The organism is Segatella hominis (genome assembly GCF_019249725.2).
In the GTDB taxonomy this organism is placed as follows: Bacteria; Bacteroidota; Bacteroidia; order Bacteroidales; family Bacteroidaceae; genus Prevotella.
In genome coordinates this window covers 3,668,015-3,783,357 of sequence record NZ_CP137559.1, presented here as the reverse complement: position 1 = coordinate 3,783,357, position 115,343 = coordinate 3,668,015, and the positions used below count along the sequence as shown (strand labels likewise).

94 protein-coding genes and 1 tRNA gene (2 of these 95 running past the window's edge) are annotated in these 115,343 nt (G+C 43.0%); 38 read left to right on the top strand and 57 right to left on the bottom strand.

Annotated features, from left to right (window positions below):
* Positions 1 to 1,725, bottom strand: the 5' portion of a protein-coding gene (gene typA / locus KUA50_RS15350) for a translational GTPase TypA (RefSeq protein WP_118117075.1). It extends 78 nt beyond the left edge of the window; 1,725 of the gene's 1,803 nt are visible here — the first part of the coding sequence; its start codon is at positions 1,723 to 1,725; its stop codon lies beyond the left edge, outside the window.
* A gap of 181 nt (positions 1,726 to 1,906) precedes the next feature.
* Here typA and rpsO point away from each other — a divergent pair, with 181 nt between their 5' ends.
* From rpsO to tnpC, 7 genes are all read left to right on the top strand, one after another.
* Positions 1,907 to 2,176: a 30S ribosomal protein S15 gene (gene rpsO / locus KUA50_RS15345; RefSeq protein ID WP_118117074.1), complete on the top strand. Its 270-nt coding sequence runs from the start codon at positions 1,907 to 1,909 to the stop codon at positions 2,174 to 2,176.
* A gap of 157 nt (positions 2,177 to 2,333) precedes the next feature.
* The gene (locus KUA50_RS15340; RefSeq protein ID WP_218458243.1) at positions 2,334 to 2,681 is read left to right on the top strand and encodes a hypothetical protein; all 348 of its coding nucleotides are present in this window, start codon (positions 2,334 to 2,336) and stop codon (positions 2,679 to 2,681) included.
* Positions 2,663 to 3,622 (top strand): IS3 family transposase, encoded by a 960-nt coding sequence (locus KUA50_RS15335; protein ID WP_218458244.1) that lies wholly within the window; start codon positions 2,663 to 2,665, stop codon positions 3,620 to 3,622. The genes KUA50_RS15340 and KUA50_RS15335 overlap by 19 nt, the downstream gene beginning before the upstream one ends.
* A 553-nt stretch (positions 3,623 to 4,175) precedes the next feature.
* Positions 4,176 to 5,435, top strand: coding sequence for an ATP-binding protein (locus KUA50_RS15330; protein ID WP_218458241.1), 1,260 nt, complete (start codon positions 4,176 to 4,178; stop codon positions 5,433 to 5,435).
* Between the two features lie 226 nt (positions 5,436 to 5,661).
* Positions 5,662 to 6,072: a hypothetical protein gene (locus tag KUA50_RS15325; protein ID WP_134842472.1), complete on the top strand. Its 411-nt coding sequence runs from the start codon at positions 5,662 to 5,664 to the stop codon at positions 6,070 to 6,072.
* Positions 6,060 to 6,407 (top strand): IS66 family insertion sequence element accessory protein TnpB, encoded by a 348-nt coding sequence (gene tnpB / locus KUA50_RS15320; RefSeq protein WP_022110333.1) that lies wholly within the window; start codon positions 6,060 to 6,062, stop codon positions 6,405 to 6,407. The genes KUA50_RS15325 and tnpB overlap by 13 nt, the downstream gene beginning before the upstream one ends.
* 101 nt (positions 6,408 to 6,508) lie before the next feature.
* The gene (gene tnpC / locus KUA50_RS15315) at positions 6,509 to 8,068 is read left to right on the top strand and encodes an IS66 family transposase (RefSeq protein ID WP_218458237.1); all 1,560 of its coding nucleotides are present in this window, start codon (positions 6,509 to 6,511) and stop codon (positions 8,066 to 8,068) included.
* 137 nt (positions 8,069 to 8,205) lie between these two features.
* On the opposite strand, the gene KUA50_RS15310 is transcribed toward tnpC, so the two are convergent.
* The 16 genes from KUA50_RS15310 to KUA50_RS15235 all read right to left on the bottom strand — a co-directional run bounded on the left by KUA50_RS15310 (position 8,206) and on the right by KUA50_RS15235 (position 28,142).
* Positions 8,206 to 10,746 carry a C10 family peptidase gene (locus KUA50_RS15310; protein ID WP_218456354.1) on the bottom strand — a complete coding sequence of 847 codons (2,541 nt, stop codon included), beginning with the start codon at positions 10,744 to 10,746 and terminating at the stop codon, positions 8,206 to 8,208.
* Positions 10,747 to 10,850: 104 nt separating this feature from the next.
* The gene (locus KUA50_RS15305) at positions 10,851 to 11,540 is read right to left on the bottom strand and encodes a hypothetical protein (protein ID WP_218456355.1); all 690 of its coding nucleotides are present in this window, start codon (positions 11,538 to 11,540) and stop codon (positions 10,851 to 10,853) included.
* A 35-nt stretch (positions 11,541 to 11,575) separates the two neighbouring features.
* Positions 11,576 to 12,796, bottom strand: coding sequence for a hypothetical protein (locus KUA50_RS15300; RefSeq protein WP_218456356.1), 1,221 nt, complete (start codon positions 12,794 to 12,796; stop codon positions 11,576 to 11,578).
* Positions 12,797 to 12,885: 89 nt separating this feature from the next.
* On the bottom strand, positions 12,886 to 13,506 hold the full coding sequence (locus KUA50_RS15295; protein WP_218456357.1) for a hypothetical protein: 621 nt from the start codon (positions 13,504 to 13,506) through the stop codon (positions 12,886 to 12,888).
* 476 nt (positions 13,507 to 13,982) lie between these two features.
* Positions 13,983 to 14,513, bottom strand: a complete 531-nt coding sequence (locus KUA50_RS15290) for a UpxY family transcription antiterminator (protein ID WP_256624185.1) — start codon at positions 14,511 to 14,513, stop codon at positions 13,983 to 13,985.
* A gap of 444 nt (positions 14,514 to 14,957) precedes the next feature.
* Positions 14,958 to 15,362 (bottom strand): 2-amino-4-hydroxy-6-hydroxymethyldihydropteridine diphosphokinase, encoded by a 405-nt coding sequence (folK, locus tag KUA50_RS15285; protein ID WP_218456359.1) that lies wholly within the window; start codon positions 15,360 to 15,362, stop codon positions 14,958 to 14,960.
* 9 nt (positions 15,363 to 15,371) lie between these two features.
* Positions 15,372 to 16,556, bottom strand: coding sequence for a tRNA preQ1(34) S-adenosylmethionine ribosyltransferase-isomerase QueA (queA, locus tag KUA50_RS15280; RefSeq protein WP_022111658.1), 1,185 nt, complete (start codon positions 16,554 to 16,556; stop codon positions 15,372 to 15,374).
* 27 nt (positions 16,557 to 16,583) lie between these two features.
* Positions 16,584 to 17,330: a tRNA pseudouridine(55) synthase TruB gene (gene truB, locus KUA50_RS15275; RefSeq protein ID WP_218456360.1), complete on the bottom strand. Its 747-nt coding sequence runs from the start codon at positions 17,328 to 17,330 to the stop codon at positions 16,584 to 16,586.
* Between the two features lie 10 nt (positions 17,331 to 17,340).
* A complete protein-coding gene (locus KUA50_RS15270) occupies positions 17,341 to 18,186 on the bottom strand; it encodes an undecaprenyl-diphosphate phosphatase (RefSeq protein ID WP_218456361.1) in 846 nt (281 codons plus the stop codon).
* 32 nt (positions 18,187 to 18,218) lie between these two features.
* Positions 18,219 to 18,446, bottom strand: coding sequence for a DUF3098 domain-containing protein (locus KUA50_RS15265; RefSeq protein WP_218456362.1), 228 nt, complete (start codon positions 18,444 to 18,446; stop codon positions 18,219 to 18,221).
* Positions 18,447 to 18,472: 26 nt separating this feature from the next.
* Positions 18,473 to 19,351, bottom strand: coding sequence for a cell division protein FtsX (locus KUA50_RS15260; protein WP_022111662.1), 879 nt, complete (start codon positions 19,349 to 19,351; stop codon positions 18,473 to 18,475).
* A 304-nt stretch (positions 19,352 to 19,655) separates the two neighbouring features.
* A complete protein-coding gene (gene lpxA, locus KUA50_RS15255; RefSeq protein WP_218456363.1) occupies positions 19,656 to 20,438 on the bottom strand; it encodes an acyl-ACP--UDP-N-acetylglucosamine O-acyltransferase in 783 nt (260 codons plus the stop codon).
* Positions 20,439 to 20,464: 26 nt separating this feature from the next.
* Positions 20,465 to 21,859, bottom strand: a complete 1,395-nt coding sequence (locus KUA50_RS15250; protein WP_218456364.1) for an efflux transporter outer membrane subunit — start codon at positions 21,857 to 21,859, stop codon at positions 20,465 to 20,467.
* Between the two features lie 27 nt (positions 21,860 to 21,886).
* On the bottom strand, positions 21,887 to 25,153 hold the full coding sequence (locus KUA50_RS15245) for an efflux RND transporter permease subunit (RefSeq protein WP_218456365.1): 3,267 nt from the start codon (positions 25,151 to 25,153) through the stop codon (positions 21,887 to 21,889).
* 35 nt (positions 25,154 to 25,188) lie between these two features.
* Positions 25,189 to 26,400 carry an efflux RND transporter periplasmic adaptor subunit gene (locus tag KUA50_RS15240; RefSeq protein WP_218456366.1) on the bottom strand — a complete coding sequence of 404 codons (1,212 nt, stop codon included), beginning with the start codon at positions 26,398 to 26,400 and terminating at the stop codon, positions 25,189 to 25,191.
* 314 nt (positions 26,401 to 26,714) lie between these two features.
* Positions 26,715 to 28,142, bottom strand: a complete 1,428-nt coding sequence (locus tag KUA50_RS15235; RefSeq protein WP_218456367.1) for a CCA tRNA nucleotidyltransferase — start codon at positions 28,140 to 28,142, stop codon at positions 26,715 to 26,717.
* A gap of 192 nt (positions 28,143 to 28,334) precedes the next feature.
* Between KUA50_RS15235 and KUA50_RS15230 the strand changes: the two genes are divergently transcribed.
* The 5 genes from KUA50_RS15230 to KUA50_RS15210 all read left to right on the top strand — a co-directional run bounded on the left by KUA50_RS15230 (position 28,335) and on the right by KUA50_RS15210 (position 33,190).
* Positions 28,335 to 28,892: a DUF1599 domain-containing protein gene (locus tag KUA50_RS15230; RefSeq protein WP_218456368.1), complete on the top strand. Its 558-nt coding sequence runs from the start codon at positions 28,335 to 28,337 to the stop codon at positions 28,890 to 28,892.
* 45 nt (positions 28,893 to 28,937) lie between these two features.
* Complete coding sequence (locus KUA50_RS15225; protein ID WP_218456464.1) at positions 28,938 to 31,001, top strand: BT_3928 family protein; 2,064 nt, start codon at positions 28,938 to 28,940, stop codon at positions 30,999 to 31,001.
* 93 nt (positions 31,002 to 31,094) lie between these two features.
* A complete protein-coding gene (locus tag KUA50_RS15220; RefSeq protein ID WP_022109858.1) occupies positions 31,095 to 31,763 on the top strand; it encodes an SPOR domain-containing protein in 669 nt (222 codons plus the stop codon).
* 3 nt (positions 31,764 to 31,766) lie between these two features.
* A complete protein-coding gene (folE, locus tag KUA50_RS15215; RefSeq protein WP_118117058.1) occupies positions 31,767 to 32,360 on the top strand; it encodes a GTP cyclohydrolase I FolE in 594 nt (197 codons plus the stop codon).
* A 74-nt stretch (positions 32,361 to 32,434) separates the two neighbouring features.
* Positions 32,435 to 33,190: an exodeoxyribonuclease III gene (locus KUA50_RS15210; protein WP_218456369.1), complete on the top strand. Its 756-nt coding sequence runs from the start codon at positions 32,435 to 32,437 to the stop codon at positions 33,188 to 33,190.
* Between the two features lie 125 nt (positions 33,191 to 33,315).
* Here the strand turns inward: KUA50_RS15210 and KUA50_RS15205 are convergent, their stop codons facing one another.
* Positions 33,316 to 33,822 carry a VCBS domain-containing protein gene (locus tag KUA50_RS15205; protein WP_218456370.1) on the bottom strand — a complete coding sequence of 169 codons (507 nt, stop codon included), beginning with the start codon at positions 33,820 to 33,822 and terminating at the stop codon, positions 33,316 to 33,318.
* 551 nt (positions 33,823 to 34,373) lie between these two features.
* Here KUA50_RS15205 and KUA50_RS15200 point away from each other — a divergent pair.
* From KUA50_RS15200 to KUA50_RS15180, 5 genes are all read left to right on the top strand, one after another.
* Positions 34,374 to 35,597, top strand: coding sequence for a zinc-dependent metalloproteinase lipoprotein (locus KUA50_RS15200; protein WP_256624174.1), 1,224 nt, complete (start codon positions 34,374 to 34,376; stop codon positions 35,595 to 35,597).
* 72 nt (positions 35,598 to 35,669) lie between these two features.
* Positions 35,670 to 36,953, top strand: coding sequence for a 3-phosphoshikimate 1-carboxyvinyltransferase (locus KUA50_RS15195; protein WP_022109863.1), 1,284 nt, complete (start codon positions 35,670 to 35,672; stop codon positions 36,951 to 36,953).
* A 21-nt stretch (positions 36,954 to 36,974) separates the two neighbouring features.
* Positions 36,975 to 37,361: a hypothetical protein gene (locus tag KUA50_RS15190; protein WP_022109864.1), complete on the top strand. Its 387-nt coding sequence runs from the start codon at positions 36,975 to 36,977 to the stop codon at positions 37,359 to 37,361.
* A 20-nt stretch (positions 37,362 to 37,381) separates the two neighbouring features.
* On the top strand, positions 37,382 to 38,221 hold the full coding sequence (locus KUA50_RS15185; RefSeq protein WP_218456371.1) for a metal ABC transporter permease: 840 nt from the start codon (positions 37,382 to 37,384) through the stop codon (positions 38,219 to 38,221).
* Positions 38,222 to 38,255: 34 nt separating this feature from the next.
* The gene (locus KUA50_RS15180; RefSeq protein ID WP_218456372.1) at positions 38,256 to 41,573 is read left to right on the top strand and encodes a tetratricopeptide repeat protein; all 3,318 of its coding nucleotides are present in this window, start codon (positions 38,256 to 38,258) and stop codon (positions 41,571 to 41,573) included.
* Between the two features lie 92 nt (positions 41,574 to 41,665).
* Here the strand turns inward: KUA50_RS15180 and KUA50_RS15175 are convergent, their stop codons facing one another.
* Both KUA50_RS15175 and KUA50_RS15170 read right to left on the bottom strand, forming a co-directional pair.
* A complete protein-coding gene (locus KUA50_RS15175) occupies positions 41,666 to 42,268 on the bottom strand; it encodes a lysine exporter LysO family protein (RefSeq protein ID WP_218456373.1) in 603 nt (200 codons plus the stop codon).
* On the bottom strand, positions 42,265 to 42,576 hold the full coding sequence (locus KUA50_RS15170) for a LysO family transporter (RefSeq protein ID WP_118117052.1): 312 nt from the start codon (positions 42,574 to 42,576) through the stop codon (positions 42,265 to 42,267). The genes KUA50_RS15175 and KUA50_RS15170 overlap by 4 nt, the downstream gene beginning before the upstream one ends.
* 232 nt (positions 42,577 to 42,808) lie before the next feature.
* Between KUA50_RS15170 and KUA50_RS15165 the strand changes: the two genes are divergently transcribed.
* The 4 genes from KUA50_RS15165 to KUA50_RS15150 all read left to right on the top strand — a co-directional run bounded on the left by KUA50_RS15165 (position 42,809) and on the right by KUA50_RS15150 (position 46,238).
* A complete protein-coding gene (locus KUA50_RS15165; RefSeq protein ID WP_022109869.1) occupies positions 42,809 to 44,377 on the top strand; it encodes a PglZ domain-containing protein in 1,569 nt (522 codons plus the stop codon).
* Positions 44,378 to 44,406: 29 nt separating this feature from the next.
* Positions 44,407 to 44,817, top strand: coding sequence for a tRNA (adenosine(37)-N6)-threonylcarbamoyltransferase complex ATPase subunit type 1 TsaE (gene tsaE / locus KUA50_RS15160; protein WP_118117050.1), 411 nt, complete (start codon positions 44,407 to 44,409; stop codon positions 44,815 to 44,817).
* A 699-nt stretch (positions 44,818 to 45,516) separates the two neighbouring features.
* Positions 45,517 to 45,672 (top strand): hypothetical protein, encoded by a 156-nt coding sequence (locus tag KUA50_RS15155; protein WP_167639516.1) that lies wholly within the window; start codon positions 45,517 to 45,519, stop codon positions 45,670 to 45,672.
* Complete coding sequence (locus tag KUA50_RS15150; RefSeq protein ID WP_218456375.1) at positions 45,669 to 46,238, top strand: GNAT family N-acetyltransferase; 570 nt, start codon at positions 45,669 to 45,671, stop codon at positions 46,236 to 46,238. Before KUA50_RS15155 ends, KUA50_RS15150 begins: the two co-directional genes overlap by 4 nt.
* A 335-nt stretch (positions 46,239 to 46,573) precedes the next feature.
* Here the strand turns inward: KUA50_RS15150 and KUA50_RS15145 are convergent, their stop codons facing one another.
* The 7 genes from KUA50_RS15145 to KUA50_RS15115 all read right to left on the bottom strand — a co-directional run bounded on the left by KUA50_RS15145 (position 46,574) and on the right by KUA50_RS15115 (position 53,283).
* A complete protein-coding gene (locus KUA50_RS15145) occupies positions 46,574 to 47,950 on the bottom strand; it encodes a leucine-rich repeat domain-containing protein (RefSeq protein WP_218456376.1) in 1,377 nt (458 codons plus the stop codon).
* A 14-nt stretch (positions 47,951 to 47,964) separates the two neighbouring features.
* Positions 47,965 to 48,858, bottom strand: a complete 894-nt coding sequence (locus tag KUA50_RS15140) for a fimbrillin family protein (RefSeq protein ID WP_218456377.1) — start codon at positions 48,856 to 48,858, stop codon at positions 47,965 to 47,967.
* 86 nt (positions 48,859 to 48,944) lie between these two features.
* Positions 48,945 to 49,886: a fimbrillin family protein gene (locus KUA50_RS15135; protein WP_218456378.1), complete on the bottom strand. Its 942-nt coding sequence runs from the start codon at positions 49,884 to 49,886 to the stop codon at positions 48,945 to 48,947.
* Positions 49,887 to 49,908: 22 nt separating this feature from the next.
* Complete coding sequence (locus KUA50_RS15130) at positions 49,909 to 50,793, bottom strand: fimbrillin family protein (RefSeq protein WP_218456379.1); 885 nt, start codon at positions 50,791 to 50,793, stop codon at positions 49,909 to 49,911.
* Positions 50,794 to 50,830: 37 nt separating this feature from the next.
* Entirely contained in the window at positions 50,831 to 51,724 is an 894-nt protein-coding gene (locus tag KUA50_RS15125) for a FimB/Mfa2 family fimbrial subunit (RefSeq protein WP_218456380.1), read from the bottom strand.
* A gap of 20 nt (positions 51,725 to 51,744) precedes the next feature.
* Positions 51,745 to 52,950, bottom strand: coding sequence for an OmpA family protein (locus tag KUA50_RS15120; protein WP_318346053.1), 1,206 nt, complete (start codon positions 52,948 to 52,950; stop codon positions 51,745 to 51,747).
* A gap of 108 nt (positions 52,951 to 53,058) precedes the next feature.
* A complete protein-coding gene (locus tag KUA50_RS15115; RefSeq protein ID WP_318346052.1) occupies positions 53,059 to 53,283 on the bottom strand; it encodes a hypothetical protein in 225 nt (74 codons plus the stop codon).
* Positions 53,284 to 53,681: 398 nt separating this feature from the next.
* Here KUA50_RS15115 and KUA50_RS15110 point away from each other — a divergent pair, with 398 nt between their 5' ends.
* A complete protein-coding gene (locus tag KUA50_RS15110) occupies positions 53,682 to 55,256 on the top strand; it encodes an ATP-binding protein (RefSeq protein WP_218456383.1) in 1,575 nt (524 codons plus the stop codon).
* A 98-nt stretch (positions 55,257 to 55,354) separates the two neighbouring features.
* Here the strand turns inward: KUA50_RS15110 and KUA50_RS15105 are convergent, their stop codons facing one another.
* From KUA50_RS15105 to dnaE, 10 genes are all read right to left on the bottom strand, one after another.
* Entirely contained in the window at positions 55,355 to 57,040 is a 1,686-nt protein-coding gene (locus KUA50_RS15105) for a fimbrillin family protein (RefSeq protein WP_218456384.1), read from the bottom strand.
* 65 nt (positions 57,041 to 57,105) lie between these two features.
* Positions 57,106 to 58,908 (bottom strand): fimbrillin family protein, encoded by a 1,803-nt coding sequence (locus KUA50_RS15100; RefSeq protein ID WP_218456385.1) that lies wholly within the window; start codon positions 58,906 to 58,908, stop codon positions 57,106 to 57,108.
* A gap of 34 nt (positions 58,909 to 58,942) precedes the next feature.
* Positions 58,943 to 59,833: a fimbrillin family protein gene (locus tag KUA50_RS15095; RefSeq protein WP_218456466.1), complete on the bottom strand. Its 891-nt coding sequence runs from the start codon at positions 59,831 to 59,833 to the stop codon at positions 58,943 to 58,945.
* A gap of 37 nt (positions 59,834 to 59,870) precedes the next feature.
* A complete protein-coding gene (locus KUA50_RS15090; RefSeq protein WP_218456386.1) occupies positions 59,871 to 60,764 on the bottom strand; it encodes a FimB/Mfa2 family fimbrial subunit in 894 nt (297 codons plus the stop codon).
* A gap of 21 nt (positions 60,765 to 60,785) precedes the next feature.
* Positions 60,786 to 61,961, bottom strand: a complete 1,176-nt coding sequence (locus KUA50_RS15085; RefSeq protein ID WP_218456387.1) for an OmpA family protein — start codon at positions 61,959 to 61,961, stop codon at positions 60,786 to 60,788.
* A 138-nt stretch (positions 61,962 to 62,099) separates the two neighbouring features.
* Positions 62,100 to 62,324 (bottom strand): hypothetical protein, encoded by a 225-nt coding sequence (locus KUA50_RS15080; protein ID WP_318346051.1) that lies wholly within the window; start codon positions 62,322 to 62,324, stop codon positions 62,100 to 62,102.
* 188 nt (positions 62,325 to 62,512) lie between these two features.
* The gene (locus KUA50_RS15075; protein WP_218456388.1) at positions 62,513 to 62,833 is read right to left on the bottom strand and encodes a helix-turn-helix domain-containing protein; all 321 of its coding nucleotides are present in this window, start codon (positions 62,831 to 62,833) and stop codon (positions 62,513 to 62,515) included.
* Positions 62,834 to 62,876: 43 nt separating this feature from the next.
* Complete coding sequence (locus tag KUA50_RS15070) at positions 62,877 to 63,644, bottom strand: hypothetical protein (RefSeq protein WP_218456389.1); 768 nt, start codon at positions 63,642 to 63,644, stop codon at positions 62,877 to 62,879.
* 247 nt (positions 63,645 to 63,891) lie between these two features.
* Positions 63,892 to 64,206 carry a thioredoxin gene (gene trxA / locus KUA50_RS15065; protein WP_022110070.1) on the bottom strand — a complete coding sequence of 105 codons (315 nt, stop codon included), beginning with the start codon at positions 64,204 to 64,206 and terminating at the stop codon, positions 63,892 to 63,894.
* 64 nt (positions 64,207 to 64,270) lie between these two features.
* A complete protein-coding gene (dnaE, locus tag KUA50_RS15060; protein ID WP_218456390.1) occupies positions 64,271 to 67,984 on the bottom strand; it encodes a DNA polymerase III subunit alpha in 3,714 nt (1,237 codons plus the stop codon).
* Between the two features lie 136 nt (positions 67,985 to 68,120).
* Between dnaE and KUA50_RS15055 the strand changes: the two genes are divergently transcribed.
* Both KUA50_RS15055 and pssA read left to right on the top strand, forming a co-directional pair.
* On the top strand, positions 68,121 to 68,813 hold the full coding sequence (locus tag KUA50_RS15055; protein WP_022110068.1) for a phosphatidylserine decarboxylase family protein: 693 nt from the start codon (positions 68,121 to 68,123) through the stop codon (positions 68,811 to 68,813).
* Between the two features lie 47 nt (positions 68,814 to 68,860).
* On the top strand, positions 68,861 to 69,589 hold the full coding sequence (gene pssA / locus KUA50_RS15050; protein WP_218456391.1) for a CDP-diacylglycerol--serine O-phosphatidyltransferase: 729 nt from the start codon (positions 68,861 to 68,863) through the stop codon (positions 69,587 to 69,589).
* Between the two features lie 76 nt (positions 69,590 to 69,665).
* Here pssA and pyrH read toward each other — a convergent pair whose 3' ends face one another.
* The 3 genes from pyrH to KUA50_RS15035 form a co-directional block, all read right to left on the bottom strand.
* Positions 69,666 to 70,376 (bottom strand): UMP kinase, encoded by a 711-nt coding sequence (gene pyrH / locus KUA50_RS15045; protein WP_218456392.1) that lies wholly within the window; start codon positions 70,374 to 70,376, stop codon positions 69,666 to 69,668.
* Between the two features lie 57 nt (positions 70,377 to 70,433).
* On the bottom strand, positions 70,434 to 71,168 hold the full coding sequence (locus tag KUA50_RS15040) for a biotin--[acetyl-CoA-carboxylase] ligase (RefSeq protein WP_218456393.1): 735 nt from the start codon (positions 71,166 to 71,168) through the stop codon (positions 70,434 to 70,436).
* A gap of 69 nt (positions 71,169 to 71,237) precedes the next feature.
* Positions 71,238 to 71,612, bottom strand: a complete 375-nt coding sequence (locus KUA50_RS15035) for a YraN family protein (protein WP_218456394.1) — start codon at positions 71,610 to 71,612, stop codon at positions 71,238 to 71,240.
* Positions 71,613 to 71,889: 277 nt separating this feature from the next.
* Between KUA50_RS15035 and KUA50_RS15030 the strand changes: the two genes are divergently transcribed.
* A complete protein-coding gene (locus KUA50_RS15030; RefSeq protein ID WP_022110063.1) occupies positions 71,890 to 72,336 on the top strand; it encodes a nucleoside deaminase in 447 nt (148 codons plus the stop codon).
* Between the two features lie 192 nt (positions 72,337 to 72,528).
* Here the strand turns inward: KUA50_RS15030 and KUA50_RS15025 are convergent, their stop codons facing one another.
* Positions 72,529 to 73,380, bottom strand: coding sequence for a hypothetical protein (locus KUA50_RS15025; RefSeq protein ID WP_218456395.1), 852 nt, complete (start codon positions 73,378 to 73,380; stop codon positions 72,529 to 72,531).
* Positions 73,381 to 73,393: 13 nt separating this feature from the next.
* Positions 73,394 to 74,134, bottom strand: coding sequence for a 16S rRNA (cytidine(1402)-2'-O)-methyltransferase (gene rsmI, locus KUA50_RS15020; protein WP_022110061.1), 741 nt, complete (start codon positions 74,132 to 74,134; stop codon positions 73,394 to 73,396).
* A 94-nt stretch (positions 74,135 to 74,228) separates the two neighbouring features.
* On the opposite strand from rsmI, the gene KUA50_RS15015 reads away from it, so the two are divergent.
* The 3 genes from KUA50_RS15015 to KUA50_RS15005 all read left to right on the top strand — a co-directional run bounded on the left by KUA50_RS15015 (position 74,229) and on the right by KUA50_RS15005 (position 76,190).
* Complete coding sequence (locus tag KUA50_RS15015) at positions 74,229 to 74,810, top strand: thymidine kinase (RefSeq protein WP_218456396.1); 582 nt, start codon at positions 74,229 to 74,231, stop codon at positions 74,808 to 74,810.
* A gap of 47 nt (positions 74,811 to 74,857) precedes the next feature.
* The gene (locus tag KUA50_RS15010) at positions 74,858 to 76,000 is read left to right on the top strand and encodes an AI-2E family transporter (protein WP_218456397.1); all 1,143 of its coding nucleotides are present in this window, start codon (positions 74,858 to 74,860) and stop codon (positions 75,998 to 76,000) included.
* 117 nt (positions 76,001 to 76,117) lie between these two features.
* A tRNA-Lys gene (locus KUA50_RS15005) sits at positions 76,118 to 76,190 on the top strand.
* Positions 76,191 to 76,323: 133 nt separating this feature from the next.
* Here the strand turns inward: KUA50_RS15005 and KUA50_RS15000 are convergent.
* Positions 76,324 to 77,223, bottom strand: a complete 900-nt coding sequence (locus tag KUA50_RS15000) for a DNA/RNA non-specific endonuclease (protein ID WP_218456398.1) — start codon at positions 77,221 to 77,223, stop codon at positions 76,324 to 76,326.
* A 290-nt stretch (positions 77,224 to 77,513) separates the two neighbouring features.
* Here KUA50_RS15000 and KUA50_RS14995 point away from each other — a divergent pair, with 290 nt between their 5' ends.
* Complete coding sequence (locus KUA50_RS14995; protein ID WP_218456399.1) at positions 77,514 to 78,164, top strand: DUF4840 domain-containing protein; 651 nt, start codon at positions 77,514 to 77,516, stop codon at positions 78,162 to 78,164.
* A gap of 161 nt (positions 78,165 to 78,325) precedes the next feature.
* On the opposite strand, the gene xylE is transcribed toward KUA50_RS14995, so the two are convergent.
* Entirely contained in the window at positions 78,326 to 79,786 is a 1,461-nt protein-coding gene (xylE, locus tag KUA50_RS14990; protein WP_218456400.1) for a D-xylose transporter XylE, read from the bottom strand.
* 303 nt (positions 79,787 to 80,089) lie between these two features.
* On the opposite strand from xylE, the gene KUA50_RS14985 reads away from it, so the two are divergent.
* The 4 genes from KUA50_RS14985 to KUA50_RS14970 all read left to right on the top strand — a co-directional run bounded on the left by KUA50_RS14985 (position 80,090) and on the right by KUA50_RS14970 (position 84,582).
* Positions 80,090 to 81,046 (top strand): methylenetetrahydrofolate reductase, encoded by a 957-nt coding sequence (locus KUA50_RS14985; protein ID WP_218456401.1) that lies wholly within the window; start codon positions 80,090 to 80,092, stop codon positions 81,044 to 81,046.
* A 167-nt stretch (positions 81,047 to 81,213) separates the two neighbouring features.
* Entirely contained in the window at positions 81,214 to 82,371 is a 1,158-nt protein-coding gene (locus KUA50_RS14980; RefSeq protein WP_118117174.1) for an ATP-binding protein, read from the top strand.
* Between the two features lie 145 nt (positions 82,372 to 82,516).
* The gene (ricT, locus tag KUA50_RS14975) at positions 82,517 to 84,037 is read left to right on the top strand and encodes a stage 0 sporulation family protein (RefSeq protein WP_218456402.1); all 1,521 of its coding nucleotides are present in this window, start codon (positions 82,517 to 82,519) and stop codon (positions 84,035 to 84,037) included.
* A gap of 53 nt (positions 84,038 to 84,090) precedes the next feature.
* A complete protein-coding gene (locus KUA50_RS14970; protein WP_022110052.1) occupies positions 84,091 to 84,582 on the top strand; it encodes a gliding motility lipoprotein GldH in 492 nt (163 codons plus the stop codon).
* Positions 84,583 to 84,969: 387 nt separating this feature from the next.
* Here KUA50_RS14970 and rodA read toward each other — a convergent pair whose 3' ends face one another.
* The 6 genes from rodA to KUA50_RS14940 form a co-directional block, all read right to left on the bottom strand.
* Positions 84,970 to 86,442: a rod shape-determining protein RodA gene (gene rodA / locus KUA50_RS14965; RefSeq protein ID WP_218456403.1), complete on the bottom strand. Its 1,473-nt coding sequence runs from the start codon at positions 86,440 to 86,442 to the stop codon at positions 84,970 to 84,972.
* Positions 86,423 to 88,273, bottom strand: coding sequence for a penicillin-binding protein 2 (mrdA, locus tag KUA50_RS14960; RefSeq protein WP_022110050.1), 1,851 nt, complete (start codon positions 88,271 to 88,273; stop codon positions 86,423 to 86,425). Before mrdA ends, rodA begins: the two co-directional genes overlap by 20 nt.
* Before the next feature lie 72 nt (positions 88,274 to 88,345).
* Positions 88,346 to 88,843: a rod shape-determining protein MreD gene (mreD, locus tag KUA50_RS14955; protein ID WP_022110049.1), complete on the bottom strand. Its 498-nt coding sequence runs from the start codon at positions 88,841 to 88,843 to the stop codon at positions 88,346 to 88,348.
* A 79-nt stretch (positions 88,844 to 88,922) separates the two neighbouring features.
* Complete coding sequence (mreC, locus tag KUA50_RS14950) at positions 88,923 to 89,780, bottom strand: rod shape-determining protein MreC (RefSeq protein WP_218456404.1); 858 nt, start codon at positions 89,778 to 89,780, stop codon at positions 88,923 to 88,925.
* A gap of 249 nt (positions 89,781 to 90,029) precedes the next feature.
* Positions 90,030 to 91,052 carry a rod shape-determining protein gene (locus tag KUA50_RS14945; protein WP_006847875.1) on the bottom strand — a complete coding sequence of 341 codons (1,023 nt, stop codon included), beginning with the start codon at positions 91,050 to 91,052 and terminating at the stop codon, positions 90,030 to 90,032.
* 93 nt (positions 91,053 to 91,145) lie between these two features.
* Positions 91,146 to 91,739 carry a phosphoribosylaminoimidazolecarboxamide formyltransferase/IMP cyclohydrolase gene (locus KUA50_RS14940; protein WP_022110047.1) on the bottom strand — a complete coding sequence of 198 codons (594 nt, stop codon included), beginning with the start codon at positions 91,737 to 91,739 and terminating at the stop codon, positions 91,146 to 91,148.
* Between the two features lie 793 nt (positions 91,740 to 92,532).
* Between KUA50_RS14940 and clpB the strand changes: the two genes are divergently transcribed.
* Positions 92,533 to 95,049, top strand: coding sequence for an ATP-dependent chaperone ClpB (gene clpB / locus KUA50_RS14935; RefSeq protein ID WP_218456405.1), 2,517 nt, complete (start codon positions 92,533 to 92,535; stop codon positions 95,047 to 95,049).
* Between the two features lie 139 nt (positions 95,050 to 95,188).
* Here the strand turns inward: clpB and KUA50_RS14930 are convergent, their stop codons facing one another.
* On the bottom strand, positions 95,189 to 97,183 hold the full coding sequence (locus KUA50_RS14930; protein ID WP_218456406.1) for a glycoside hydrolase family 97 protein: 1,995 nt from the start codon (positions 97,181 to 97,183) through the stop codon (positions 95,189 to 95,191).
* 1,047 nt (positions 97,184 to 98,230) lie between these two features.
* Here KUA50_RS14930 and hflX point away from each other — a divergent pair.
* The 3 genes from hflX (at position 98,231) to KUA50_RS14915 (ending at position 103,162) form a co-directional block, all read left to right on the top strand.
* The gene (hflX, locus tag KUA50_RS14925; protein ID WP_022110044.1) at positions 98,231 to 99,478 is read left to right on the top strand and encodes a GTPase HflX; all 1,248 of its coding nucleotides are present in this window, start codon (positions 98,231 to 98,233) and stop codon (positions 99,476 to 99,478) included.
* A gap of 51 nt (positions 99,479 to 99,529) precedes the next feature.
* Positions 99,530 to 101,386, top strand: coding sequence for a DUF4954 family protein (locus KUA50_RS14920; protein WP_218456407.1), 1,857 nt, complete (start codon positions 99,530 to 99,532; stop codon positions 101,384 to 101,386).
* A 117-nt stretch (positions 101,387 to 101,503) separates the two neighbouring features.
* Positions 101,504 to 103,162, top strand: coding sequence for a fumarate hydratase (locus tag KUA50_RS14915; protein ID WP_022110042.1), 1,659 nt, complete (start codon positions 101,504 to 101,506; stop codon positions 103,160 to 103,162).
* Positions 103,163 to 103,288: 126 nt separating this feature from the next.
* Here KUA50_RS14915 and KUA50_RS14910 read toward each other — a convergent pair whose 3' ends face one another.
* The 5 genes from KUA50_RS14910 to KUA50_RS14890 all read right to left on the bottom strand — a co-directional run bounded on the left by KUA50_RS14910 (position 103,289) and on the right by KUA50_RS14890 (position 112,331).
* A complete protein-coding gene (locus KUA50_RS14910; protein ID WP_218456408.1) occupies positions 103,289 to 105,406 on the bottom strand; it encodes an HD-GYP domain-containing protein in 2,118 nt (705 codons plus the stop codon).
* 168 nt (positions 105,407 to 105,574) lie between these two features.
* Positions 105,575 to 106,465 carry a carbohydrate kinase family protein gene (locus tag KUA50_RS14905; RefSeq protein ID WP_218456409.1) on the bottom strand — a complete coding sequence of 297 codons (891 nt, stop codon included), beginning with the start codon at positions 106,463 to 106,465 and terminating at the stop codon, positions 105,575 to 105,577.
* A 259-nt stretch (positions 106,466 to 106,724) separates the two neighbouring features.
* Complete coding sequence (locus KUA50_RS14900) at positions 106,725 to 107,879, bottom strand: MFS transporter (RefSeq protein WP_218456410.1); 1,155 nt, start codon at positions 107,877 to 107,879, stop codon at positions 106,725 to 106,727.
* Between the two features lie 136 nt (positions 107,880 to 108,015).
* A complete protein-coding gene (locus tag KUA50_RS14895; protein WP_218456411.1) occupies positions 108,016 to 109,914 on the bottom strand; it encodes a GH32 C-terminal domain-containing protein in 1,899 nt (632 codons plus the stop codon).
* 131 nt (positions 109,915 to 110,045) lie between these two features.
* A complete protein-coding gene (locus KUA50_RS14890; RefSeq protein ID WP_413777470.1) occupies positions 110,046 to 112,331 on the bottom strand; it encodes a TonB-dependent receptor in 2,286 nt (761 codons plus the stop codon).
* Between the two features lie 280 nt (positions 112,332 to 112,611).
* Between KUA50_RS14890 and dinB the strand changes: the two genes are divergently transcribed.
* The gene (dinB, locus tag KUA50_RS14885; RefSeq protein ID WP_218456413.1) at positions 112,612 to 113,730 is read left to right on the top strand and encodes a DNA polymerase IV; all 1,119 of its coding nucleotides are present in this window, start codon (positions 112,612 to 112,614) and stop codon (positions 113,728 to 113,730) included.
* A 5-nt stretch (positions 113,731 to 113,735) separates the two neighbouring features.
* On the opposite strand, the gene KUA50_RS14880 is transcribed toward dinB, so the two are convergent.
* On the bottom strand, positions 113,736 to 115,343 hold the 3' portion of the coding sequence (locus KUA50_RS14880) for a substrate-binding domain-containing protein (protein WP_318346050.1). The gene runs 1,197 nt beyond the window's last position; the window shows 1,608 of its 2,805 coding nt (coding positions 1,198-2,805); its start codon lies off the right edge, out of view; the stop codon is at positions 113,736 to 113,738.

Genomic DNA, 115,343 nt, shown 5'->3' with positions numbered 1-115,343 from the left:
TACGTACTCGTCCTCACGGATATACTCCAAGCACTCCTCAAGACTCATTACGGTCTTTGGAATCACACGAGCCTTATCGTCTGAACCAGAAGCACGGACGTTGGTCAACTGCTTTGCCTTAGTCACATTGACGACAAGGTCGTTTTCGTGAACATGCTCACCAACTACCTCACCGGCATAAACCTCCTCACCTGGGTCGATGAAGAACTTACCACGATCCTGAAGCTTATCAATAGCATAAGCATAAGCAGTACCAGTTTCAAGTGCAATCATACTACCATTAGAACGGCGGTTGATTTCACCCTTGAATGGCTGATACTCTTTGAAACGGTGAGCCATGATGGCCTCACCCTGAGAAGCAGTCAGCACATTGGTACGAAGGCCGATGATACCGCGAGAAGGAATATCAAACTCGATATCCACACGCTCACCCATGTTCAACATAGAAGTCATATCACCCTTACGACGGGTTACCATATCAATCATCTTAGAAGCGAACTCCTCTGGTACATTGATAGTCAATTCCTCTACAGGCTCGCACTTCACGCCGTCAATCTCCTTGTAGATAACCTGAGGCTGACCTACCTGAAGTTCATAACCCTCACGACGCATGGTTTCCACGAGTACAGAGAGATGAAGCACACCACGACCGCTGACAATCCACTTATCAGTAGAATCCTCGAATGGCTGAACACGAAGAGCCAGGTTCTTCTCCAACTCCTTATTCAAGCGCTCCTGGATATGGCGGGAAGTACAGTACTTACCCTCCTTACCGAAGAATGGAGAATCGTTGATGGTGAAGAGCATACTCATGGTTGGCTCATCAACAGCGATTGGAGGAAGTGGCTCTGGATTCTCATAATCACAGATGGTATCACCAATCTCAAACTTCTCCAAACCGATAACTGCACAGATATCACCAGAATCTACATGATCAGTCTTCTTGTGACCCATACCCTCGAATGTATGAAGTTCCTTGATCTTGGTCTTCTCCTGTGTACCATCACGATGGCAGATTGTCACATTCATGGCATCCTTCAGAGTACCACGATGAACACGACCTACAGCGATACGGCCTGTATAAGAACTGTAGTCGAGAGAAGTAATAAGGAGCTGAGGAGTACCCTCCAACTGCTTAGGAGCAGGGATAACCTCTACAATCTTGTCGAGCAAATAGTCGATGTTGTCTGTAGGATTGTTGTAATCCTCTCCCATCCAACCATTCTTGGCAGAACCATATACTACAGGGAAATCAAGCTGATCCTCAGTAGCATCAAGGTCGCACATGAGATCGAATACCATCTCATAAACTTCCTCAGGACGGCAGTTAGGCTTATCCACCTTATTAACAACAACGATAGGCTTCAGACCGAGCTGCAAAGCTTTCTGCAACACGAAACGGGTCTGAGGCATAGGGCCCTCGAAAGCGTCAACAAGCAAGAGACAACCGTCTGCCATATTGAGTACGCGCTCCACCTCACCACCGAAGTCGGAGTGTCCAGGAGTATCGAGGATATTAATTTTAACACCTTTCCAATTGATAGATACATTCTTTGAAAGAATGGTTATACCACGCTCACGCTCCAAATCATTGGAATCGAGCACTTCGCCGCTATTATCCTGGCCGTCACGGAACAGCTTTCCGGCGAGCATCATCTTGTCCACCAAGGTAGTCTTACCATGGTCAACGTGTGCAATAACTGCAATGTTTCTAATGTCTTGCATTTCCTTTACCTTAAATACTTAATGAATTTGGGTGCAAAATTACAAAAAATATCGGAAAAATTTGCAAGTTTCACAGAAAAGTTGTAACTTTGCAGCGCATTTTTAGAGAAACCGCCGCGAGGAAGGGTCCTGAATGCATTAGAAACAATTAAAGTAACATTTATTATTAAGTAACACAGCTATGTATTTAGACAAAGCAAAAAAAGAAGAGATCTTTAGCAAGTACGGAAAGTCTAACTCTGATACTGGTTCAGCTGAGAGCCAGATAGCATTGTTCTCATACCGTATTGCTCATTTGACGGAACATGTAAAGAAGAACCGTAAAGATTATACTACAACACGTTCTCTGACACAGCTTGTAGGAAAGCGTCGCGCATTGCTCGATTACTTGTACGACCGCGATATCAATCGCTACCGTGCCATCATCAAGGCCCTCGGTCTTCGTAAGTAATCTGAAAGCAATTTGCTTTAAGACATTGAATCCCATCACTCTCAATGAGAATGATGGGATTTTTTTATTTTAGAAAAGTGCAAACGATGCAAACGGCTATATATGTCTTGTCCTAGAAAAAGTTGACACAGTATAAATCAACTTAAAAATAACAAATATGGACAAAGACAAAATGGATTTAGCGTTGAGCATAGCTCGCAGTTATTATCAGTATCATGTACCAGTTAGAGAAATTATGGCAAAAATGTCAATTAGCAGTACTTCAGTTTACAGAATTCTTGGTAACTTTGCAACCAATAATCCACAAATCGTAGAAGAAATGAAGCAAAATGCAACACCAGAAAATCTCTCGCAGGAGAACATTGAATTGAAGAAACGCTTGGCAGCTATGGAGCAAGAACTCCATGAGGCAAAGATGGCAGCTGCCGCCTATAACAAGATGATTGATATTGCAGAGCGTCTTTATAAGATTCCTGTGCGAAAAAAATCTGGACCCAAACAGTAAAGGAACTTCGTGCAGAGGACAAAAACTATAGTGTTTCTGGCCTCTGTAAACTGTTTGGGTTTACTCGTCAAGCGTATTATCAGCACGAAGACAATATGCTTGCAGCCTTGGCAGAGGAATCGTTTGTAATAGAGTATGTTAAGTCTATTAGAAAGCAAGATCCAGGTATCGGCGGTCGTAAACTCTGGCTGATGTATTGCAAGGAGTTTGGAGAAGAGAACGCCATGGGACATTGCCGTTTCGAGGATATAATATCAAGGTACAAGTTGGGAGTGCGTTCTTCCAACCGAAAACCTCGTACAACGGACTCTCGTCATGGGTTACCCACATACCCCAACAAGATAAAAGAACTGATACCATCATCACCCAATGAAGTTTGGGTGAGCGACATTACATATCAGAAGATTTGGGATGATGCCGAACAAGGCACTTATCATTTCTGCTACATTTCTTTGATTACGGATTATTACACAAAAGAAATCATTGGCTATTCTGTCGGTGAGTCACTCTCCACCAGGTTCCCTTTGAAAGCCCTAAACATGGCCTTAATGCGCATGGAAAGTTATAAGGATATTATTACACCAATCCATCATTCCGATAGAGGTGTACAATATGCTAGTAACGAATACATCAAATTACTAAGGGAATACGGTATCATACCTAGCATGACAGAATGTGGCAATCCGAAGGATAATGCTGTAGCAGAGCGTGTCAATAACACGTTGAAGAACGAGTTATTCATGGGGCTTTCTTTTACTTCTTTACAGGAAGTAGAAGAGGCTTTAGAAAGGGCAGTACACTTTTACAATGAGTTACGCCCTCATGGAAGTATCGGGATGCTAACACCAAAGGAAGCTGCGAAACAAAAGGGAAGTTTAAAGAAAAATTGGACAAGTTATAGGGAAAAGTACATAAAATCCTTGTCAGTTCAGGAAAAATGATTAATTTTGCAGCAAAATTGTAAAAACCGCGATCCACCCCTAGGGGTGGGTCCTTTGTCTACTTCTATTAGGAACTAGAATGAAGTATGTAAATACTAACTAGGAATAAGATAGAAGATTGACAAGTAGAATTAGGAATAGAGAAAATAATTGTCAACTTACAATAGGAATAAGGAACTATGTAGTCAACTAAATATAGGAAACTACAATATAATAAGGAGGAAAAGTCACAACATGTTGCCCAAATTGTAGCTATCTGTTTGGGCACTCGTTGCCCGCCTCATGGGCAATCGTTGCCCGTCTCTTGTTCACCAGTTCCCCATCACGTGGTCCCCGAGGGATCGCTTGAAGAGCATGGCTGGTATTGTAGTTTCCTACTCTGACTTTTCCTGACTATTGATTGGAGCGAAGTAGAATAAATATAACATTTCCCTTATAAAGGAAAGATTTTATATAAAAGTTTCCTTTATAGAGGAAACTTTTTGGTATTTTCCTTCCCCTTATAAAGGAAATTTTGTATATTTGCACCCATATTTCAGTAAAAAACTATAATATGGATAAAAATATAGCTAAGAAATTGATATTAGAGAACCAACAAATGGTAAAAGAATTGAGTTTCATTAGACGCAATGTCGAATTTGAACCTCATTCATGCTACGTATTGGTAGGTCTTCGCCGGGCTGGTAAGTCATATATGCTATACCAACGCATACATGACCTATTACAGCAAGGCCATTCCATTGAAGAAATTCTCTACTTCAACTTTGAAGATGACCGTTTAGCAGACATCCAACTCAGCGACCTCGACCTCATCAAACAAGCATACGAAGAATTATTTGCCCATAAGCCAATCTTCATGCTTGACGAGATTCAATTAGTGGATGGTTGGGAAAAGTTTGCACGCCGACTTGCAGACCATAAATACCTTGTTTATATTACTGGAAGCAATGCAAAGATGTTGAGCAAAGAAATTTCCACAACTCTTGGCGGACGTTATATAGTTCAAAATGTATTTCCATTTTCCTTCATGGAATTCCTCCAATCCAAGAACATCCAATTAGAAAAGCAGTGGGAATACCTTGACAACGCTCCTATCAAACGAACTTTCAATGAATATTTCCACTTTGGAGGATTACCAGAGTTAGTCATCCGAGAAAAATCATTCAAGCGTCAATGGTTAGGCAATCTATACAACAAGATATATTTTGGCGACTTAATCAGTAGATACAATATACGTAACACTACAGGATTAAAAGTATTAGTCAGGAAATTAGCTGAGAGCATCAAACAGCCACAAAGCTACAATCGTCTTGCAAATATCGTATCTACAGTAGCAGGAAAGGTCAAGCAAGAAACTATCGTAGATTACCTTGAATACATCAAGGAAACTTGCATGATTTTTTCTATAGAAAACATTGAGGCAAAATTGCAAGACAAGATTTCTAACAAGAAATACTATTTCATCGATAATGGAATTCTAAATCTCTTCCTGCTTGATCCAGAAACATCCCTATTGGAAAATATGGTTGCCATTTATCTCTATGAGACGTATGGTGAGGACCTATATTATTACAATGACAATATAGAAGTTGACTTTTGCCTATTTGAGCATGGTAAAGCCATCCAAGTATCCTATAGCATACAGGATGATAAGACTTATGAGCGAGAAACAAAAGCCCTCCTGGCTTACGCCAAACGCTTCGATTGCAAGGAGTTATTCATCATCACGACGGATGAAGAAAAAGAGATTAACCTCGACGGCAATATCATCCAAATTATACCACTTTGGAAAATGCTATTGAAAGGGATATGATTTTTCCGCAAAAAAATGCCATACCCTCATTTTACCCTTCACTCTTCACCAAATCACTTAGAACACCTGTATTTATCATGCTTTCAAGAGGTGAAGAGTTACAAAACACCCTTCACCACCCTTCACCTACAGAATTAACAAATCGGTAAGCGGCTCCGCGTTTATACCATTGTAGCTTTCTCGTTTGTTCGTACCTTTGCACCATAATTTTTTAATTGCATGAATTATGACAACAAACGAACGTTTTGAGAAGGCTTGGAATTCCTTCTTAATCTATTTGAATCGAAATCCAAAGGCTCACCTGACTCCTTTCTTGAAGGAAAGGCATGTAAATCACCGTACCATGCAAAATTGGATGTCCGAGAAGGGATATTCTGTCCTGCGTGCCAAGCATGAAATCCGCGAAGTTCAGGAGGCAGCCCGTAAGGAAAGAGCAGAAGCCTCTACTGCAAATACCGGCGTGATGTTCGTGCCTATGGAGTCTCCAACTATAGATCTTCCTATGGAGGATCTTCTTCAAGGCATAAACATAACCTTTCCCAATGGAACCGTTGTGTCGATCAAAAAAGGATGCGCCAAGTCTGTTATGGCGTTAATGAAACTTTATGAGAAGGAGGATGCGGTATGTTTGGATTAAATGAGAACACCCAATACTATGTCTGCCAGCGATACGTTCGAATGAACACGGGTATTAATGGCTTGTATCAGATAGTAAGGACGGAGATGGAGCTGCCACCACTTGGCGGTGCTGTCTTCATCTTCTTCTCCAAGAATCGCCAGCAGGTTAAACTGCTAAAATGGGACGGCGATGGTTTCTTGCTATATCACAAGCGACTGGAACGAGGAACCTTTGAATTGCCATTCTTTGACCCTAAGAACAAGCAATGCAAAATGCCGCACAAGACTCTGTCTGCCATCATGAGCGGAATTTGCCTTAAAAGTATGAGATTTAGAAAGAGGCTTAACTTATAGCTGTATTATAATGCCAATAACGTGCTGTATATCAATAAAATAGATAAAATTAATATCCAATAATACTTGCATGTCTCAATATTTTTTCGTACCTTTGCACTATGACAAAGGACGAAATCATAGTACTTTTGAAGGAGCAACTTCAGCTTGCTAACGATACTGTGAGTTCGCTGACCATACAGGTCGGTGAACTCATTGAACGTATAAAGTCATTAGAAGAGCAACTCGTCCAGAAAGGAATCGCCATAGACAAAGCGAATCGTCAGAACAGGGCGCTCGGCAAGCTCGTTTCCGGCAAAAAGTCCGAACGTCAGGAGAAGTGTCTGCAAGACTCAATGACTCAGGAAGAATTTGACAGGAAGAAAAAAGAGCAGGCGGAAAAGAGAAAGGAGCGCAAAAACAATGGGGCCAAGCGTGACATGCATTATGAGATGGAGGAGAAACATGTTACGGTTAATCCAGACATGGATGCGGAACTTTTGAAGACGCTGCGCATCTATGGCACCCGCACCTGTGTGCGTTACAGCATGGAGCCCATCAAGTTCATCAAGACCGTATATCACATCAACACTTATACGGATGGAAATGTCCTGTATCCAGGAAAGACCCCACCAGCATTGCTGCTAAACTCATCCTATACATCTTCTTTTGCAGCAGGTCTACTGCAGTTGCGGTATATCTATTCCATGCCGGTGGAGCGAATCGTCAAATACTTTGCCGACAGTGGGTTCACACTAAGGAAAGCCACGGCAAACAAGCTGATTGCCAGAAGCGCAGACGTACTGGAAAATATCTATAGAGCCATCTGCCAAAAGGTGTTACAGCAGGATTATGTTACGGCAGATGAAACTTATCATAAAGTACTGCTGACGAGGGTAAAGCCTACAGACAATGGCTCGAAGAAAGGTTACCTGTGGGCGGTAAGCGCACCTAAACTGGGACTTGTGTTCTTCGTATATGAGGCTGGATCACGTTCTGAGCAGATCATACTTGATGTGTTCTCGGATTATAAAGGTACAGTACAGAGTGATGCATATGCTCCTTACCGGAAGCTGGAGTCGGATGCTTATCCGGACATTATGAGAATTGCCTGTCTGCAGCATGTCAAGAGAAACTTCATCGACTGTGGCAAGAACGACAAGGATGCACAGGAAGTAGCAGGCATCATCAACAGATTTTATCAAGAAGACAAAAAGCATAAGGTTGGCGTAAATGGATGGACAATAGAGAAACATCTGGCTTATCGGCAATCATACGCACCGGACATTTTGCAGGATTTATTAGAGAAACTGGAGGAATTATCTTCCAGGAAGGATTTGCTGCCCAAATCGCCCTTGGCGCAAGCCGTCGGCTATGCCCTTAACGAGTATAATGCCATTTGTGACATTTTTAAAAGAGGTGATACTGCTCTCGACAACAATTATATTGAGAGAATCCAGAGGTACATATCGCTGTCGAGAAGAAACTCATTATTCTTTGGTTCGCACGAAGGGGCAAGACGAGGAGCTATCCTATATTCTATCGCCATCTCATGCAAAATGAATGGCATTAATCTGTTCGAATACATTAGCGACGTCATAGAAAAGACCGTAGAATGGCAACCAAATACTCCATTGGAAAAATACAGAGACTTGCTTCCTGACAGATGGAAAAAGCAGTAACAGCATTATTCAATCAGCTATTACTGCTTTTTTCAATTATGCAAGGTATAAACGCGGAGCCGCTTACACAAATCGCAAGAAAAATCCCATCATTCTCTTATTGGGAATGATGGGATTTCTGATTATTTTTCCAACATTTATTTTACCATTACCTTTTTTCCATCAATAAGATAGATACCACTTGGCAAAGGAATACTATATACTATATCAGGAACAACGTCCATGGCCTTCACGAGTTGAGCAGCTAAATTATAAATCATTATGCGCCCAGCTTTAGCATAGCTAATACAAATTTCTCCTTTACCTCCTTTTACAAAGGCAAGATTTTGGCTTGGAAGAGAAATTTGCGTTGCGTTTGGGTCATTAATATAAAGCCATAATGTTCCTACAGATAGAGGATAATACCTATTGTCATTTACAAAGTTGATTTTCTGTCCTTCGAGATTCGAAGAAACATCAACTCCATCATTTGCAAACTTTAGCCTACAATCTATGAAGCGGCTTTCCAATTCTTCAGGAGAAACTTCGATTAATAATTTTACAGTCTGACCTTTGTCTATAGTTAAGGTACGAGTTATGATTTTTGACAAGCCACTAGAGATTCCCGAAATATTGACAATACATGTTTTACAAGTTTTACCCCCAGTATTTTGTATGGCATAAGTGAATCTCGCTTTATCTTCTGTCGTACTAGGCAATTTTACAAGATTACCATAATAATATGAGTTTTGGGTTTCGTACAGATTTGGCGTAGCATTTGAAGAAGCTTCCGTAAGGGTTAAAACTGGAGTTTCCCCTTCGACCGTAGTTATAAATTCACCACTAATTACCTCATAATTTAATTTATTGAGCCAAAAATAAATCTTTTCAGAAGTTGGAGTTGCAAAAAAAGACTTTGTAATTTCACCATGGGCAGGAATGGTGAAAGCATAAAAAGAACTTCTTTTGTTAGGTTTGGTTCTAGTATCACTAATATACAAACTAAATATATCGAAGACTTCATCAGGCATATCATTACGTATTGTCACATTAAATTGAGTGGGCAAGTTACGTACAGCCCGATCTTCAACAGTCACAGTCGCCGTAATATAGTCTGAAATTTCTGTGGTTGCAATATTCGTGTCGGTTGCAGTAAGAAGAAAAGAAGAATCACATTTCTTCCAGGATTCACAATCATAACTAAACACAGGCATCACTTTAGTTATGCCAACAGGAAAAGCATAATCGAAGGAAAAAGTTCTTACTGCCAGATACTCCCCTTTGTCATATCTTTCTCGTATGCTTAATTCTTGAGGCTTAGATATGAGTACAAGCTCTCCTTTTTCATTTTCTACACCCAAAGCAACATATCCCTTGAAATATTCATAAGAATAATTTATGAACCATATTTTTCTACTCCCTGAAAAAACTTCATGGCAATTTTTACGAGTTTGTGTGTCCCACGTAATATCTTCATACTTATTGACAGAGGCATGAGAATAACTTCTTGTATATAGTGGAGCATCCTCCTTACCATTGTCTGGTGCAATGCCTATTAATATATCTAAAGCTGAATAATAACTAGTTGCCTCATCTGCAGAATTGCTTCCTTCGTACTGAGGATTGAGTGCTGAAATGTCAAAATAACCATTGTAGCGTCCACCCCATCCCCAATTAACATGATAAAGTCCATTGGCATCAACTCCATCACAAATAAACTCGTGTCCATGTCCCGAACAAAGAACAGGTCGCCTTGCAAGCAATTCATTTTCTATCAAGCTTTCCCATTTATCTAGAGTAACATGCGATCGGTAAACTTTTGCTAAAAGGTCTTTATCATACCCAAAATACTTAGCCCAATCTTGTGGTGTTACATCTGCTGCAGAAGAAGAACCATATTCTGTTTTAATAGCAGTCCCGCAGTGATACATAAGCTTTGCCACCGCATTAGCTTCCACTTCTGTATAGGAGTTGTTGTAGTTTGACAACATATTATCCCAATCATATTTTTCTCCTTTTTGAGTGCCTTCTACTGTTATCCCAGTCTTGTTGTTCGTATAACCTTCTATATCAGCTTGCAAAGAAGATGGATATTTATAGTAAGACATAATTTGTGCCATAGCAGTAGCTACACAACCCGTAGCAGAGCGTTTGTCTGTCGCATAAAAAGGACACATTTGATTAAAAGGTGCATTTTGATTATAAACGATAGAGCCCAGCAATGGTTTCACAACTTGTCGGTTACCGGCTTTTGCATTTTTCACCGCATCAAGTTCCTCTAGGTAAGAAATAGTCGCCTCTTCGCCAGCCAACAACCTATCAGTCATTTTCTTGTATTCTTCTAAATAGAAAAGATAAGCTGAAGGCAAGTCCTCTTGTTCCTTGTAAGTTCCCTTATCAGAATAGCCCACAATTTCAGGCAAGCGATCATCCCCTGAAACGATAACAAAACCTTTATCTTCACCATTGGTAAAAACATAATAACTAGCCGCCTGTGAACTTGTACCGCCACCTAAACTCTTAGCCTTGCAGGCTGGAGAACTATTTTCATCAATTTGTATTCCCAACTTAGCCGCTTGCTTTTCCGCAATAGCCTTTGCTTGAGCATAACTTCTTGGCCCTGCCAAGGAACTTATACACACAAAAGAGGAAAGCAATATAAGCAACATACTTTTGTTAATTCGAGTATAATTCTTCATAATTACATTTTTAATAATAAGAAATTATCCTATTTAAAACATTTATTAAACCAACATTACCAATTACCTTTCAGTTTCCAGGAATTTTGGCGCATCTAATGCCTTTACGATTTTAATTCTTGTAACCTTATCCATCTTTTACAAAACTCTATATTCTTTTGAGTAGCACCATCTGGGTCTTTTAGTACACTTATTTGGGTTTTATAAGGGACAGCTATTTCCACATAACAAGACTGAAATCCAAAATTAGGCAACAAAACACATTCTTTACCATACAGACATTTACCATTTGCATCAAAAAACAAAATCCAAGGCATAAATTCTTTCTCATTTGCTCGCCCAAGATGAATAGTAAATTTAAAAGTTATATTAAAGAAAACATCAGCACCTATTATTGACACACGCTGGTTTTCTATAGGAAGTCCCAAGTCATTAATAATATGAAATCTCTTAATATCTGACATTTTCTGGATTTCCTTTACCCAACTTTCAAGATTATCCTTACCATAAGTTTCAACAATTTCCTCTGAAATAGAGTTAAGATAATCATTAAACTCTTGTCCTTTCACCACCTCTTCCTTATCTTTCGGATCATCAGAAGCTAACTTTGGATATTTCTCATTCATTTTATCCATTGCAGGTTTTACAATACTGGACATTCGCGCGGACATTTGTGGCAAAGCACCAAACACTCCTTCTCCATTAAAATCTGTCTCAGAATAAGTTGTACCCTTCTCTCCACATGAACAGAATGTCAACACAAACATCACCAACAAAAATATATACTTTCTCATGAATCAAAATTTTATTATACAACAACATTTGAAAGTTACTCATGCAAGCAAAGGATAACACTCTCCAGCACAGCATTTGGTAGCACATCTTTAGGACTCAAATCAAGATATTCAAAACAACCATAAAGTTCTTCTATACGCTCTAAAGCTTCTCGTTTCAAGGTTTCTTCATCTGCAGGATATCCACCATATAGACCAAAATGAATAAATGGACCTATTTCTTCTGGAGTCCACGAAGCCTTAAAATCATCGCCAAATGTCTGAGCAACTTCGACTAACTTCATACCAGCCCTCAATGTCTTACCATTATCAAATTTCACATTTATCTTTGGAGAGCAAACAAATATTTTATAAATTTCCGCAGAACTTAAATCTGACTCAACATGCACAACAGTATCGGTTCCATTAAAGAATGTAAAATTCTTCGTATGAGAGAGTTTATCTATATTCCATCTATAATGAGTATAGAACCCCTTACATTTCGAAGGAAATTGATTTACCTTTTTCCCTAATACAATAGGTTCGCAACCTTTTTCAGAGAATTCTACTTTTGACAAATCATTGTCTTTCGCCTCCTCGTTTAAAGCCTTTTCTTCAGCCTCTCGCATTTTCGCTTGTGTTTTTTCAAAAGTCTCTTCATCCATTGCTACAATCTTAACAAAACGGTCTAAAATATGATTTCTTTGGAGCATTTCTTTGTAATTCTTATCATATTTTAAAGGATAAGAATAAGCACCAACAATACTCCCAAGATGCAACCAAAAACGACCAAGCGACTCATGGAAATTAAGAATATTACCATCCTTATCTACAGGCACACAAGCTTCTATACCTTTTTCACTCCATCCTGCATCATATCCAGCTGGTCCTTCAATACGTATTTTCATACAAGGCAGATAACCTCCCACAGATTTAACAACCTTGAATTTAAATCCTTTAATTTCTTCTGTCTTACCACCTGTACTAATCTCAAAAGGCACTTCCTTACCATCAAGTTCTTCTGCGATTTTTTCAATATCAAATTCATTTTCTTTCGCAAAGTTCCTCTTTTCTAACACCCCCGCACCATTCAGATTTCGTTCTAAATTAGCTCGCTCCGAATCATAGCGAGCCATCATATAAGGAAAATTGCCCAAAAGACCATTACCAGTAAACTCTACTCCATCTATTTCTTGTGGAGTAGTTTGGGAATTGCCGCAAGATACCAACAAAATTGTCACTGCTGCAAATATCACAAAAAAATAGTTTTTAATCATATAGAATTAAGTTTAATGATTGTTTATAGCGCAATAACTTTTAAAGGGCAAATAGCTTCTGAAAGATGTAAATCTATTGCCCTTAATTATTATTTTGCAGGATAATAAGTAATGGTTCTTGTCTCTACCCAAGAAGAGCCATTAGTTCTTCTGGCAAGTCTTTTTGTCCAATTACCTTTAGCATCCTTAGCTTGAATAGTATAAGAAACCTTTACCGTAGAAGTCTTCTCCGTATTATAGTCCTCTATCTTAGAGATTGTCGAACTTACATTACCATCAGTCCCATAAGCAAACGTAGTCACAATCGACATTCCTGCATCCTCATAAGTATGTTTTGCCAACTTACCATTAGCGTTGTAAGTAAATGTATCTTCACCACTACCAGGATTATAATAAGCCGTGTAAAGTTCGCCACTTGTAATACGTCCCTTAGCATCCCTTGAGCATTCAGAATAAAGAGCATCACCACCCATTTTAACAAAGGTTCCTCCATTCCACTTCAAACAACGACCGTTCTGAGCAAAAAAAAGCACTTCTTTATTGGCATCTTTCGAAAAGCCTTGATAAATACAACCAGCCTTGTGGTTCACCCAAGTACACTGCTTTACTTTTCCTTTCAAATCAAAGGCAGCCAAATCTCCTTGCGCCTTCACCAAACTTGGCATCAACATAAAAACCAATGCCAACATTACATAAACAATACGTTTCATAAAAACAATTTTCATTATTTTCCTCACTTGGCTCTACAGCGAAGAACTTATAAATAATCTCTATTTAAACAACAAGAGAGCCTTCCATACTCCCAAAACATAGTATGGAACTGTCGTTTATACTTTTTCAACATCCCTTAGGAATATTACTATACGGAGAAGATTCTCCTGAACTTTGTCCTTTACTCAAAGAGACAGATTTGTTTTTCTTAAACATGGGATACATTTGCAAAAATATAATAAATTACTAAACTATAATTTTGTTTCAAAACAGACTATCTTTAATCATTTTAAGATAAAGTTTATCGTTAAAAACTGAGTCATGTTGTTCCAAATATTAAGACCACCATCATCACGATATCCTATCTATCATGCTCACACAAGTAAGCAACAGCAAGGAGAATATCACTCCAAAATTTTGAATGACTTTATTCATAATCCTATCATTTTAAATTTAAAACACATACCTGCTTTATTTAGAGCACCTCCAACATACCTTTAGGAATATAAGCAGTGAAGATGATGCCGACACCGCTGATGACTATGCCGACTCGCGATTGCCCCTTAATATGACACACCCGACCACACATACCCGCGAACTTTCCACCAATCACTTTCACTTGCTGATCCTTAGTGAAATGCATCTTATCATCGGCTATAAAGAGCTTATTATCATCACGGATAGCATACCATTGCTGGAAAGCAGCCATCTGCTCATCGGGGATTACTAATGGCTTGATGCCTTTTGTCCCAATGGCATTCCCTGAATTATCCTTATGAGGCACATAATAATGATGCAGAAAATCTACAGGATGCTTTCCTATATATTTTTTCATCTCATTTTCAGTACTTTTTACAAACAAGAAGTTGGGTATTAAGGATTGCATTTTCTTCACTCTCTTTCCGTCTCGCACAAAGCAATGTTCCTGCAAAGGTAAGAAAGTCTCTATTCCTTTAGCTTCTAAAAACTCTTGCGCCTTTTGTTCTTGTCCATAAGCAGCTCTCATCAAAAACCAAACCATCGCTTCACAATCAATACTCACAGTTATTATCTTTTATTACTTACACAAAAAAACAAACCGCCTTTTCTGCACAATATGCAGAAAAGGCGGTCCATATAGAAATTACACACTGAAGTGTAGAGAGATTAGCACTTTGCTTTACAACATAGTTGGGGGTCACCCCATTTTGTAGCCAACAGGGAGACGTAGCAACAGAAGGTATGCCACATAGAGGAGATTTTTCTCCTACGTTTTGTCCTTTAATCAAAGTGACCATTTACTTTTATTCAAAAAGTGGTGTATCCATGCAGAATGCACATGTTTAAGTTTCATCTTAACATTATCAACATAGAATACATCTGCAAATGTATAATAAAAAAACGAGACCTCCAAATTTTTTCTAAAAAAAATAAAGAGATGATAAGTTTTTTAATGTAACATTTAAGGTAACTATAGAATTTCCTTCAAAGGAACCATGACAAACTCTCGCTCCTCCATCAAAGGATGGGGAATAACGAGATCTGGTTCATTCACTTTTAAATCATCATATATCAAAATGTCAATATCAATAATACGATCATGGTATTCACCATCCACAGACTTACCTACCCTGCCCATCTCGCACTCTATCTTCTGCGTAGCCTCAAGAAGTTGGCGAGGAGCCAATATGGTATCCACCAGTACACAAGCATTGATAAAATCATTGGGAGAGGAAAAACCCCAAGGCTTGGTTTCATAAAGAGCTGACTGGCGCTCTACCACGCCAACCAGCTCTTCTATTTTTTCAATAGCCTCACGAATATTGCGCTTTCTGTTGCCCAAATTCGTACCTAAGCTCAAATATACTTTGTGCATGATATAGGCTTAATCGTTCAAAATCAAAAGGGAGTCGCCGAAGCAGCCGAACATATATCCGTTCTTTACTGCCTTCTTGTAGCAACTATAGACGAGGTCATAACCACCAAAAGCAGCCGTGCTCATCATGAGCGGTGACTCTGGATGATAGAAATTGGCAACCATACAGTCTGCGAGACCGAAATCGTAAGGAGGGAAGATGAACTTATTGGTCCAGCCATCGAACTCCTTCAACATACCGTCAGTACCGACAGCAGACTCAGTAGCCTTGACCACACTGGTACCGATAGCACATACATGGTGACCAGCCAACTTGGTCTGATTGACAAGATCACAGCACTCCTTGCCGATAATCATCTGCTCAGAATCCATCTTGTGCTTGGTGAGGTCCTCCACCTCAATCTCATGGAAGTTACCCAAACCACAATGCAAGGTAATGAAAGCTGGCTGAATGCCACAAATCTCCAGTTTCTTCATCAACTCACGTGAGAAGTGAAGACCAGTAGCAGGTGCAGTAACAGCACCTTCCTTCTCGGCAAATACACACTGGAAGTCATCCATATCTTCCTCGGTAGCATGGTGGTTCTCGCGTTTGTCAATAATATAGCGTGGCAATGGAGCCTCACCCAGAGCAAACAAAGAACGCTTGAAGACATCGTGCTGACCATCCTCGTCATAAAGGAAACGAAGGGTACGGCCACGGCTGGTAGTATTGTCGATTACCTCGGCTACCATCTCGTTCACATCATCAAAGAACAACTTGTTGCCGATACGAATCTTGCGGGCTGGTTCTACCAATACATCCCAGAGACGCATTTCCTGGTTCAACTCGCGAAGCAGGAACACCTCTATCTTGGCATCAGTCTTCTCCTTGGTACCATAGAGACGAGCAGGGAAAACTTTCGTATCATTGAAGATAAAGGTATCACCCTCATCGAAATAGTTGACGATGTCCTTAAACTGCAAGAATACTGGATTGCCCTCAGCATCGACCATGTCATTGCCTTCGGCATCCTTCTTGTACATTTCGATCTTCTCAGACTTCTTGTGAAGAACCATCAGACGAGATTCATCACGACGAGTCACTTCGAAAGTACGCTCACCGTTAGCAGTTTTTACGACACGCTTTGCCTTATGTGGATAGAGAGCAACCTGTGCCTCTGGCAATTTAAAATTGAATTGTGATAGTTTCATGTTATATATTTTTCTCCTTTCTGATTATTACTTATGATTCTTTTTATGAGAAGCCGGTTGATTGTTGTCAAGGATACTATCCTCCAACTCCTGTGCATCAAGCCATTCCTGGAAACGGTCGAAGTCGATACAGTTCTCTACCGAGAAACTTCCTGCCTTGGTACGACGGAGAGCAGTCAGGAAAGCACCGCTATCGAGGGCTCTACCGATATCACGGGCCAGCGAACGGATATAAGTACCCTTGCCGCAGACAACACGGATGCTTGCAGTTTTCTGCTCATCATCATAGTCGGTCAACTCTATCTCATCCACCCTAACAGTCTTTGGCTTCAACTGAACCTCCTCACCTGCACGTCGCAAGGCATAAGAGCGATCGCCATTCACCTTTACCGCACTATAGGTAGGTGGAACCTGCTGTATTTCTCCGACAAACTGCTTCAAGACTTCCTCTACCAGTTCTCGTGTGATATGCTTAGTAGGATAAGTATGATTTACAGAATGCTCCATGTCATAACTTGCCGTAGTGGCACCAAGTTGGAGCGTAGCCGTATATTCCTTGGTATGAGTCTGCAACTGCTCTATCTGCTTGGTACATTTACCTGTACAAAGCACCAGGACACCAGTAGCAAGGGGGTCAAGCGTACCAGCATGTCCTATCTTTACCTTGAAGCCAAGTTTCTTGCTGAGCAGATAGCGTACATGCGCCAATGCTCCGAAGCTCGACATCCGATAAGGCTTGTCGATAGCTATAATTTCTCCTTTTCTGAAATCCATTATAAAATATTTAATCCACCATCTGCATGTTTACACCACAAAGACCGCAGATGATGATGATGAGTCCTACAACGATACGATACCAGCCGAAAGCTGCGAAACCGTACTTGGTGACATAATTGATGAAAAACTTAATGGCGAGGATGGCAACGACGAATGCTACCACTGAGCCCAAAATCAATGTTACCAGGTTATTACCCTGGGTGAGCAACGAACCGCCACCATGGCTGATGAGCTTATAAACCTCCAGACAAGTGGCACCAAACATAGTGGGAACCGCCAAGAAGAATGAAAACTCTGCAGCAGCCTTACGAGTAAGACGCTGAGACATACCACCCACGATGGTTGACATAGAACGAGACACACCAGGAATCATCGCAATACACTGGATAAAACCGATGGTCAAGGCACGCTTGTAAGTAAACTTAGTCTGCTCGCTACCTTTATTGAATATCTTATCGCAGAAGAGCATAAAAATACCACCCACAACGAGCATCCAACCTACCAACTGTACATTGCCAAGGTTAGACTCAATAAAATCATTGAAAGCGAGACCCAGCACCACCGCAGGCACAGTACCCACTACCAATCGTGCATAGAAGTCGAACATGGCCTTCCAATAGGTTTTCTCTCCTGTTTTCACTGAATCCGGATAGAAAAATCTCTTCCAGTACAAACAGATAACGGAGAGTATAGCACCAAACTGGATGATGACAGTAAAAGCGTTAACGAACTGATTCTGAATATCTACGCCCAATAAGTTTTCGGTGATAATCATGTGACCTGTACTTGACACAGGCAAGAACTCGGTCAATCCCTCTACAATAGCAATAATGATTGTCTGAATAAAATCCATCTAATAATAATATGTATATTAATTATAAATTATTAATTGTCTTTCGGCTTACGTATTACTGCATAGATGATTGACAGAAAACCTATCAGTGTAACTGTAGGAGCTACCACTATACGACGAGTACTAAAGATGTCCATATCGAAAGTATTCTCATTAGAGCCTGTACCGCTCATCAGGAGAAAACCTAAGATGACAATAGCCATACCGATGGCCAACAAGATAAAGTTGACCTTATCAAATGCCAAATTTCTTCTATCCATGAATATATAATAGTTTAATATTGAATTTAAATCTTATAAAGATCGCCTGCCTTCATTTTCAGGAACTTGTTGACAGAGATGCTTGCACACAATGAAGTGATAATGATTCCGAAGAGGAATACCGCTCCACCTGTGATGGCAAGTTCTTCCCAACCGAGAACGGTCAGCAATTCAGGTTCGTTCAGATACCAAGCATAGATACATCCTCCTAAGAATGCATCTGCTAAGAATGCAGATAACAGACCTATCAAAATCGCTCTGCGAATAAAAGGAGCACGAATAAAATTCCATGAAGCACCTACTAACTTCATCGTATGTATCGAGAAGCGACGTGCATAGATACCTAATCTTACCGTATTGTTGATCAACGAGAAAGAGATGAATGTCAACAACACAGCAACAATCAGCAAACCTAAACTTATCTTTGCCAAAGATTCATTTACTTTTTCTATCAAATCATGCTGATAAGAAACCTCGGTAACTCTCGGATACGCCTTCAATTCCTTGGAAATCCATTTCAGAGAATCATTATTTGCATAATCGGCCTTGGTTGTGATTTCTATAGAAGGCTGAAATGGGTTTACACCTGCAAACTCGCTTGGATTTGCACCCAAATCGCGGGTAGCCTCCTTCAGAGCACGTTCCTTGGAGATATAATTCAAGTTGTTCACAAAAGGACGAGCCTTTAAGGTTTTGCACATCTGAACAGCTTCCGAATTAGTCATATCCTGTTCAAACATCACTGTTACTACAAGGTTCTGCTTGACATACGAAGACAAGTTTCGACCCATGAGGACCGAAAAGATGACAAAACCCAACAAAACGAGTACCATAGAGGTACTTATACATAAAGTGACCATCTGCAATCCACGATGATTGCTTGGCTTATATTGTTTCTTTCTCATTTCACAAAAGGGTATAATACACCAAATTTTGTGCAAAGTAACAAAAAAATAAGGACATAAACGAACCTTTAACAGTTATTAATAAGTATTTTTGGGAAACATCAATGAATTTCACGTAAATTCACAGTGTTTCAGTCCGGAGGATGAAGAAACATACCAAACAGGGAAAAGGACCGACCTCACGGCCAGTCCTTTCTACATACGGAGTAAAATTCAAATAGGTATGACTTTAAATTTTACCGACTTTAAGTAGAGCTTCGTCATGAAAACAAAGCCCATCTATTACATTTAAGAGAGAATAAACTTACATCTTGGTGATAACACCCTTCTCAGAACTCTCCAGGAACTGGATAATATTCTGAATCTCCGGACCATCTGGCACCTGATCCTTGATCTGGTTGATGGCATCAAAGAGGGATGTCTGACCATGGAATACCAATCGGTAGGCATTCGCAATATGCTTGCGAACCTTCTCGGTAACTTCAGCAGCCTCCATGATGATGGTGTTAGGGCCTGCATATTTCACAGGTTTACCACCAGCAATGATATAAGGAGGAATATCCTTAGAGAAGGTAGTTCCTGCCTGAATCATTGCCAAATCGCCTACTCGGGTCTTGGCATTCTCTACTACAGATGTTGAGTAGATCACACCGTTACCAATCGCGCAGTCGCCTGCAATCTTGGTACCATAACCAAATACGCAACCGTTGCCGATTACGGTATCGTGAGAGATATGGGCACCTTCCATCAGGAAGTTGTTGTTGCCCAGAACGGTCTTGCCACCCTTGTGAGTACCACGGTTAATAACCACATTCTCACGGATGGTATTGTTGTCGCCAATCACTACCTCACTCTCCTCACCGGTAAAGTTGAAATCCTGTGGGAGGGCAGCGATAACGGCTGCCTGGAATACCTTATTATTATTACCCATGCGAGTACCGTTCATGATACTCACAAATGGATAGATGGTACAGTTGTCGCCGATGACCACATCGTCCTCAATATAGGCGAATGGATAGATCTTGCAGTTGTCTCCAATCTTAGCTTTTGGAGAAACCTCTGCCTTTGGACTTATTATACTAGCCATAATAATCTAACATTTAACATTTAACATTACTTAGCACCTCCACCCAATGCATAGTAGAGATTTACTACTGCCTGCATCTTGTAGAAGTCATCAGCTACCTTAGAAAGTTGTACGTTGAGCAGCGAAGACTGTGCCTGGATTACCTCAAGGTAAGAACCACCAGCCTCTGACATCAACTTACGTGTGTCCTCTACATTCTGCTCGAGTACGGTGATGCGCTTAGCCTCCACCTTACTCTTCTCATCAGAATAGTTGTAGAGCACGAGGGCATTACTTACTTCGCTACCAGCCTTCAGTACGGCATCCTGCCAAGTATTGTAAGCCTGTTCATACTGCATCTTAGCCACTTTCAATCCTGCGATGATTCTACCATTCTGGAAGATAGGCTGAACCAATGAGCCAACTGCAGAAAGCAACCACTTACCAGGGTTCACGATGCCTGCGCCAGCGGAGTTGGTGAATGCACCTGTACCAGAAATGGTGATAGATGGATAGAACTTGCTGCGGGCTGTCTCTACGCCATAGAAACATTGAGCTAAGTTCATCTCGGCTGCGTGAACATCGGCACGGTTGTTGAGCAACTGGATGCCTACACCTGTAGAGAATGTTGCAGGAAGATTCTGATTCTCCAGCTTGCCACGGGCGATAGCATGAGCCTGGTCGCCGATGAGAAGACTCAGGGAGTTCTCTGTCTCACGAATCTGACGCATCAGGTCGGTCTTCTGAGTCAACACAGCATAGTAATTACTCTCGGCAGCCTGAACAGAAGTACCACGATAACCAATCTTGGTATCCTTCAATACCTTCATCGTCTCCCAAGTATCCTTGGTCAAACCTTCCATATTGTTAACCAGTTCCACCTGCTTGTCGAGCATCAACAAAGTATAATACATATTGGCGATGTTGGCGATGAGGTTGGTCTTTACAGATACCTGATAATCCTTCAACTGAAGAAGAGCCATCTGAGCACTGCGCTTCTGAGAGAGCAGGTTGCCGAAGAGGTCAACCATCCAACTGGCAGTTACAGGCAAGCTGTAAGTCTTGGTAGCAGCGTTGCCATCCCAAGAAGCGATGGTTCCCTGAGGAGAGAAAGACAAGGCAGGCACGAATGCCAACTTAGCACACTTCAGCTGCTCTTCTGCCATCTTCACGTTCAAAGCCGCATTGAGGAGGTTGACATTGTTGTTCAATCCCTTCTCAATGATTGACTGGAGCTGAGGATCGGTAAAGACACTGCGCCAAGGGATATTGGCGAAGGTAGTAGTATCCTTTACAGCCAATGTATCTGTAGCAGAAGCTACATCGCGAACGATACCGCTGGTCTTCACATCGGGACGCTCATACTTTCCGTAGAGAGTCTTGCAGCTGCTCAGGGAGAGCGCTGCGAGACCCAATATGATGATATTTAAATTCTTTTTCATTATTTCCTTTGAAGTTACATTACGTTATTACTTCTTCTCGACACCCTTCTTCTGATGAGCTGCGTTGGCATACTGCTCCAACTCGGCAGCTACCTCCTCGTTCAACTCATCCTCGAACTTCATTGGGGTCAACTTCTCCTGCAACCACTGGAAGACTGCGAAGAGAGCAGGAACCACGAAGATCTGACAGATAGTACCGATTAACATACCACCTACTGCGGCAGCACCCAGAGTCTGGTTACCATTCTTACCTACACCTGATGCGAACATCAGAGGCAACAGACCGATAACCATCGCCAGAGAGGTCATCAGGATAGGACGGAGACGGGCACCGGCACCTAAGATAGCTGAGTACTTGATAGCCATACCCGTACGACGACGCTCGAGGGCGAACTGTACAATCAGGATGGCGTTCTTTGCCAACAGACCGATCAACATAATCAACGAAATCTGCATGTAGATATCGTTAGAGTGACCGAAGAGGTTGGTGAAGATGAACGAACCTGCCAAACCGAATGGGATAGACAATACTACAGACAATGGCAAGATGTAACTCTCGTACTGGGCACTCAAGATCAGGTAAACGAATACGATACAGAGTGCGAAGATCAAACCTGTAGAGTTGCTGGATTCAGCCTCAGAACGGGTCAAACCAGAGTACTCATAACCATAGCCTTCTGGCAATGTCTGCTTGGCAACCTCAGCAATCGCCTTCATACCGTCACCAGTAGAGTAACCGCTGTTAGGAGTTACAGATACATCCATAGAGGTAAACAGGTTGAATCGTGTGATGTTAGATGGACCATAAATCTTCTTCAGGTTTACGAACTCGCTTACTGGAGACATGGTACCATCAGCACAACGAACGTAAATCTTATTCAAATCGTCTGGTTTCATACGATTTTCAGGACCAGCCTGAATCATGACACGGTAGAGCTTACCGTAGGCATTGAAGTTAGATGCGTAGAGACCACCGAGGTAACCCTGCATTACAGACAATACTGAAGATGGAGAGATGCCAGCCTGCTTGGTCTTGGCAACATCTACATCTACCATATATTGTGGATAATTAGGGTTATACTGAGTCTGGGCGGTCTGAATCTCAGGGCGCTTGTTCAACTCAGCCAGGAACTTCTTCACATTATCATAGAACTTGTTCAAGTCACCACCAGTCTTATCCTGCATGGTCATGGTGATACCATTCTGTACAGAGAAACCGGAAATCATAGGTGGAGCGAAGGCAAGAACCTGTGCATCCTTGATGGCAGCAGTCTGCTTGTAGATCATACCCAACACAGAAGTGTATTCCATTGGGTTGACAAACAATGCCTCAATACCGCCACCGGTACAAGCCTCCTTGATACGGTGGAAGAATCCACCCGGACGCTCCTCGAATGGCTTCAGCTTCACGATGATGGTACCCTGGTTAGAACCGGCACCACCGATAAAGCTATAACCCATAATGGCGTTACGGGTTGCGATGGCTGGGTTGTTGGCCAGCATCTTATCTACCTGCTTTACCACCTCTGCAGTACGTTCCTGAGAGGTACCAGGAGCTGTAGAGATACAAGCGAAGATAGTACCGGTATCCTCATCTGGCACCAGCCCCGTCTTGGTAGTACCCATCAGGGCAACCAGACCTACGATGCTGACAGCCACGAGGCTACCAGCGATAATGCCGTGGTTGATAACCCACTTGACACCACCCTTATACTTATTGGTAATCTTCTCAAACTGATAGTTGAATCCTGCGTGGAAACGGTCCACGAAAGACATCTTCTTCTCGTGACCCTCCTCGTGTGGCTTCAGCAGCACGGCACAAAGTGCAGGAGACAGAGTCAACGCATTGATAGCCGAAATAACGATAGATACAGCCATGGTTACACCGAACTCACGGTAGAAGTAACCGGAAGTACCACCGATGAATGATACAGGAACGAACACGGCAGACATCACCAATGTAATAGAGATGATGGCGCTGGAAATTTCGTTCATCGCATCGATAGATGCAGTAAGGGCACTCTTGTAGCCCTGGTCGAGCTTGGCGTGAACCGCCTCGACCACCACAATGGCATCATCGACCACAATCGCAATAGCCAGCAGCAGGGCTGACAGCGTAAGCAGGTTGATGGAGAATCCGAAGATCCAGAGGAAGAGGAACGTACCAATCAAAGCCACAGGTACGGCAATCATAGGAATCAGCGTAGAACGGAAGTCCTGCAAGAAGATATACACTACGATGAACACCAGTACCAGGGTGATGATCAAGGTGAAGATAACCTCCTCGATAGATGCGAACAAGAACTCGGTAACATCCATCAGGATGACATTCTTCAACCCTGGAGGATAACTCTTCTCCAGTTCATCCAACGTCTTCTTTACGTCGCTGGCAATCTGGGTAGCGTTGGAACCGGCAATCTGCTGGACCATACCCATCACGGCAGGCTGACCATCGTTGAGCAGGTTAACGTTATACTGCAAACCACCCAACTCAATCTTGGCAACTTCGCCCAGACGGAGAGTCTGACCGGAAGTGTTGCTCTTGATGAGGATATTCTCATACTCAATAGGAGTCTTCAAACGACCCTTGTAACGCAAGGTATATTCATACTGCATATCAGAGCTCTCACCAAAGCTACCAGGGGCAGCCTCGATATTCTGCTCTGCCAGAGCCTGAGAAATATCAGAAGGAACCAGTCCGAACTCCTTCATCTTCTCTGGCTTCAACCAGATACGCATAGAGTAGTTACGGGTAGAAGGGCTCTGTACATCACCCACACCATTGATACGCTTCAACTGAGGAATGACGTTGATCAGGGCGTAGTTGGTAACAAACTGGTCGTCGTAACGGCCATCGTCTGTGGTCAGAGCGAACATCATGACGTTAGAACTCTGACGCTTGGTTACGGTGACACCCACCCTGGTAACCTCGGCTGGCAACAGAGACTGCGCCTGAGATACACGGTTCTGTACATTGACCGCAGCCATATCTGGGTCAGAACCCTGCTTGAAGTAAACGGTGATGCTGGCATAACCAGAGTTAGACGCAGAAGAGGTCATGTAGGTCATGTTCTCCACACCGTTGATACTCTCCTCCAGAGGAGCGATGACAGAGTTCAACACCGTCTGGGCATCAGCACCCTGATAGGTAGTAGATACCGAGATGGTAGGCGGCGCGATATTCGGATACTGCTCGATAGGCAGCGATACCAAGCCGATGATACCCAGCAAGACGAAGAAGATGGAAACCACCGTCGAAAGTACTGGGCGCTTTATAAAGTTTGTAAATGACATAATTTACTTATTTTCTTTATACCTTAAATTATATATTACTTCTTGCCGCCCATAGCTGTAGCGAATGCATGAGCATTGTCCTGAGACTCACTCAACTTGGTAGCCTCAGCAATCTTCTGATTGTAGCGCTCCAAAGTGATAGGCTTAATCTGCTGACCATCGGTCAACTTGGTGATACCCTTCAAGACGATGCGGTCGCCTACATGGAGACCAGAAGTTACGATATAGTTCTTGCCGTCATCCTGTGGATTTACCTTGATCTCAGAATACTTCACCTTGTTATCCTTGGTTACAATGTAAACGAAGATCTTATCCTGAACCTGAGAGCAAGCCTCCTGAGGGATGACGATAGCGCTGTTATGATCGTTAGGAACCACGATAGAACCTGCACCACCACTCTTCAGCAACTTCTCCGGGTTAGCGAAGTGAGCGATGAGAGAGATAGAACCGGAAGTAGCATCGATGACACCACTCATCTTGACTACCTTACCTGGGTGATTATAGATAGAACCGTCTGCCAACTGCAACTTAACAGCAGGGAACGCTGCGATGGCTGCCTGAACACTACCATTGGTCTTAGACATGCTCAAGATCTGAGACTCAGAGAGTGAGAAGAATACCTCCATGGTGCTGATGTTGGAAACGGTAGTCAAAGCCTGGCCAGAAGCGCTAACCAAAGCACCTACCTTGAAAGGAAGGCTACCTACAACACCTGCAGAAGGGCTGGTAACAGTACACCAAGTCAACTGCTCGCGGGCTGAAGCCAGAGCAGCCTCTGCCTGAGCTACCTGAGCCTTAGCGGTTGCATAGCTGTTAGCTGCTGTAGAAAGTTCATATTCACCGATGATCTTGCTATCATACAACTTCTTGTTATTCTGGTAAGTCAACTTAGCTGTATTTGCCTGTGCCTTAGCAGTGTTTACTGCAGCAGCAGCAGAACGGACAGCAGCCTGATAAGTCTCGCTATCAATAGAGAACAAAGCCTGACCTGCAGATACAGTCTGACCCTCATGTACAAAAACCTTTGTAATGAAGCCAGAAACCTTTGGACGCACCTCTACATCCTGAATACCCTTGATGGTAGCAGGATAGGTAGTCTGCAATGCTGCACTGGAAGTACCGATAGTAGCCACGGCAAACTCGTCGTCGCCGAAGTCTGGCAGACCGCCCTTCTTACTTCCACCACATGATGTCAAAGTTGCCAGCACACAAACTGCTGCAACAAACAAAACGTTTTTAATTTTCATACCTATTTTATTATTATAATGATTATTACCTTTAAATATAAAAAACAAGGCTCACATGCCTCACTACCTCCGCCAAAACATCCTGAATGACGTAGTCTTTTTGGAAACTTTAAAATTCCTTTAAGTTTTGACCATGCAAAATTACTAATAATATGGCAAACTTGTCGCTTACGACCTATCTTTTTAACAAAAATTATTCAGTATTTATAGTTTTCTTATAAATTAAACAAAAAAGTCCCCACCGATTATTCGTAAGGACTATTTTGCTTTTTATCTGTACAAGCCTATTATTTTTATATATAAACCCATATCTTTTATACATTCAACCCCATATCTGCAGCCTTTTTCATGAGCAATTCCATCAAAGGTTCCCGCTCGTTCTGCACCTTATTATCAAGTACCGCATCTTTCAAAGCCTGTTTGAGAAGTCCTACCTCACGGCAAGGATTCAGATGGAAAATCTCCATGATTTCGTTACCATCGATACATGGCTGGAGCAAACGTTTGTAGTCTCTTTCCTTCAGATCAACAAGTTTCTCACGCACCATTTTGAAATTATCGAGGAATCTCTGCTTACGTACATGGTTCTTGCTGGTAATATCAGCTTCACAGAGCGTCATCAGATCATCGATATCATCTCCAGCATCATTCATCAGGCGACGTACAGCACTGTCTGTCACCTCCTCATCAGCTATCACGATAGGACGCATGTGGAGTTCTACGAGTTTCTGCACGTATTTCATCTTGGCATCCATAGGCAACTTCATCCTGCGGAACATAGAAGGAATCATCTTAGCTCCTATATTATTATGGTTATGGAAAGTCCAACCAATACTGTTGTCCCAACGCTTACTCTTAGGTTTTCCTATATCATGCAGCAGAGCAGCCCAGCGAAGCCAGAGATTATCAGAATGTTTGCATACATTCTCCAGAACCTCCATTGTATGCTCATAGTTGTTTTTATGAGCACGCCCGTTGCGGGTTTCCACCTTATCAAGTGCACACAGTTCAGGAATAATCAATTCGAGCAACCCCGTATCCTTCAAATAATAGAAACCGGAACTTGGATGCTTAGCGAGCATAATCTTATTCAATTCATCAGCAATGCGTTCGCCGCTGATAATCTTCAGACGGTCGGCATTTCGCTTCAAAGCCTCATAAGTTTCCGGCTCTATCTGAAAATTAAGCTGGGTAGCAAAACGGACACAACGCATCATACGAAGCGGATCGTCGGAAAAAGTAATATCTGGATCCAGTGGTGTAGCAATGATGCCATCTTCCATATCATATACACCATCAAAAGGATCTACCAATTCGCCAAATCTTTCTTTATTCAGACAAACAGCCATGGCATTGATGGTAAAATCACGCCTATTCTGATCATCCTCTAATGTTCCGTCCTCCACAATCGGTTTACGAGAATCACGCTGATAGCTTTCCTTACGGGCTCCCACGAACTCCACCTCTGTATCTTTATACTTCACCTGTGCAGTACCAAAATTACGGAACACAGAAAGATGCGCCTTTTTGCCAAGCATCTTTTTCAATTCAGAAGCAACCTGGATACCACTTCCCACCACTACGACATCAATATCGTTGGAAGGACGCTCCAGAAAGAGATCACGTACATAACCGCCTACCACATAACACTCCAGATGCAACGAATCTGCTGCATCAGAAATCTTATGGAATATATCTTTGTCTAATATTTGCGCCAGTTCGGCATTGGATAAATTTCTCATTATTTTTTCTTTTCGGGGTGCAAAGTTACTGCAAATTGAAGACAATACAAAATAAAAAAAGATTTTTTTTGTTTTTATTGTTGAGATGCAGCGTAACTTATCCAAAGTTACTGCAAATTATGTAAAATACAAAATAATTATTTGGCTATTTCATAATAAATGCGTAAATTTGCAGCGATTTTCGAAAATAATATGGCAGATTTATCAAAAACAGAACAGCAGTTTAAGGACGTAATGGTAGAGTGTCGCACCCTTTTCCAAAAGAAGTTGCATGATTATGGAGCTTCTTGGAGAATCTTGCGCCCATCTTCCCTTACCGACCAACTATACATCAAGGCTAAACGCATCCGCTCGCTTGAAATCAAGAAAGAATCCTTGGTAGGCGAAGGTATTCGCCCGGAGTTCATCGCCCTTATCAATTATGGTATCGTAGGAATCATACAATTGGAAAAAGGGTTTGTAGATGAGGTGGATATGACTGCCGATGAAGCAATGGAGCTCTATGACCAGCATGCCAAGGAAGCTTTGGAATTGATGCTGAAGAAGAATCACGACTATGATGAAGCGTGGCGATCTATGAGAGTAAGCAGCTATACTGATTTTATTCTCACCAAGATACAACGCGTGAAAGAAATCGAAGATATTCATGGTGCAACTTTAGTTTCAGAAGGTATCGATGCCAATTATATGGACATCATCAACTATTCCGTTTTCGGTGCTATCAAACTGAAAGAGCAGGAAAAAGAATAAATCATCAATATAAAATAGGTATAAAGAGTGAGTATCAGTAATCTTATCAAGAAGTTGACAGTCAACTTAGGAAGATTGATTGTAGCAGTGACCTTCATTTTCTCAGGATATGTGAAGGCCATAGACCCATTGGGCACTCAATATAAGATTACGGACTATCTCCAACCGCTTGGTTTATCTGGTATCGTACCAGACTGGATGACGCTGACCGCTTCTGTTGCTCTTTCCACATTGGAGTTTTCTATTGGCATTTTCTTATTATTTGCCATACGCAGGCGTCTCACTACCAAAATTTCACTTTTATTCATGGTGGTGATGACACTCATCACTACGTGGATAGCCATCGCAAATCCTGTCAAGGACTGCGGTTGTTTCGGCGACGCTATTAAATTGACCAATTTTGAGACCTTAGGTAAGAACATCATACTCTTGGCAATCTCCATCTTACTCTGGAGATTCCCACTGCAGATGGTCAGGTTTATCTCCAAGCCGACACAGTGGATAGTCATCAATTATACCATACTCTTTTCTGTGGCCCTAAGTACCTGGAGTCTCTGGAGTTTGCCGCTCTTTGATTTCCGCCCATACCACATCGGTGCAAACATCGAGAAAGGCATGGAAATACCAGAAGGTGCCAAGCAGCCACAGTTTGAAACAACCTTTATCTTGGAGAAGAATGGCGAACAGAAAGAATTTACCATTGATAACTATCCGGACTCCACATGGAAGTTTATCGATTCCAAGACCATACAAACCGAAGAAGGTTACGTACCTCCTATCCATGATTTCAGCATAGAAGATACTAAAAACGGGGAAGACATCACACAGGAAGTTCTCCATGACAAGGGATACTCTTTCCTGCTCATCTCGCCCAACCTGGCTATGGCAGACGATTCGAACTTTGGTACGATAGACCAGATCTACGAATATGCAGAAGACCACGGCTACCGATTCATCTGTCTGACAGCAAGTACAGAAAAGGAAATCGCCAAGTGGCAAAACATCACGGGAGCAGAATACCCATTCTACACCACTGATGCCACTACGCTCAAGACAATGATCAGGAGTAATCCGGGACTGATGCTGCTACACAACGGTACCATCATCCAGAAATGGAGCCATAATGAATTACCAGCAGAAGATTTGCTCACCAAACCTTTAGAGAAAAGCGAATATGGAAAATTACCAGCAGAAGGAATGGCAAGGAAAATTCTGCAAACCGTACTCTGGTTCCTACTGCCACTGGTATTGCTCACCATTGCAGACCGCCTATGGGCATGGTCAACCTGGTTAAGAGAAAAAGAAGATACAAATAAAATATTATCAACTTTTAAAAAGAAAAAGAAAATGAGAAAGAAAATTGTAGCAGGTAACTGGAAAATGAACATGAACCTGCAAGACGGTGTTGCTCTCGCAAAGGAAATCAACGAGGCATTGGTAGCAGACAAACCAAACTGTGATGTTGTAATCTGCACTCCATTCATCCACTTGGCTTCTGTAGCTCAGGTATTGAATTCTGAGGTAGTAGGTCTCGGTGCTGAGAACTGCGCTGACAAGGCTAAGGGTGCTTTCACTGGTGAGGTTTCAGCTGAGATGGTAAAGAGCACAGGTGCTCAGTATGTTATCCTCGGTCACTCAGAGCGTCGTCAGTACTATGGCGAGACAGCAGAGATCCTGAAGGAGAAGGTAGAGTTGGCTTTGGCTAACGGTTTGAAGGTTATCTTCTGCTGCGGTGAGACTCTCGAGGAGCGTGAGGCAGAGAAGCAGAACGAGGTTGTTAAGGCAGAGTTGGAAGGTTCTGTATTCCACTTGAGCGCTGACGCTTGGAAGAATATCATCCTTGCTTACGAGCCAATCTGGGCTATCGGTACAGGTAAGACTGCTACTTCAGACCAGGCTGAGGAAATGTTGGCATACATCCGCTCTATCGTAGCTGAGAAGTATGGCAATGAGGCTGCTGAGGAGACATCTATCCTCTATGGTGGTAGCTGCAAGGCAAGCAATGCTCCTGAGCTTTTCGCTAAGCCAAACATCGACGGTGGCTTGATTGGTGGTGCTTCTTTGAAGGCTGCTGATTTCAAGGGTATCATCGACGCTTGGAAGAAGTAATTGCTTTCACATAACCATGCCTGTACCTCCCCAAAAAGGGACAGGCATGGTTCCTTCATTTTAGACATATAAACAAAACGATAAAAGAATGTTATGAAACAATTCGTCCTACTTTTTACTATCATGCTCGGAATCACTGTTTCGAGTAATGGTCAGACCTATCTGGAGCACTTGCAAAAGAAGACACCAGGATTAGGTACTGTCACTGTGACCCAAAGCAAGGCTATAGACGAATTAATCAATGGGAAAAAGATACCACAAGACGACAAAACTATCCCAACAACAACCCCAACAAAACACAATACTCCTGACAACCAGAAGAAAACTTCTGAGAATCAGAAGAAAACACTCCCAGACTCTGTAAAAAAGGCAGAGCACCACGAAGCTGGCAATGAAAAGACAGTTTCACACGAAAGTCCGAACAGAAAGACAAACACAGAAAAAGAAGAAAATGAGACACCTATAGTGGACATGCGCAAGAAAGTGATGCGTGGCAGCTACAAGGTTACAGGATATAGAGTACAGGCTTTTGCTGGCGGCAACTCACGCAACGACCGTCTCAAGGCAGAACAGACAGGAAATGCCATCAAGATGAAATTTCCAGACCAGCCTGTATATGTACACTTTTATTCACCTCGCTGGATTTGCAGAATCGGTAACTTCCGCTCTTTAGTAGAAGCTAAGAAGATGTTAGCTAAAATCCGAGCTATGGGCTACCGACAAGCTTGTCTTGTGAAGGGAAAAATAACCGTTCAATATTAGAAAATGAATCCAGAAACAGAATTTCGCGAGGGCTTGGATGAACTCGCAGCACATTACAAAGAAATCCTCAACCTGCTTGGTGAAGATCCTGAAAGAGAAGGTCTATTGAAAACTCCTATGCGCGTAGCTAAGGCTATGCAGATATTGACCCGCGGATACAGTCAGGATCCCCGTAAAGTATTGACTGATGCACTCTTTGAGGAAACATACAACCAGATGGTGATCGTTAAGGACATTGATTTCTTCTCTATGTGCGAACATCATATTCTTCCATTCTATGGAAAAGTACATGTAGCTTATATTCCAAATGGCAAAATTACCGGATTGAGCAAGATTGCACGTGTAGTGGATATCTATAGCCACCGACTTCAGGTACAAGAGAGACTTACCCAGCAAATCAAGGACTGCATCCAGGAAACACTCAATCCACAAGGTGTCATGGTGGTCATTGAAGCCAAACACATGTGTATGCAGATGAGAGGTGTGGAAAAACAGAACTCCATCACTACTACAAGTGATTATAGCGGTGTATTCAATTCTCTCAATACACGACAGGAGTTCATGAACCTGCTCCGTGGAGAAAGCAAAAGAATCTAATATATAGTGCTTAATGTTTAGTGTTTACTTATGAAAACCAAACATTAAGCACAAAACACTAAACACTAAGTAATATGTTAAAGTTTATATCATGGAATGTCAATGGCTTGCGAGCATGCGTAGGTAAAGACTTTGAAAACCAGTTCAAAGAATTGGATGCAGATTTTTTCTGCCTGCAGGAAACCAAGATGCAAGAAGGTCAGCTCGACCTAACGTTTGAAGGCTACAACAGTTACTGGAACTATGCTGAGAAAAAAGGCTATTCTGGAACAGCTATCTATACCAAACATCACCCATTAAGCGTAAGCTATGGTATGGGAGTGGAAGAGCACGACCATGAAGGAAGAGTTATCACACTGGAATATGAGAAATTCTACCTCATCACAGTTTATACTCCTAACTCACAAACGGAACTGCGCCGCCTGGACTATCGTATGACATGGGAAGCAGACTTCCGTAAATTTCTCAAGAATTTAGACGCCAAGAAACCAGTTATCGTGTGTGGTGACATGAACGTGGCACACGAAGAAATAGATATTAAGAATCCGAAAGGCAACCGCAAAAACGCAGGCTTTACGGATGAGGAAAGAGAAAAGATGACCGAATTGCTGAATGACGGTTTCACAGACACATTCCGATACAAATATCCTGAGCAGGTTACCTACTCCTGGTGGTCATACAGATTTAAGGCAAGAGAAAAAAACGCCGGTTGGCGTATTGATTATTTCCTCGTATCAGACAGGCTTCAGGCAAACATCGCTGACGCCAAGATACACACAGCCATCATGGGAAGTGATCATTGTCCGGTAGAACTTGATCTGGACATTTAATACAAGAATCATATCATACAAGATTATACCAAAAATATAAAGGGTTACCATCCTCACGGACGATAACCCTTTTTGGTCATATCAACATAAAATTTTAATTTATATAAGAGAGATTTTATCGAATATTACATGAAAGCACGAATCTCAGAGAGAGGTTTCTTCTCAATTGTGCCATCCTTTTGAGTTACAGTGAAGTAATTATTAACAGATTTACCGTTCTTGAACTGTACAACTGCCACACCACCTTCGCGAAGCTGCAGTGTAAAGTAACCTTCACGCTTGCCATTTACATACTTGCCGTGCCATTTTTCCTTACCATTCTTATAGTAAGTGGTCACATCACCATTGAAGACAGTATTTCTATCATTTCCTAAATCGATGAAGCTATATCCACCTTCAGCTCTCAAATTACCATTCATATAGTAATCCTTGAAAACATCCTTCTTATTGATGCCAGAACCGGTGGTCATAAGGAGTCTGTAGTAACTAGCCTGATTAGCATTTGCCACGTTGCTCATATTTTCTGCATAGAAAATGGTATCTGCAACAACAGTAGCTTTTTCGATGTGCTTGCGACCAAAGCTTGCAATGGTCAGCATCACCATCATAGAGAGTAATATTATTCGTTTCATATCTTTACGTTTTTAGGTTTTACTTTCTTTTTCTGATGCAAAGATAGGCAAAAAAACGATAAGTTGTATATTTTATTAACGCTATTTTATTATATTTTTTCACCTACTTTTGATTTAAATCAATTTTGGCAACAAAACAACCAAACTGTAACTTACAACATTATTTTCTAACATTTTGTAAAGTCTAAAATCTACAAAATGGTAATTCTTCAGCGATTCACTAACATATTGTTAAGACCCAATAACATTTATAATCTATTAAAAAATGCAGACTTACTGATGTTAGTATAATTTTGTAAATATATATCATCAAAGATACATTTTTGAAAGGTAACCACCGAAATAACAAACATTTTGGAATATTTTATCACCAAAAACAGGCAAAAAGTAGAACTTTCTATGATTTTGATACGTTTGTTCATCAGGAAAAACACAAAATAAGAAGGCTATTTTCCATATTATCAATAAAAAGATGGACTTTTTAATGATTTTATAACTGAATAAAGATTATTTTTTGTACTTTTGCAGTTGGTTTATTATATTAATAAGGTATGCGCATGAAGTATTACATATCTATCATCTTTGCTCTGGTAGCTCTGACTTTCTCATCTTGTAAAGAGTCAGAACCAGACTCATTCTATTCAGACAATGAACAAGACCATGACAGTGATGAAATTATAGGAGACGATTACATCTATCATCTCCCAGTGATTTTTCATGTCCTGTATCAGGATGAAAATGCCGTAGATGAAAACAATAAAAGGAATCAATATGTATCTTACGACCGTCTGAAAACAATACTGCAAAATGTCAATGACCTCTATGCAGGGAAATTATATAACTTTGGTGAGGGGGCAGATGTGCCAAGTGAGAACATACATGTGCAGTTTGAACTTGCCCTCTACGATGAATCTGGCAAAAAGCTGAAGACCCCAGGAGTGGAATATATCAAATATTCGGGGGAATATCCTATTGATTGCAACAGTTTCATGAATCAAACCAAAAAGAAAAATAAGATTATATGGAACCCGAATGAATACATCAACGTCATGGTGTATAACTTCAAGAAGACAAAAGACAACAGCATAACGCTTGGCATCAGCAACCTACCTTATAAACAAAACGGCTATCCCGCAATAGATGGTTTGAAGGATGCGAAAGGTGCCATCAATAAGAACAGTTTGTCTTTTGAATACTGTGTATCCATCAACAGTTCCTATATCAACCAAGAGTCATCCAGATATACAGCCGCTGATCACGGATACAAAGAATACACCTATGATTCTGGAGACATCAATGTCACACTGGCTCATGAACTGGGGCATTATTTAGGACTCAAGCATGTGTTTGCAGAGAAAGATACAGACACAGGAAGCGAACCAACTGAAAGTTGCACAGACACAGACTACTGCACAGACACCAAGAGCTATAACAAACCAGCCTACGACAGATGGCTGATTTCATATATAGAACAGCATAAACAGGCGGGTAATGACCTTGTGATGAAAGAACTCATCAAACGCTCCAATGATTCGGGAGAGGAATGGGATTCTGACAATTTCATGGACTATGCCGTAAGTTTGAGTTTCAGATTCACACCTGAGCAGAAATACCGTATGAGACAGGTTCTTTATTACAGTCCGCTGATTCCTGGTCCGAAAAAGATCAAAAACGACAATTACGGTACAAGAAGTCAAGACAATGACGAAGATATAGACTTGCCAATCTGTCTGGCTATAGAAAAGGCTATTCCTGTGGAAAGAGCTTCTTTCTGAAAAGAAATACATAGTACTAACAAAAAATAAAGGATGGGATTCACCATCATTTCAGAAATAATAAAAAATAAGATGAAATACAAGATAAAAGCACCTAAGGCACTCAACGCCACCATCAACTTGCCCTCCAGTAAAAGCATCAGCAATCGAGCCCTCATCATCCATGCCATGACGGGCGGTAAGATTCAGCCATGCAATCTCAGCGATTGTGATGATACAGAAGTCATCATCAATGCCTTGAGAAACATGCCCGAGGTGATAGACATCAAGGCTGCCGGTACTGCCATGAGATTTATGACAGCTTACCTCAGTGCTACTGAAGGAGAACATACGATTACAGGAACAGAAAGGATGAAGAATCGCCCTATCGGTGTCCTGGTGGATGCACTCCGCTATTTAGGCGCCGACATCGAATATGTGGAAAAAGAAGGCTATCCTCCACTCCGCATCAAAGGTCATGCACTCGAAGGAGGTCAGCTGGAGGTTGTAGGAAGCATCAGTTCACAATACATCTCAGCCCTTCTGCTCATCGGTCCGATTCTCAAAAACGGATTGAAACTCAAACTTACAGGAGAAATCGCATCAAGACCCTATATCGACCTCACCCTGTGGACCATGCGCGAATTTGGAGCCTCAGCAGAATGGACAGATGTGGACACGATTGTCGTAAAGCCTCAGCCATACCAAGAAAGAAAGTATCTGATAGAAAACGACTGGAGCGCATCTTCCTATTGGTATGAAATGATGGCTTTGAACGGGAATATCGATTCTGAAATCAGATTAGAGGGACTGATGGATGGTTCCAAGCAAGGTGACTCTGTCGTCAAATACATCTTCAGCCTTCTGGGTGTCAAGACCGAGTTTGAGAACAATCAAAATCCAGAGGATAGAGATGACAAGGCAAACATACATACCAGCGCACCGACAACCGTTACGTTGAAAGCTCACAGATGTCTGCTTCCTCGATTGGATTACGACTTTACCGGTTCACCAGACCTTGCCCAGACATTTGTAGTATGCTGCTGTCTGATGGGAATCAAATTCAAGTTTACCGGTCTTGCCAGCTTGAAAATCAAGGAAACCGACCGCATCGAAGCACTCAAGAAAGAGTTGCGAAAAGTTGGTTATGTGATTCAAGACGAGAACAACAATACACTCATCTGGGATGGCGAAACCTGCGAACCGACCTACGAAGCCATAGATACCTATGAGGATCATCGCATGGCCATGTCCTTCGCACCAGTTGCCTTCAAGTTACCTTATCTGGAAATCAACAATCCAGAAGTGGTAAGCAAATCCTATCCACATTTCTGGGAAGACCTGAAAAAAGTAGGATTTGAGATCAGCGAGGAATAATAATCACAATAAAGATATCGAATGATTTACCTGATTATTGCATTGGTTGTCTTAGGACTGGCAAGCGCACTAATAGGACTTTTCACCCAACGGAAAGGAGAAGAAGAGCCCCTAAAAGAAGGCGTTTCGTGTAACACCTGTAATGGAGAAAACACGAAATGCGAGCAGGAGTGCATGATGGAAGCTGCAACCAAAGAGATAGAATATTATGATGACGAAGAATTAGACACGTATAAAGGACGTGCGGCAGATGATTATTCCGAAGAAGAAGTTGAACAATTCGCAGAAGTCTTATATACAATGAAGCCGGAGGAAGTGGCAGGCTGGAACAGAAGCCTCATCCTCAGAGGCATCAACTTGCCAGACCAGTTGAAAGATGAAGTCATCAGTTTTTTAAGCGAGGATTGAAAAAGAATATTTTATAGGAAATGAACATTCTACAATATACATTTTTTCAGAATGCCCTCTTGGGCGCCTTCCTTACAAGCATCCTGTGTGGAATCATAGGCACTTATATCGTAACCCGCCGATTGGTATTTATCAGCGGGGGTATTACCCACGCATCATTTGGCGGAATAGGAATTGGCGTATTCACTGGTACCAATCCGATTCTGGCAGCCATGATCTTTGCCATACTGAGCGGATTTGGCGTTCAATGGATGTCATCCAGAAAAGATGTCAGGAAAGATTCTGCCATCGCCATGTTCTGGACCTTGGGAATGAGCGTAGGAATTATCTGCTGCTTTCTCACGCCCGGCTTCATGCCAGACCTACCTTCGTTTCTCTTTGGCAGCATCCTGACGATAGAAGGTTCTGACTTATGGCTATTGGGTATCCTGACATGTATCACCATCGCCGTATTCACCTGTTTCCTCCGTCCGATTCAGAGTGTAGCTTTCGACAGCACCTTTGCACGTTCGCAGCACTTGCCGGTAGCAGCGATAGAATATCTAATGATGACACTCATTGCCATGACGATTGTTGCTTCATTGAAAATGGTGGGCATCGTACTGGCTATCAGTTTGCTGACAATTCCGCAGATGACAGCCAACCTGTTCACCTATAATTATAAGCAGATGATTTTTGCCAGCATCATCCTGGGATGGATAGACTGTGTCATCGGACTCTATGCCAGTTATGTGCTGAATGTTCCATCAGGAGCCACGATTATTTTTGTCAGTATCATGGTTTTTATGCTCAGTAAGACAATAAAAGCCCTACAAAACAAGTTGTATAATAAAGACAAGCTGTCACTTGAGAAAAAGTGATGATCAGCAGACAACATTCTAAAATCATACAAGAGTGAAACAAAATTATCTCCGACATATCATTCCCCTATTATCAATTATACTCCTAATTGGTATTGGCAGTTGCTCTACGCAGAAGAATACAGCGAAGAGCCGCTGGTGGCATTCCTTCAACGCCCGTTATAACACCTATTATAATGGTACGTTAGCCTATATTGACGGTTCATTGGAAAAAGAGAACGGCAATAAGGACAACTTCACGGAGATGATTCCTCTCTATACCGTAAGCAATAAAAACAGCCGCGAACTGGGAAAAGGCAATTATGAGAAAGCCATCACCAAGTGTGAGAAAGCGATTCATCAACACAGTATCAAGAAACGTCCGGAATGGAACAAAAACCGTCGCAAAACAGAAAAAGATATTGAATGGTTGAGCCGTAAGGAATACAATCCGTTCTTATGGAAAGCATGGTTGCTGATGGGACGTTCCCAATTTTTCAAAGGCGATTTCGAAAGTGCTGCAACCACTTTCTCCTATATGAGCCGCCTCTACTCCACCCAACCAGCCATCTACGGCAGAGCAAGGGCCTGGCTGGCTAAATGTTATATCGAACAAGGATGGCAATATGATGCAGAGGACGTAATCCGTAAAATGCAAAGAGACAGCATCCACTGGCGTGCCCAGAAAGAATGGGACTATACATACGCTGATTACTATATCCATACAGGAGACTTCGAACAGGCTATCCCCTATCTCCGCAAAGTAATCAAGCATGAGATGCGACGGAAGCAAAAGGCGCGCGAATGGTTTCTCTTAGGACAGTTGCTTGCTGCCACTGGCAAAAAACAGGAGGCCTACAAAGCCTTCAAGCATGTCACACGTCTCAATCCTCCATACGAACTGGAATTCAACGCCCGAATCTCCATGACAGAGGTGATGGCCAGAGGAAATGCCAAACAGATGATCAGCCGTCTGAAACGTATGGCTGCATCAGACAACAACAAGGAATACCTGGACCAGATATACTACGCAATAGGTAACATCTATCTCAACGAGAAAGATACCGTCCAAGCCATCTCTGCATACGAAAAGGGAAATGCCAAGGCGACACGCAGTGGTATTGAGAAAGGTGTGCTCTTGCTTCATTTAGGCGACTTGTACTGGGGTATGGAAAAATACAGTGATGCCCAACGCTGTTACGGAGAAGCCATCGGCTTGCTTGACAAAGACCGTAAAGACTATAAGATTCTTGCAGAACGTTCTAAAATACTTGATGAATTAGTTCCTCATACAGAAGCTGTCCACCTGCAGGACTCTCTCCAGGCTCTTGCCAAGATGAGCGAAAAAGAAAGAAATGCAGCCATCGACCGCGTAATAGATGCCCTCAAGAAGAAAGAAAAAGAAGAAAAGAATAAACTGGCAGAAGAAGAAAGCAACCGTCAACAAGCAAAAAACGGTGGAAATGCCTACAGAAACCACAATTCGAATAAGAACAACAATACATCAACAGGAAATATCGGACAGAAAGGACTCTGGTATTTCTACAACCCTATAGCCGTAAGTCAGGGTAAGACCCAATTCCAACGACTATGGGGAAAACGAGAAAATGTAGATAACTGGCAACGCATCAACAAGACGGTGGTCAGTGCGCCACAAGGTGCTGAAGAGATGACAGACGAAGTAAGAGATTCTCTTGCCAATGTAGCCATCAAGGAAGATTCTCTGAAACAGATTACAGACAGTGCACAAAACGATCCACATAAGCGAGAATATTATCTGGCTCAGATTCCTTTTACAGAAGAACAAATAGAAGCCAGCAACAAGCTGTTGGAAGATGGTCTGTTGAATTCCGGCGTTATCTTCAAGGATAAGTTGGACAATCTTTCCCTGAGCGAAAAAGCACTCAGAAGATTGGAAGACAACTATGCTGATGACTTTGAGCACATGGACGATGTATATTACCACCTCTATCTGTTATATTCCCGAAAGGAAAAGCCGGTAGAGGCAGAACGTTATGTACAGAAACTGAAGAAGAAATATCCTGAAAGCCAATGGACAACATTGCTTACAGATCCATACTACAAAGAAAATGCCCAGTTTGGTGTTCATATAGAAGACTCTCTTTATGCGGCAACCTACGAGGCATTCAAGGCAAACAGATACCAAGAGGCTAAGGCCAATGCACGCATATCTGCCGAGCGTTTCCCACTGGGAGAAAACAGGGATAAATTCTTGTTTATCGGTGGATTAAGCAAGCTCAACGATGGTGACGCCAATGCCTGCATCAAGGATATGCAGGAAGTGGTAGAGAAATATCCGAATAGCCGTATCAGCGAAATAGCGGGTATGATAGTCAATGGAGTCAATGCGGGAAAACGACTGCATGGTGGAAAGTTTGACTTGGAAGATGTATGGGACAGAAGAAGTGTTGTACTCAATAACCAGGATTCCACCCAACAGAAAGTATTCACGAATGAACGCAATGCCAACTTTGTATTCATGCTTGTTTACCAGCCAGACTCTGTGAATGAGAACCAATTGCTCTTTGAAATGGCTAAATACAACTTTACCCATTACCTTGTGCGCAATTTCGACATGAATATCGAGGAGCAAGATGGGCTGCACAGAATGATTATGTCAGGATTCAGAAGTTACGATGAAGCATGGCAATATGCACATGCGTTGTCGGAGCAGACTGCTATCATCCGCCATCTCAACAAGGCTCGAGCTATCCTCATCAGCGAACAAAATCTCGAACTCTTAGGCACACAGTTCACATATAATGAATACGAGAAGTTCTATCAGAAACACTTCGCTTCACTCAAGTTGAAACAGAATGCCGCACATCTCTTAACGGAGCCTACAGAAATCGTGACAGAGAAAAAGAAAGTAGAACAGACAGAAGCTGGTGATGAAGAGATACTTGACGACAAGAATGATATAGACAACTCATTAGAAATCAAGGAAGATGTTGCACCAAGCATCAGCAATGAGTCTATAGAAATCAAAGAGGAGAATACTCAAACCGGAAATAATAACGGCATTGAAATCAAAGAGGACATCAACACAGAGACTTCAAAGGAAAATAATTCTGAAAAAGGAACTGAAGTTGAAAGAAATGAGGATGAAATGATCGTAGTTGATCCTAAAGTAGAAGAGCCAAAACTGGAGACTCCAAAGAAGGAAACTCCAAAGCAGGAAATCCAAAAGAAAGAACCTCTTGAGGAGAATGAAGATGTCTTCTATTTCGATGATGACACAGAAAACACTCAGAAGCAAGAAAATAAGAACCAGAAATCCAAAGAGGAGAAGAAAGACAAAGATGACAAATTTGACTTAGAAGACGAATATTTTGATTTCGATGGTTTTTAAAGAAACAATATGGCAGACTTTCCCAGAATAAATAGCTGGAGAAGTCTGCCATTTGTATTTTTAGATTATTTCCTGATAAATTACTGAATTAATTATAGAGAGCAGAAAAAGGTAACCAGGAAAGGTACTGAGAAATCAACACAGAAACCATGAAAGATGGAAACGATGATGAAGTTCTCTCCCGACACTCGGGTAATAATAGGCAACGTAGTATCCATTGTGGTGGCTCCACCTACGCTGATAGGTGCCAACTTTCCGAAATATCTCGCCAGCAACGGAGCGGCTAAGAGTGTCAGAATTTCACGGCTAATATTAGCAAGAAGAGCGATGGTTCCAAGTTCGGCACCACGATATTCAGTAATAAAAATACTTGAAAGGGAATAATAACCGAATCCTGAACCGATAGCCAAACAGTCAGTAAGCTGACGGTGACCTAATACCAGAGATACGGCTGCACACCCAGCAAAAGTACCCAAAATAGTCATCACCGGAAGCATCATCAAACGAGGATTTACCTTCTTGAAACTCTTCAAAATAGAAGTATCACAACCGATGCTGACACCCACACAGAACATCAGGCAACAGAGCGCAATATAACTCACATCACTATCTAAAAAACTGGCAGGAACTACATCACACAATCCAGCGATGATACCTAAGACAAAGAAACCAACTATAATCAAGCTACCCTTCATGCCTTACCTCCCTTCTCCGTATCAGCGGAACCAGAAGACTTCATCTGTTTAGCAGTAACATACTTCCACAATGCCCATGCAAAAAGCACACTGCCCGCACTACCACCAAAAGTAAGAACAACGGCTTCGAGACCTAAGGTCTGAATACCTCCTATGATACGAGGATTGGAGCCAACTTCAATACCAAGCAGGAACAGGAGTATCCATATCAACGCCGTGATGATGCGACCTAAAAAACTCATTTTCTTATTACGGAGCAGATAACCTGTACCTATTCCGCAAAGCATTATCAATACAATTTTGAGCATTGTTTCTTGATTTCTTCTTATTTTTTTATTTAATGAATAATTGGATTAATAAACTGATTCTTGGATAAAGAACGGAATCTTCACCTAATTATTATATAAAAGTAGAGGAAACATACGAATATCCAAAAGAATCATACGAATAAAAACTTTCCTTAACATTAACATACTTTAATAGCATTCTTCTGCCAGTATTCAATTATTCTTTGTACTTTAGCGCCTAAAAAATAAAAACATGAGTAACGGTTTATTACTTTGGGTAGATGACGAGATAGAACTTCTCAAGGCGCATATCATATTTCTGGAGAAAAAGGGATATGAAGTTATAACTGTGAGCAATGGTCCGGATGCTATCGACCAGTGCAGACAGCAGACCTTCGACCTGATTCTCTTAGATGAAATGATGCCAGGACTTAGCGGATTGGAAACTCTTCAGCAAATCAAGGAAATCCAACCAGCTACCCCTGTAGTCATGTGTACCAAGAGCGAGGAAGAGAACATCATGGACCAGGCTATCGGTTCAAAAATCGCAGACTATCTCATCAAACCGGTCAACCCCAGCCAGATATTGCTCTCTCTCAAGAAGAACATACATCGCAAAGATATAGTCACAGAAGTAACCCAAAGCGGTTATCAGCAAGACTACCAGCAAATCGCCATGCAAATCATGGATTGCCGGACAGTACAGGATTGGGTAGAAGTATATAAGAGACTGGTAAAATGGGAACTTGAACTGAGCGACACCGAGAGTTCGATGACAGAACTGCTTACCATGCAGAAAGAAGAAGCCAACAACGGATTTGCCAAATACATCACCAAGAACTACTTGGAATGGGTAAATCCCAAGAATATCGGCAAGACGATAGAAGGTAAGCCCGTCATGAGTCCAGACATCTTCAAAACCAAGATTTTTCCAAAACTGGATCAGGGTGAAAAGATATTCCTCATAGTTATCGACAACTTCAGATATGACCAATGGAAAATGTTGGGACAAGATATCGGAGAACTATTCGATATCGAGGAAGACATGTATATGAGTATTTTGCCAACAGCCACCCAGTATGCACGCAATGCAATATTCAGCGGTCTGATGCCAAACAAAATAGCAGAAATGTTTCCTGACCTATGGGTAGATGAAGATCAGGAGGAAGGCAAAAACCTCAACGAAGAACCTCTCATCCAAACCCAGTTGGAAAGATTCAGAAAGCACTACACATTCAGTTATCACAAGATAAATGATTCTGCAGGAGCCGACAGATTTCTGGATAAATACAATGAATGCAAGAATAACGACCTCAATGTACTGGTCGTAAACTTTATCGACATGCTTTCACATGCACGTACTGAATCTAAGATGGTGAGAGAATTGGCAAACAACGAATCTGCCTATCGCAGTATTACACAGAGTTGGCTGAGACATTCAGTTCTTGCAGAACTATTCAAACGTTTATCGCAAGACGAATTCAAGGTCATCATCACCACCGACCATGGAAGTATTAGGGCTTCAAAACCTATCAAGATAATAGGAGACCGTAATACCAACACCAACCTGCGCTATAAGTTAGGCAAGAATCTTGCCTACAATGCCAAGGAAGTGTTCACAATCAAGGAGCCACATAAAGCACAATTGCCCGCTCCAAACCTGAGCACAACTTATGTATTTGCGTATGGTGATGCCTTCTTTGCCTACCCCAACAATTACAACTACTATGTATCCTACTATAAGGATACATTCCAGCATGGAGGCATATCTATGGAAGAGATGCTGATACCACTCATTACATTGACACCAAGAAGACGTTAGAAAAAGAAAACAAGAAAAGGAAACAAAATATGAAAATCAAAATTGACTCATTAGAAAACATCCATGCTGCAGCCAAGGAATTTCTGGCCAACATGGGTGATGGTAAAGTCTTTGCCTTTTACGGAAAGATGGGTACTGGTAAGACTACATTTATCAAAGCTATCTGCGAAGAGTTGGGAGTAGATGATGTCATCACATCTCCTACATTTGCCATTGTCAACGAATATACCGCAGGGAATGGCGACCCAATCTATCACTTTGACTTCTATCGTATCAAAAAGATAGACGAGGTCTATGATATGGGATATGAGGATTACTTCTATGGAGGAAACTTATGTTTTCTGGAATGGCCAGAACTGATAGAAGACCTTCTACCAGAAGATGTGACAAGAGTACATATTCACACAGAAGAAGACGGAAGCAGAACCGTTGAATTCTGATACTTTTTTGGGGCATGATAGCCCCATTAAAGTAGCAAACTATAACGATGCGCTTTATTAGACTTTAATAAAGCGCATCATTGAGGTCTAATGATGCGCATCGTTAGGTGTTAATGATGCGCATCGTTAAGTTGCAATAAAGCGCATCGTTAAGTCGTGTAGATTTTCGACAAGTTATGTTCTTGAAATTATCCATCCCTGTACCCACTTTTATTTTTCCCTGCCCACGGAAAAATTCTTGCGTGGGCAGGGAGAAAAAAGATCTGATGCATCGGTCATGGATATGACGGGGCTGACGGCAGAGGAGATAAAGCTGCTGAAAGCGGAGATGTAGATTACGACTATCACCAAATAATCAAGGGTCTATACGCCACCTTTTCATCGTGGCATATAGACCCTTGTCGTTTCCCGTGAGGTGCGGGTGAGTATACTGAAGAAAAATCCCTCATCCCGCTTGAGAAAGCAGGATGGGGGATTTAGTATTATTTGACCAATAATGATGTTAATTTCATTCAAATATTTGGAAGTTACAGAGATATTGCTTAATTTTGCATAAGAAAAGCTGCACTCGGCAATTTGAAAGCAAGTTTTCATTGCGCTCGTTTGCATTTTCTTTGCATAAGAAAAGCTGCACTCGGCAATTTGAAAGCAAGTTTTCATTGCGCTCGTTTGCATCACAAACATTTAAATTATATAATTATGTTAGGAATAAATGCACCAAAAGTTTTAGCTAAAGGCAAATACGCACAAGCTGTTCGTAAAGCCGCTCTTGCATCCATCGGTGCAAAAGCAAAGACAGATGATGCCACAAAGACACCAAATTATCCATATAAATTTGAGTGGAATTTAGAATGAATTTAGAAGAATACAAAATAGAACTTTTATCAGACTTTGATGAGTTGATAAATTTCTATACAGGAAAAGACAAAATGGATGACTTTCTTCATAATCACTTACAAGATTGTGAAGAGAGTCATTATTGTAAGACATTTTGTGTCCGCTTAAAAGCAAACAACACGATTGTTGCTATTTTCGCCTTAGAATTCGACTCCGTTGACATAGATTCAGATGATTTTGATGATATGCGTATAGGTGCAGCAGGAACCGATTTACCTGCGGTAAAAGAAACATTCCGAGAACAATTCGAACAAAAATATACTTATCCCGCTTTAGAAATTGCCTACTTAGCTATTGATCAAAAATTTCAAAGCTTACATATAGGTTCAGCCTTAGTTGACGAAATAGCTTCGATGGCTAGAAAACAAAGATATGCCGGTTGCGTCTTCTTGACAGTAAGAGCTTGGCATACCTCTAATTACAGCGCAGTAGGTTTCTATGAAAAGAATCAATTTGCAAAATTGACTCCTGTTGCACAAATGGATGTTTGGCCAATGTACAAAACAATTTGGCCGATAGAATGATTCCCCCTACGCCCTGGGTTAGGAGTTTCTGTCCTTTATCTTTGCTTTACCCTTCGGTCAGCGATTTTCAATTCCGCTACACACCGGTGACCGTTGGTAAAGGGCGTGCTGCTTGGTTTAGCCTGCGTTCAGCTTCTGTTCTTTCCTTCGGCAGAGGAGATAAAGCTGCTGAAAGCGGAGATGTAGATTACGAATATCACCATATAATCAAGGGTCTATACGCCACCTTTTCATCGTGGCATATAGACCCTTGTCGTTTCCCGTGAGGTGCGGGGGGATATATGTTTGCTGGGTAACTTATACTCCTGCCCAGCTTAGGAATGTATATGGAACTCTTACTGAAACTTCATCCCACATGTTATAGATTTGAATGTCATTCCAAGAAAACGCCTGTATTTATGGTCTTCACTCATCTGATAGGGTTCTTCAGTTGGAGTCCAACAATAACGACCATCAATTAGTTGCTTGGTCATTATTCTCTGTTTTTCAGACAACTCTAAATCTATATTTTCTATAGAATGAGAATCGAAGCCAAAAATACCATCCCCGTATTCATAGTCACCTTTTACATTCGTGAGTTCTCCCAAAGTTACTTTTCTCAAATGGTAACATTCTGCAAATGCACCTTCATCTATAGCAGAAACATTCGGAGCACAAATTTCTTCCAAATCCACACAGAAGAGTAAGGCATTCATTCCAATTTTTGTCACATCAGGCAAAGTAATAGACTTTAATGCCTCTAGTCCTCCTGATTGGTTGTTCAAACCATCTGCAGGAATTTCCTTGCATCCTATTAGAGTGAGATCTATAGTGCCAGATTTCACATTCTCAAAAGCTTCGCGGATAGCCTTAAACTCATTATCGCCAGCATCAGAAGCGAGGTTAAGTCTTATAGCAGTCTTGCCGTCTGCTACTTCTTGCTTGATAGCTGACTTTATTTCTTCTGCACTATTTGCCGAAATGACAGTAGCATCCAGAGCATAACTCTTAGCTTTTTCTGTTGCTTGCAAGAATGTATGAGTTGCCAAAGTTGCTTCTCTATATTTCACAGTGACTTCGGCATATCTATCAAAAGTACCATATAAATAGGCATTGCCCTTTTCATCAGATGTAAGGGCATATTTTTGATCCCATTTCATATCGCTGCTGCCCGCAGGAGTGTATTGATTGATGTCAACTGTTATTTGCATATTTGGCATAGTTGCAATGCGCAAGCGTGAATAGTTGCGTGTTGCTCCGGAAAAATTTACGGTTATACTCTGACCATTAGGGGTGATATTGGCTTTTCCCTCGATATATTCATCCGTTCCTGCAACCTTGCCTTCTTTCAAAACTAATTCGCCAGCTTCCCATTTGTAGTTAGGGGCATAATATACATGAGGAAAGGTTGGCGCTTCGTCTTCTTTATAAGACAGCTCGCCACTTGCCAATACCCAGCTACTGCCATTATATTTAAAAGCAGCATACTGAGTCCCTAAAGTCTTACTAGTCATCTCCAGAAGCAACTCATCTCCTTCTGCCCATGAAGTCTTGCCAGGATCAGGTGTACCTATAGCACGAGTCTGTGAATCTCCGAATGCAGGAAATTCACCAACAACCAACTGTACGTTGTTTTTGGCTGTTGTTGCGGTTGTTTCTTCTATATCACTTGTGCATGACGCCATTACTATTGTAACGACAGCCAGCATGATGTATTGAAATATCTTTTTCATATTCTTTCCTCCAATTATTTGAGATCATCTTCATTTGTCCAACCTTTCAAATCATCTACACTGATTCTGGTCAGTTTCACTATATCTTTTCCGACATCGAGTTTGTAGGTGTAGCGTTTACCCTCTTCAAAGTCGGTAGGCATCTTCATTTTAGCATTAAAAATATTGTCGCCTATCTTGAATCTCAAGAAGACTTCATCTTTAATGTATGAACCAGGGATAACGATTGCAGAAAACATACCATCGTCATGCTTATAGGCTTTTACCCAAGCAGGATTAGCAGTAGGTGTACTCATGACAAATTGCCCTTGTCGGTCGTCTCTGTTAAAATCAACACTATTGTGCTTAGAATACACTTGTGGTTCACTAATATCCATATTAGGATAATCTGCAGTACCAACATGATATACTATCGTGACCAGCGACATGCGATGCTTCATAGGAATGTTTAAATCGAACCGAGGAGCATCGTACCAATATCCAGTTATGAGATCAGCGTTTTTCAAATTACCTTCGCTGCTTTGGTCTGTTTGTAAATCATACTGTAGATTATTTTTCCCAAAATCCGTGTCAGATGGATATACAGCCAAAATAGTATGTTGTTCGTATCCATTTAACCAACGGAAACTACCATTGCGGGACCAGGTTTCGCCATTAAAAGAAAGAACAGTCGTACTACCAGGATCAGAATCCGTAAATATACTTACTTTCAGTTTATCTTTGTCCTCCCAACTTTCACCATCTCCTAATGTATTGACACGAGTCTGCATACCTCCAACAGAGAAAGTGGCATTGATTTCCTGCCCTTTCAGCGTAGGAGCTATATCTTCATTTTGCGTACATGCTGTAAAGCCCATAGTGATAAGGCCCATTACCGCATAGGAAATTCTTTGTTTTATCGTCTTCATAATCTTCAGTTTTTTATTGTTAGTGAGTTAGTGAGCGGCCAAGCTCACTAACCCTGTATTCCCTATTTTCAGTACCTTATTTATCATTACAAAGCTATATCTGCGTCTAAATCACCTGAATCACCATTTTCCCAAGGAAATATATTAGCATCTTCTATAGTAATCCCCGTATTTTTAACAGTTATGTTGTATGTATATTTTTTGCCACCTTCAAATTGTCCATGGGTGGATGGTGTTATAGGGGTTGTGTATTTTACTTCGCTATCATTCAACAACAAGTAAATCTCTATATCCATCTTATTGCTTTCAAGGTTTTGCGGCAACATGATATAAGCAAAACTTTCTTCGCTTTCAAAAGGTACATCAACAAAATTACGCTCAATAGACCTTCTGTCACCAACAGTTTCAACCAAACCTGTTCTTGTGTCAAATTTACCGCTTGTAAATATTCCTTTCAACTCTAAGCGATTGAATTTATAATTGTTATATTTGGCACCCTGCCCTGGTTTAATTTTGAATTCAACCAAACTCATACAATGCTTAAAGCGATGTTCGATATCTGTAAAATTCACAATTGGAGATGCTTTGCTTGCAGTAGCTCCTGAGGCAAAAAGTACATCAGCCATACAAGGTTGGTTTGCTTTTACCTCAGCCATATTCCAATCCATTTTACCATCAGTTAAGGATTCGCTATAAGGATAGTATGCACTAAATGTTGTCTCTTTGTTGTCCTTGAAATAGATGATGTTGTTATTGTCAGCAGCTTCAAAAGTACCATCCCCATTTGTTGTTACATACTTTTTGTTGTCTCCTGTTGTATTGCCTGTTGATGTGACATTTACGCCAATAGCATCGCCTGCTGTCCAACTGTTGTTGTCTGCAGTTCCACGGGTTTTGATATTGTTGGAAATATCCGCCTGTACGGTAGCAGCAACAGGACCATTGTTGCCGATACCGTCTTCTTCGTTAGCGCAAGCTGCAAACAGCAATGCTGCGGCAGCGATGTATATGATTTTAAACTTCTTCATAAACGTTATATTTTAAGAGTTGTTATTGTGCTATATGTTCATTATTGTCTCCTGCCTCTGTCCAAGACTTAATGGTTCCAGAAATATCTACGGCAGAACGACTCAATTTTACTACTGTATAGTGGTATCTTTTGCCACCCTCAAGTTTTACAGGCATTGTCCATACAAAAGGAGCGTCGTAACCATTCTTGAGGTCAAACTCTATCACTCGGCTTGCTTCTTCTGTAGGGAGCAGGATTGCCTCATACAGCTTGCCAGCTTCGGTAGTTTTCATCGTGATGTCCGCAGGAGTTTCTTCACCAGAGATAGTTCCATCCACAAGATTGAAAGTGGCTTTGGTATTCTGACCTTTCACTGTCACAGTCATTTTCTTAAGGTCTTCTTGCGTGAGACCGTTACCTGGTTGAACATCCAAAATAAGATTGCTTAACTTATGGAAGAACTTCAAGTCAACCTGTGGCGTAGCTTTGTTGCAGCCTTCTGTCTTGGCATACATGAAGTCGATAGTTTCTTGTTTCGTTTGGTCTGTTACATCAAGTGCAACCTTGTAGTCATTGACAGTGGTCTGTGGATAGTAAGAATAGAAATCCACATTTCCATCTATCGGAAAGAAAACAGTCTTACCACCAGAAACAGGTGAAAAGGCTATACTTCCATTTGACTGATAGCAAACATTGTCAACACCCTCTTTGATTACATCCGCAGAGAGTGTCTTGCCAGCTTCTGTCATGAAGATACCAATCTTGTCACCATCAGCCCAAGCTACACCAGCAGCACGGGTGTTTACGCTGATACCACCAGTAAACTGCACGGCTACCTTATCGTTCTGGGTAGAAGGTGCGATATCTTCTGTACTGCATGAAACCATTGCACCTGCCAAGAGTGCAAGGGCAAAAAACTTCGTCATCTTTTTCATCTTATCAATATTTTAAAAGTTATTATTATTATTTGATTTCTACTTCATTGTTGAGGTTCGTCCAACCGTTGATGGTAGCTTCCAGATTCATCTTTGGCTGCATTTGGTTGTAGTTGAGTCGCAACTCATACTTTCCTCCAACCTTCATCGCAGGGGCGGTGATGTCATACTCTTGCAAGGTCCCGTTAGGAAGCAAGAGGCGGAGATAAACATGAGAGGCGGAACTTCCCTGTATGGTCGGCATCAGTCGGATGACTTCCGATTTCAGGGTTGATTCCGTAGCCAAGATAGTAGGGAGTTCCACTTCCGTTGGCTCTATGCTCGGCAAACCGTATTCTCCATCACTGTTCTTCTGTGTAGGGAACAGACACCAGGCTGCATCTAATGCCTTGCCACTCATTTCTGTACCTTTAGGTACATTCTCTATGATGATGGTCAGTTCGGCAAGCACGCTTTTAACAGGATTCTGTACCACATAGTTGCCTTCCTTGTTGTCAATCCTCACGTCGGTCACTCCGAAATAAGCATTATGGTTCACATCATTAGGATTGGTCAAGCCTATCTGGATATTGTTCCAATTAGTCAAAGCCCTGGTCTGGTCAGTGGTGAAGAATGGCTCTATGAGATTGGTAATAGCCAATATCTGATAATGCCCTTCAGGAAGAGCGAAGCGTTGGCTTGCCGCCTCCTGCGCACTGCCATAATGTTTTTCCTCTACTAATGAACCGTCATCGGCATTGAATATCCAGAGTTTCACGTCCTTCACTTCCGTACCTTGGTCGGCTTCATCCGCCCAAGTGAGCGATACTGACAAACCACCCTCATCCTCACCGTCATGAACATTATGGTCGCAACTTGCCAACAGGCATGGGACGCATAACAGCACCCATAACCAAATATTAAATCTTCTTTTTGCTTTCATTTTCTATCTTGTTTTATGGGTTACTGATGATTGTCTTTAGTCTCTACTCGGCGAGCCTTATCCGCATCTTGGGTGTCATCGCTACCATTTCCTATGGCAGTAATGCGACTTGCCTCTATGCCATTCTTCACAAGCCAAGTTTTTACGGCTTCTGCACGCTGGCGAGATATACGTTTATTGACAGCCACGCTGCCTTTTGTGTCACACCAACCTGTTACCGTCACCTTCATCTCCGGATTCTCCTTCAATGTATGTAGGATACCATTCAGCTTCGACAGTTCGCTCTGCTTGATGCCGATACTGTCGAATGCGAAGTAAACGACAGGGAATGTCACCTTTGCGGATTCTTTTATGTTTTGTTCAACAACTTTTGTTTCTGCCTTATCCACAGTTTCTTTCAGATTGACCTCCTCCGAAGAAGTTGGTTCCTGTTGTAGAACTTCCTTTTGTGGAACTGATGGAGTTTCTGCTATCTTGTTCTTCTTTTTAGAGAGGTATATCCCCAATCTTACTCCACTTTCCCAAACAAAGTTGTTCTTATGCAGATGTTCTGGCATTCCGTCCATACGTTCGCCAGTAAGACGAGTCAAACCGGAATAGATGCCCAATTTCAGGCATGAGGTCAGTTGATAACCAACCTGCAAGTCTGCACCATAACCCAAATGCCATTTGGTAGAACTTTTCATCACCTTGGCATCATCGGCTATAGTATGGATATCAGCCTTGGTACTTACTGCATATATATGAGGTGAAACAGCCAAATCCCATCGGCTGTTAGCTGTTTGATGGAACAGTCCAAGGAGATGAACGTTCACTCTTGCCCCATATTGTCCCATTCTGACATGGCTTTTTAGATTGGCATATTCCCAACTGTCCATGCCTAAGACACCTGCCTTGTAAAGCACGCCGTCGCTACCCAACCAATAGTTACGTTCTACGCAACAGTCTTGTGCAGACAAGTTCATTTCTCCGTACTTGGCAGATAACTCTGCCGAGAAAATGGAGTTGAAACGATAGCCACCATATAAGCCAGCAGCCCAACCGAGGTGAGTCTTGTCGTGTCCGAAACTTGAGAAAGTAGAAAAACCGAAAGGCATTCCACCCTCAATACCGACGTACCAGCCATGCGAAACAGTCTTTCCATCTTCTTTTACTTCCGCTTTCGCAAAAGAAAAAGGAAGAATAAAAGCAAGTGCTGCGACCAGTAATCGATTTTTTGTTGTCAAATAATTTATCATATCATTCATTTATTTTTTATCGTAAAAGTAAGGAACTATTTCCAATTACAGGACAAGTATTCACCACAAAGCCAATTCATCCATTCTTGCCGAAACTCACTCCAGAAAATACAAGAGGTTTGTCAGCAAGATAAATATGGATGCCAACAGCAAAAAGATATAAAAGCGTTCTCTCTTGATGAAGTCACGAAAGCTATAGCGAGCCTTCCAATGATTCTCAAGATACATTCTGTACTCATGTATCATGGCATATCCGAAGATAATACATGATATGAGTACAAACACCCCGATGATGATCAGGGCTAATTCAATCCTTGGCATTGTTTCTATTACTTCTTTCATGTTGCAAATATAGTGTTTTTCCACGAAAGAAGGTGCAGTTTTTCACTGTACAAGTGTCGCATTCCTATCAAAAAGGTGTCGCATTCGTAGGAATGCGACACCTTTTTGGCTGTTTTTCGATAAAAAAATTGCTTTTTCTTTGGTATTTTACAAAATGATGGTTATGCTCAATTTGAGTCATTTTGTGCTGCATTTGTAGAGTGGAAGTCTCTCCATTCTGTAGGAGAACAGCCTTCTTTTGTCTTGAAGATTCGGTAAAGATGAGTGCGACAAGAGAATCCCCAACTTTTTCAGTAATATTTCCCGAAATCTCTTGCTGATATGAAAATAAAACCGTAACTTTGCGGAAAAGTCATTATAAAGACAGATTAGGAATTATGGTAGAGACAAACGATAGAAGATTGCCAGTAGGCATCCAGTCTTTCGAGAAAATCAGAAAGGATGGATACCTTTATGTTGACAAGACAGATATTATCTGGCAACTTGCCAACAGAAATAAAACGTATAATTACCTGAGCCGCCCACGCCGCTTTGGTAAATCAGTGCTGGTCGATACGCTCGAAGCCTACTTCATGGGTAAGAAGGAACTCTTCGAGGGCTTGAAGATTATGCAGCTGGAGACGGAATGGGTGAAGCGCCCTGTCATCAGACTCGATATGAGTCGTGCCGGTGCAGAGCCGGAAACATTGCGCTCTTATCTCGACATCACTTTCGACAGATTAGAGAAGGAATATGGCATTACACCTAAACCTACAGCCCAGCTTGCCGACCGCTTCAATGCAATAATCGTTGGTTCGTATGAGCAAACTGGCCAACAGGTTGCCATTCTCATCGACGAATACGATTCTCCATTGCAGCATTCCTGGAAAACTCCTCACCACGAAGCATGTACCTCTATTTATAGAGAGGTTTTTGCCATTCTCAAGGCAGATGATAAATACGAGAAGTTTGTCTTCATCACCGGCATCACCAAGTTTACGCAAATCTCTCTCTTCTCTGTACTCAACAATCTGACCAACATCAGCTTTGAGCCGGAATATGCAGCCATCTGTGGTATTACGAAAGAAGAGGTGCTACGCGATTTTAAGCCGGAAATCAACAAATTGGCAGAATACGAAGACTGGTCATTCGATGAAGCTGTAGCACAACTGACGGCATATTATGACGGCTATCATTTCAGTCGCCGCAATATGGTGGATGTGTTCAATCCGTTCAGTCTCATCAATGCCTTGGCAGATTCTGACTTGAAGAACTACTGGGCATCATCGGGCGCAACCTCTCTGTTGCCTAAGTTTGTGGATGATATGGAACTCAAATTGGGTAATTTTGATCCGTGCACCATTCTTCGCCAAACCATAGAGACATCGGATGTGACAGGTGGAGGAGCAGAACTGTTCCTCTATCAGTCTGGTTATCTTACCATTAAGGATTACCAGATGGGAGTTTATATTTTAGGATTTCCTAATTCTGAAGTAAGGCAAGCACTTTACGAGACGGTGTTACCGGCACTTACGCTGCGAAGCAATGGTGATATCCAATCTACCCAGTCTGGTCTGTTTCTTGCACTTCAGCTTGGCAATCTTCCCGAAGCCATGAAATGCCTGAAGGCACTCATTGCGGACGTGCCTTATAGCAACAAGAAGCTTGCCAGCATGGATATGGAGGAGCGCTACCGACTGATTCTGAGCACTATCTTCAATGCCATTGGCTGCCGGGTGGAAGTAGAAAAGATGATAGCTACAGGCAGGATTGACATGGTGGTAGAAACCACTAACTTCATCTATGTGCTGGAGTTGAAACTGAGCAACAACGGTGGTGTGGATGCTGCCACGGAGCAGATGAAAGCCAAGCAGTATGCCGAACCTTTCAAGGCTGATAAGCGCAAGGTGATTGCCCTTGCCATAGAACTGGATGATATGGGAAAGGGACTGGTTGACTGGAAGGAAGTATAATAGTGCAAAAAGGGTCTATACGCCACCTGTTCTTCGTGGCATATAGACCCTTGTCGTTTAATGTTCGTTGCGGACGGAACTTTTCCGCCCGCAACAGCTTACTGCTTCCTCAAGGTAGGCAATGCTCCTTTAAGTTCGTAACGCCACTTTGAGCCTGCGTTCTGCAAGGCGCGGTTCATGGCATCAACGGCATTCTGCCAGGTAACGTAAGTGCCGTCCACCTTCGTAGATTCGGGGGCGGTCTTATAGCCTCGTTCCTGATTGTTCTTCCAGTAGCAGGCGGTCACGGTGGTGTAGTTATCTCCCAACAAGCCGAAGATATGTACATTGCCGGTGCTACTACCTGTACTGGTTACGTTGCCCGTGGCATAGCAGGCACGAACGCCTTTTCCTCCGTTCATTCCCACCAGACCGCCGCCAGAGATATTCTTTTTGGGGGCTATTTCTATGATCACGTTGCCCGTGGCATAGCAAGCGGTCAGGGTGGCACTCGAATTCGTCTGACCTGCCACGCCGCCGACATCGACCGTTCCATTCACTGTGGCAGAGGAGCTGCATCCGGTGATGGAACCGCCTATTTGAACACCCACCACACCGCCGACATACACCGTGCCGCTGACGCTGCCCGACACCGAGCAGTTTTCAATGGTGCCATCGCTATATCCTGCCACACCGCCGGCAAAGCCCGAACTGCGATTGCTTGTTATCTGTACGTCCTCCATCATCACGTTCTTCACCGTACCGGCATAACCGATAGAGCCGAACAGACCCACAAATTGGTCATTTGTCGTAACGGTCAGCCCCTTGATGGTATGACCGCCACCGTCGAAGGTGCCAGTGTATTTGTTGCTGTAGCCTGTGCCTATCGGCGTCCATTCTTTGCCCGTCAGGTCAATGTCTTTGTCGAGGGTAATGTTAATGTCGGTCTTACCTCCGTTCACTAATTCGGCTACATTCATCAGGCCATCGGCGGAGGTCACGGTGTAGCTGCCGTCGCTCTCTATGGTATAGCCCAGGTCTTTTGCCGCTGCGAGGGAGACGGTGTAGGTATATTCACCGCCCGCCTGCCAGTCGGTAGCATTCTTCATCTTATAAACGAAGGTCTTGCCGTTAGTGAAGGTGCAGACGATGAAGGTCGTGCCAGCTGCCACACTTTGCGGGGCTACGATGGCGGTGTAGGTGTTGCTACCCTTGTCATACGGGGTGATTATATCCGGGTTGTCGCCTTCGGTGGAGAGACCCGTCAGCTGCACGGATGCCAGCCCCTCGGTGTAGTCCGTCAGAATGATGGTCACCCGCGCCGTGCGGTGGGTGAAGCGAAGCGTGGGGCTACCGTAGGTCACCGTCTGTCCGTCGGCTACGATGAGGTCGCTGCCCTCAAAGTCTTTCTGGGTACTTTGGTTGGCTTTTACCTTTACCGCAGGTGGGGTTGTCTTGCCAGCGGTGTAGGGCCACCACGCTGTGACGGTGATGTCGTTGTGGTTGGTCCAGTAGTACGGGTCGGTGGAGGTCAGCGTGGCGCTTGTGTTGTCGACGGTGGAGGGCGTCACGTCGTATGCCTTCACCTTGCCGTCCATCAGGACTGCCACGCTCTGCACACCCTCCCAATTGCCGTCCACCGGGGCACGGGTGCCGGCGGTGGCTATCGCGGCGGGGTTCAGCCCCGTGGCGGTGAAGACGATGGGTGTGCCTTCCGCCCCTTCAGGCAGGAAGCCTGCTTCGTCCTGTGTGCAGGCGCCCAGTAAGAGGGCGAGCGCTGCAAGTGCAAAAAATCTTATCCTCATAATATCTGTTATTTTATTACTCTGGTTCTTTCCATTGCGGGCGTAACTTTTCCGCCCGCAACGGTTTACTGCTTCTTCAAGGTAGGCAATGTTCCGTTAAGTTCGTAACGCCACTTTGAACCAGCGTTCTGCAAAGCGGTGTTCATGGCATCAACGGCGTTCTTCCAGGTAACGACAGAGCCGTCCACCTTCGTGACTTTGGTGCTTTCCCTATTGTAGCCGATACCTTGTTCATGATTGTTCTTCCAATAGCAGGCGGTCAAGGTAATGTAGTTATCTCCCAAAAAGCCGCCGATATGTACATAGCCAGTGCTACTACCCGTACTGGTTACGTTGCCCGTGGCATAGCAGGAAAGGAGGCTTATTCCGTCGTTGAATCCTACCAGACCGCCGCCAGAGATATTCTCTGTGCGGTCTATTTCTATGATCACGTTGCCTGTGGCATAGCAAGCGGTCAAGGTGGCACCAAAAATCGTCTGACCTGCCACGCCGCCGACCTGGACCATTCCCTTCACTGTGGCAGAGGAACTGCATCCGGTGATGGGACGGTCCCTTTGAACACCCACCACACCGCCGACGCTCACCGTGCCGCTAATGCTGCCCGACACCGAGCAGTTTTCAATGGTGCCCCAGCTATATCCTGCCACGCCGCCGGCATAACCCAACCTGTGATTGCATGTTATCTGTATGCCCTCCATCACCACATTCTTCACCGTAGCGGCGCCATTATTGAAATTACCGAGATAGCCGAACAGACCCGCATATTTGTCATTTGTCGTAACGGTCAGCCCCGTGATGGTATGGCCGCCACCGTCGAAGGTGCCGGTGTATGAGTTGTCGTAGTCTGTGCCTATCGGCGTCCAGCCTTTGCCGGTGAGGTCAATGTCGGCGGTGAGGGTAATGTTTATGTCGGTCTTACCTCCGTTCACTAATTCGGCTACATTCATCAGGCCGTCGGCGTTATAGACCGTGTAGGTATTGGTGTTGCTGTCGTAGATGTAGCCCAAATCCTCGGCCTCGCCACTCTCGCCGCCGCCGTCAGCCCAGCTGCCGATGGTGCAGCCCTCTAACGTCAGGCCGGTGGTGTTCACCTTAACGGTATATTTATAGCGGCTGCCCGCTTCTAATACGACGTTGTTCTGCGGACGGAAGTAGAAGGTGCCGCCGCCGAGTTTCACCTTGACGAACGGCTTGCCTGCCGCAACGGTCTGCGGGGCGGTCAGTGCCTCGTAGGTGTTGCCGCTTGCGTTGTAGGTCTTGATGGCAGTCGGGTTGCCGTTATCGGCGGACAGGCTCACGAGGCTCACCATGGCACCAGCGACGCTCGTGAATCCCGTGCCGGGCTTCAGTTCGATTGTCACGCGTGCCGTGCGGTGGGTAAATTCAAGTGTCGGATTGTTAAATTCCACCTTCCGGTTCTCTGCAGAGATGAAGTCGCTGTTCTGGAAGTCAGCCAGTTTGCTTTGGTCTTCTGCCACCTTCACGGCAGGCATCTGTGTGATGTCGGCATTGTCGAAGGGCCACCATGCCGATACGGTAATCGGGTCGCGGCTGGTCCAGTAGTACGGGTCGTTCTTACGTGAAAGCGTGGCACTCTTGAAATCGGTAGATGCCGTTACGGTGTATTCCTTTACCGCATCGCCCATCTTGAGTGCCACGGAAGTGACGCCCTGCCAGTCGCCGTCCACAGCGGCACGGGTTGATGGGGCTGCCTGCGGCGTTGCCTCCACGGACAGTCCGGTGGCATGGATGACTACGGGGTATTCACCTTCGGACAGCCGGCTATCGTCAGCCAGTTCGTCCTGTGTGCAGGCGGCGAGGGCGAACAGCAACGCGGTGGCTGCGGGGATAAATAATCTATGCCTCATAATTCTTCATTCTAATCAATTAATTATTAATATCTTACAGGTCAGCATCCACTTCTCCGCCGTCTATATCGTTCCACTTTGCAATGGTGGCTTCGCTGACTTCAAGGACTTTGTTGCGTACCTTGACGGTATAGGTATAGTTGTTGCCCGCCTGCAGTGCGCCTTCGGGCATGGTGAGTGTGGCATGATATTCCTGACCTTTGTAATTCACAACCAACGGCAGGGATGCAACTGTCTGCGGGAAGAGGATGATCGATGACGTGAGATTGCCGTCTGCCAGATTCATGGCCAGTTCTCCGGTCTGTGCCCCGTTGTCTGCGGTGGCAAGACCGTCGGCCGTGTTGAACGTACCAGTGAGTAACAATCCGTCCAGCGTGTAACGTTTAGGCTTGACCACGCTGAAATCCACGCCGTCGCCCGCCTCGAAGGTAAGGGTTATCTGGCTCATGCGGTGGTGGAAGGAGTTGTTTTCACCGCCTTTGCCGGTTTTGTCGGTGAAGCTCACCACCGGGCTGTGTTTGTCTCCCGTAGCTCCTGAAGCAAAGAGGAAGTCGATGGCAGGCTGGTTTTGCTGCGCCGTGGCATCGGTCGTGGCTGTGAGGATGCCTCCCGCCGCGTTGTACGGATAGTAGGCGCGGAAAGTATGGGGCTTTGCATCTTCGATATAGATGATCTTTCCTTCTGCCTCAAATTTCCCGTTCTTCAGGATGAAAGGCACGTTGCCGTACTGGGTATCGTTGTCGATGTCGGTGATGCCGATACGGTCACCGTTGTCCCAAGTGGTTCCGCTGGCACGGGTGTTTACGCTGATACCACCAGTAAACTGCACGGCTACCTTACCATTTGCTGTTGTAGGAGTTGTATCTTCTGTACTGCATGAAACCATTGCACCTGCTAAGAGTGCAAGGGCGAAAAACTTCGTCATCTTTTTCATATTATCAATATTTTAAAAGTTATTATTATTATTTGGTTTCTACTTCATTGTTGAGGTTCGTCCAACCGTTGATGGTAGCATCCAGATTCATCTTCGGCTGCATTTCTTCGTACTTGAACCTTAGCTCATACTTTCCTCCTACATTCATCTTAGGAGCAGTGATGTCAAACTCTTGCAAGGTCCCGGTAGGCAGCAGCAGGCGGAGATAGATATGAGAGGATGAGCTTCCCTGTATGGTCGGCATCAGTCGGATGACTTCCGATTTCAGGGTTGATTCCGTAGCCAGGAGGGTAGGGAGTTCCACTTCCGTTGGCTCTATGCTCGGCAAACCGTAGTCTCCATCACTGTTCTTCTGTGTAGGGAACAGACTCCAGGCTGCATCTAAAGCCTTGCCACTCATCTCTGTACCTTTCGGTATGTTCTCGATGATGATGGTCAGTTCGGCAAGCACGCTCCTGATAGGATTCTGCACCACATAGTTGCCTTCCTTGTTGTCTATCTTCACGTCGGTCACTCCGAAATAGGCATTGTTCCTTACATCCTTGGGATTGGTCAAACCTATCAGAATATTGTTCCAGTTGGTCAAAGCCCGGGTCTGTTCGTTGATAAAGAACGGTTCTGTAAGGTTGGTGGTAGTCAGGATGCGATAGGTTCCTTCTGGGAGTTGGAAGCGTTGGCTTGCCACCTCCTGCGCACTGCCATAATGTTTTTCCTCTACAAGCGAACCATCATCGGCATTGAATATCCAGAGTTTCACATCCTTCACTTCCGTACCTTGGTCGGCTTCATCAGACCAAGTGAGCGATACCGACAAGCCGCTTTCTTTCTCATCAGAATGAACATCATGGTCGCAACTTGCCAACAGGCATGGGACGCATAACAGCACCCATAACCAAATATTAAATCTTCTTTTTGCTTTCATTTTCTATCCGTGTTTTATGGGTTACTTATGATTGTCTTTAGTCTCTACTCGGCGAGCCTTATCCGCATCTTGGGTGTCATCGCTGCCATTTCCTATGGCAGTAATGCGACTTGCCTCTATGCCATTCTTCACAAGCCAAGCTTTTACGGCTTCTGCACGCTGGCGAGATATACGTTTATTGACAGCCACGCTGCCTTTTGTGTCACACCAACCTGTTACCGTCACCTTCATGTTCGGATTCTCTTTCAATGTATGTAGGATACCATTCAGCTTCGACAGCTCGTTCTGCTTGATGCCGATACTGTTGAATGCGAAGTAAACGACAGGGAATGTCACCTTTGCAGATTCTTTTATGTCTTGTTCAGCAACTTTTGTTTCTGCCTTATCCACTGTTTCTTTCTGATTGACATTCTCCGAAGAAGTTGGTTCCTGTTGTAGAACCTCCTTTTGTGGAACTGATGGAGTTTCTGCTACCTTGTTCTTCTTTTTAGAGAGGTTTATCCCCAATCTCACTCCACTTTCCCAAACAAAGTTGTTCTTATGCAGATGTTCTGGCATTCCGTCCATACGTTCGCCAGTAAGACGGGTCAAACCGGAATAGATGCCCAATTTCAGACATGAGGTCAGTTGATAACCCACCTGCAAGTCTGCACCATAACCCAAATGCCAGTTGGTAGAACCTTTCATTACCTTGGCATCATCGGCTATAGTCTGGATATCAGCCTTGGTCGTTACAGCATATATATGAGGTGAAACTGCCAAATCCCATCGGCTGTTAGCTGTTTGATGGAACAGTCCAAGGAGATGAACGTTCACTCTTGCCCCATATCTGCCCATTCTGACATGGCTTTTCAGATTGGCATATTCCCAACTGTCCATGCCCAGGACACCTGCGTTGTAAAGCACACCGTCGCTACCCAACCAATAGTTACGTTCTACGCAGCAGTCTTGTGCCGACAAGTTCATCTCTCCATACTTGGCAGATAACTCTGCCGAGAATATGGAGTTGAAACGATAGCCCCCATATAAGCCAGCAGCCCAACCGAGGTGCGTCTTGTCATGTCCGAAACTTGAGAAAGTAGAGAAACCGAAAGGCATTCCACCCTCAATACCGACGTACCAGCCATGCGAAGTTGCCTTTCCATCTTCTTTTACTTCCGCTTTCGCAAAAGAAAATGGAAGAATAAATGCAAGCATTGCGACCAGTAATCGATTTTTTGTTGTCAAATAATTTATCATATCACTCATTTATTTTTTATCGTAAAAGTAAGGAACTATTTCCAATTACAGGACAAGTATCCACCACAAAGCCAATTCATCCATTCTTGCCGAAACTCACTCCAGAAAATACAAGAGGTTTGTCAGCAAGATAAATATGGATGCCAACAGCAAAAAGATATAAAAGCGTTCTCTCTTGATGAAGTCACGAAAGCTATAGCGAGCCTTCCAATGATTCTCAAGATATATTCTGTACTCATGTATCATGGCATATCCGAAGATAATACATGATATGAGTACAAACACCCCGATGATGATCAGGGCTAATTCAATCCTTGGCATTGTTTCTATTACTTCTTTCATGTTGCAAATATAGTGTTTTTCCACGAAGGAAGGTACATTTTTTCCCTGTTCATGTGTCGCATTCCTATCAAAAAGGTGTCGCATTCGTAGGAATGCGACACCTTTTTGGCTGTTTTTCGATAAAAAAATTGCTTTTTCTTTGGTATTTTACAAAATGATGGTTATGCTCAATTTGAGTCATTTTGTGCTGCATTTGTAGAATGGAAGTCTCTCCATTCTGTAGGAGAACAGTCTTCTTTTGTCTTGAAGATTCGGTAAAGATGAGTGCGACAAGAGAATCCACACTCGGCTGAAATGATGTCGTTGCTATAATCCGGATATTCCAACATCATCTTTTTTGCAGCGTTGAGACGTATCTCGCTGAGCCATATTCGGAAGCTAGAGTGCAGGCATTGATCGAAAAACAGGCTCAATTCGTTCTTTGATATACAAAGTGTACGAGAAAGCGTCAACATGTTCACATTACAATCCTTATAGCCCAAATCCATACACCATTGGTCAAGACTGTTTTGGATAAAGTTTCTGCGTTCTTCAGATAATTGCTGTAAAGGTTTTTCCCCATTCGCCCCCCCCACATCGTTGAATGTTCTCTTCTTTATCCAATAGCTCTTCTGTTGGAATATAACTGCTGCCGAGAGCGATAAACGTAAGGTTGAAGAACAACAAGGCAAGCAATACGGTAGGACCTACTATATATAATAAGGTTGTAGAAAAGGTGGCAACTGGCATAGCAAGAACTGCGAGCCATAGAATGATTACACTTGCACGCGAATATCTTACGTAAGGCAACAAGTCTGTTGCCGCCATTGGCTCCAACATATTTTTACGCCTAATCATCTCCTGAATAATCATGTATATGCAATAGAAAACACTTACGCAAAACAGTGTCAGCATCAGATAAAGCCCTTCTCTGATATACAGGCTATGATGAAGACTGATACCCACGCAAAAGACCACAATGATGGCAGCATAAATGCCACTGCACATCAATATCATTTTTCTGAGGTTGGAACTTGTGGTCTCTATGTTGTAGATTCCCATGGAGATAAGTGAAAAACATGGGGTATAAATGAGGATGTTGACGACCGCTCCTAAATTATCGTGCATAGCACGGAACCCGAAAGTCATCTGCAGCACATATTGTATCGCCAGTCCTATCAGGGCAGCAACGATCATCCATCGAGAACGCTCATACCGCTTGTTCTCCCATCTTACATGCAGATGAGAGAGTGCCACGATGAAGGCATTGATGAGCATGAATATGAAGCATGCAAACTGAAATAGAAATAATGAATCCATACGCTTCTTATCTTTTGTTTACTTTCTTGTATTTTTGACATCTTTCTTTGCCATACATTATTATAAAATAAGTAAATACGCTTGCAAAAGTACGATAATAATTTCAGAAAAAAGAACAATAGCCTCAAAATCTTTTACTGAAAGAAGATTAACAGAAGAGGGTGTGTCATGGACTGATGACACACCCTCTTTCATGTTTATTATACAAGCCTATTTATCTTATGAAAGGCGTACTACTATTCAAGTATTACAAGAGAGAATTGAACTTCTCCTGAAGGGTAGCCTTAGAAGCTGCACCCACAAACTTGTCAACCAACTCACCACCTTTGAAGAACAAGATAGTAGGGATATTGCGAACACCGAATTCCATGGCAATGTCATCATTCTCCTCAACATCACACTTACCTACTACCAACTTGCCATCATACTCGTTGGCGAGTTCAGAAACAATAGGAGCAATCTGGCGGCAAGGACCGCACCATGTTGCCCACAAATCTACTACCAATGGGAGCTCACCATTCTTGTAGCTCTCAAAATTGTCATTTGTAATTGTTACTTCCATTTTATTCTATATTAATATTATTATAAATATGATATGTCTTACTGCAAACCGTATGCCAATTTTATTAATTGATATGGTATGACATTTTAGGATGCGCCTCAATATATTGTATCAGTTCCTTGCCCACATTGACAGTCTTATCTTGCGCCCGGAACATGATGAAGGTATTGCTCTCCACATCATGTATCTGAAAATACAATTGAGTTTTCCCTGCCAGATCATCTTTCAACATCGTATTGAAATCATTGATAACTGTATCATCAACGATATCACTATCCAGCGTAATCGTCAATTTCTCGATACGGTTTTCTTTAATCGTCTGCATGTAATCAATACTGCTGATCTTGAATTCCAGATAATTACTATTGGCATATCTTGGAGCGCATTTTGCAGTAACATAGACTGTACTTCCTTCTACAAGCATACCACGCCATTGTCCCCAATCTTCACCAAAGAGAGCCAATTCTCCGGAGCCCTCAAAATCTTCCAGTGTTACAAATCCACAAGGCTTGCCAGTTTTGGTAAACGTTGATCTCAGCGCAGTAACGATACCGCCAAAGACAATTTCAGCCTTTTTGGACAAGGCCTCCTTGTCGCCCAATTCTGTACAATGCGTATTGCACATCGAATGGAGAACGATACTATAATCATCCAGCGGATGAGCAGACAGATAAATACCTACCAGTTCACGTTCCTTATTCAATTTCTCGATCGTGCTCCATGGCTCTCCCTTAGGAATAGGAGGAGTTGCAATTTCTACCGCTTCCTCTCCACCGAAGAGAGAAGTCACAGCTTCCTGCTGTTCACGCTGGTAGAGCTGTCCATACTTCACCAAAGTATCCAGGAAGACATTTCCCTTGGAATCCTTGGCAAAGAAATCCTCTCTTGGGATTCCGAAACTGTCGAAGCCACCACTCAGCGCAAGACTTTCAAAAGCCTTACGATTCACATTAGAGAAATCTACTCTTTGGGCAAAATCGAAGATATCTTTATAGGCACCATTCTTCTCACGCTCTGCCACAATGGCATCAGCCGCTGGAGCACCCATACCCTTGATGGCAGAAAGACCGAAACGGATCTCACCATGCTCGTTCACACCAAATGCACGGTAACTCTCATTGACATCCGGACCCAACGTCTTGATATTCATAGACTGGCATTCTTCCATCAACTTCGTAATCTCAGTAATCTGAGAAAAACGGCGAGTCATAAGCGCAGCCATATATTCGGCAGGATAATGCGCCTTCATATATGCCGTCTGGTAAGCCACCCAGGAATAACAGGTTGCATGCGATTTGTTGAAAGCATAGGAAGCAAACTTTTCCCAGTCGCCCCAAATTTTCTCAAGAATGGCAGGATCATGACCATTTTCCTGACCTTGCTTGATGAACTTAGGCTTCATCGCATCTACAATATCCTTCTTCTTCTTACCCATCGCCTTACGCAAGGCATCAGACTCACCACGAGTAAAGTTGGCAAGCTGACGGGAAAGAAGCATCACCTGCTCCTGATAGACCGTGATACCATACGTATCCTTCAGATACTTTTCCATACATGGAATATCATACCTGATTTCTTCCTGTCCGTTCTTTCGGGCAATAAAAGATGGGATATAATCCATAGGTCCCGGACGATAGAGCGCATTCATCGCAATCAAGTCTTCAAAGACCGTAGGCTTCAACTCGCGCAGATACTTCTGCATACCAGGCGACTCAAACTGGAAAGTACCAATGGTCTGACCACGCTGATAGAGTTCATAAGTCAGCGCATCATCAATCGGTATTGTATCCAAATCAACATCTTCACCTAATGTCTGCTTTACTACCTTGCAGGCCTCCTTCAACTCGGAAAGTGTCTTCAGACCCAAGAAGTCCATCTTGATCAAACCGGTAGATTCAATCACGTGGCCATCATATTGGGTAACGGCAGTCTTCAGTCCAGGGAAATCCGGGTCATCAGCAGTTGAAACCGGCACCCAATTACTAATCGGGTCTCGACAGATAATGAATCCACAAGCATGAATACCTGTACCTCGTATCGTACCTTCAAGCATTTTGGCATACTTGATGGTATTGCTTTCACGAGGATCAGTAGAAAACTCCGCATCCCTCAATGCCGGCGTATATTTGATGGCATTGGTCAAGTTCATCTTAGCTCCATCAGGCAATCGGTCTGGGATAGCCTTACAGAGTGCATTTGCCTTATCCAGAGGAAGTTTCTCTACACGGGCAACATCCTTGATAGAATTCTTGGTTGCCATACTACCATAAGTGATAATATGCGCACAATTCTCATGCCCATACTTATCCATCACCCATCGGAGCACTTTTCCACGACCATCATCATCAAAGTCGGTATCAATATCAGGAAGATTGACACGGTCTGGATTCAAGAAACGCTCAAACAGCAAGTCATATTTCAATGGGTCTATCTTGGTAATACCCAAACAGTAAGCTACCACAGAACCTGCGGCAGAACCACGACCCGGACCTACAACAACCCCCAATTCTTCACGTGCTGCACGAATAAAGTCGGACACAATCAAGAAGTAACCAGGGAAACCCATCGTCTTCATGACATGCAACTCAAAGTTGACATGCTCATCGACATTTTCCGGCAAAGGATCACCATATAATTTCTTGGCACCCTCGTAAGCAAGGTGCTTCAGATATTCCGCCTCAAACTTAATACGGTATATTTTGTCGTAACCGCCCAAGCGGTCTATCACTTTCTGTCCTTCTTCAGGCGGCAACTGGTTCTCCCCATTCTCATCAGAAGTAAATTCCTTGTAAAGGTCTTCTTCTGACACCTTCTCACGCAACTGTTCCTCGGTACCGAAAGTCTCCGGAATCGGGAAGAACGGCATGATAGGTCCATGGTCGATACTATAGATTTCCACCTTATTATATATATCGAGCGTATTGGACAAGGCTTCAGGAATATCAGAGAACACTTCATTCATCTCCTCCCGAGTCTTAAACCATTCCTGCTTAGAATATCGCATACGATTCGGATCATCCAGATCCTTACCTGTAGCAAGACAGAGCAAATGGTCGTGAGCCTCAGCTGTTTCCTTATCCTCAAAGTGACAGTCGTTGGTACAGATCAGTTTAATGCCATATTCCTTGGCAAATTCTATGAGCACCTTATTGGCACGCTGCTGCAATTCGTAGGTCTCACGATTGGCAAGGATACGTGGATCATCAGGCACTTTGTGGCGCTGCAATTCCAAATAGTAATCATCACCGAAAAGATGATGATACCATTCACAAGCCTCGCGTGCACCTTCGATATCACCATCCAGAATCTTCTTAGGAACCTCGCCAGCAATACAAGCCGAACAGACAATCAGATCCTCATGATATTTCTCCAAATCAGCACGATCCGTACGTGGGCGCATATAATATCCGTCCACCCATGAATTGCTGACTAATTTGATGAGGTTTTTGTAACCATTGTAATTCTTCGCCAAAACGATGAGGTGATAACCACTCATATCACCCCTGTTTTTATCACGATCCTCTTTTCTTCGATGGGCCACATACATCTCACAACCAATAATAGGCTTAAAAGGTTCCAGACCTTCTTTTTTTCTACCCTTATTGACTTTTCCGCAATAATCGGTCAGTTCCTTGATGCCAAACATGACACCATGATCGGTAACGGCCATACCCTTCATACCGTCCTTGATAGCCTTGTCAACAAGATGGGGAATCTTGGACTGACCATCAAGGATGGAATACTGTGTATGGACATGTAAATGTATGAAATCTTCCATTTTTTATACTAAAAAGCGAATTTTGAGTTCAAAGTTACTGCTAAAAGTTGACATAACCAAAAGAAATTGCGGAAAAATTTGCGAAAATGACAAAAATAATGTACCTTTGCAGTGATAAAAACTTAATCTCTCTGTAATGGGACAAAAAATAAAGAAACTAAAGAAGATTAGATTACACCGTGAAGGTACCGACCAGCTGATTTACGGTATCATTGCTATCATAGCAATTGCGGTGATATTGTGGAATGCCTTTGACAACAAAATACCATTTTGGTCTTTCTCTGTAGTCATGGGTGTTGTGTATTGCATCGTGCTTAACTTCTATCGTTGCCCTATACGTTACCTGAACGTAGAAGACACCGATAAATTAGTCGTGGCTCCTGCCGATGGCAAGATTGTAGTCATTGAAGAAGTTGACCACGCACCTTACTTCAATGATAAGCGCATGATGGTTTCCATCTTCATGAGCTTATGGAATGTGCATGCCAACTGGTTCCCTGTTGACGGCAAGGTGAAATTCGTGAAACACGTAGATGGCAATTATCACAAAGCGTGGCTTCCTAAGGCGAGCGAAGAAAACGAGCACTCCGATGTCATGATTACGACTCCTGATGGCGTGGATATATTATGCCGTCAGATTGCTGGTGCTGTGGCACGCCGTATCGTTACTTATGCCAAGGAAGGTGAAGAATGCTATATTGATGAGCATCTGGGATTCATCAAGTTGGGTTCCAGAGTTGATGTCTATCTGCCTGTAGGTACCGAGATTTGCGTCAAGATGGGGCAATCTACGACAGGCGACCAGACCATCATCGCCAAATTGAAATAGTTTTCGGGCAAGTTGAGCCATTCAACTACTGATCATCATATATAAAAATGAATATAAAGAAACATATTCCTAACACGATTACCTGTTGTAACCTCGTATCTGGTTGCATCGCAACATCGTTTGCTTTCGGAGGAGCACCCAAGATGGCACTTCTCTGGATTATAATAGGTGCAGTATTTGACTTTTTTGATGGCATGAGCGCCAGATTACTTCATGTTTCATCACCTATAGGAAAAGAGCTTGACTCTCTTGCTGATGATGTAACATTTGGAGTTGCTCCTTCAACCATCGTTTTTTCACAACTTTTCGTGATGGAGTATCCGGCAATCTTAGAGCCATTACGTTCATGGTTACCTTATACTGCATTCATCATCGCAGCCTTCTCTGCCCTAAGATTGGCAAAGTTCAATCTCGATGAGCGACAGACGACATCATTCATTGGTGTTCCGACTCCTGCCAATGCGCTGTTTTGGGGATCGCTGATAGTAAGTAGTCCTTCATGGCTAACCAACGACAAATGGTCTGTGGCTATCATCTTGGCAATGATTCTCATTACCAGTTTCTTGCTTGTATGTGAATTGCCACTCTTTGCTCTGAAATTCAAGCAATGGTCATTCAAAGGTAACGAAGTCAAGTATTTCTTTATAGGTCTGACCGTTATCATTCTTGCCGGCTCTGTATTCACAGAGGGCGCTATCGGATTTCTTCAGGCCTGGTGGATTATCATACTTGCCTATGTGATTCTTTCTGTGATTCTGTATTTAAAGAAGAAATAAAACAATAGCCTATAGTTTACTTATACGTGTAAACTATAGGCTATTTTCATATAATGAAAAGAATGGAGTAAAGAAATTAATTGTGTACCAAGGTACCAATCTCCTCACCATTCATTACCTTTTTCAAGTTACCTACGACATCCATATTGAATACATAGATAGGGAGATTATTCTCCTTGCACATCGTTGTTGCAGTAAGGTCCATTACCTTCAATCCCTTCGTATAAATCTCATCGTAAGTAATATCAGAGAACTTAGTAGCAGTAGGATCCTTCTCTGGATCTGCAGTATATATACCATCCACGCGTGTACCTTTCAGCATCACGTCAGCCTCTATTTCAATACCACGCAGAGAAGAACCGGTATCAGTAGTAAAGTAAGGGCTACCAGTACCAGCAGAGAAGATACAAATATAACCATCTTCCATAGCCTCAATAGCCTTCCACTTGGTATAGAACTCACCGATTGGTTCCATACGGATAGCCGTAAGCACTTTGTTCTTTACGCCCAAAGCTCCAAGCGCACTACTCAAGGCAAGAGAGTTGATGACCGTAGCACACATACCCATCTGGTCACCTTTGACACGGTCGAAACCCTTTTGGCTTCCACTCAATCCACGGAAGATATTACCACCACCAATGACGATACCTATCTGAACTCCCATTTCATGTACTTCCTTGATTTGTTTTGCATAATCACTAAGACGCTCCGGATCAATGCCGAAACTCTGTTTACCCATCAAGCTTTCACCGCTCAATTTCAAAAGGATTCTTTTAAACTTAGCCATGTTTTATATGAATTAAAATTAATAATTTACGTTTTTTCCTACTTTCTTAGAGTTATTTTATTCCCTGACAATACTGATTTCGCCAAAAGCATACGAACGGATTCTTCCCTGTCTATCATGCAAAATCAAATGGCCATCATCCTCAACTTCAACCAAGGCGCCTTCAAATTCACCATTAGCATCCCGATAAGGATGGAAGCCCTTTCTGCGATACAGAGACAAATGATAGATTCCCGACACGTCCATATAGTCTGCACGGCGCAGCAATTCATAATACTTTTCGAATCCATCAAGGATTTTCTTCAAGACTTCATCACGATCCACCTCATGTCCAAGAATCTTAGCTAAGGAAACCGGATTAGGAGCATCACTATGAAAGACAAGCTGATTGACATTTAATCCTATGCCAAAAACACAACTCTTGATACCCTTGGAATCGATTGTATTTTCTATCAGCGTACCACTGATTTTCTGATCGTTCCAATAGACATCATTAGGCCATTTCAATGTGATGTTCTCCACATAAGAATCCAATGCATCCTTGACAGCAAGAGCACCAGCCATAGACAAGACAAACTGGCGACGCACAGGAATCCAATGAGGATACACCTTGATACTGAAAAGCAGGTTTTTCCCTTTTTCACTTTCCCAGGTATGCGTACCCTGTCCTTTGCCAGCCGCCTGATAGTCAGCAACAGCGACAATCATTTCTTCATCACCCTCCTCACGATAATTTTTGAGATATCGATTGGTAGAGTCAATCTCTTCTAATCTTATAATTTTTGTTTTCATTTCACCTTATATTAATATATATAGTGGCATTTAGCTTTCAAGAGAAACAAAATGGCATAACCCATATTCTTATAGGAGTAAGGGGTTGAAAGCATCCTCTATCCAGTCAATACTCTCAACATGAGGACGCATACCGATAACAGAAATAATATCAAAGCGAATCTCGCAATCAATCATATTCTGTTTTACGTATGCATTAGCAGCAATAGCAATATTACGCATTTTGGTAGTATTGACAGCTTCCTCTGGTTGCAGATATACATCATTCCGGCGGGTTTTTACTTCTACAAAGACGAGTAATTTGCCATCTTCTTTCAAGGCGATGATATCCAAGTCTCGCTTCCCTACTCTCCAATCCCGCTCAAGAATAGAAAATCCCTTCCGTTGCAGGAAACGGGCAGCTTCATCTTCACCCCACTTACCCAATTCATTATGTTCTGCCATATCTATACCAATTCGTCATTTCATTCTTTTATATGCTGCATGAGCCATAAAGCATAATTTATTTGCAAAAATAACACTTTTCCTTTTAACGTCAAACTTTTTATTGCTTTTTTTTAAGAACAAAACGGTTTCTTTCAAAAAAGGTTTTATATTATTTTGTTTTATCTCGCTTTTCCATTAATTTTGCACCCAAAACAGCAGGGAAATCTTTGTTTTAAAAAAAGAAAGCCTGTAAGAAATCAGATAAAAACAGACAGGAAATCACAAAAAAGATAATATGGAAGAACAAAAGAAAAAAGACGAGGAATACATGAAGAAAGCAATACTCGAAGCACAAAAAGCCTTCGAGGAGGATGAGATTCCGGTAGGAGCCATCATCGTATGCAGAGACAGAATCATATCCCGTGCTCATAATCTGACAGAAATGCTTTGCGATGTAACAGCACATGCAGAAATGCAAGCTATTACATCAGGAGCCAATATGCTTGGAGGTAAATATCTGAAAGACTGTACGCTCTACGTTACGGTAGAACCTTGCGTGATGTGCGCAGGAGCTATCGGATGGGCTCAAATATCCAGAGTCGTCTATGGCGCAGCTGATGAGAAAAGAGGTTACTCCAAATTTGCTCCCAACGCTCTGCATCCCAAAACGACAGTCACATCAGGTGTATTGGAAGAAGAATGCAGATTGCTCATGCAGGATTTTTTCGGAAGAAAAAGATAAAGAGTCGGTACAAGAAGCTGGACAAGAAGAATTCAACTGAAGAGATTCGTCTGAAAGAATTTCGATAAAAAGAACTCGAAAGAATAAAAGAACTCGGCATAAATATGGAAAACAATAACGCTTCCCACATTTATGCCGAGATTTTATGAATAACACGAAGGAATCAAAACTCCTTCATTTTCTGTATAATCCTTATTTAACAAGCACAACCAGATACTTGCTGGTGCTCCAGAAAATCTGTGGATTAGTAATGCGCAATGTGTACTGCTTATTGGCATCACGTACCAGCGTATAACTGCTTGATGGATGAGCAGTCATCAATTTAACGGACTTAGAGTAGAGTTTGATTTCTGTAGTATTACGGATATCAATCTTGGTGAAGTAATTCTTATTGAAATTACCATTCATCACCTTGCCGTTCTCTAAGATACGCTGACCCTTCAATTCCTTCTTTGTACCAAATACATACCAAGCTGTATTCAGCTGCTTGTCCTGTGCATTGATAGTCTCAGTCTTCTTCTGACTTTCATTCTTCAAGTTGCTGACATTGGTATTCAAATTATTAACAGACTCATCGAGTTCCATGATATGAATATCCTTCTTGTCCAATTCCTCACGGAGAGTCTGGAGCTGCTTCTCCTTCTCTACCAACTGAGCCTGAAGACCCTCAATAGTTTTCTTCAACTGAGTAGCGTTCAAAGAACTGCCTTCCAATTTCTTCTGAAGTTGTGCAATCAGCTCTTTATTCTTCTTCATTTGAGCAGCGATGAACTGTATATCTTCTTTCATCTTCTGCTTACTGCTTGCACCCTCTCCGCTCTTAGCCAAAGCAACACGTCCCTCAGCCTCGCCAATCTGGCGAAGACCTTCCTGAACCTCATTGAAGGTACCCATCATGTCATTAATCTCACTATCTCTTTGAGCAATTACCTCATTGAGCGAATCTGCAAGATGCACATTAGCCGATTCTGGACTGTTTTTTCCATCCTTACAACCAGTTACTAACAAGGCCGCGCAGCAGACGATAAAAAATAATTTTTTCATAATCTTTCTCCTTTTAATTTTGATACTTATTCATTTTACGTTCTTCACGTCGCTTTTCTTTCATTTCTTCCTTGAGTTGCTTAGGATCCTTACCGGCAAGCACGATTACGAACTCGCCTCTTGGCTCCACTTCCTCAAAATGAGCAATCACTTCTGCCAAAGTACCTCTGACACTTTCTTCGTGTATCTTTGAGATTTCACGGCAGCAACTTACTTGTCTGTCTTCACCAAATACCTCAGCAAACTGCTGTAAGGTTTTCACCACACGATAAGGCGATTCATAGAAAATCATCGTACGAGTTTCATTTTGCAAAGACTCCAGATAAGTCTGTCTCCCCTTCTTTTGGGGAATAAAGCCCTCGAAACAGAATCTGTCACAAGGTAAACCAGATGAGACAATGGCAGGAATGCAGGCCGTAGGACCAGGCAAAGTCTGAACGGTTATCCCCGCTTTAGCAGCCTCACGTGCCAAATAAAAGCCGGGATCGCTGATTCCAGGAGTACCAGCATCCGAGATGAGAGCTATGGTCTCACCCGCCTTCAAGCGTTCTACAACAGAAGCCGAAGTGCCATGTTCATTAAACTTATGATGCGCCATCAATCTGTTTTTGATGTCGAAATGCTTCAGTAGGACGCTCGATGTTCGAGTGTCCTCAGCGAGAATCAAATCAGCTTCTTTCAAGACTCTGATAGCTCGCATTGTCATGTCCTCCATGTTGCCAACAGGAGTCGGTACGATATATAATATGCCCATACGGGGTACAAATGTAGTTAAATAATCTTTCTAAGCAAAAAAAAAACGATTTTCTTTGCATTTTTTAAAACCTTATTGCTAATTTTGCCACGAAATGACAGAAAATCTACTTGGGGAGACACACCGTCCCGGCAGAATTGAAGTGGTGTGCGGATCTATGTTCTCTGGAAAAACAGAAGAATTAATCCGAAGAATGAAGCGAGCAAAGTTCGCCAAGCAGAAGGTGGAAATCTTCAAACCTTCCATCGATACGCGCTACTCAGATGAAGAAGTTGTGAGCCATGACCAGAACTCTATCCGGTCAACTCCAATTGAATCCTCTGGGTCTTTGCTCTTATTGGCTTCAGACATCGATGTGGTCGGTATTGATGAAGCCCAGTTTTTTGACAATGGCCTCGTTGAAGTTTGCAACGAACTGGCTAACCGTGGCATCAGAGTCATCGTTGCCGGATTGGATATGGACTTCAAGGGAGTTCCTTTCGGCCCGATTCCTGCCTTGTGTGCCATCGCAGACGAGGTTACCAAAGTGCATGCCATCTGCGTGAAGTGTGGCGCCTTGGCTTACGTAAGCCATCGTCTGGTGAACAATGAGCGAAGAGTTCTGCTCGGCGAAAAAGACGAATATGAGCCTTTGTGTCGAGAATGTTACCAGAAAGCACTGAAAGGAGATGATTAAAATTCTCCAAGGAATCATGCCTAACTCTACATTATTATATAATACTTATGGCAAAGGAAATTACATTTGACAAATTTATCCGTTGGACAGGCATTGTGCTCATAATAGGGGCTGTGCTCTTTGCTACCAACTATTTAAGCAGCGTACTCTTACCATTCTTCATCGCTTGGTTTTTCGCTTACTTACTTTATCCTGTAGTCAAATTCATAGAAAACAAGTTGCACGTTAAGGTGAGAGCTTTGTCTATCATCATAGCCATGTTGCTTGCCATTGGTGTCATCGGTGGAGTTATCTGGATGATTATTCCTCCTATGATTGACCAGTTTGACAAACTGGGCGATGTGCTGACTAAGTGGTTGCACCAGACTACTCATACCAACAACCTCACAGCACTCATCAAGGACTGGATACAGGAAAATCAGGGGCAAATAGAGAAATTCATGAAGAGCAAGGATTTTTCCGATGCCATTAAGAGTGCCATGCCTAAGGTTTTCTCCGTAGTAGGACAAACTGCAAATATCATTCTGAGTATCATCGCTTCGATGATTACATTATTATATATGTTCTTTATCCTGCTCGATTATGAGACCCTTACCGCCAATTGGATACGCATCTTCCCTAAAAAGAGCCGTCCTTTCTGGCACGAACTGATGAAGGATGTAGAACGCGAAATGAATAACTATATTCGTGGTCAGGGAATGGTGGCATTATGTATGGGCATCATGTTCTGTATCGGATTTACGATTATCGGATTTCCAATGGCTATAGGTTTGGGCATTCTGATAGGAATCATGGACTTAGTACCATACCTCCACACCTTTGCACTCATCCCTACCGCCTTCCTTGCCATGCTCAAGGCAGCAGATACGGGCCAGAACTTCTGGTTGGTCTTCGGATTAGCCTTCCTGGTATTCTGTGTAGTACAGATTATAACCGACATGGTGGTGACACCTAAGATTATGGGTAAGGCAATGGGACTAAATCCTGCCATTTTGCTCTTGAGTCTTTCTGTATGGGGTGCTTTATTAGGATTCATTGGCTTGATTGTAGCCCTTCCTCTTACCACACTTCTCATCGCCTATTGGCAAAGATATGTGACCAGAGAGAAGCCTCATTATGAAAACTACCAGACTCCGGAAGAAGCCGCCAATGAACTGAAAACGCCTGCCAAAGTGCCTTCTGAGAAATAAAAAGTAAAGAAAAACGAGAAAAACGCGAGTTTTTTACAAAAAATCTGCTTTTTATTTGGTGGATTCAAAAAAAAGCTATACCTTTGCACTCGCTTTTGAAACATAAAGTTGGAGATTGACTCGCTAGCTCAGCTGGTAGAGCACAACACTTTTAATGTTGGGGTCATGGGTTCGAGCCCCATGCGAGTCACAATCCTAAAAAAGACTTCCATTTTTTTGGAAGTCTTTTTTGTTTTATTATCATTCTATTTTTCAGATACTGATTTATCCGATAGCTATTGATGATCTACTATAGACATCTGCTATATGCAACTGATTATCAACTACCATTCATTCATATCCGCTTTGGCTTCCACCTTATTCTCTATATTATCAGGCAATTTAGAGAAGAAATCGTATCCCGTAATTCGCTCAACTTCATCGATAGAATTGACAAAGTCTGTCTTTTTCCTTCCTTTCTGAGATTGGTTCCTACAGATAAAGCCAATAGCTTGAGGATAATCACCCATACGAAGGACTACCTTAAAGAAAGCCTCAGGAACCACTACTTTATTCCTTCCTATTTTGCGATGCTGCTGGTTCAGATAAATAGGACCACATACCACATAGACCTTCCCGTATTTTACTGCCCACGAACGGCATTGCTGCTCAATACTATTCCACATACCACGGTTCAAACCATTATCCTGTGGACACATATTGGTAATCAAGAAACAATCCTCCATAGCTTTTTCACTCCATTTATTATCAGCAGCAGGACACATGTGACCTCTATCATACCCGCTATTATAATAATCAGACAGATAGCCCTTTGGATCAGGCATATCTTCATCATCCTGAAAAGCCATACGCTGTACTTTACCAGAAGCATGCTCTGCAGAGATTGTCCAAGCTACCCAATTAGGATTTTTCATCTCATGATTGTAAGAAACGGTATAGGAATAGCGCTTTCTGATGGTTTCCGACAAGGTGCCCCTCGTATAAACAGGAATTTCCAAACCATCATAATTACCTTCTGCTACAGAAGTTCCACTTGTTTTCGAGGAAGACTGGTTTGCTTCAGAAACCACCTTGTCTATTTCAGAAGCCGTCTTGCTTGCTTTAGAAACAATCTTATCAAACAAGACTTTCTGGTTTGACTTGCTCTCTCCACAACTCACAGCAATAGAGAATGCAAAGAGCAATGCAAGAGATTTCAACACAAACTTATTTAACTTTTTCATACTGATTATTTTAGTTTACCTAATTATTAAAAATATCATTTACCGAAAAACAACAAGCTTAGGTTTACCCTACCATATTATTACACATGCAAAGGTACATAATGTTTTCTAATTAAGCAAGAAAATAGATCAAAAACATTATTAACATTAATTAACTACTATCTAATGCAAGATTCTTGTTCTTTTTGGGTTATAAAATAGGATAGAAATAAAAAGAATAATATATCCGTAACTAAATACCTTTATCATAAAGGTAGGAAAATAGTATAATAACAATTAAACATAAGAAAATGAAAAAAATCACATTGCTATCTTTAGTTGCTGTATTGCTCACAGCACTAACTTTCACTTCATGTAATACAGGAGATGATAACGGCTACAGCTATCTTACAAAGGAGCAGCAAGATGCTTACCAAACGAAAATGGCAGGTTCTTATTCTAATCTGGTACTCTTATTCGATCACAAGAATGATGCTAACGTTAAGAACCAGATAGATTCTGTAGAGACAGAATGCTATTTCAGTATGCGTAATGATAGTACATTTACCATCAGCAATTTCCCAATCAAGAAACTTGCTGAGCACATCTCTAATCCAGAATTGAAGGAAGCTATCAGTAAGGTAGGAGACAAGACTGTGGCAGGAAAGTACATGGTTTTACCAAACAGTCAGACAAACCAAGCATATTTTTATGCTTGTCCAAGTCCTATCAACCTCAATCTTACATACGGTTCAGATGCTAAAGAGCATAAGGTTGTATTGGTATTCACTACCTCCTCTTACTATACAGGCAGCTGTGTTTGGTCAACCAAGCAAATCGGTTTCCCATTCTATCTTACCTACATCTTTGTAGATGGCGCACAGACCAACTACATCAAGAATTCAACACATTCAGGTGCATATGTAAGTTTTGCTTGCCGCAATAAAGCGACATCAAAATAATAAAAATATTATCAAGAAAAGAATTAAACTATCAAATATATGCGTAGTTAATACTCTCTTATATAAAGTTAATACTCTCTTATATAAAAACGTATAGAGGCGCAACCATCGTGAAGATGCTTGCGCCTCGTCTTTTTACTGATCATAAATGTTTTAAAGCATTATTCCTTTCTCCAGAGTTTACTCATATCCTCCAGACTCTTTCCCTTTGTCTCTGGCACAAGTTTCCACACGAAGAGGGCTGCACAAATACAGATGGCTCCATAAAGACCATAGGTAAACCAATGACCGAAATCATCTCCTTCCACCAAATGCATATTAAACAGCGGAACGAAGGTTGAGCTGACAATAAAGTTGAAGATCCACTGGAAGGCAACTGCGATGGCAACAGCAGCGCCACGAATGGTATTTGGGAAAAGTTCTGCGATGAGCACCCAAGCAATTGGCCCCCAAGAGAACATGAAGCTGGCACTATAAACCATAATACTGAGCATCGTGATGGTTCCCAAAGAAGGATTTCCGAAGGTCAAAGCCACACCAAGTGCTCCTATTGCCATACCGATGGAACCGAAGATCAGCAAAGGTTTACGTCCCCATTTCTCTACATAGAATACAGCAACTAAAGTAAATGAAATATTCACTATACCCATAATCACAGTCTGAACCATCGGATTGCTCATGCCCATATCCTGGAAGATACGAGGAGCATAATAGAGCACGGCATTAATGCCTACAGCCTGCTGGAAAACAGAGAGCATAACACCCACAAAGATACACATAAAACCATAGGAGAATAGCTTTTCAGTCTTCACCGTTACCGTATTCTTAATATCCTGGATTATCTCATGAGCCTTATTACTTCCATTGATTCTTGAAAGAATACCATAAGCCTTCTCTTCCTGTCCTACCATGACGAGATAACGAGGAGTCTCAGGAACAAAACAAATCAGGAAAGTGAACAAGCCGGCTGGCACACATTCACTTCCGAACATATATCTCCAACCCGTTTCAACAGTCCATTCCGCATCAGCCCAGTTGGCAATAGCACCTGCAGCATCATAAATCGGATTAGCATGATCTCCCATAATGATGAAATTGACAAAATAGACCACCAACTGACCGAAGATGATAGCAAATTGATTCCAACTTACCAGCATACCACGTATATTACTTGGTGCGATTTCTCCAATATACATAGGACAAATAGCCGAAGCCATACCTACACCGATACCACCCAAGACACGATAGAAGTTGAAAACGACAAGCAAAGTCCAGTCAGGCTTTCCCTGTGGCAGGATGTAGCTCTCTGGTTCCATTGATCCCCATGCAGACAGGAAGAAGCAGACACCCGCAAAAATAAGCGAGCGTTTACGTCCCAACTTACTGGCAAAGAGACCAGAAAGAGCACTACCGATGATACAACCGATCAATGCACTTGATGATGTAAATCCGTGCATGAAATCCGTGTATTCGAAATCACTTGCGCCCTTGAAGAAAGCTTGCAATCCTTTTTCGGCACCCGAAATTACTGCGGTATCATAACCGAAGAGCAAGCCACCCAATACGGCGACCATCACAATTGAGATAAGATAGGCTTTAGAGCCATTTTGATTCTGTTCCATATTTTTTAGGTTTAAATTGTATCTGTTTTAGAATAGTTTGTAAAACTATACTTATTACGCTATTTTTCCACAAATATTACATGATTCTTAAAAATATTACGTCCATCTTTCTTTTTTCCCCATATTTTTTCATTTTTGCTCTTTATTTTTTCGTTTTGCTCCTTATTTTTTCGTCTTTCAGCCTATTTTTTTGTATTTTTGCAAACAAATAGGGCTATACGCTTTGTCATCCGCAAAAGTAAGGCCCTCAGAGTCTATTCAACATTCAAATTACACCCTACATTACAAAAAGAAATAAAGAAGATGAACATAACAGAATTTCTGAATAACGGGGACCAAGAGAAAGGTTTTTCATTTGAGGTTCTTCCTCCATTGAAGGGAAATGGTACTGCAGCACTCTTCCGCACCATCGATGCCCTGAAGGAATTTAACCCTCGATTTATAAATATCACCACGCACCACAGCGAGTTTGTCTATAAAGAGTTGGACAATGGTTTGCTTACCCGCCAGCGTGTGCGTCGTCGCCCTGGTACAGTTGCGATTGCAGGTGCCATCCAAAACAAATACGACATTCCGGTTATTCCTCATGTCATTTGTAGTGGAGCCAGCAAGGAAGATATCGAGTATGAACTGCTCGACCTCCAGTTCTTAGGCATTTCAAATCTCCTCGTACTGCGTGGAGACAAGGCGAAGGATGACCGCCAGTTTACACCGACCGCAAATGGTCACATGCATGCTACAGACCTCTTGAAGCAAGTCAACCAATTCAATGATGGCTTCTTCATGGATGGTACTCCTATCAAACACCCGGGAGAAAAATTCTGCTGTGGCGTAGCTTGCTATCCGGAGAAGCATGAAGAAGCTCCAAATCTGGAAATGGACATGCAGCACCTCCTGGAGAAACAACAATTGGGCGCAGCCTATGCTGTAACCCAACTCTTCTACGACAATCAGAAATTCTATGATTTCGTGGAAAAGGCAAGGAAAATGGGTATCACCATACCTATCATTCCTGCCATAAAGCCTTTCGCAAAACTGTCACAGCTTACCGTTGTACCTAAGACTTTCCATTGCGACATACCAGAGGAACTGGCACAGGAAGTCTTGAAGTGTAAGACTGATGAAGACGCAAAAGAACTTGGCATTGAATGGACAACTGCTCAGGTGAAAGACCTCTTCGAGCATGGTTACAACAATGTTCATTTCTTCACCGTCTCCGCTGTGGATAGTGTTAAACAAATCGCAAAGACTCTGTTTTAAGCGAGAGATTTCAAAAAAACGCTAAAGACGTTTTAGAAACATGAACTAAATAATAAAATCCTTTATATAAAAGGAATTGGTAAAAAAAAGAAGTCGGTTTAAACGTTTTAAATAGAAAAGATATAAAATAAGAAAACGGAGTTTACTCCTACAAAAAATACTATAATATGAAGTTTAGCGAAGTAATAGGTCAGAAAGAAGTATGGGCACGACTGATGCAGATGGCGGAGGAAGAACGTATTCCTCATGCCATCATGTTCTGCGGTCCTAAAGGCTGCGGCAAGATGGCTGTAGCTTTGGCTTTCGCCAGCTATCTGATGGGAGAAAAAATGGAAGAGAATGCTTCTACTCCTACAGACGCTGAACGCCGTACCAGTGCCATGCTCAAGAAATGGGAACATCCAGACCTTCATTTCACCTTCCCTACCATCAAAACATCTGATATGGGAAGTGAACACAAGCCTATCAGCGACGACTTCATTACCCAGTGGCGAGAATTGCTTGCCGAAGGGCCTTACTTCCAAATCGACCAGTGGATGAGGAAAATGGGAAAAAATGACGCAGACTTCAACAAGCAGGCTATCATTACTGTAGAAGAGACTGACGAAATCTCCCGCAAACTCAATTTCAAGTCGGTACTCGGAGGCAATAAGGTAAGCCTCATCTGGCTTCCTGAGCGCATGAATATTACGAGTGCCAACAAGATATTGAAACTTCTGGAAGAACCGCCTGCCAAGACCTACTTCATCATGGTGAGTGAAGAACCGGAATTGCTCCTCGAAACCATCAGAAGCCGTACTCAAAGAATCGATTTCAAGAAGATTTCTGATGAAGAGATGGAAGAAGCACTCATCAGCAGAAGAGGATTAGAGCAAGAGAATGCCCATCGCATCGCACGCATCGCACATGGCAACTGGAATGCGGCTATCGAAGAACTCAATGCCGGCAATGAGAACAGGCAGCATCTGGACATGTTTATCATGCTCATGCGACTTGCCTACATGCGCAATATCCACGACCTCAAGAAATGGAGCGAAGTAGTAGCTACTTTCGGACGAGAAAAACAGAAACGTATGCTTGATTATTTCACGCACATGCTCAGAGAAAGCTTCATGTACAATTTCCGGCAGGAAGAACTGATTTACATGACGCAAGAGGAAGAGAATTTCGCCAAGAATTTCGCCCGTTTCATCAACGAGGCTAATATCATCGACATATTCAACCTCTTCGATGAATGCAAAAGGGATATTGGGCAAAATGCCAATGCAAAAATTGTCTTTTTCGATCTGGCTCTCAAAATCATCGTATTGCTCATCAGAAAATAACGGCAGGGTATGCAGACTAAAGAGTCAGTAAAGACAATTAATTACCATATAAGGAATAATCATTGTACAAAAAATATTTGTACAATACAATATATATCATAAAATTATACATTATTAAAATCAGATTATTGTGGATTACAAGGATATGAAATTCAGAATGTGGAATGGTTGCGACCGAGGTCTCTGCTGCAAGGCAGTAGGACGCCAAGACCGACAACTGAACACATACGACTGGCTTGCCGATGTGCCTGGCAATGCCGAAAGCACAGACCTTGTGGAAGTGCAGTTTAAGAACACCCGAAAGGCATATTATCACAACGTCAACAACCTCGACCTGAAAAAAGGGGATATCGTGGCGGTGGAGGCGAGTCCTGGCCATGACATTGGCGTGGTAACGCTTACAGGAAGATTGGTGAAATTGCAAATCAAGAAAGCCAATCTCAAATCTGCAGATGACATCAAGCGCATCTATCGAATAGCCAAACCTGTAGATATCGAGAAGTGCAAGGAAGCCAAGAGCCGTGAGCATGGCACCATGATCCAGAGCAGACAGATTGCGAAAGATCTTGGACTGAAGATGAAGATTGGCGATGTGGAGTATCAGGGAGACGGCAACAAAGCCATCTTCTATTATATTGCCGACGAACGTGTCGATTTCCGACAACTCATCAAGGTTTTGGCAGATACTTTCCATGTGCGTATCGAAATGAAACAAATAGGAGCAAGACAGGAAGCTGGACGCATCGGTGGTACAGGACCTTGCGGACGCGAACTCTGTTGTGCCACTTGGATGAAAAACTTTGTGAGTGTAAGTACAAACGCAGCCCGTTTCCAGGACATTTCTCTCAACCCTCAGAAATTGGCAGGTATGTGTGCAAAACTCAAATGCTGTCTCAACTATGAGGTAGATAATTATGTGGAAGCAGGCAAGAAAATTCCTGCCAAGGATATTGTTCTGCAAACGGCAGATGGAGATTTCTACCAGTTTAAGACAGATATTCTCGCAGGTCTTATCACCTATTCTTCAGATAAGAATATGGCTTCCAACCTCGAAACGATTACAGCAGAACGAGCTCAAGAAATCATAGCAATGAACCGTCAGGGCGAAAAGCCTTTGAGCTTACTGGAAGATGGTAAGGTGAAAGAGAAACCAAAATCTGCAGACTTGCTTGCAGAAGCAGACTTAAGCCGTTTTGACAAGGCGAAGCGAAAGAAAAAGAATAATAAGAATCGCAGCAAAGCTGTTAATGGCGAAAATGCTCAGCAGCAAAATACGCCACAGCAGCCAAATGCCGATATTTCAAATACAGCGTCTGCACCTGAGGAACGTGATGGTAATAGAGAGAATCGACGCAATGATCATCGAAACCGCGGACAGAGACCTCAGAGAGATAATCGACAGCAGGGAGATAGACCTCAGAGAAACAATCGACAGCAGGGAGATAGACCTCAGAGAGACTATCGACAGCAGGGAGAAAGACCTCAGAGAGACTATCGACAGCAGGGAGAAAGACAGCAAAGAGGAAACCGCCCACAGCGAGACAGAAACTATCAAAAAGGTAATGGAAATCAGGGAAATAATCAGGGAGAAAACCCAAGTCATAATCCTGTAAACATCCCTGAAAGCAACCAAGGTAACAACAACCAAGGTAGCCATCAAGAATAACATGAAGTAAGGAATGATAATAAAAAAAAAGGTAAGAAAGGTAATATAAGATAATGAAGAAACTATTCTATACCTTATTAATAATAGGTACATTCACTGCTTTAAACTTTTTCTCATCCTGCAAGGATTCAATGGTTTACGATTCGTATTCTCATACTCCTATTGCCGGATGGGAAAAAAACGACACCTTGTCGTTTGATATTCCACCATTGGCAGCATCGGGGTACTATCAGGAACATTTAGGACTTCGCATCACAGGTGCTTATCCTTTTATGGGACTGACCCTCATCGTAGAACAGAGCATCTACCCCGACAGCCACAACAGGAAAGAAAAAACGGTGAAGATAGATACTATCCAATGCAAGCTCATCGACAAAAACGGAGCTACTACAGGACAAGGAATCAGTTATTATCAATATAACTTCCCCATCAACGTTTATCAGTTGAACAAAAACGACTCTATCCATGTCACCATCCGCCATGACATGAAACGAGAGATTCTGCCAGGCATCAGTGATATTGGATTAAAAGTCGTGAAACATTAAAGAGAAATCCCCCTTGAAAGTTCTCAACATCACAGAGGAACTTCAAGGGGGATTTCTCTTTTTCACTTTTTTCTCAGGGATTATTTTTCAAGGATTTTTCAGAAAATCAAGTTTCGCATGTAAGCTCCACACGCCCTGAAAGGGCAGAAGCCCTTAGACGGTACTTAAACCACATGCAAAACTTCAGTCAGAAATATATTTTTCTGAAGAAATTCCTTCTTGGGGATTATTATTTTCTCCTCGCTGATTTATTATTTTACGATTTTTTTCACGAAGATTTCGCAGATTACACAGATTTTATTTAATACTTCGCATTCTTACCAAGTTTAATCTCTGCTTCTTTCCAAGCTTAACTCTGCTTTCTTTCCAGCTTAATCTCTGCATTTTTTAGTTTCTTATCAGATTTCGTCCAGCATCAATCCTTAGGAAAATGAAAAGCAGGATAGTGAAACCCCAAAGCGAACTACCGCCATAACTGAAGAATGGCAAAGGAATACCAATGACAGGAGTGAGACCCAGCACCATGCCCACATTGATAAACAGGTGAAAGAGGAACACACTCAGTACGCAATAGCCATACACTCGCCCAAACTTAAAGGGTTGTCGCTCTGCCAGATGAATCAACCTCAAGATCAATGCCAGGAAGAGCAGAAGCACACAGGCCGAACCAAGGAATCCTTCCTCCTCTCCTACCGTACAGAAGATAAAGTCAGTATCCTGCTCTGGCACGAACTTCAGTTTGGTCTGCGTTCCGTTCAGAAATCCCTTACCTTGCAAACCACCAGAGCCGATAGCAATCTCACTCTGATGAACATTGTAACCTGCACCTGCCAAGTCTTCATCCAATCCTAAAAGTACATTGATACGCACACGCTGGTGAGGTTCCATCACATTGTTGAGCACATAATCGGCTGAGTAGAAGAAAGCTATAGAACCTAAGGCGAAGGCAGCTATGAAATAATAACTGCGCAATCGGGTTGCCAATGCCTGATAAACAATATAGCCAATCATGGCTGCACACAAACCAAGTTGAACCCAAACGATGTCGAAAGGAATCACATAGGTGGAGAAGAGCAGGAAGATGAGCGTAATACCAACACAGTAAGCAAGAATCGTATAACAATGTTTCTTGTTACCCGTATAGGAACTAACCATACCTGCCGTAAATATCTGCACCAGCAAAAGCACCACAAACTTACCGATGGAAGTATAGGAGTCCCACATCATCACATTCTCATACTTGATGCCAACTACGAAATAGACCACCATGGCCACAGCCGTAAAGAGGATGCTTCCGGGCATTCCCTCGCGATAGAGCATGAGGAAGAAGGCTGAATAAACCAGTGCAGAACCCGTCTCTCTCTGTCCTACAATGCACACCATTGGGAGCAGGATAATACCCACAGCAGCCATGAAATGCTTGATGTTGTGGATATTAAAGCCATAACTCGACATAAACTTAGCAACGGCGAGTGCCGTGGCAAACTTACCAAATTCGGCGGGCTGGAGTCGGAGCGGACCTAACACAAGCCAGGAATGCGAACCCTTGATGCTATGCGGATTGAAGATTGTAGCAAAAAGCAACAATATCAAGACGGCATAAATCACATAAGAGAAGGTATCGTAAAACCTGTCGTCGAGCATCAGGAGTACAAAGCCTAATGCGATCGAAGTACCTATCCAGATAATCTGCATGCCCGAACGAGTACCCAGACTGAAAATATCATTGTCTCCATAAGTGTAGCTGGCACCACAGACACTGATCCATCCGAATGAAAGCAGTGCAAGATAAATACCTATCGTCCACCAGTCGATGGAACGAAGCACACTTGGTTGTCTATTATCTGCTACTTGAGCCATAAGCGATTCTTCTATTTTGCATTGCCGTCGCCTGACTTTCAGAAGCTGGCGACAATTTACCTTTCAAATATTGTTCCATCATCAATCCACCGATAGGCACACCATAATCGGCACCCCATCCACCATTCTCTACATATACGGCAATGGCAATCTTTGGATTGTTCATCGGTGCGAAACCCATGAATACAGAGTGGTCATGACCACGGTTCTGCGCTGTACCCGTCTTACCACAAGGTTCAAAGTCGTATCGGGCAAGCATCTTACAGGTTCCTCTCAAAGCAGAACTTCTCATACCTGCCACTACGTAATCATAAGCCCTTCGAGTAGCCATCGTCTGATGGCGTCGGGTATAAAGCGTATCAAGCGGCTCGCCCTTTACCTTACGTACTACATGAGGCACGTAGTAATAACCACGGTTGGCTATCGTTGCACCCAGGTTGGCTATTTGCAGAGGAGTCAGATTGACCTCACCCTGTCCGATGGAGATACTGATAATGGTCAATCCGTTCCATGAGCCTTTATAAGCCTTGTCATAATAGGCAGCATTAGGAATAAGACCTCGCTTTTCACCAGGCAAGTCAATGCCCAATTTATATCCGAATCCCATACTCTTCATATAGTCGCGCCAGGTGTCCATAGCGGTCTGCACGGAATGGTACTTGCGCTTATTACCCATCATATAGTAAAGTCCCCAACAGAAATAACCGTTACATGAGGTACTGATAGCATCCACCAGAGCGATAGGCGATGGATGGCCGTGACAACCTACGTGGAGCCCCCTGTAAGAGAAACCTCTATGGCAAGGGAAAGCCGTACCTGGCGTGATAATTCCCTCAGAAAGGAAAGTAAGCGCCTGCGTAGTCTTGAAGGTAGAACCCGGAGGATACTGACCCATAATACTACGGTTGAGGAGTGGTTTCCACGGATTGTGAGACAGCCACTTATGCATCTTTCCACGCTGTTTGCCCACCAGACGACGAGGGTCGTAAGTAGGAGAAGAAACCATAGCCAGCACCTCTCCCGTGCGCGGATCAATAGCTACGATACTACCGATTTTACCCTGCATGAGTCGCTCACCCAATGCCTGTAATTTTACATCAATACCGAGCGTCAGATCCTTACCTGCGATAGGTTTCTGGTCGAACTTTCCGTTCTGATAACTGCCTTGTATTCTACCTCGGGCATCACGAAGCATGATTTTCACACCCTTCTGTCCGCGCAATTCTTTTTCATAATGCTTTTCCAGACCGAGTTTACCGATGTAGTCACCTGGCTGATAATAGCTATCATCCTCTATATCGCTTTCCGAAACCTCTCCCACATCACCCAGCACATGGGCTGCATAAGGATAAGTATATTCTCGGATGCTTCGTTTCTGCACATAGAAGCCAGGAAAACGGAACATCTTTTCCTGGAACACGCTAAAATCCTTATCGCTCAACTGAGTCATGAAGAGCTGTTGCGTATATCTGGAATATCCCGGATTCTTACTTCTATCCTTGATATCTTCCATACGCTTGATGAAAAATTCCTTGGTAATACCTAAGGCATTACAGAAATCCATCGTATCAAGACGGTTTTTCTCTTCGTTCATCACTACCATGATGTCATAGGAAGGCTGGTTGTAAACCATCAGCTTGCCATTGCGGTCGTAGATGGCACCTCTCGAAGGATATTCTATCTGCTTGAGGAAGGCATTACTATCGGCATTTTTCTTATAGTCGTCGCTCATAATCTGGAGCGTAAAGAGACGAATCAGATAGGTGACCACTATTACTATGGCCACACCACCTATCACAAATCTACGCTTTTCGAGATTATAATCTATCATATTTCCTATCCATATTGATTGTCCTGAAATTCAGGAGATTCAAGATTTGCACAGTGAACCCCTGAAGTCCTTCTATTTTTTAATACTTTCCAATGCCATAACCAGCAAGTAAGTGAGCAGGGTACTGCCCCCAATACACTTGAGCCACTGGATCCAATTGAAGAAATTGAAGGTCTCCAATGTGAAGAATACCAAGCAATAGAGCAGAATCATGATGAAAACATACCAAAAAAAGGAAGAAACACCAATGCTGCGGATGGTTGGTTCCAGATCGTCAGCACTGTCTCTCGGTATGAAAAGTTCGAAGAGATAAGGCTGAACCAGTCCCATGAGCGTCATAGAAGCAGCTGCCACACCTGGGGTATTGGCAAAGACATCAACACAGAGTCCGAGGGAAAAGCTCCAGAGAAGAGCCGACCATCTAGACTGGTTTCTGCGAAAATGCAGCACCAAGATGATGTAGATCAATGGTGTGGCACAATCGAAGAGATGAATATGATTGAGCACCAGTCCTTGTACCAACAAGAGTACTACAAACAGCACAAATCGTCTTACTTGTTCTATACTCATTAGTTAAAATTAGAAATTTAAATATTTGAATAACCATTTCCATTTTGCCTCATTCCATGCATCAGGAATACAGGCTATTTTAATCCGGTTTGATGGAATCCTGAGCCGCTCTCATCAGTTCCAGACGCTCACGCATAGGCGCATCATCGATGACACAGACGTCACGCAGCTTGGCAAAATCAGTAGAGAGTTTCAACTGAACCCGATACGAAAGACCATCCGCGGAATTGAATACGTGCAGCACCTTTCCTACCAACACACCTGGAGGGAAGACAGCAGAGTAGCCACTCGTCACTACATAATCGCCCAACTTGAAATGAGCATGACGAGGAACATCCTCCATATAAGCATATTCAGAAGGACCACCTTTCCAACGAAGATAACCAAAATAGCCTCTGTTCTTGATGGTGCAACTGATGTTAGACTTTGTATTGAGTACAGGAATCAGCACGCTATAATGTTCTGCTACCAGATACACAATGCCAACCACACCTGTACCGCAAACCACACCCATATCCTTGCGCACACCATCAGCCCTACCCTTGTCGATAGTCATCAGGTTGCCCGGCTTATCTATGCTATTGGCAACCACCTTGGCAGGAATCAGATGATAAGACTGCAACAGACTCATCTGGCTGCGCTGCGCAAAGGTACTGTCCTTGGTAGCATCAGTCAATTTCTCGGAGAGCTGCTGCACCTGCTGTTCCAGGTAAGCATTGCGTTGGGTCAGTTCCTGATTTACCTTGGTGAGTGAGAAAAAGGTTTCCACATTGGAATCCCATTCGTAGAGTTTGCCCGTCACGGCATTAGCCGATGAGAACCATACGCTACCCTGGTAACTGTTGTACTGAAACAGGAGCACAAAACTCACCACCTCAAGAATCACAAAGACAAACCAATGGTTATATTTTGTCAAAAACTCTAAAAGGTTGTGCATACTTTTAGTAAATTAACATGTAAATGAAAAAAACATGTAGAATATCAACATACAGGAGAAAAGCTATCATAAGACACACCCATGATGAGTCAACCCATCCTGGTTTAATTCATTTTACGCCTTAATCCGCTCAATGTATTAAACCATTATGACTTAAAAAGAGATGATCTCCTCCTCGATTGAGGAGGATTCCATCTCTTTATCTATCTTTTCACCTTATATGTTATTATCTCTCTTTGATGAAACTATTTATCGCATCAAGAAAGAGAAACGATCTACATTTTTCAATGCAATACCAGCACCCTTAGCTACACTGTGCAATGGGTCTTCTGCGATGTGGAATGGGATATTGATCTTATCCTGGAGTCGCTTGTCGAGACCACGGAGCAAAGCACCACCACCAGAGAGCCAGATACCATTCTTTACGATATCAGCATAAAGCTCAGGAGGAGTATTTTCGAGTGCAGAAAGCACAGCATTCTCAATCTTCGCTACAGTCTTATCCAAACAGTGAGCAATTTCCTGATAACATACAGGAACCTCCATTGGAAGGGCTGTAATACGGTTAGGACCATGAACGATGAAATCCTCAGGAGCCTCATCACCAAGATCTGTCAAGGCAGAACCTACATGAATCTTGATACGCTCAGCCATACGCTCAGAAACCTTCACATTGTGCTGGCGGCTCATATATTCCTGGATATCAGCAGTAAGATCATCACCCGCAGTACGGATAGAATTGTTGGAAACAATACCACCCAGAGAAATCACTGCAATCTCGGTAGAACCACCACCTATATCAACTATCATATTGCCTTCAGGTGCCTCTACATCGATACCGATACCGATAGCTGCAGCCATTGGCTCAAAAATCAAGTAAACATCACGGCCATCTGCATGTTCTGCAGAATCGCGCACTGCACGAAGTTCCACCTCAGTAGAACCAGAAGGAACTCCGATAACCATACGGAGTGATGGGGAGAACAGACGACTACCCGTGTGAACCATCTTGATGAGTCCACGCATCATCTGCTCGCAAGCGGTAAAGTCGGCAATAACACCATCGCGCAAAGGACGGATTGTACGGATGTTGTCATGAGTCTTCTCGTACATCATCTTAGCCTTCTCTCCCACCGCAATCATCTTGTCGGTACGACGGTCAAGTGCCACAACAGAAGGTTCGTCCACTACAATCTTATCATCACTGATAATGATGGTATTGGCGGTACCTAAGTCCATTGCGATTTCCTGAATAAATGAAAAAAATCCCATTTTCTAATGTAAAATCTATTATTTTAAGCTTAAAATCTATCTTTTGTAGCCATCTTCTCGCCTCACAAGATGAGAACAAGAAGAGAACCTTTTTTACTTAGCAAACCAAGCATGGATTGCAGTATCATAGTGAGAACTTACACCAAAGGCACGCTCTGCGAACATCTTGCGGTCTTCGATATCAGTCTCTGCACCCTTCTGCTTGAGAATATCAAGAAGTACGTTGTACTCAGCCTTGCTTGGAACGATGACTACATCCTTGAAGTTCTTTGCACCTGCACGGATCAAAGAAATACCACCGATATCAATCTTCTCGATAATATCAGCATCGCTGGCACCACTTGCTACAGTCTGCTCGAATGGATACAAATCTACGATAACGAGGTCGATGCTTGGAATTTCAAATTCCTTCATCTGCTCCTGGTCACCCTCATTGTCGCGGCGAGCCAAGATTCCTCCAAATATTTTTGGGTGAAGAGTCTTCACACGACCACCAAGGATTGATGGATATGTGGTAACATCCTCAACTTTCTGACATTCATAACCCAAAGATTCGATAAATTTCTGAGTACCACCAGTGCTCAAGAATTTAACACCCTCTTCGTTCAACTTGGCGAGCAACTCATCCAAGCCATCTTTGTGGAAGACAGACACCAACGCTGTCTTGATTTTCTTTGTTTCAGCCATTAATTATCTATTTTGAATTCGACTTCTTTCTAATTATAAAACGCTGCAAAATTACAAAAAATAATCGAAACCACCAAATTTCAAGGCGAGTTATAGGAATATTTTAGGTATATTTGCGATAAATCAAGTCTGATTGCTAATAATATTACCAGTTTTGGTTAACATTGCGAGCACAAGCTGATGCCGTCCATAGTTTCTCGTCCACACCATTTCTATCCGATAATCCTCTGCAATTCAAGAAGTTACACTTTACTTTACATATACTTTCTCTCATCAACGGATGCTAATATTACAATTCCGGTCATGGTCTTTTTCGGTCAAAATGAAAGAGAAAGTATAATTAACTATTTATCACTAAAAAAGTACAAGCTTTTAATGAATCCCGAAAATAAAAATGACCGATAATGACCATGACCGGTCATTCACCCATCCTTTCCAAAAAGCAAAAAGCCTATTTTCTATAACAGGTAGAATGAAGCGTCTATGAAGACCAAAGTCAGGCATCTATTAAGACCCATGTTGGTCGTCTATTAAGGCCTAAGTTGGTCGTCTATAAAAGTCCTGAAGTTATCCTCTTTTAAAAGACTCAAAGTTCGCCCTTTGAGCCGACAATTTGACACATAAAACACCCCAAAACCCACCAAAAACCGCCTCATTTATGTCAAAATGTCAGAAAATCACATATCGGCACACTATTCGCTCCTTTGCCAAGAGAAAGCTGAATAATAATTCATAAAATCAGAATTCACTAAAAGAAAATAATAATCCCTATAAATAAGAAAGGAGAATAAATATGACATTCGACAAATTTACAATCAAGGCGCAAGAAGCGGTGCAAGCCGCTGTGAACATCGCGCAGCGTAATGGTCAGCAGACCATCGAACCGGTGCATCTTCTCAGTGGTATCATCGAGAAAGCACCTGATGTAACCAACTATATCTTCCAGAAGTTAGGCATGAACAGCAATCAGATTGCCATGCTCTTGCAACAGGAGATGCAGCATCTGCCTCGTGTGCAGGGTGCCGGGCAGCCATATCTCTCGGGCGACACCAATCAGATTCTTATCAATGCCGAGGACATCGCCAAGAAGATGGGCGACGAATTCGTCAGCGTGGAACCAATCCTCCTTGCCATCCTCAAAGGTAATTCTACAGCAGCCCGCATCTTGAAGGATGCTGGTGCCAACGAGAAGGATTTGACTGCTGCTATTCAGGCCCTCAGACAAGGACAGAACGTTAAGAGTCAAAGTGCTGACGAGAACTATCAGAGTCTCGAAAAATACGCCAAGAATCTGGTTGAACAGGCCAGGAGCGGCAAACTCGACCCTGTAATCGGTCGTGACGAAGAGATTCGCCGGGTACTTCAGATTCTCTCTCGTAGAACCAAGAACAACCCTATCCTTATCGGTGAACCAGGTACTGGTAAAACCGCTATCGTAGAGGGACTTGCAGAGCGTATCGTTCGTGGCGATGTGCCTGAAAATCTGAAGAACAAGCAACTCTATTCGCTCGACATGGGCGCACTGGTGGCTGGTGCAAAATACAAGGGTGAATTTGAGGAACGACTCAAGAGCGTCATCAAGGAGGTAACCAATGCCAACGGACAGATTATCCTCTTCATTGATGAAATCCATACCTTGGTAGGCGCTGGCGGTGGCGAGGGCGCCATGGATGCTGCCAACATTCTGAAGCCAGCCTTGGCACGTGGCGAACTGAGAGCCATCGGTGCTACTACCCTCAACGAGTATCAGAAGTACTTCGAGAAGGATAAGGCACTGGAGCGTAGATTCCAGACCGTCATGGTCAACGAACCTGACGAGGTAGATGCCATCAGCATCCTCCGTGGTATTAAGGAACGTTACGAGAACCATCATAAGGTACGTATTCAGGATGATGCCTGCATTGCAGCCGTCAAGTTGTCTGAAAGATATATTTCCGACAGATTCCTTCCGGACAAGGCCATCGACCTGATGGATGAAGCCGCAGCTAAACTCCGTATGGAGCGCGACTCTGTACCAGAAGAACTGGATGAAATCACCCGTCACTTGAAGCAGTTGGAGATTGAACGTGAGGCTATCAAGCGTGAAAATGACCAACCTAAGATTCAGCAGCTCGACAAGGAAATCGCTGAACTCAAAGACAAGGAGCATGACTTCCGTGCTAAATGGGAAGGAGAAAAAGCACTCGTCAACAAGATTCAGCAGGACAAACAGGAGATGGAGAATCTCAAGTTTGAGGCTGAACGCATGGAGCGTGAAGGCAATTACGAGCGCGTAGCTGAAATCAGATACTCTAAGCTGGTAGCTCTCGAAGACGATATCAAGAAGATTCAGGAGCAACTGAAGAGTACTCAGGGCGGTGAGGCGATGATCCGCGAGGAGGTTACTGCCGACGATATTGCAGAGGTAGTAAGCCGCTGGACGGGAATTCCAGTAAGCCGTATGATGCAGAGCGAGCGCGAGAAACTACTCCATCTAGAGGAAGAACTCCACAAGAGAGTCATCGGACAAGACGAGGCTATCACAGCAGTAAGTGATGCAGTACGCCGTTCTCGTGCTGGATTGCAGGATCCTAAGCGTCCTATCGCCAGCTTTATCTTCCTCGGAACTACCGGTGTTGGTAAAACCGAGTTGGCCAAGGCGCTTGCCGAATACCTGTTCAATGATGAGTCGATGATGACCCGAATCGATATGAGCGAGTATCAGGAAAAGTTCAGTGTCACTCGTCTGATCGGAGCGCCTCCAGGATACGTAGGCTACGATGAGGGTGGTCAGTTGACCGAGGCTGTTCGTCGCAAACCATACAGTGTAGTTCTCTTCGATGAGATAGAGAAGGCTCACCCTGACGTCTTCAACACCTTACTTCAGGTATTGGACGATGGCCGTCTGACCGACAATAAGGGTCGTGTGGTAAACTTCAAGAACACCATCATCATCATGACTTCCAATGCAAGCCGTGAGATGTTGAAGAAGACCTTCCGTCCTGAGTTCCTGAACCGTATCGACGATATCATCACCTTCAAGCCTCTCACCCAGGAGCAGATAGCCAAAGTGGTTGAACTCCAGATGAATAGAGTCAAGAAGATGTTGGAGCCTCAAGGCTTTGAACTCTGCTGGACTCCTGCCGCTATCAGTTATCTTGCTGAGGTAGGTTACAATCCAGAGTTTGGTGCCCGCCCTGTAAAGCGTGCTATTCAGGATTACGTATTGAACGACTTGAGTAAGAAGATTCTTTCCGAAGAAGTAAGTCGTGAGAAACCAATCACCATCGATTACACCAAGGAAGGCGGATTGGTATTCGAGAACAAGTAATATAGAATTGAAGAAAAGCAATTCAATAGGTTCAAGATAAAAAGAAAACAAGAAAAAAGGTTCCTTCGGGGAGTAACATCCTTCGAAGGAACCTTTTTTATGCTTTATAGCAAGCCATTTCGTTTCATCAAACAGCAAACTACTCTATGATGATTCCGCCATTAGGCTGAATCACTACCTTTGCCTTACCATCCTTACCCACCTTCAAAGTCTTCTTGACAGAAGTGAAGAACTTCTCGCCCTTTTTCTTAGGCTGGTCGGTGAGATAAGTCACGGTCTTGCCTGCAAACATCGGCAAATTCAGGGTTAGAGCAAGTGGTTTGTCTGTAGCATTCAGACCACCAACAAACCATCTTCCTGCACTGGCTGCAGCAGTACCTGTATTGGCTGCAGAAGCTTTACGAGCCACTACAGCATACTGGGTAGGATAACCAGCAATAAACTTCACGTCGTCCCAAGCCGTAGGCACAGCCTTCAGCCAATCCAACTTCCACTGAGGCACATCCTGCAGATTGTTAGGATAGAGACAGACACAGTTTACGCTGCTCTGATTGGTAATCGCAGTAGCCATCTCGAAAATATCGCTTGTATAGCGCTGATGACGACTCTTATTGTCCTTGGAGAAATACTTGTTCATCATCACACCACCCCAGTCGAAACTACCTACAGCATTACGGGAGAAAGGATGCATTGTCATTTCGAAAGCCTCCTTCTTTGCATGATAATCAGTAAAGTAAACATTCTCTGAAGCCAAGGCAGCCTCACTGGAAACATAGTTAGGATACATACGTTCCCAACCGCGAGGCATGGTGCAACCATGGAAGATAACCTCCAAACCATAGTCATTGGCATCGCTGAGAATATCTTCATAAAGTTTCATAGTCTCCTGCTTGTCGCCACCGAAGAAGTCCACCTTGATGCCCACTACCCCGATTTTCTTCATCCATGCCATCTCCTTCTTGCGGGCGATGGAATTGTTCATAATCTGACGAGGAGTCTGTGGAGCATCATTCTCGAAACCGTTGGAATTGTACCAGAGCATCAGGCTTACCTTCTTGCTCTTGGCATACTTACTCAACTCTTCAATGCGCTTTCTGCCTATCTGCTTGTCCCACCAGGCATCCACCAAGATGGCTTCATAACCCTGAGCAGCAGCCACATCAATCATCTTCACCTGATCATCATAGTTGATGGAACCATCCTGCCAGATCAACCAGCTCCAAGTATAACGGGAAGGCTTATAGTTCTGAGAAGCCTCATAGAAAGGTTCTACCACATCATAAGGAATGGTGGTTTCCACGATAGGAGCCAGCGATGCACCTACGGTGATGGTACGCCAAGGAGTCTCACCTGGCAAAGGAATGCCAGCAAACTCAGAACCCACGCCATTATTCTCACCCTTCTGAGGGAAAGCAACCGTATAACCCTTACCAGGTTCATAATCAGAGAGACGGCTGCCAGGATAAGCGCTGGAAACACCCGTTTCGCTCACCAGTACCCATCCATCCTCGCCTACCTTGAAAAGACAAGGGAATGTATAGCCCACACCAAACTGAGATTTCACGTTCATCTGGGCATTAGGTGTGTACTCCTCCTCATAAGAAGGTTTGGTACGCTCCCATCCTGTCATCGGAGTAATCTGAGGACAGAGGAAAGTAGTAGTCTTCTCTGGAAAATTAAAACCGCTCACCTCTTTATATATAATCACCGACTTAGGATTATCCTTCTTAGGGCGGCTCATCTCATACTTGTAGGCCACATCATTGTCAGAAACATGAAGGTGAAGCGTCATGGAATCCTTCTTTGCATTGAGGAATCCGATAGTAGCCTCATACACATCTTTCTCTACATGAGATTTCTTCGTATGGTCCATAACATAGGTCAGATGCTTAGGTGCGCCCTTCAGAGCTCCCATGGCAAGTCCCTGAGAGAAATCTCCATAATTCGCTACCAGACCGAGAGCCGAAGCTGCCAACATCTGCTTTCCATTCAAATCCACCGTGTAGGAAGCCTTGCCTCCCTCACACTTCACATTCATTACCAACTTGCCATTTGGCGAAGTCACTGTGTAATTGTTGGCTTGCGCACAAACAGCGCCAAGCAACAAAATACTACTTAGAATACTTTTTTGCATTTTGTTATTCTACTATTTAGGTTGATACATTTTCATTTTTAATTATTATCGAATAAGAAACACATGAACTTCATAACGCATTTTCGAATGACAAAGCATCATATATAATTATGACGACGCATGACATATAAGATATAGCTTTCCTCAATACCAGCTAACAAAGTGTTATTTCTACATTCGTTTGCAAAGATAAACATTAAAAAGGAGAATAAGGTGCATTTTTCGTTCAAAAAACGTTCATATTTGTCACAAACGGCTATTTTCTACTAATTTCAACACGATTAGAAGCGCATTTAAAACATATTTGTGTACTTACAACAAATCAAAAGACTCCTACACCCTCTGTCATTACCTATTTAAATATTAATCCAAATCTACAAAAGCAATACTGCAAATTACAGCGAAAGAAAAAACCATAGTGAAAGGAGTAAGGAGAAATACAGCGGGCCAAAGGAAAGCTAAAGAGGAAACAGGCTGAACGCAGCAAAAAAACTACAACTACCAGGGCTTAAAACGAAAAAAGCCCCGACATCACGCCGGGACTATTTCAAAGTTTTTTAAATGTTTCAGCAGTTTTGCACTTTATGTAGTTATGATTTTATTTTTGAAAATCAGTTTTGTTTTACGTGTGCAAAATTAATAAAATTATTGATGTAAATCAAAGAAAATCTACTTTTTTATTCAAAAAACCACGCAAACGTTTGCGAATTATCGATGCCATTTTGCGTTATTTGTGTGAAATGTGTATCAAATACAAGCTGTGCATTTGCGGTATTTCGATAATTCCAATTTCTTCAAAAGGCTTGGATTCATTCTTTCTGAAGAAACGACAAACGACATTCTGAAGGTTCGACTAACGCTTTCATGAAGAAACGACAAACGACAATTACAATAAAAAACTATAAATAATTCCTCTATCTTTATTCAAGTAGATATTTTTTTGTTACCTTTGCACATTATATATAATACGCGTGCGCACGAGGACGATGCTTATATCTTGCGCACGAGAGTGAAACCAAATAAAATATATTCTACAGTAGAACATAAATGAAAGAATTTGTAATTTCAGAAGTCAAGGCAGAAACCGCAGTGCTCGTAGGTCTGGTAACCAAGACACAGGACGAAGCCAAGACAAAAGAATACCTCGACGAGTTGGAATTCCTCGCCGATACTGCTGGTGCGGTCACCGTGAAGAGATTCACACAGAAGGTGATTTCACCTAACCAGACCACATACGTGGGAAAAGGTAAGTTGGAGGAAATCAAACAATACATCAAGGAAGAGGAAGAAGAAGACAGAGAAATCGGCATGGTCATCTTTGATGATGAACTTTCTGCCAAGCAGATACGCAACATCGAACAAGAGTTGCAAGTGAAGATTCTCGACCGTACCTCACTCATCCTCGACATCTTTGCCATGCGTGCACAGACCGCAGCGGCAAAGACTCAGGTAGAATTGGCACAATATCGCTATATGCTTCCACGACTGCAACGCCTCTGGACTCACCTTGAGCGTCAGGGAGGCGGTTCTGGTTCTGGTGGCGGTAAAGGTTCTGTTGGTTTGCGTGGTCCGGGTGAAACCCAGCTGGAGATGGACCGCCGTATCATCCTCGGCAGAATGAGCCTGCTGAAAGAACGACTGGCAGAAATCGACAAGCAGAAGACAACCCAGAGAAAAAACCGCGGCCGTCTCATCCGTGTAGCACTCGTAGGTTACACCAACGTGGGAAAGAGTACCATCATGAACCTCCTCTCCAAGAGTGAAGTCTTCGCAGAAAACAAACTCTTCGCCACACTCGACACTACCGTGCGCAAGGTTGTGGTAGAAAATCTTCCGTTCCTCCTCGCCGACACCGTTGGATTCATCCGCAAGTTGCCTACCGACCTGGTAGATTCCTTCAAGAGTACACTGGATGAGACCCGCGAGGCCGACCTGCTGTTGCACGTAGTAGATATCTCGCACCCTGATTTCGAAGAGCAGATACAGGTGGTAGAGAAAACGCTGGAGGAATTGGGATGTTCAGACAAGCCATCAATGATTATCTTCAACAAGATAGACAACTATACCTGGGTAGAGAAAGAGGAAGATGACCTAACACCTATGGAGAAGGAAAACATTCCACTGGAAGACCTGAAGAAGACATGGATGGCTAAACTCCACGATGACTGCCTTTTCATCTCGGCAAAGAACAAAGACAACATCGATGAGTTCCGCGAGGTACTCTATAAGAAAGTAAGAGAGCTCCACGTACAGAAGTATCCATACAATGACTTCCTGTACCAGGATTACGAATAAATAATACCTGGAGTTATCCCGAAAAGATAACTCCACAAAAACGTATCAACAATGAATGACTACAGACCTCTAACCTCAGAAGAAATCGAGGTGCTCAAGAGTAATGACTGTTGGGCAGAAGACTGGACCTCCGTGAATGTATCGGAGAACTTCAAACCCAACTTTATGCATCGCGTGATGCTCTATGGTGAAGTAAACATCGGCGGATTCGACAAGAATGTAGAAGTAAGCCAAGGCTTTGTGAAGCATTCCGGCATCAACAATGCCACCCTGAGAAATGTAACCATCGGAGATGATTGCCTCATTGAAAACGTGGGCAATTTCATCAACAACTACACCATCGGTGATGATTGCTACATTTCCAATATTTCAACCATGGAGACCACAGAGGGAGCTACCTATGGCGAAGGAAACCTGGTAAGCGTACTCAATGAGGTGGGCGAAGGAAATGTCATTCTTTTCAGCGACCTGAACAGTCAGTTGGCTGCATTCATGGTGAAACACTTCTCCGACAAGGAACTGAAGGAGAAGATACGCCTGCTCATCAAGAGCGATATAGACACCAAGATGCCGGAACGCGGACAGATAGGGAACAACGTGAAGATTATCAACACCAAGGAGATAACCAACTGCGTGATCAATGACTTCTGCGAGGTAAACGGTGCTTCCCGACTCAGCGACTGCACCCTGTTGGGCTCCATCCATGGTAATGTGTACATCGGTACTGGCGTAATTGCAGAAAACAGCATCATCGCTGAAGGTTCGAGCGTTATCAACAGTGTGAAGATACAAGACTGCTTCATCGGTGAGACTTGCCAGTTGAGCAATGGTTTCACGGCCTCAGCTTCCGTATTCTTCGCCAACAGCTATATGAGTAATGGTGAGGCATGTGCCGCCTTCTGTGGTCCATTCACAGCCTCTCACCACAAGAGCAGTCTCCTCATCGGAGGTATGTTCTCATTCTATAATGCAGGTTCGGCCACCAATTTCTCCAACCATGCCTACAAGATGGGACCTATGCACTGGGGAATCCTGGAACGCGGTTCGAAGACAGCCAGCGGCGCTTACCTGCTGATGCCTGCCACGTTAGGAACCTACTCTGTATGTTTCGGCAAACTGATGCACCATCCCGATACTCGCAATCTGCCATTCGCCTATCTGATAGCCGATGGCGACAAGATGTTCCTCATACCAGGCAGAAACATCACTACCGTAGGTCTGTATCGAGACATCAAGAAATGGCCAAAGCGAGATCTTCGTGCTCCAGAAAACCGCAAGAGTATCGTCAATCTCGACTGGCTTTCCCCATTCTCTGTGGGAGAAGTTCTCAAAGGCAAGAAAATCCTCGAAAATCTGCGCGAGGTAACGGGCGATAATGTTTCGCAATACCTCTATCATGAGTACATCATACCAGCCACCTCGCTTCACAAGGGCATCAAGTATTACGACATTGCTCTTCGCATCTACATGGGTGCCGTACTGAAGAGAGTTCTCAAGCGCGACCCGAGCATCACCCCACCAAGCACACAGATTGGTTTGGGCGACTGGGACGACCTGTCGGGTCTCCTCCTTCCTGTATCAGAGGAAGAGAGAATCATCAACGACCTGAAAGATGGAAACATCGAGACCATCCAGGAACTCATCGAGCGATTCGAAAATATCGATGCCAACTACCGCGAGTACCAGTGGTCATGGACTTACAAAATGATCTGCGATTACTACGGCATTAGCGAGATTACGCTCGAAGATGCCAACCGCATTCATGAGGACTACATCAAAGCCCGCCGTTCATGGATTGCCGAAATCAAGAAGGATGCAGAGAAAGAATTTGCCATGGGAGATGTGGAAGAAGAAGTCTTCCGCAATTTCGTGGATAGTCTTGACCAGGAAATAGATTACGAGAATTAAAGAGACTGATGATGGATTACTCAACGTGTCTGTCAGATAGTTTCAGCTATTAAATTTGAATGTTTCAACAGTAAAAAAGAATATTTCAACAGTTTTAAATTATAACAAAAAAACATTATGGCAAAAGCTCCAGATTTTAAGTACGCTCCAATGTTTCAGCTTGGAGAGGACAAGACAGAGTACCGCCTTATCTCTAAAGAAGGCGTAAGCACAGCAGAGTTTGAGGGTAAGACAATCCTCAAGGTTTCTAAAGAAGCTTTGACTTTGCTGGCACAGCAGGGTTTCCACGACGTAGAGTTCATGCTCCGTCGTGAGCACAATGCTCAGGTAGCTAAGATTTTGACCGACCCAGAGGCTTCTGAGAACGACAAGTACGTAGCTCTCCAGTTCCTCCGCAACGCAGAGACTGCCGTGAAGGGCATTCTCCCATTCTGCCAGGATACAGGTACTGCCATCATTCATGGCGAGAAAGGCCAGCGCGTATGGACTGACTTTGAGGATGAAGAGGCTTTGAGCCTTGGTGTCTATAACACATACACACAAGACAACCTCCGCTATTCACAGAATGCTCCTCTCAATATGTATGATGAGGTGAACACCCGTTGCAACCTCCCTGCCCAGATTGACATCGAGGCTACAGAAGGTGATGAGTACCGTTTTGTGATGGTAGCTAAGGGTGGTGGCTCTGCCAACAAGACTTACTTCTACCCAATGACCAAAGCTACTATCCAGAATGAGGGTACATTGCTCCCATTCCTCGTTGAGAAGATGAAGAGTCTGGGTACTGCAGCATGTCCTCCTTACCACATCGCATTCGTAATCGGTGGTACTTCTGCTGAGAAGAACCTCCTTACCGTGAAGTTGGCTTCTATCAAATACTACGATGAGTTGCCTACTACAGGCGATGAGACAGGTCGTGCTTTCCGTGATATTGACTTGGAAAACAAACTCCTCGAAGAGGCACACAAGATCGGCTTGGGTGCACAGTTTGGTGGCAAGTACCTGGCTCACGACATCCGCGTAGTTCGCCTCCCACGTCATGGTGCCAGCTGTCCTATCGGTATGGGCGTAAGCTGCTCTGCCGACCGCAACATCAAGGCTAAAATCAACAAGGACGGTATCTGGTTGGAGAAGATGGATGAGAACCCTACAGAGTTGATTCCTGAAGAGCTTCGCAAGCCAGGCGAGGGTGCAAAGGGTATTGAAATCGACCTCGACAAGGGTATCGACGCAGTACGTGCTGAGTTGAGCAAGTATCCAGTTAGCACCCGTGTTAATTTGAAGGGTACCATCATCGTGGCTCGCGACATTGCTCATGCTAAGCTCAAGGCTCGTCTGGACGCTGGCGAGGAAATGCCAGAGTACTTCAAGAACCACCCTATTCTCTATGCAGGTCCTGCCAAGACTCCAGAGGGTTATCCATGTGGCTCAATGGGTCCTACCACAGCCAACCGTATGGATCCATACGTAGATGAGTTCCAGGATCATGGTGCAAGTTTGGTCATGATTGCCAAGGGTAACCGTGGCGACATCGTAACAGAGGCTTGCAAGAAGCACGGTGGTTTCTACCTCGGTACTATCGGCGGTGTAGCTGCTGTTCTCTCCCAGAGTTCTATCAAAAGCATTGAGTGCGTAGAGTACCCTGAGCTCGGTATGGAGGCTATCTGGAAGATTACCGTAGAAGACTTCCCTGCATTCATCCTCGTAGATGACAAGGGCAACGACTTCTTCAAACAGTTGAAGCCTTGGACACCTTGCAAGGAGTGCCAGAAGTAAAAACATATAAAACCAACAAATCCCTCTTGACTTTCTCATGATTTAGAGAAATCCAAGAGGGATTTTTATTTTCTGCGATTCAAGACTTTTTCATTTTTAGAGAAACTGTACAGACAATCAGAAAAGTCATATCTGAAAGAAGCGTGAATAGATACGGTAATAAATTTCTATCCATCCATTCTCCACCAGATGATGCAGTTTCTTTGCCAACTTAGGATATGCATCTATCAAAGCAACAAGATCAGGATTATACTTTGTTCCCGCTCCTGCCCTCAACTCCGGCATGACGACCTCGAATGTCTTACCAATACGATAATTCCGCCCCACGCGCTCTGTAGCTGCCTGCAAGCAATCACTGAGCGTCACTATATCTATCAGGAAACGAATCGGCGATTTCGTATTATCAAAATCAGCAGGATATCCGCCCTTACCATTATACCATTTATGATGCCCCACTGTCGTATCATGAAAATTCTCCCAACCAGGAACAGCATTCAGAAATATATCTCCCAGACGAGGATGCAATCGGATAATGGAAAATTCATCATCTGTCAATGGCAGATACTCATTGTTGACTACCGACACGATGGCATTCTTTCCAATATCATGAATCATTCCTGCTTCGTATATAAAGGAACGCAGAGTTCTTTTATGTTTCAGCACTTCCGTAGTAGTCTTATATCCGAACACTCCTTGAAGGAGTTCTGGCTTATGTTTCAACACCCCATTCAGCAACACCTTAGCTATTTTAGCCACGTGCATAGAATGAGCAAAGGTAGTTACCTGAGTAGAAACATTCAAACCACTCATAAACCGGATCATTTGCTTATAACTGAGATATTTCACCAACCGCCTATGTGTCGATAAACGGAACAACTCACGAACGAAATCCGTATTTCCCTGAAAATCTTTCCGTTTTCCAAAAGCCGTCACCATATTTTGGGACATTTTCCATATCGTCTTTTTTTTCTGCGAAACAGGAACATCGGCTTCATCATTAATAATCAGGAAAATATATAGAGGCATCAGGTAATCACGGATTATTCTGTCATTCATTGGGGAATCTCTATATTTGAGCCACTTCTCATGATAATGATTCTTGCATCTTAACCACGCTTCCCGAGAAGATATCTGCCTTGCCTTCATCTGCAAAAATACAGTACGGATAAATGACAAATTACTCAACTCTGTTTTTTGGAGATTTCTGGCAATCACCGCCCGTGTCAAAGAATCACGAACATGTCTGTCTAAAACAGTAGGTGTATAATAGTAAATATTGCACAGAAAAGCCTCATTTTTGGTTTCCTTCAATTCCTGCAAGTCTCTCTTCTGATTAGGAACAAGAATCTCATCCAAGTCCTCCCTTTTCAGGAATTCATCCAGTCTCCTGTGATGTTCCTCAAAATCCTGAATATTTTCCATCCCGAAGGCAAGCCAAATTGTGGAAGGCATATACTCCAAAGCCCCAGCCAAAGCAAAGAGATAATAAGGATAACGCTTGGCATCTTCTGACAGAATAGCCTTACCTGCCTGATAGGCTTTTTGCAGATATTCCATATTTCCGCCCAAGTTCCACATCTGCTCATAACCATAGAGACGCCAGAGATTAAATACGTTCGTAAACTTCACGCTATCAGGCAGATATTCACCGCCCTTTTCAAGAATATTAGTCATTTTAACCAACAGAAAAGGGTCATATAAGTTTTTACTGACATACTCTTTCTCCATAGAATGACAAAAATCCAAATAGACTTCTTCCGGAATAGAATCGCCATGCCTTTTGAAAAATTCTTTGATTCCCCGCATGATTTCCTGATTGGCGGCAAAGATCTGATGATTCTTGATGGCACGACGACGGAAATAATTGACCCATTTATCATGTTCTTTGATCATGAAAATACTGTCATTATAACGATTATAAGCCTTTCTGTTTTTCGCAAGAATATCAAAACAAAGTTTAAAGTCTATCGTGTCAGAATTGGCATTGTCCTGTTCTTCGGCTTGGGGCTTAGCCGATTCGGCAGTAGAATCTGCGGATGGAGTATTGAACAGAGGATAAGCCGCTTGCAGTTTATCCGAAGAACTTTGCTTATGAGAAATCAGTTTGCCTGGAGTGATTCCTTGCACACTGGTATAGAATGAAGAAACAAACAGGATAAAGAAAAGGAAAAGCAGTTGGAATGAGAGATGACCAGATACTCTCTTGCCACCATCGTTCAATATATTATAAAAAAATGCTCTCAAAACTTATACAATATGATTTTAATGTGGCAAAGATACAATCTTTTTTCAATTAAAACAAATATTGCAAAGAATATTTCAAAAAAAAGCTACAATCCATATCAAATGAACTGCAGCTTTTTACATTAACTAAATATCAACTATAATCGATGAAACAAAACTAATCGCCTATTACTTGGTGTATTCCTCTGGAATAATTGGCATCGCTCCATTCTGAGTACAAACGTAAGCACTTACCTTGACGGCAAGTTCATGAGCCTCAGTAATACTCTTGCCTTTCAGAATGCTGGCACAGAAAGTACCTGTAAAACTATCACCGGCACCTACAGTATCTGCCACCTCTACCTTTGGAGTCTCTTGGAATGACTTCACACCTGGAGCGAAAACATAGCTACCGTTTACACCACAAGTCAACACGAGCATATCGAGATTGTACTTACCGAGAATCAACCAGCACTTATTCTCAATATCCAAACCTGGATAACCGAAAAGACGACCGATAGTAATCAACTCCTCGTCGTTAATCTTCAATACATTGCAGCGTTTCAAGCTCTCGGTAATCACTTCTGGAGTATAGAAGTTTTGGCGGAGATTGATGTCGAAAATCTTCAGACAATCGTTTGGAGTATAATCAAGGAACTTATAGATTGTTTTGCGGCTTACCTCGCTGCGCTGAGCTAAGGAACCCCAGCAAACAGCACCTGCATTGGCAGCAATCTCCTTGATGTCATCAGTAAATGGGATATTATCCCAAGCCACACCCTGCTTGATATCGTAAGTAGGAACACCCTCTTTATCGAGCTGCACCTGAACAGTTCCTGTAGGATAATCAACCTCAGGCATCACATATTTCAACTTTTTCTCATCAAGAAGGCGAAGAGCTGTATCGCCCAAGACATCCTTACCCACAGCACTCACAGCCACAGAATGTAAGCCATGCTGACCTGCGTGGTAAGCGAAATTGGCAGGAGCACCACCAAGTTGAGAACCAGAAGGGAGAACATCAAAAAGAATCTCACCTAAACCTACACAATATTTTTTATCTAAATTCTTTGTTTCCATAATTACACCTTATTATATATAGTATAAATTCTATATATGCTAAAAACGATAGTGAATAATAATTATTGTATTTATCTGATTTGTATTTACAATGAATCAGTATTGTATCTCTAACTAAGAAAAGAAGTTTTTCTCCTTAGAAGAAAGTTGTGTTCAACGTCGTTGAATACACGTTCAACGTCTTTGAATGTCGGTTCAACGTCTTTGAACGCACGTTCAACGACGCTGAACGAAACTTTCTATAGGGATGGAAGAACATTTATGCCAGCCTACGGATATAAGTGAAGAGATAAACTACACCTACCGCCATTACAGCCACAGCACCAACCTGACCGAAGGTATCGCTGGCAAAGCCCATGAACAATGGGAAGATGGTTCCACCGAAGAGACCCATAATCATCAATCCACTCACCTCGTTCTTCTTATCAGGCATAGCAAGCAGTGCCTGAGAGAAAATCATAGAGAACACATTAGAGTTACCATATCCTACCAAGGCAATGGCAATATAAAGCATTGTCTTGCTCTCGCCTACCCACATACCGATCATACTCAGAGCCATCATTACTACGCTGATCATGAAGAAAGTGCGAGTTCTCATCATGCGGAGGAAAGCAGTACCAGTGAAACATCCGATGGTACGGAAGATGAAGTAGAGCGATGTGGCGAAAGCTGCATCATTCAAACTCCAGCCCAAACGCTCCATCAAAATCTTAGGAGCTGTGGTATTGGTACCCACATCGATGCCTACATGACACATGATACCGATGAAGGAAAGCAACACGATAGGTTTGCCAAGTAACTTGAAACACTCACCAAAGCCAGAAGCCTTGCCTTCATTCTTTTCTTCCTCAATAGGAGTACCTGCCAGGAAGAATGTGGCTGTTATTCCGATAATCATATAGATTGGGAAAAGAACTCGCCAACCCAAACCGAAGGATGGAATGCTTGCCATAGCACCCCACATAGCGATGTATGGTGCAAGGAAAGAAGCGATGGCCTTGACAAACTGACCAAAGGTCAAAGTGGAAGCCAGATTCTTACCCGTTGTCACTACAGAAACCAGCGGATTCAAGGAGGTCTGCATCAAGGCATTTCCTATACCCAACAAAGAGAATGAAACGAGCATCACTCCGAAACTCTCACCGAAGATAGGCAAGAGAAGAGAAATGACGGTAACGAGCAAAGACAGGAGTACAGTCTTCTTTCTACCTATCTTATTCATCAGGATTCCAGTAGGAACCGAAAATATGAGAAACCAGAAGAATACTAAAGATGGGAACAGATTGGCTGTCGAATCATTGAGATTCAGGTCTTCTTTTACATAGTTGGAGGCAATACCTACCAGATCTACAAATCCCATGGCGAAGAAACAGAGCATCACCGGGATGATTGTCAGTTTTGATGATTTATTCATAATTGTTAGAGTTATTGTTTCTTGTTTTCTGCTGCAAAGGTAGCGACAAACGATATCTTCTATGATAAAATATCGTTCATCGACTACCATTTTTATTGTATTGCTACATCAGTAACACTCTTAGAAACAATAGTGATTACAAACCAAGTTTATGAAGCTTCATATTCTTGAACTCTGCCTTGCCACCCTGAGTATAGAGCTTCACATTCTCGTATGGAGCTACAGGGAAAACGAGGTTGGTCATGGCGATGCGACCGCCATCAACGAAGAGCTCAACAGATGACTTATCTACGAAGATATCTACATGATAGGTCTTCTTGCCATCCTCGCAAAGACTCAATGGAGCCCAGGTAGCGAGAGCGAAATCATTCTTGTAGTTGATGGAATTGGCTATGCGGGCAGGCTCCTTGCCTTCTGCAGCACGCTGCTTATCCCAAGCCAGCTCGATATCGTGAGGAACCGCCTGCTTGCCGAAATCGGTCAAACCACTCTCGGTTCTATCCATCACAACCTTGCCCTGCTTCATATCGAAGTAGATCATGGCGCGCTCACGCTTGTTGTTTGAAATCTCAATACCGGCAATGCCGTTGGCATCTGGAGTTACATCAGCCTCGATTTCGAAAGCACCATTCATATTGGCTGCAACACCCTTCAAGTCCTTGGCATCGGCAACAGAAGCATCTGCCAATTCCTTGGTATCCTTTCTCAAGGCATATACCTCAGGAGCTACATCCTCTGAAATATAGTACTTGCCATTCTTCTCGTAGAGCTTCAACTCTCTTGGCAAACCGTTGGCACCACGATTCTGCTTGAACGGAGTGAGGTTGGCATACTGCCAGTTGCTCATCCAGGTGATTCCCAATACTCGGTCGCCTGTGTTAGAGAAGGTAACGGTGGCGTAATGATCCTTACCCCAATCGAGCCACTTCACATCGTGGGCATCAGGACAAGTGAAGTTCTTGCCATCGAAATCGCCTACGAAATACTCGGTAGCGCTGCCACCAAACCAGCAACCTGGGTTGATATTCATCGTCATCACCCACTTCATCTTCTTCTTATCACCATTTACAGGCAACTGGAAGAAGTCTGGGCACTCATACTGGCATGGCTGCTGACCCATACCCTTGCCGAAAGCACTTACATAAGTCCACTTCTTCAAGTTCTTTGACTTATAGAAACGGGTCTCCTTATCGGCAGAAACAATCATATACCAGCACTTTCCCTTCTCATACCAGAATACCTTAGGGTCACGGAAGTCCTTCAGACCGTCGAATGGAGTCAACACTGGGTTGCCCTCGTACTTGGTGAAGGTGCGACCATTGTCATTGCTGTAGGCGATGCACTGCACCTCATCGTGGTTCACGCTGTTGTTGGTATAGATGGCGATGATGGCATTCTTGCCAAAACCGGCAGTATTCTTCTTATCTACTACAGAACTACCAGAGAAGATATGACCTACAGGGTCGCGGGCGATGGCTGGGTCGAGATGCTCCCAGTGTACAAGGTCCTTGCTTACGGCATGTCCCCAGTGCATGTTGCCCCACTTGCTTCCGTATGGGTTATACTGGAAATAGAGATGATACTCACCATCCTTATATACCATACCGTTAGGGTCGTTCATCCAACCGTAGAGCGGAGTGAAGTGATAAGATGGGCGATAGTAATCGGTGTTGGTAGTATCGAATGTATTGCTGAGCTTGAGCAAGCTGAGTGCCAGGGCATCCTTCTTCAAACCGAGGATCTTGACGGTAGCGGTCTTACCCTTGCCCAAGGCAAATGGTACGAAGTAATCAGAACCATTCTGAGCCAGGCGAACGTCCATCCAGGTATCATCCTTAGAACCTGTATCGAGCAAAACCTGAGCCTCATCCTTCTCTTCCTGGATAGGGAGAAGAAGATACTTGGTAGGATTCTCCACCTTGATGATAGTAGTATCACCCTTGTGTTCGATATTCATCTTCTGTGCAAAGGCAGAAGTTGTAGCTGATGCCATCAACATGAGGCAGGCAGCCTTCATCATATTGTTTGTTCTCATTGTACTATTATTGTTAATTGTTATTGTTTATTTATATATAGAACGTAGCTTTATCTTTGTTATTACCGACAGCCCTATACATTATATTATATATAGGAGCTGTCGATGATGTTTATTGATATTTATATCGCTTAGAACTTCAGCGAAGCTGTAAATTCTACAGTGAATGGACGGAGATAGCTACCCGTCATAATCTGGTTTTTGATTCCCTTAGCCTCATCCTTGGTAATCAGCTCGGCACCTGCAATACTACCCTTGGCACCAGTCTGGTTGAGGAAGTTGACTACGGTGCAGCCGAGAGCTAAGCGCTTGGTTGCCTGCCAGTTCAAACCTCCGAAAGTCTCCCAGTGACCGTTGAAGTAATATGCCTCGTTGATGTTGGCGTAGGTCTTGCTGAAGTAACGGAAGCTGGTCCAGAGCTTGATGTCCTTGGTAATCATGTAGCTTGGATCCAACTCGATGAGAATCTGAGGAATCTCTGCTACGATATTGCCAGTGGCGTTGATTTTGCCAACAGAACCATCGTTGAAGGTGACGCTGGTTTCATACTTCTTGTAAGTTGGCTTCTGATAAGTGAAGAGGAAGTGGAAATCGAATCCCTTGAATGGATGAGCCACAGCGTCGGTTGTCCATCCCCATGTCTGGATATCGTAAGACATTGGAGCTGCCTTGATTTCACTGCCATGCTGCAGGTTGAGAGTTGCATTATTGTTGGTCTTTGAGATATAAGAGAACAACGATGTCAGGCTCAACCATGAGTTGTTGTAGTAGATACCTGCACGACCGAGTGGCACAGAGATCTGATCTGTATTTGGCAATGTAGCTGGGGCAAAAGCCTCGAACTTAGGATGCTGAACGATGTAAGTGAAATCGCCAGTGAAGCCGAAGTTATCGGTCAACTTATAAGTTGCTGCTACAGAGAAATCATAGTTGATCCAGTTGTAGCTCAAGTCTGCTGGAGCAATCTTGGTTCCATCTGCTGCGATAGCACCAAGATAGTAATCTGCGAAACGACCTACGAATTCACCCTTGGCATTCTTCACTGCTGCGTTTTCACCCTTCAGCTTCTGCCACTCCAGACGGGCACCATAGTAGAGATTCAACTTGTTGGTAACATCCCAATCGTGAGTGAAGTAGAGAGCCAGCTTGTTTTCGCTTCCCTTGTAATACTCAGAGGCATTCTTGTTGAAATCGTAGAAGTAGCCATTGCGCTGGTTGGCATCCCAAACGCGCAGGGCAAAACTGCCATCTGCAGGAACACTCTGATCATACATGGTTGTATTTGAGCAATAATCGATATGGTAGAACCACTCATTCACGCCAAGACGGAAGGTGGAAGTACTGAATTTCTTGCTGAGCTCGGTGGTGAAAAGAGCCTCATCAATCTTACCGGCATTGAGACATGACATACGGGTCTGGATGTACTGACCATCGTAAGCCTTGGTCTGGCCGTCGATATCGCGATACTTATAATTATATACGCCCTGATTAGCTGCGCTCTTCAAGTCGATGATAGCCATTGGAGTCTGGTAAACCATCGCACCACGGGAGTGATCATACTTCAAGGTAGCCTTCCAGTTCAAACCGTTGTCAAAACGGTAGTTGTTCATCAGGGTTACCTCGCTTGCCTTGTTCAGGCAGGCATCGTAGAGAGAAGTCTGCTCCAACTTGCCGGTACGCATATTGCGATAAGTCATCTCGTTATCGATAGGGAGATAAGAGGTGGTACCGAGTTTGAAATCGCCATACTCCTTTACGCTTCCATCGCCAACATAGATGAATGGAGCACTCTGGGTAGCGTAGTTATACACATTGTGGCTATTGGCATACTTGTACATGGCTGTGAACTCGCCACGGTTGCCGTTGTACTTCTTGGTGATGAGTGCCTTGTAGATCTGGGTACGGTCCTGATAAGGAGTTGACTTGATCTTGAAGGTACCCGGGTCGAAATCCTGATACATATTAAAGCTGTAGTACCAGTCGCTTCCCAAATCACCGTTCATATTCAGAGAGAATTCCTGCAATCCGAAGTGATTGCTCTTATAGTTCAGCGTACCATTGAATCCCTTCTGTCCCTTCTGGGTGAAAGAGTTCACGGCATAACCGATATTACCGGTAGTGATGGCAGTCTCGGCAATCTTGAGCAAACCCTGATGGCTCAAACTTGCATCACCACGCCAGATAGTATTGACAGAATGAGGATTGGTAGCGTAAGTAACAGGCAGACCATTCTCCAATACGTTGACATCGGCAGAAGGCAAACCTATCTGAATCTCACGAGGACCATTCGCACTGGCTGCATTGAGCATCACGTTGCGGTTACCCTCTTCCTTAGCATTTGCATTATCATCCTGTGCAAAAGCTGCTGTAACATTTACCAATGAAAGTGCAAGCACCATGGCTGCTGACTTTCTCATAGAATAGGTATTCATAACCTTAATGTTTTAATTGTTAGCGTTATTGTTTTGATTTCTGATGCAAAATTATATAAAGGTCTAAACACATACTTAAAATATCCTTTCATCTGATATAACTTTCCGTTCATTGCAACAAAATTAATAGCCAATGAACGTTTTTTATCAGCAAAAGAAGCACCTGAAGCATCTAATAAGCAAAATTTTCTAAAAGATTTGTTTCAAAAAAGAATAAAACAGTATCTTTGCATCAGATTGAGATAAGTCGAATTACAACAAGACGATGGAAGAACGCAAGATCATACATATCGACATGGATGCTTTCTTTGCGGCTGTAGAGCAAAGAGACAATCCGGAACTTCGGGGCAAACCGGTAGCGGTTGGCTTCGACGGACCACGTGGTGTGGTTTCTACAGCCAGCTATGAGGCAAGGAAGTATGGCGTTCACTCGGCGCAATCCATCGCTCAGGCCAAGCAGCGCTGCCCTAATCTCATCATCGTGCCCTGCCGGCATGATTATTACGCTAAAATATCCCATCAGATACATCAGATATTCCAGGAATATACCGATCTCATCGAACCCATCTCCATAGATGAAGCCTTTCTTGATGTAACACAGAATAAGAAAGGGATAGAACTGGCGGTGGATATCGCCAAAGAAATCAAAACCCGTATCAAGGAAGCAACCGGACTCACCGCCTCGGCTGGCATCAGCTACTGCAAGTTTCTCGCCAAAGTGGCTTCTGATTACCGTAAACCTGATGGTATCTGCACCATTCATCCCGACAAGGCACTCGATTTCATCGCCCAGCTACCAGTAGAGGATTTCTGGGGCGTGGGCAAGAAAACCTTGCAAAAGATGCACTTCATGGGTATCTTCAACGGAGCTGACCTACGGAAAGTATCCGAGGAACATCTGGTTGAAGTGTTCGGAAAAGCCGGTCATATCTTCTATGACTTTGCCCGTGGGATAGACAACAGACCTGTTATCACAAGCAGAGTGAGGAAGTCTGTGGGATGCGAACAGACTTTTCTGGAAGATATCTATAAAAAAACGGCAGTCATCATAGAACTCTATCATTCAGTACTTGAACTCCAGGAGCGGATTTCCAAGAGTGGGTTTGAGGGTAGAACATTAACTTTAAAGGTGAAGTTTTCCGACTTCACCCAGATTACCCGCAGCATTTCACAAGAGAAAATCCTGAAGGAAAAAGGAGAAATACTCCCACTTGCCAAGCGATTGCTCCAACAAGTGGATTACTCCGCCAGCCGCCCTATCCGCCTTCTCGGCTTGTCTGTAAGCAATGCTACTTCAGAAGAAGCAAAGAAAGAGGACAGGGAAAACAGTAGCCAAGGACCAGAATACCGGGAACTGGAACTGGAGTTTGAAGATTGGGAATAAAGACTTTACTTATTCCCTACTTCTCCTGGCAACATACCATATTCTTCCTTAAAGCACTTCGTAAAGTAAGAAGGTGCAGAAAAACCGACATCATAGGCGACCTCTGAAACACTCATACTACGGCTTTCAAGTAGTCGTTTAGCCTTGGCAAGACGAGCCTTGCGAAGCAAATCTACTACAGAAGAACCCGTCATAGCTTTCACCTTACGATAGAGTTGCACACGACTCAAGCCGATTCCTTTGCCAATATCCTCTACGCCAAACTCACTGTCTGAAAGATTCTTCTGGATAATAGCATGAAGTTGATTGAGGAACTGCTTGTCTCTATCTTCCAACTGGTTCATAGCTACTTCCTGTTCTGCTGTTTGAGAAGTCTGATTGAAAATATTCTCAAAATGACTCTTCAGCAATCTTCGCTGCTTGAGAAGGTTTTCTATACGGGACAAAAGAACCTTGCCATGAAATGGTTTGGTAATGTAAGAATCAGCACCATACTCATAACCTTGGGCACGATGCTCATCCAGATTTTTAGCAGTGAGCACAATGACAGGAATATGAGAAGTGATGGTCTGGGTCTTCAACTGCCTTGTAAATTCCAAACCATTCATCACAGGCATCATGACATCACAGATTACCAAATCAGGAACTTCCTTCCGGGCGATTTCCAAACCTTCCTTACCATCGGAAGCCTCAAAGATATAAAACTTATCCTGCAAAAGCGTGCGAATATATTGACGAATGTCATTATTATCATCAATCACCAATAAAGAAGGTTTATTTCCTTGCTCATCCAACAACTTCTGGAGTTTTCCATTTTGTTTATTTCCATCGTCGATATACTGCAGATCAGACTCATTAATCGTCATTTTACCTACTGATAATGAAGCACTTTCAGAGTTATCCACAATTTCCTCATCATTGTGGATAACCTGTGCATCACCTATCTGTTTACAAGGAATAACTACTATAAAATTGCTACCCTGATCCGTTTTGCTCTCCACCCAAGCCTTGCCATGATGTAACTCCACAAACGACTTGACAAGTGCCAATCCGATACCCGTTCCACTGGCAGCACCTTTGGTCTGAAAGAAACGTTCAAACACCTTTTCAGCTTCTTCATGAGAAATTCCCATGCCCGTATCACGCACATCGATACGGAAAAAATCCTTATAAGAATTGATGGTCTCGGCAGATAAACCTTTAACCTGATGAGGATCAACCATTTTTAAAGATACAAAAATATCGCCTCCAGCAGGAGTATATTTCAAGGCATTGCTTAAGAGATTGAATACTACACGAGCAATTTTCTCTTTATCAGCCACTATCTTTCCCTGTCTCTTAAATTCTTCTACATCCAGATGAAGCATGATATGCTTACGTTCAGCTGCCAGCAGGAAATCACTTGTCCAAAGCGTCAACGCCTTTACAAGGTCAAAACGATAAAGTTCCAAATCCATCTTTCCATTCTGAATCTTGCGGAAATCAAGAATACTTCCTACTAACTGCTGAAGTGCCAAGGCATTACGCTGTACCATCTTCAGCAAATCTCTTGCTTTCCCCTTGATACTATTATCCTCCAAAAGCATCTCTACCGGATTTGCTATCAAAGTAAG

Excerpts from the sequence above, each read along its gene's own strand:
- KUA50_RS15075 (WP_218456388.1), bottom strand. The coding sequence starts at position 62,833 with ATGGATTTGGGCTATAAGGATTGTAATGTGAACATGTTGACGCTTTCT.
- KUA50_RS15170 (WP_118117052.1), bottom strand. The coding sequence starts at position 42,576 with ATGCTCAAAATTGTATTGATAATGCTTTGCGGAATAGGTACAGGTTAT.
- KUA50_RS15010 (WP_218456397.1), top strand. The coding sequence starts at position 74,858 with ATGGCAAAGGAAATTACATTTGACAAATTTATCCGTTGGACAGGCATT.
- KUA50_RS15310 (WP_218456354.1), bottom strand. The coding sequence starts at position 10,746 with ATGAAGAATTATACTCGAATTAACAAAAGTATGTTGCTTATATTGCTT.
- KUA50_RS15090 (WP_218456386.1), bottom strand. The coding sequence starts at position 60,764 with ATGAAAGCAAAAAGAAGATTTAATATTTGGTTATGGGTGCTGTTATGC.
- KUA50_RS14890 (WP_413777470.1), bottom strand. The coding sequence starts at position 112,331 with ATGAGAAAGTCAGCAGCCATGGTGCTTGCACTTTCATTGGTAAATGTT.
- KUA50_RS15025 (WP_218456395.1), bottom strand. The coding sequence starts at position 73,380 with ATGAAAAAATTATTTTTTATCGTCTGCTGCGCGGCCTTGTTAGTAACT.
- KUA50_RS15200 (WP_256624174.1), top strand. The coding sequence starts at position 34,374 with ATGCGCATGAAGTATTACATATCTATCATCTTTGCTCTGGTAGCTCTG.
- KUA50_RS15260 (WP_022111662.1), bottom strand. The coding sequence starts at position 19,351 with ATGAGAAAGAAACAATATAAGCCAAGCAATCATCGTGGATTGCAGATG.
- KUA50_RS15220 (WP_022109858.1), top strand. The coding sequence starts at position 31,095 with ATGAAACAATTCGTCCTACTTTTTACTATCATGCTCGGAATCACTGTT.
- KUA50_RS15290 (WP_256624185.1), bottom strand. The coding sequence starts at position 14,513 with ATGAGAGCTGCTTATGGACAAGAACAAAAGGCGCAAGAGTTTTTAGAA.
- KUA50_RS14970 (WP_022110052.1), top strand. The coding sequence starts at position 84,091 with ATGAAGAAACTATTCTATACCTTATTAATAATAGGTACATTCACTGCT.
- KUA50_RS15085 (WP_218456387.1), bottom strand. The coding sequence starts at position 61,961 with ATGCTTGCATTTATTCTTCCATTTTCTTTTGCGAAAGCGGAAGTAAAA.
- dinB (WP_218456413.1), top strand. The coding sequence starts at position 112,612 with ATGGAAGAACGCAAGATCATACATATCGACATGGATGCTTTCTTTGCG.
- KUA50_RS14945 (WP_006847875.1), bottom strand. The coding sequence starts at position 91,052 with ATGGGATTTTTTTCATTTATTCAGGAAATCGCAATGGACTTAGGTACC.
- KUA50_RS15340 (WP_218458243.1), top strand. The coding sequence starts at position 2,334 with ATGGACAAAGACAAAATGGATTTAGCGTTGAGCATAGCTCGCAGTTAT.
- folK (WP_218456359.1), bottom strand. The coding sequence starts at position 15,362 with ATGCACAAAGTATATTTGAGCTTAGGTACGAATTTGGGCAACAGAAAG.
- KUA50_RS15040 (WP_218456393.1), bottom strand. The coding sequence starts at position 71,168 with ATGAAAACAAAAATTATAAGATTAGAAGAGATTGACTCTACCAATCGA.
- KUA50_RS15080 (WP_318346051.1), bottom strand. The coding sequence starts at position 62,324 with ATGCCAAGGATTGAATTAGCCCTGATCATCATCGGGGTGTTTGTACTC.
- KUA50_RS14905 (WP_218456409.1), bottom strand. The coding sequence starts at position 106,465 with ATGGAAACAAAGAATTTAGATAAAAAATATTGTGTAGGTTTAGGTGAG.
- dnaE (WP_218456390.1), bottom strand. The coding sequence starts at position 67,984 with ATGGAAGATTTCATACATTTACATGTCCATACACAGTATTCCATCCTT.
- KUA50_RS15110 (WP_218456383.1), top strand. The coding sequence starts at position 53,682 with ATGGTAGAGACAAACGATAGAAGATTGCCAGTAGGCATCCAGTCTTTC.
- KUA50_RS15210 (WP_218456369.1), top strand. The coding sequence starts at position 32,435 with ATGTTAAAGTTTATATCATGGAATGTCAATGGCTTGCGAGCATGCGTA.
- KUA50_RS15130 (WP_218456379.1), bottom strand. The coding sequence starts at position 50,793 with ATGACGAAGTTTTTTGCCCTTGCACTCTTGGCAGGTGCAATGGTTTCA.
- KUA50_RS14995 (WP_218456399.1), top strand. The coding sequence starts at position 77,514 with ATGAAAAAAATCACATTGCTATCTTTAGTTGCTGTATTGCTCACAGCA.
- trxA (WP_022110070.1), bottom strand. The coding sequence starts at position 64,206 with ATGGAAGTAACAATTACAAATGACAATTTTGAGAGCTACAAGAATGGT.
- KUA50_RS15270 (WP_218456361.1), bottom strand. The coding sequence starts at position 18,186 with ATGGATTTTATTCAGACAATCATTATTGCTATTGTAGAGGGATTGACC.
- KUA50_RS14915 (WP_022110042.1), top strand. The coding sequence starts at position 101,504 with ATGGCAAAAGCTCCAGATTTTAAGTACGCTCCAATGTTTCAGCTTGGA.
- pyrH (WP_218456392.1), bottom strand. The coding sequence starts at position 70,376 with ATGGCTAAGTTTAAAAGAATCCTTTTGAAATTGAGCGGTGAAAGCTTG.
- KUA50_RS14985 (WP_218456401.1), top strand. The coding sequence starts at position 80,090 with ATGAACATAACAGAATTTCTGAATAACGGGGACCAAGAGAAAGGTTTT.
- KUA50_RS15165 (WP_022109869.1), top strand. The coding sequence starts at position 42,809 with ATGAGTAACGGTTTATTACTTTGGGTAGATGACGAGATAGAACTTCTC.
- pssA (WP_218456391.1), top strand. The coding sequence starts at position 68,861 with ATGAATATAAAGAAACATATTCCTAACACGATTACCTGTTGTAACCTC.
- folE (WP_118117058.1), top strand. The coding sequence starts at position 31,767 with ATGAATCCAGAAACAGAATTTCGCGAGGGCTTGGATGAACTCGCAGCA.
- KUA50_RS15035 (WP_218456394.1), bottom strand. The coding sequence starts at position 71,612 with ATGGCAGAACATAATGAATTGGGTAAGTGGGGTGAAGATGAAGCTGCC.
- xylE (WP_218456400.1), bottom strand. The coding sequence starts at position 79,786 with ATGGAACAGAATCAAAATGGCTCTAAAGCCTATCTTATCTCAATTGTG.
- KUA50_RS15205 (WP_218456370.1), bottom strand. The coding sequence starts at position 33,822 with ATGAAACGAATAATATTACTCTCTATGATGGTGATGCTGACCATTGCA.
- KUA50_RS15140 (WP_218456377.1), bottom strand. The coding sequence starts at position 48,858 with ATGAAGACGATAAAACAAAGAATTTCCTATGCGGTAATGGGCCTTATC.
- lpxA (WP_218456363.1), bottom strand. The coding sequence starts at position 20,438 with ATGGCTAGTATAATAAGTCCAAAGGCAGAGGTTTCTCCAAAAGCTAAG.
- KUA50_RS15245 (WP_218456365.1), bottom strand. The coding sequence starts at position 25,153 with ATGTCATTTACAAACTTTATAAAGCGCCCAGTACTTTCGACGGTGGTT.
- KUA50_RS15135 (WP_218456378.1), bottom strand. The coding sequence starts at position 49,886 with ATGAAGAAGTTTAAAATCATATACATCGCTGCCGCAGCATTGCTGTTT.
- truB (WP_218456360.1), bottom strand. The coding sequence starts at position 17,330 with ATGGATTTCAGAAAAGGAGAAATTATAGCTATCGACAAGCCTTATCGG.
- hflX (WP_022110044.1), top strand. The coding sequence starts at position 98,231 with ATGAAAGAATTTGTAATTTCAGAAGTCAAGGCAGAAACCGCAGTGCTC.
- rpsO (WP_118117074.1), top strand. The coding sequence starts at position 1,907 with ATGTATTTAGACAAAGCAAAAAAAGAAGAGATCTTTAGCAAGTACGGA.
- KUA50_RS15175 (WP_218456373.1), bottom strand. The coding sequence starts at position 42,268 with ATGAAGGGTAGCTTGATTATAGTTGGTTTCTTTGTCTTAGGTATCATC.
- KUA50_RS15305 (WP_218456355.1), bottom strand. The coding sequence starts at position 11,540 with ATGAGAAAGTATATATTTTTGTTGGTGATGTTTGTGTTGACATTCTGT.
- KUA50_RS15330 (WP_218458241.1), top strand. The coding sequence starts at position 4,176 with ATGGATAAAAATATAGCTAAGAAATTGATATTAGAGAACCAACAAATG.
- KUA50_RS15295 (WP_218456357.1), bottom strand. The coding sequence starts at position 13,506 with ATGAAACGTATTGTTTATGTAATGTTGGCATTGGTTTTTATGTTGATG.
- queA (WP_022111658.1), bottom strand. The coding sequence starts at position 16,556 with ATGAAACTATCACAATTCAATTTTAAATTGCCAGAGGCACAGGTTGCT.
- KUA50_RS15265 (WP_218456362.1), bottom strand. The coding sequence starts at position 18,446 with ATGGATAGAAGAAATTTGGCATTTGATAAGGTCAACTTTATCTTGTTG.
- mreC (WP_218456404.1), bottom strand. The coding sequence starts at position 89,780 with ATGCACAACCTTTTAGAGTTTTTGACAAAATATAACCATTGGTTTGTC.
- mrdA (WP_022110050.1), bottom strand. The coding sequence starts at position 88,273 with ATGATAGATTATAATCTCGAAAAGCGTAGATTTGTGATAGGTGGTGTG.
- KUA50_RS15000 (WP_218456398.1), bottom strand. The coding sequence starts at position 77,223 with ATGAAAAAGTTAAATAAGTTTGTGTTGAAATCTCTTGCATTGCTCTTT.
- KUA50_RS15185 (WP_218456371.1), top strand. The coding sequence starts at position 37,382 with ATGAACATTCTACAATATACATTTTTTCAGAATGCCCTCTTGGGCGCC.
- rodA (WP_218456403.1), bottom strand. The coding sequence starts at position 86,442 with ATGGCTCAAGTAGCAGATAATAGACAACCAAGTGTGCTTCGTTCCATC.
- KUA50_RS14940 (WP_022110047.1), bottom strand. The coding sequence starts at position 91,739 with ATGGCTGAAACAAAGAAAATCAAGACAGCGTTGGTGTCTGTCTTCCAC.
- KUA50_RS15070 (WP_218456389.1), bottom strand. The coding sequence starts at position 63,644 with ATGGATTCATTATTTCTATTTCAGTTTGCATGCTTCATATTCATGCTC.
- KUA50_RS15095 (WP_218456466.1), bottom strand. The coding sequence starts at position 59,833 with ATGACGAAGTTTTTCGCCCTTGCACTCTTAGCAGGTGCAATGGTTTCA.
- KUA50_RS15240 (WP_218456366.1), bottom strand. The coding sequence starts at position 26,400 with ATGAAAATTAAAAACGTTTTGTTTGTTGCAGCAGTTTGTGTGCTGGCA.
- KUA50_RS15235 (WP_218456367.1), bottom strand. The coding sequence starts at position 28,142 with ATGAGAAATTTATCCAATGCCGAACTGGCGCAAATATTAGACAAAGAT.
- KUA50_RS15250 (WP_218456364.1), bottom strand. The coding sequence starts at position 21,859 with ATGAAAAAGAATTTAAATATCATCATATTGGGTCTCGCAGCGCTCTCC.
- KUA50_RS15145 (WP_218456376.1), bottom strand. The coding sequence starts at position 47,950 with ATGAAAAAGATATTTCAATACATCATGCTGGCTGTCGTTACAATAGTA.
- tnpB (WP_022110333.1), top strand. The coding sequence starts at position 6,060 with ATGTTTGGATTAAATGAGAACACCCAATACTATGTCTGCCAGCGATAC.
- tnpC (WP_218458237.1), top strand. The coding sequence starts at position 6,509 with ATGACAAAGGACGAAATCATAGTACTTTTGAAGGAGCAACTTCAGCTT.
- KUA50_RS15195 (WP_022109863.1), top strand. The coding sequence starts at position 35,670 with ATGAAATACAAGATAAAAGCACCTAAGGCACTCAACGCCACCATCAAC.
- KUA50_RS15325 (WP_134842472.1), top strand. The coding sequence starts at position 5,662 with ATGACAACAAACGAACGTTTTGAGAAGGCTTGGAATTCCTTCTTAATC.
- KUA50_RS15190 (WP_022109864.1), top strand. The coding sequence starts at position 36,975 with ATGATTTACCTGATTATTGCATTGGTTGTCTTAGGACTGGCAAGCGCA.
- KUA50_RS14920 (WP_218456407.1), top strand. The coding sequence starts at position 99,530 with ATGAATGACTACAGACCTCTAACCTCAGAAGAAATCGAGGTGCTCAAG.
- tsaE (WP_118117050.1), top strand. The coding sequence starts at position 44,407 with ATGAAAATCAAAATTGACTCATTAGAAAACATCCATGCTGCAGCCAAG.
- mreD (WP_022110049.1), bottom strand. The coding sequence starts at position 88,843 with ATGAGTATAGAACAAGTAAGACGATTTGTGCTGTTTGTAGTACTCTTG.
- KUA50_RS14895 (WP_218456411.1), bottom strand. The coding sequence starts at position 109,914 with ATGAGAACAAACAATATGATGAAGGCTGCCTGCCTCATGTTGATGGCA.
- KUA50_RS15055 (WP_022110068.1), top strand. The coding sequence starts at position 68,121 with ATGGGACAAAAAATAAAGAAACTAAAGAAGATTAGATTACACCGTGAA.
- KUA50_RS15100 (WP_218456385.1), bottom strand. The coding sequence starts at position 58,908 with ATGAGGCATAGATTATTTATCCCCGCAGCCACCGCGTTGCTGTTCGCC.
- KUA50_RS15030 (WP_022110063.1), top strand. The coding sequence starts at position 71,890 with ATGGAAGAACAAAAGAAAAAAGACGAGGAATACATGAAGAAAGCAATA.
- ricT (WP_218456402.1), top strand. The coding sequence starts at position 82,517 with ATGAAATTCAGAATGTGGAATGGTTGCGACCGAGGTCTCTGCTGCAAG.
- clpB (WP_218456405.1), top strand. The coding sequence starts at position 92,533 with ATGACATTCGACAAATTTACAATCAAGGCGCAAGAAGCGGTGCAAGCC.
- KUA50_RS14930 (WP_218456406.1), bottom strand. The coding sequence starts at position 97,183 with ATGCAAAAAAGTATTCTAAGTAGTATTTTGTTGCTTGGCGCTGTTTGT.
- KUA50_RS14980 (WP_118117174.1), top strand. The coding sequence starts at position 81,214 with ATGAAGTTTAGCGAAGTAATAGGTCAGAAAGAAGTATGGGCACGACTG.
- KUA50_RS15150 (WP_218456375.1), top strand. The coding sequence starts at position 45,669 with ATGAATTTAGAAGAATACAAAATAGAACTTTTATCAGACTTTGATGAG.
- KUA50_RS15230 (WP_218456368.1), top strand. The coding sequence starts at position 28,335 with ATGGCAGATTTATCAAAAACAGAACAGCAGTTTAAGGACGTAATGGTA.
- KUA50_RS15125 (WP_218456380.1), bottom strand. The coding sequence starts at position 51,724 with ATGAAAGCAAAAAGAAGATTTAATATTTGGTTATGGGTGCTGTTATGC.
- rsmI (WP_022110061.1), bottom strand. The coding sequence starts at position 74,134 with ATGGGCATATTATATATCGTACCGACTCCTGTTGGCAACATGGAGGAC.
- KUA50_RS15300 (WP_218456356.1), bottom strand. The coding sequence starts at position 12,796 with ATGATTAAAAACTATTTTTTTGTGATATTTGCAGCAGTGACAATTTTG.
- KUA50_RS15115 (WP_318346052.1), bottom strand. The coding sequence starts at position 53,283 with ATGCCAAGGATTGAATTAGCCCTGATCATCATCGGGGTGTTTGTACTC.
- KUA50_RS15015 (WP_218456396.1), top strand. The coding sequence starts at position 74,229 with ATGACAGAAAATCTACTTGGGGAGACACACCGTCCCGGCAGAATTGAA.
- KUA50_RS15105 (WP_218456384.1), bottom strand. The coding sequence starts at position 57,040 with ATGAGGATAAGATTTTTTGCACTTGCAGCGCTCGCCCTCTTACTGGGC.
- KUA50_RS15155 (WP_167639516.1), top strand. The coding sequence starts at position 45,517 with ATGTTAGGAATAAATGCACCAAAAGTTTTAGCTAAAGGCAAATACGCA.
- KUA50_RS14900 (WP_218456410.1), bottom strand. The coding sequence starts at position 107,879 with ATGAATAAATCATCAAAACTGACAATCATCCCGGTGATGCTCTGTTTC.